The 110,697-nt window shown below is 70.2% G+C and carries 88 protein-coding genes and 1 pseudogene; 46 read left to right on the forward strand and 43 right to left on the reverse strand.

Annotated elements, in window-relative coordinates; genetic code table 11:
* The first annotated feature begins 502 nt into the window (after nt 1-502).
* The 6 genes from ltrA to VF584_22640 all read left to right on the forward strand — a co-directional run bounded on the left by ltrA (nt 503) and on the right by VF584_22640 (nt 9,670).
* Nucleotides 503-1,831: a group II intron reverse transcriptase/maturase gene (gene ltrA, locus VF584_22615; protein HEX8212986.1), complete on the forward strand. Its 1,329-nt coding sequence runs from the start codon at nt 503-505 to the stop codon at nt 1,829-1,831.
* A 159-nt stretch (nt 1,832-1,990) separates the two neighbouring features.
* On the forward strand, nt 1,991-3,238 hold the full coding sequence (locus tag VF584_22620) for a prepilin-type N-terminal cleavage/methylation domain-containing protein (protein ID HEX8212987.1): 1,248 nt from the start codon (nt 1,991-1,993) through the stop codon (nt 3,236-3,238).
* The gene (locus VF584_22625; GenBank protein ID HEX8212988.1) at nt 3,232-5,361 is read left to right on the forward strand and encodes a hypothetical protein; all 2,130 of its coding nucleotides are present in this window, start codon (nt 3,232-3,234) and stop codon (nt 5,359-5,361) included. The genes VF584_22620 and VF584_22625 overlap by 7 nt, the downstream gene beginning before the upstream one ends.
* Before the next feature lie 525 nt (nt 5,362-5,886).
* The gene (locus tag VF584_22630; protein ID HEX8212989.1) at nt 5,887-7,575 is read left to right on the forward strand and encodes an EAL domain-containing protein; all 1,689 of its coding nucleotides are present in this window, start codon (nt 5,887-5,889) and stop codon (nt 7,573-7,575) included.
* Between the two features lie 256 nt (nt 7,576-7,831).
* The gene (locus VF584_22635; GenBank protein ID HEX8212990.1) at nt 7,832-8,731 is read left to right on the forward strand and encodes a hypothetical protein; all 900 of its coding nucleotides are present in this window, start codon (nt 7,832-7,834) and stop codon (nt 8,729-8,731) included.
* A 240-nt stretch (nt 8,732-8,971) separates the two neighbouring features.
* Nucleotides 8,972-9,670: a hypothetical protein gene (locus tag VF584_22640; GenBank protein HEX8212991.1), complete on the forward strand. Its 699-nt coding sequence runs from the start codon at nt 8,972-8,974 to the stop codon at nt 9,668-9,670.
* A gap of 150 nt (nt 9,671-9,820) precedes the next feature.
* Here VF584_22640 and VF584_22645 read toward each other — a convergent pair whose 3' ends face one another.
* Nucleotides 9,821-10,570, reverse strand: a complete 750-nt coding sequence (locus VF584_22645; protein ID HEX8212992.1) for a response regulator — start codon at nt 10,568-10,570, stop codon at nt 9,821-9,823.
* A 217-nt stretch (nt 10,571-10,787) separates the two neighbouring features.
* Here VF584_22645 and VF584_22650 point away from each other — a divergent pair, with 217 nt between their 5' ends.
* The gene (locus VF584_22650; GenBank protein ID HEX8212993.1) at nt 10,788-11,144 is read left to right on the forward strand and encodes a hypothetical protein; all 357 of its coding nucleotides are present in this window, start codon (nt 10,788-10,790) and stop codon (nt 11,142-11,144) included.
* A 239-nt stretch (nt 11,145-11,383) separates the two neighbouring features.
* On the opposite strand, the gene VF584_22655 is transcribed toward VF584_22650, so the two are convergent.
* The gene (locus VF584_22655) at nt 11,384-13,504 is read right to left on the reverse strand and encodes a family 10 glycosylhydrolase (protein HEX8212994.1); all 2,121 of its coding nucleotides are present in this window, start codon (nt 13,502-13,504) and stop codon (nt 11,384-11,386) included.
* A gap of 235 nt (nt 13,505-13,739) precedes the next feature.
* Here VF584_22655 and VF584_22660 point away from each other — a divergent pair, with 235 nt between their 5' ends.
* Nucleotides 13,740-14,114 (forward strand): DoxX family protein, encoded by a 375-nt coding sequence (locus tag VF584_22660; GenBank protein HEX8212995.1) that lies wholly within the window; start codon nt 13,740-13,742, stop codon nt 14,112-14,114.
* 227 nt (nt 14,115-14,341) lie between these two features.
* On the opposite strand, the gene VF584_22665 is transcribed toward VF584_22660, so the two are convergent.
* Nucleotides 14,342-16,588, reverse strand: coding sequence for an NADP-dependent succinic semialdehyde dehydrogenase (locus tag VF584_22665; protein HEX8212996.1), 2,247 nt, complete (start codon nt 16,586-16,588; stop codon nt 14,342-14,344).
* Nucleotides 16,589-16,706: 118 nt separating this feature from the next.
* Here VF584_22665 and VF584_22670 point away from each other — a divergent pair, with 118 nt between their 5' ends.
* The 5 genes from VF584_22670 (at nt 16,707) to VF584_22690 (ending at nt 19,970) form a co-directional block, all read left to right on the forward strand.
* The gene (locus tag VF584_22670) at nt 16,707-17,504 is read left to right on the forward strand and encodes an alpha/beta hydrolase (protein HEX8212997.1); all 798 of its coding nucleotides are present in this window, start codon (nt 16,707-16,709) and stop codon (nt 17,502-17,504) included.
* 14 nt (nt 17,505-17,518) lie between these two features.
* A complete protein-coding gene (locus VF584_22675; protein HEX8212998.1) occupies nt 17,519-18,409 on the forward strand; it encodes a metallophosphoesterase in 891 nt (296 codons plus the stop codon).
* A 210-nt stretch (nt 18,410-18,619) separates the two neighbouring features.
* A complete protein-coding gene (locus VF584_22680) occupies nt 18,620-18,976 on the forward strand; it encodes a hypothetical protein (protein HEX8212999.1) in 357 nt (118 codons plus the stop codon).
* Complete coding sequence (locus VF584_22685) at nt 18,973-19,584, forward strand: class I SAM-dependent methyltransferase (protein HEX8213000.1); 612 nt, start codon at nt 18,973-18,975, stop codon at nt 19,582-19,584. Before VF584_22680 ends, VF584_22685 begins: the two co-directional genes overlap by 4 nt.
* Nucleotides 19,585-19,676: 92 nt before the next feature.
* Nucleotides 19,677-19,970 (forward strand): hypothetical protein, encoded by a 294-nt coding sequence (locus VF584_22690; protein ID HEX8213001.1) that lies wholly within the window; start codon nt 19,677-19,679, stop codon nt 19,968-19,970.
* Between the two features lie 3 nt (nt 19,971-19,973).
* Here VF584_22690 and VF584_22695 read toward each other — a convergent pair whose 3' ends face one another.
* Nucleotides 19,974-20,273 (reverse strand): hypothetical protein, encoded by a 300-nt coding sequence (locus tag VF584_22695; protein ID HEX8213002.1) that lies wholly within the window; start codon nt 20,271-20,273, stop codon nt 19,974-19,976.
* Nucleotides 20,274-20,460: 187 nt separating this feature from the next.
* Here VF584_22695 and VF584_22700 point away from each other — a divergent pair, with 187 nt between their 5' ends.
* The gene (locus VF584_22700; GenBank protein HEX8213003.1) at nt 20,461-22,254 is read left to right on the forward strand and encodes an EAL domain-containing protein; all 1,794 of its coding nucleotides are present in this window, start codon (nt 20,461-20,463) and stop codon (nt 22,252-22,254) included.
* A 205-nt stretch (nt 22,255-22,459) separates the two neighbouring features.
* Here the strand turns inward: VF584_22700 and VF584_22705 are convergent, their stop codons facing one another.
* From VF584_22705 to VF584_22715, 3 genes are all read right to left on the reverse strand, one after another.
* Nucleotides 22,460-22,921 carry a YaiI/YqxD family protein gene (locus VF584_22705; GenBank protein HEX8213004.1) on the reverse strand — a complete coding sequence of 154 codons (462 nt, stop codon included), beginning with the start codon at nt 22,919-22,921 and terminating at the stop codon, nt 22,460-22,462.
* 128 nt (nt 22,922-23,049) lie between these two features.
* Nucleotides 23,050-29,832: a HEAT repeat domain-containing protein gene (locus VF584_22710; protein HEX8213005.1), complete on the reverse strand. Its 6,783-nt coding sequence runs from the start codon at nt 29,830-29,832 to the stop codon at nt 23,050-23,052.
* 214 nt (nt 29,833-30,046) lie between these two features.
* Entirely contained in the window at nt 30,047-30,280 is a 234-nt protein-coding gene (locus VF584_22715) for a hypothetical protein (protein ID HEX8213006.1), read from the reverse strand.
* 320 nt (nt 30,281-30,600) lie between these two features.
* On the opposite strand from VF584_22715, the gene VF584_22720 reads away from it, so the two are divergent.
* Both VF584_22720 and VF584_22725 read left to right on the forward strand, forming a co-directional pair.
* The gene (locus VF584_22720) at nt 30,601-31,098 is read left to right on the forward strand and encodes a hypothetical protein (protein ID HEX8213007.1); all 498 of its coding nucleotides are present in this window, start codon (nt 30,601-30,603) and stop codon (nt 31,096-31,098) included.
* Between the two features lie 148 nt (nt 31,099-31,246).
* The gene (locus VF584_22725; GenBank protein ID HEX8213008.1) at nt 31,247-33,220 is read left to right on the forward strand and encodes a hypothetical protein; all 1,974 of its coding nucleotides are present in this window, start codon (nt 31,247-31,249) and stop codon (nt 33,218-33,220) included.
* Nucleotides 33,221-33,436: 216 nt separating this feature from the next.
* Here VF584_22725 and VF584_22730 read toward each other — a convergent pair whose 3' ends face one another.
* Nucleotides 33,437-33,970, reverse strand: coding sequence for a YbjN domain-containing protein (locus VF584_22730; GenBank protein HEX8213009.1), 534 nt, complete (start codon nt 33,968-33,970; stop codon nt 33,437-33,439).
* A gap of 2 nt (nt 33,971-33,972) precedes the next feature.
* Complete coding sequence (locus VF584_22735; GenBank protein HEX8213010.1) at nt 33,973-34,152, reverse strand: hypothetical protein; 180 nt, start codon at nt 34,150-34,152, stop codon at nt 33,973-33,975.
* A gap of 411 nt (nt 34,153-34,563) precedes the next feature.
* Here VF584_22735 and VF584_22740 point away from each other — a divergent pair, with 411 nt between their 5' ends.
* The 8 genes from VF584_22740 to VF584_22775 all read left to right on the forward strand — a co-directional run bounded on the left by VF584_22740 (nt 34,564) and on the right by VF584_22775 (nt 39,270).
* Nucleotides 34,564-34,935 carry a type II toxin-antitoxin system VapC family toxin gene (locus tag VF584_22740; protein ID HEX8213011.1) on the forward strand — a complete coding sequence of 124 codons (372 nt, stop codon included), beginning with the start codon at nt 34,564-34,566 and terminating at the stop codon, nt 34,933-34,935.
* Between the two features lie 178 nt (nt 34,936-35,113).
* Entirely contained in the window at nt 35,114-35,968 is an 855-nt protein-coding gene (locus VF584_22745) for a DNA/RNA non-specific endonuclease (GenBank protein ID HEX8213012.1), read from the forward strand.
* Nucleotides 35,965-36,360 carry a nuclease A inhibitor family protein gene (locus VF584_22750; protein ID HEX8213013.1) on the forward strand — a complete coding sequence of 132 codons (396 nt, stop codon included), beginning with the start codon at nt 35,965-35,967 and terminating at the stop codon, nt 36,358-36,360. Before VF584_22745 ends, VF584_22750 begins: the two co-directional genes overlap by 4 nt.
* Before the next feature lie 9 nt (nt 36,361-36,369).
* On the forward strand, nt 36,370-37,020 hold the full coding sequence (locus VF584_22755) for a hypothetical protein (protein ID HEX8213014.1): 651 nt from the start codon (nt 36,370-36,372) through the stop codon (nt 37,018-37,020).
* A gap of 45 nt (nt 37,021-37,065) precedes the next feature.
* Nucleotides 37,066-37,878, forward strand: coding sequence for a hypothetical protein (locus VF584_22760; GenBank protein HEX8213015.1), 813 nt, complete (start codon nt 37,066-37,068; stop codon nt 37,876-37,878).
* A gap of 207 nt (nt 37,879-38,085) precedes the next feature.
* Nucleotides 38,086-38,385 carry a hypothetical protein gene (locus tag VF584_22765; GenBank protein HEX8213016.1) on the forward strand — a complete coding sequence of 100 codons (300 nt, stop codon included), beginning with the start codon at nt 38,086-38,088 and terminating at the stop codon, nt 38,383-38,385.
* Nucleotides 38,386-38,537: 152 nt separating this feature from the next.
* The gene (locus tag VF584_22770) at nt 38,538-38,846 is read left to right on the forward strand and encodes a BrnT family toxin (GenBank protein HEX8213017.1); all 309 of its coding nucleotides are present in this window, start codon (nt 38,538-38,540) and stop codon (nt 38,844-38,846) included.
* The gene (locus VF584_22775; GenBank protein HEX8213018.1) at nt 38,839-39,270 is read left to right on the forward strand and encodes a BrnA antitoxin family protein; all 432 of its coding nucleotides are present in this window, start codon (nt 38,839-38,841) and stop codon (nt 39,268-39,270) included. Before VF584_22770 ends, VF584_22775 begins: the two co-directional genes overlap by 8 nt.
* 133 nt (nt 39,271-39,403) lie before the next feature.
* On the opposite strand, the gene VF584_22780 is transcribed toward VF584_22775, so the two are convergent.
* The 6 genes from VF584_22780 to VF584_22805 all read right to left on the reverse strand — a co-directional run bounded on the left by VF584_22780 (nt 39,404) and on the right by VF584_22805 (nt 45,974).
* Entirely contained in the window at nt 39,404-41,008 is a 1,605-nt protein-coding gene (locus VF584_22780; protein ID HEX8213019.1) for a hypothetical protein, read from the reverse strand.
* A 47-nt stretch (nt 41,009-41,055) separates the two neighbouring features.
* The gene (locus VF584_22785; GenBank protein HEX8213020.1) at nt 41,056-42,384 is read right to left on the reverse strand and encodes an MFS transporter; all 1,329 of its coding nucleotides are present in this window, start codon (nt 42,382-42,384) and stop codon (nt 41,056-41,058) included.
* A 126-nt stretch (nt 42,385-42,510) separates the two neighbouring features.
* Complete coding sequence (locus VF584_22790; GenBank protein HEX8213021.1) at nt 42,511-42,978, reverse strand: hypothetical protein; 468 nt, start codon at nt 42,976-42,978, stop codon at nt 42,511-42,513.
* Nucleotides 42,979-42,988: 10 nt separating this feature from the next.
* A complete protein-coding gene (locus VF584_22795) occupies nt 42,989-44,215 on the reverse strand; it encodes a DUF1343 domain-containing protein (GenBank protein ID HEX8213022.1) in 1,227 nt (408 codons plus the stop codon).
* A gap of 717 nt (nt 44,216-44,932) precedes the next feature.
* Nucleotides 44,933-45,607 (reverse strand): phosphatase PAP2 family protein, encoded by a 675-nt coding sequence (locus VF584_22800; GenBank protein ID HEX8213023.1) that lies wholly within the window; start codon nt 45,605-45,607, stop codon nt 44,933-44,935.
* A 55-nt stretch (nt 45,608-45,662) separates the two neighbouring features.
* Nucleotides 45,663-45,974 (reverse strand): DUF1279 domain-containing protein, encoded by a 312-nt coding sequence (locus tag VF584_22805; GenBank protein ID HEX8213024.1) that lies wholly within the window; start codon nt 45,972-45,974, stop codon nt 45,663-45,665.
* Between the two features lie 210 nt (nt 45,975-46,184).
* Between VF584_22805 and VF584_22810 the strand changes: the two genes are divergently transcribed.
* Both VF584_22810 and VF584_22815 read left to right on the forward strand, forming a co-directional pair.
* The gene (locus VF584_22810) at nt 46,185-47,894 is read left to right on the forward strand and encodes an AarF/UbiB family protein (GenBank protein HEX8213025.1); all 1,710 of its coding nucleotides are present in this window, start codon (nt 46,185-46,187) and stop codon (nt 47,892-47,894) included.
* 172 nt (nt 47,895-48,066) lie between these two features.
* Nucleotides 48,067-48,387, forward strand: a complete 321-nt coding sequence (locus VF584_22815) for a hypothetical protein (GenBank protein ID HEX8213026.1) — start codon at nt 48,067-48,069, stop codon at nt 48,385-48,387.
* A gap of 75 nt (nt 48,388-48,462) precedes the next feature.
* Here VF584_22815 and VF584_22820 read toward each other — a convergent pair whose 3' ends face one another.
* The gene (locus tag VF584_22820) at nt 48,463-49,236 is read right to left on the reverse strand and encodes a hypothetical protein (GenBank protein ID HEX8213027.1); all 774 of its coding nucleotides are present in this window, start codon (nt 49,234-49,236) and stop codon (nt 48,463-48,465) included.
* 228 nt (nt 49,237-49,464) lie between these two features.
* Between VF584_22820 and VF584_22825 the strand changes: the two genes are divergently transcribed.
* The 4 genes and pseudogenes from VF584_22825 to VF584_22840 all read left to right on the forward strand — a co-directional run bounded on the left by VF584_22825 (nt 49,465) and on the right by VF584_22840 (nt 52,162).
* A complete protein-coding gene (locus VF584_22825; protein HEX8213028.1) occupies nt 49,465-50,613 on the forward strand; it encodes a zinc-dependent alcohol dehydrogenase in 1,149 nt (382 codons plus the stop codon).
* A 16-nt stretch (nt 50,614-50,629) separates the two neighbouring features.
* Nucleotides 50,630-51,205 carry a hypothetical protein gene (locus VF584_22830; protein ID HEX8213029.1) on the forward strand — a complete coding sequence of 192 codons (576 nt, stop codon included), beginning with the start codon at nt 50,630-50,632 and terminating at the stop codon, nt 51,203-51,205.
* A 214-nt stretch (nt 51,206-51,419) separates the two neighbouring features.
* Nucleotides 51,420-51,812 (forward strand): annotated as a pseudogene (locus tag VF584_22835) (type II toxin-antitoxin system RelE/ParE family toxin).
* A gap of 20 nt (nt 51,813-51,832) precedes the next feature.
* The gene (locus VF584_22840) at nt 51,833-52,162 is read left to right on the forward strand and encodes a helix-turn-helix transcriptional regulator (GenBank protein ID HEX8213030.1); all 330 of its coding nucleotides are present in this window, start codon (nt 51,833-51,835) and stop codon (nt 52,160-52,162) included.
* 21 nt (nt 52,163-52,183) lie between these two features.
* Here VF584_22840 and VF584_22845 read toward each other — a convergent pair whose 3' ends face one another.
* Both VF584_22845 and VF584_22850 read right to left on the reverse strand, forming a co-directional pair.
* A complete protein-coding gene (locus VF584_22845; GenBank protein HEX8213031.1) occupies nt 52,184-53,854 on the reverse strand; it encodes a D-aminoacylase in 1,671 nt (556 codons plus the stop codon).
* 145 nt (nt 53,855-53,999) lie between these two features.
* Complete coding sequence (locus VF584_22850) at nt 54,000-55,622, reverse strand: peptidase dimerization domain-containing protein (GenBank protein ID HEX8213032.1); 1,623 nt, start codon at nt 55,620-55,622, stop codon at nt 54,000-54,002.
* 133 nt (nt 55,623-55,755) lie between these two features.
* Between VF584_22850 and VF584_22855 the strand changes: the two genes are divergently transcribed.
* Nucleotides 55,756-55,992: a hypothetical protein gene (locus VF584_22855; GenBank protein ID HEX8213033.1), complete on the forward strand. Its 237-nt coding sequence runs from the start codon at nt 55,756-55,758 to the stop codon at nt 55,990-55,992.
* 141 nt (nt 55,993-56,133) lie between these two features.
* Here VF584_22855 and VF584_22860 read toward each other — a convergent pair whose 3' ends face one another.
* From VF584_22860 to VF584_22890, 7 genes are all read right to left on the reverse strand, one after another.
* Nucleotides 56,134-56,718 (reverse strand): hypothetical protein, encoded by a 585-nt coding sequence (locus VF584_22860; protein ID HEX8213034.1) that lies wholly within the window; start codon nt 56,716-56,718, stop codon nt 56,134-56,136.
* A gap of 97 nt (nt 56,719-56,815) precedes the next feature.
* Nucleotides 56,816-57,214, reverse strand: coding sequence for a RidA family protein (locus VF584_22865; protein ID HEX8213035.1), 399 nt, complete (start codon nt 57,212-57,214; stop codon nt 56,816-56,818).
* Nucleotides 57,215-57,337: 123 nt separating this feature from the next.
* The gene (locus VF584_22870) at nt 57,338-58,978 is read right to left on the reverse strand and encodes a benzoate-CoA ligase family protein (GenBank protein ID HEX8213036.1); all 1,641 of its coding nucleotides are present in this window, start codon (nt 58,976-58,978) and stop codon (nt 57,338-57,340) included.
* A 68-nt stretch (nt 58,979-59,046) separates the two neighbouring features.
* The gene (locus VF584_22875) at nt 59,047-60,207 is read right to left on the reverse strand and encodes an acyl-CoA dehydrogenase family protein (protein ID HEX8213037.1); all 1,161 of its coding nucleotides are present in this window, start codon (nt 60,205-60,207) and stop codon (nt 59,047-59,049) included.
* A gap of 128 nt (nt 60,208-60,335) precedes the next feature.
* The gene (locus VF584_22880; protein HEX8213038.1) at nt 60,336-61,169 is read right to left on the reverse strand and encodes an enoyl-CoA hydratase family protein; all 834 of its coding nucleotides are present in this window, start codon (nt 61,167-61,169) and stop codon (nt 60,336-60,338) included.
* Between the two features lie 207 nt (nt 61,170-61,376).
* Entirely contained in the window at nt 61,377-62,156 is a 780-nt protein-coding gene (locus tag VF584_22885) for an SDR family NAD(P)-dependent oxidoreductase (protein ID HEX8213039.1), read from the reverse strand.
* A 19-nt stretch (nt 62,157-62,175) separates the two neighbouring features.
* A complete protein-coding gene (locus VF584_22890) occupies nt 62,176-64,494 on the reverse strand; it encodes a bifunctional salicylyl-CoA 5-hydroxylase/oxidoreductase (GenBank protein HEX8213040.1) in 2,319 nt (772 codons plus the stop codon).
* Nucleotides 64,495-64,680: 186 nt separating this feature from the next.
* On the opposite strand from VF584_22890, the gene VF584_22895 reads away from it, so the two are divergent.
* Together VF584_22895 and VF584_22900 are read left to right on the forward strand one after the other, a co-directional pair.
* Nucleotides 64,681-65,217, forward strand: coding sequence for a hypothetical protein (locus tag VF584_22895; GenBank protein ID HEX8213041.1), 537 nt, complete (start codon nt 64,681-64,683; stop codon nt 65,215-65,217).
* 211 nt (nt 65,218-65,428) lie between these two features.
* Nucleotides 65,429-66,181, forward strand: coding sequence for a DUF4440 domain-containing protein (locus VF584_22900; GenBank protein HEX8213042.1), 753 nt, complete (start codon nt 65,429-65,431; stop codon nt 66,179-66,181).
* Nucleotides 66,182-66,259: 78 nt separating this feature from the next.
* On the opposite strand, the gene VF584_22905 is transcribed toward VF584_22900, so the two are convergent.
* Genes VF584_22905 through VF584_22920 form a run of 4 tightly spaced genes read right to left on the reverse strand, consistent with a single transcriptional unit; the run spans nt 66,260 to nt 73,080 of the window.
* Entirely contained in the window at nt 66,260-68,986 is a 2,727-nt protein-coding gene (locus tag VF584_22905) for a DUF5916 domain-containing protein (protein ID HEX8213043.1), read from the reverse strand.
* Nucleotides 68,987-69,021: 35 nt separating this feature from the next.
* The gene (locus tag VF584_22910) at nt 69,022-69,780 is read right to left on the reverse strand and encodes a hypothetical protein (GenBank protein ID HEX8213044.1); all 759 of its coding nucleotides are present in this window, start codon (nt 69,778-69,780) and stop codon (nt 69,022-69,024) included.
* A 37-nt stretch (nt 69,781-69,817) separates the two neighbouring features.
* Nucleotides 69,818-72,688, reverse strand: a complete 2,871-nt coding sequence (locus VF584_22915) for a M56 family metallopeptidase (GenBank protein HEX8213045.1) — start codon at nt 72,686-72,688, stop codon at nt 69,818-69,820.
* Nucleotides 72,685-73,080 (reverse strand): BlaI/MecI/CopY family transcriptional regulator, encoded by a 396-nt coding sequence (locus tag VF584_22920; GenBank protein HEX8213046.1) that lies wholly within the window; start codon nt 73,078-73,080, stop codon nt 72,685-72,687. The genes VF584_22915 and VF584_22920 overlap by 4 nt, the downstream gene beginning before the upstream one ends.
* Before the next feature lie 412 nt (nt 73,081-73,492).
* On the opposite strand from VF584_22920, the gene VF584_22925 reads away from it, so the two are divergent.
* The 4 genes from VF584_22925 to VF584_22940 all read left to right on the forward strand — a co-directional run bounded on the left by VF584_22925 (nt 73,493) and on the right by VF584_22940 (nt 78,778).
* Nucleotides 73,493-75,430: a Xaa-Pro dipeptidyl-peptidase gene (locus tag VF584_22925; GenBank protein HEX8213047.1), complete on the forward strand. Its 1,938-nt coding sequence runs from the start codon at nt 73,493-73,495 to the stop codon at nt 75,428-75,430.
* Between the two features lie 76 nt (nt 75,431-75,506).
* Nucleotides 75,507-77,189, forward strand: a complete 1,683-nt coding sequence (gene ettA, locus VF584_22930) for an energy-dependent translational throttle protein EttA (protein HEX8213048.1) — start codon at nt 75,507-75,509, stop codon at nt 77,187-77,189.
* 371 nt (nt 77,190-77,560) lie between these two features.
* Complete coding sequence (locus VF584_22935; protein ID HEX8213049.1) at nt 77,561-77,878, forward strand: hypothetical protein; 318 nt, start codon at nt 77,561-77,563, stop codon at nt 77,876-77,878.
* A 231-nt stretch (nt 77,879-78,109) separates the two neighbouring features.
* Nucleotides 78,110-78,778 (forward strand): hypothetical protein, encoded by a 669-nt coding sequence (locus VF584_22940; protein HEX8213050.1) that lies wholly within the window; start codon nt 78,110-78,112, stop codon nt 78,776-78,778.
* 713 nt (nt 78,779-79,491) lie between these two features.
* On the opposite strand, the gene VF584_22945 is transcribed toward VF584_22940, so the two are convergent.
* From VF584_22945 to VF584_22960, 4 genes are all read right to left on the reverse strand, one after another.
* Nucleotides 79,492-80,139 carry a hypothetical protein gene (locus VF584_22945; protein ID HEX8213051.1) on the reverse strand — a complete coding sequence of 216 codons (648 nt, stop codon included), beginning with the start codon at nt 80,137-80,139 and terminating at the stop codon, nt 79,492-79,494.
* Nucleotides 80,140-80,234: 95 nt separating this feature from the next.
* Nucleotides 80,235-80,552, reverse strand: coding sequence for a hypothetical protein (locus tag VF584_22950; protein HEX8213052.1), 318 nt, complete (start codon nt 80,550-80,552; stop codon nt 80,235-80,237).
* Nucleotides 80,553-80,952: 400 nt separating this feature from the next.
* The gene (locus tag VF584_22955) at nt 80,953-83,097 is read right to left on the reverse strand and encodes a hypothetical protein (GenBank protein HEX8213053.1); all 2,145 of its coding nucleotides are present in this window, start codon (nt 83,095-83,097) and stop codon (nt 80,953-80,955) included.
* Between the two features lie 416 nt (nt 83,098-83,513).
* Nucleotides 83,514-83,720 carry a cold-shock protein gene (locus VF584_22960; GenBank protein ID HEX8213054.1) on the reverse strand — a complete coding sequence of 69 codons (207 nt, stop codon included), beginning with the start codon at nt 83,718-83,720 and terminating at the stop codon, nt 83,514-83,516.
* Nucleotides 83,721-84,118: 398 nt separating this feature from the next.
* Between VF584_22960 and VF584_22965 the strand changes: the two genes are divergently transcribed.
* On the forward strand, nt 84,119-85,447 hold the full coding sequence (locus VF584_22965; protein ID HEX8213055.1) for an amidohydrolase family protein: 1,329 nt from the start codon (nt 84,119-84,121) through the stop codon (nt 85,445-85,447).
* 104 nt (nt 85,448-85,551) lie between these two features.
* Here VF584_22965 and VF584_22970 read toward each other — a convergent pair whose 3' ends face one another.
* The 8 genes from VF584_22970 to VF584_23005 form a co-directional block, all read right to left on the reverse strand.
* Complete coding sequence (locus tag VF584_22970; protein HEX8213056.1) at nt 85,552-86,625, reverse strand: polysaccharide deacetylase family protein; 1,074 nt, start codon at nt 86,623-86,625, stop codon at nt 85,552-85,554.
* Between the two features lie 67 nt (nt 86,626-86,692).
* Nucleotides 86,693-87,343: a TetR/AcrR family transcriptional regulator gene (locus VF584_22975; GenBank protein HEX8213057.1), complete on the reverse strand. Its 651-nt coding sequence runs from the start codon at nt 87,341-87,343 to the stop codon at nt 86,693-86,695.
* A gap of 330 nt (nt 87,344-87,673) precedes the next feature.
* Nucleotides 87,674-89,308 carry a phosphoenolpyruvate carboxykinase (ATP) gene (gene pckA / locus VF584_22980; protein ID HEX8213058.1) on the reverse strand — a complete coding sequence of 545 codons (1,635 nt, stop codon included), beginning with the start codon at nt 89,306-89,308 and terminating at the stop codon, nt 87,674-87,676.
* 247 nt (nt 89,309-89,555) lie between these two features.
* A complete protein-coding gene (locus VF584_22985; protein ID HEX8213059.1) occupies nt 89,556-90,215 on the reverse strand; it encodes a hypothetical protein in 660 nt (219 codons plus the stop codon).
* A 218-nt stretch (nt 90,216-90,433) separates the two neighbouring features.
* Nucleotides 90,434-91,549, reverse strand: a complete 1,116-nt coding sequence (locus VF584_22990) for a 3-oxoacyl-[acyl-carrier-protein] synthase III C-terminal domain-containing protein (protein HEX8213060.1) — start codon at nt 91,547-91,549, stop codon at nt 90,434-90,436.
* A 329-nt stretch (nt 91,550-91,878) separates the two neighbouring features.
* On the reverse strand, nt 91,879-92,676 hold the full coding sequence (locus VF584_22995; protein ID HEX8213061.1) for a glucose 1-dehydrogenase: 798 nt from the start codon (nt 92,674-92,676) through the stop codon (nt 91,879-91,881).
* 42 nt (nt 92,677-92,718) lie between these two features.
* Nucleotides 92,719-94,350: an NAD(P)/FAD-dependent oxidoreductase gene (locus VF584_23000; protein HEX8213062.1), complete on the reverse strand. Its 1,632-nt coding sequence runs from the start codon at nt 94,348-94,350 to the stop codon at nt 92,719-92,721.
* A gap of 234 nt (nt 94,351-94,584) precedes the next feature.
* Nucleotides 94,585-94,845 carry a hypothetical protein gene (locus tag VF584_23005; protein ID HEX8213063.1) on the reverse strand — a complete coding sequence of 87 codons (261 nt, stop codon included), beginning with the start codon at nt 94,843-94,845 and terminating at the stop codon, nt 94,585-94,587.
* Nucleotides 94,846-95,114: 269 nt separating this feature from the next.
* Here VF584_23005 and VF584_23010 point away from each other — a divergent pair, with 269 nt between their 5' ends.
* Nucleotides 95,115-100,670 (forward strand): PAS domain S-box protein, encoded by a 5,556-nt coding sequence (locus VF584_23010; protein HEX8213064.1) that lies wholly within the window; start codon nt 95,115-95,117, stop codon nt 100,668-100,670.
* Nucleotides 100,667-102,322, forward strand: coding sequence for an ATP-binding protein (locus tag VF584_23015; GenBank protein HEX8213065.1), 1,656 nt, complete (start codon nt 100,667-100,669; stop codon nt 102,320-102,322). The genes VF584_23010 and VF584_23015 overlap by 4 nt, the downstream gene beginning before the upstream one ends.
* A 117-nt stretch (nt 102,323-102,439) precedes the next feature.
* Here the strand turns inward: VF584_23015 and VF584_23020 are convergent, their stop codons facing one another.
* Nucleotides 102,440-105,154 (reverse strand): DUF5916 domain-containing protein, encoded by a 2,715-nt coding sequence (locus VF584_23020; protein ID HEX8213066.1) that lies wholly within the window; start codon nt 105,152-105,154, stop codon nt 102,440-102,442.
* A 216-nt stretch (nt 105,155-105,370) separates the two neighbouring features.
* Nucleotides 105,371-105,877 (reverse strand): molybdenum cofactor biosynthesis protein B, encoded by a 507-nt coding sequence (locus tag VF584_23025; protein ID HEX8213067.1) that lies wholly within the window; start codon nt 105,875-105,877, stop codon nt 105,371-105,373.
* 131 nt (nt 105,878-106,008) lie between these two features.
* On the opposite strand from VF584_23025, the gene VF584_23030 reads away from it, so the two are divergent.
* From VF584_23030 to arsS, 6 genes are all read left to right on the forward strand, one after another.
* Nucleotides 106,009-106,776 carry a VTT domain-containing protein gene (locus VF584_23030; GenBank protein HEX8213068.1) on the forward strand — a complete coding sequence of 256 codons (768 nt, stop codon included), beginning with the start codon at nt 106,009-106,011 and terminating at the stop codon, nt 106,774-106,776.
* A 290-nt stretch (nt 106,777-107,066) separates the two neighbouring features.
* Nucleotides 107,067-107,834, forward strand: a complete 768-nt coding sequence (locus tag VF584_23035) for a DUF1499 domain-containing protein (GenBank protein ID HEX8213069.1) — start codon at nt 107,067-107,069, stop codon at nt 107,832-107,834.
* The gene (locus VF584_23040; GenBank protein HEX8213070.1) at nt 107,834-108,319 is read left to right on the forward strand and encodes a DUF2721 domain-containing protein; all 486 of its coding nucleotides are present in this window, start codon (nt 107,834-107,836) and stop codon (nt 108,317-108,319) included. The genes VF584_23035 and VF584_23040 overlap by 1 nt, the downstream gene beginning before the upstream one ends.
* A 12-nt stretch (nt 108,320-108,331) precedes the next feature.
* Nucleotides 108,332-108,808, forward strand: coding sequence for a hypothetical protein (locus VF584_23045; GenBank protein HEX8213071.1), 477 nt, complete (start codon nt 108,332-108,334; stop codon nt 108,806-108,808).
* Nucleotides 108,809-108,954: 146 nt separating this feature from the next.
* Nucleotides 108,955-109,299: an arsenosugar biosynthesis-associated peroxidase-like protein gene (locus tag VF584_23050; GenBank protein HEX8213072.1), complete on the forward strand. Its 345-nt coding sequence runs from the start codon at nt 108,955-108,957 to the stop codon at nt 109,297-109,299.
* A gap of 115 nt (nt 109,300-109,414) precedes the next feature.
* Nucleotides 109,415-110,461 (forward strand): arsenosugar biosynthesis radical SAM (seleno)protein ArsS, encoded by a 1,047-nt coding sequence (gene arsS, locus VF584_23055; protein ID HEX8213073.1) that lies wholly within the window; start codon nt 109,415-109,417, stop codon nt 110,459-110,461.
* Nucleotides 110,462-110,697: the final 236 nt, after the last annotated feature.

Consider the following 110,697-nt stretch of genomic DNA (forward strand, 5'->3'; position numbering starts at 1 on the left):
TCTCTGTGGTGCGCCGTGCAAAGGCGGCGTGTTCTTGCGGGTGAAAGTCCCGCCGGAGGAGTTGACGGTACACCTCCGTAGCTACGGGCGGGTGGCGACCGGCGACGGGAGACACCGAGCCGTCCGGACAACGGTCCTCCAAGGGAGGGCTGGCGAGCTTGTGGGCCCAACGAGAGTGAACCCTGAGCAGGCCTCGAAAAACAGACGACGCGAGTGCCGACCCTGCCACAGAGAGGGGAAGGCCGCCGCGCCCGGACCTTCAACCGTCACAGGCCGGGCGACTCGCCGGGGTAATGGGGAGGGCACGCAAGCACAGAATGCGCACGCAACACGGGAGACCCGCGCCGGAGCGGAGGTCGCTGCTCCGCAACGCTCGGGCAAGCGAGCGGCCGGTGCGGGAGTCGGAGGGGCTCATAGTACCGGGGAAGCCGGGTAATGCCGGTGGAGGGAAGGGGCCCTGCTTCTGGGACGCTTCGGAAGAAGGCGAGAAGAGGAGATTGGCGTGAGCCTGCAAACTCCGGAGAAGATTCGGACCCTTCAGAACAAGCTCTACCTCAAGGCCAAGAGGGAGCCAGCGTATCGCTTCTACCTGCTCTACGACAAGGTCTGGAGAGCGGACATCCTGCTGCACTCCTATGGGCTGTGCCGTGCGAACGGCGGGGCTGCGGGGGTGGACGGGGTGACGTTCGCCGACATTGACGAATCAGGGCTGGAGGCGTGGCTGGCCGCGCTGGCGGCAGACCTTCGAGAGGAGAAGTACAAACCCGAGGCGGTGCGTCGGGTGAGGATCCCCAAGCCAGAGGGCGGAGAAAGGCTGCTCGGAATCCCGACGGTACGGGACCGGGTGGTGCAGCAGGCCGCCAAGCTGGTTCTGGAGCCGATCTTCGAGGCGGACTTCGAGCCGAACGCCTATGGCTACCGGCCGAAGCGCGGGGCGCTGGATGCAGTGCAGGAGGTGCATCGGGCGATCCAGCACGGGGAGGTGCACGTGGTGGATGCGGATCTGTCGAAGTACTTCGACACGATCCCGCACCGCGAGCTGATGCGGTCGGTCGCACGGCGAGTCAGCGACGGCAAGATGCTGCGTCTGATCAGGATGTGGCTGAAGGCCCCGGCTGAGGAGACGGACGACCGGGGGCACACGCTCCGCACGGGAGGCGAACGCTCACGGGAGGGCACCCCGCAGGGTGGGGTGATCTCGCCGCTGCTGGCCAACGTCTACATCCATCGTCTGCTGAAGACGTGGAAGAAGTATGGCCTGGAGCGGCACCTGCGGGCGCGGATCATCAACTACGCCGACGATCTGGTCATCCTTTGCCGGGATCGCTTCGGTGCCGAAACGGCACTGAAGTCGCTGCGGTGGATCGTCGAGCGCCTGGGCCTCAGGCTCAACGAACAGAAGACACACCTCCGAAATGCCAGGGAAGAGCAGTTCGACTTCCTTGGCTACACTTTCGGGACGATGGTGTCCCGGAGGTCAGGAGTGCGGTATCTGGGCGTGATGCCCTCGAAGAAGCGGGTGAAGCGGTTCAGGCAGTCACTGAGGCTGGTGCTGCATCCGGGGAACCAGGGTCGCGCCGAAGAGGTGGTGGCGCAGGTGAACCGGCGTCTTGTGGGCTGGGCGAACTACTTCTGCGTGGGAACGCTCAGCGGGGCCTACAGGGCGGTGGACCACTACACCTGCACGCTGCTGCGAAGCTTTCTGGTGCGACGCCACAAGGTCCCCGGGCGGGGGACCCGGCGATTCTCCGATCAGTGGCTCCGGGCCGAACTGGGACTGGTGCAACTCGGCGGACGTCGGCGGGTGGCGCTCTCGCATGCCTTGAAGTGAACCCAGTCGGAGAGCCGGATGCGGGAAATCCGCACGTCCGGTTCGATGAGCGGGTCGGGGAAACCGGGCAACCATGCCACGGCGCCCCGACTCGACTCTACTCTCTGTGTGATGCGCGGTTGCCGTTCTCTTCCTTTCGCAGCAAGCAGGAGCAAGATGATGTCGCACCGAAGCGCGGGGTTCACTCTGATCGAGGTCCTGGGCGTGCTGGTCGTCACGGCCGTGATCGCCACGGGCGTGTGGTCGGTCACCGAGTCCGTCATGCGCGGGCACGTGCAGGCGATGAACGACGACGACCGCGCGAGCGCCGTGGCCTCCATCGATGGCGTGCTGCGCAACGCCCTGCGCCAGGCTACGCTGGGGACGCTCGCCGCTCCCAACGCCGGGCCGGTGCAGGTGCTGGTGGCGGGCAGCGGCGCCGCATCCAGCGACACGCTGCTGGTGCTGCGCGCGGAGTACGCGCCCATCACCAGCTCCACGCGCCCGTGCCCCGGCGGCGGCGCGTGCCTCCTGCTGATGGGCGACCACAGCAGGGTGATCGGGGAAGGCGAGGTGCTGCTGGTGAGCGCGCCGGCCATGGGTGCCCGCGTGTACCGCGTGACGGGCGAGCCCCAGGCTACCCGCGCCGCCTGCGGCGCCGACTGCGAGGAAGAGATCGTTTGCCCCACCTTCAGGGACGAGATGGCGGAACAGGTGGTGGTGGTCACCGGCGGCACCTACACCCCGGCCACGCCCCCCGCGGCTCCCACGCCCGTAACCGCCTGCAGGCAGACGTATTACGAGGACGGGGGAGTCTGCACGGAGCGCCGCCAGCGCGTGGATGCGCCGCGGCCGAAGCGGACGTGGGACTGCCGCGCGCGCGGCCGGGTAGCCGCGTACACCGAGGTGCCGGTGGCGGAGCTGACGACCGCGCTCGGGTTCCCGGACGTCGGGTCGCCCACGCAGTCGGGCGCGTCGCTCACCCCTCGCGTGCGTACGCAACGGGTGACGGCGTCGCGCTTCTTCGTGCGGCGCGACGGCACGCGCGGCGCCCCCGTGCTGGTGCGGCAGACGGGGCTGGACGGCGACGGCGCCTGGAACGCGGCGGTCCCCGTCGGCGGGCCCGTCGCCACGCTTGAGGTGGAGACGCTGCACACCGGCGAGACGGCGTGGCGGCGCGGCGTTGGGGTCGATGCCGCGGCGCTGGCGCACTCCACCGGCAACGCCAACTACGTCTATACCTCCTTCCCCACCGCCACGGCGGAGCCCGGCTTCTCCTTCCGGCGCGGCTACCACGACGTGGGCGCGATCCGCGTCCGCTTCGCCGTCCCCACCGACCAGGCGGACGGCACCATCCGCAACGTGCCGTACGTGACCCTCGTCGCCACCAACGGCGGCACGCGCCACGGAAGCGAGGGGGGATGGTGACGGGCGCGGCGTTCCGCGGAGAGCGGGGGAGCGCCCTGGTGTGGGTGCTCGGCTTCATCGTGACGCTGGGGATCGTGATCAGCGCCAGCCAGCTGCTGGCGCGCATGGCGGAGCGGCGGATGTACGAACGCAACTCCGTGTCGCGCACCGAGCTGGCGGCGGCCAGCGCCGTGGAGGTGCTCACCGACCGCGTGCGCGCCACGGCGGCGCAGCGGCTGGGGAACCTCTCCTGGCCGGACATGCTCGCCATCAACGTCAGCGCCCACAGCCTGGCGACCGACCTGGAGACCACAGGGGCCACCGTCCAGACCGACACCGCGCTGACCGGCGTGCGCATCGTGGACGTGCGCGAGTGGGAGGTCATCCCGCACGACGAGAAGATCCTGGACGCCTGGACGCACCAGCCGCGCGTCTCCTACGACGGGCTGCCGGAGGTGGGGGGGAGCGTGGCCGCGCGCACCATCGAGGTGGAGGTGTACGCCACCGCCCACAGTCCCCGCGAGGGGCGGCGGATGGTCACGCGCCGCCTGGCCGTCTCGGTGATCGCGCCGCACCAGCACGCGCTTTACGCGCAGGGCCACGCGGAGGTGACCGGCTCGGGCTCCGAGGGGCTGGTGGGCGGGCCGCTGCGCGTGGACGGAGTGGCGGAATTCGGCACGGGCACCCACCTGATGACGTACCTGGGCGGGATCGAGGCGCGCGACGGCATCACGGTGGGGCGGGCCGACCACGTGGTGTCGGGGACCAGTTACATCGGCGGCGCGCCCGCGCTCTCCAGCCTGACGCGCGCCGCGTCGGAAGCGAACCCGGTCTCCATGCTTGCGCCGTGGCAGGGGCGCGTGCGCATCCGCCCTTCGATCGGCGGCGGGCTGGGGGCGGGGCGGATGCAGAGCACCTCCGTCGCGGGGACGGGGGAGTGCCTGGACTTCGACGACGCCTGCTTCGGCCGCGCGAGCTTCCGCCCCGCCATCACCCTGCGCCGCGTGACCACCGGCATCGGCACGGAGTACTCGTACACCTGCGGCACGGCGTACTACGACGACGGAGCGTACACCTGCGGCACGGTGGCGCGCGCGCCGGCCATCCGCTACCTCCCGTGGCCATTCGACGGGCCGCAGCCGGCGGGGAAGGCGGCGCGCGATCCCGACCCGGCGAACGCCGGGCACCTGTGGCGGGGCCTCTTTCCCGACTTCCGCCGCGAGGCCGCGTGCGACGCGTCGGACATCGTGCGGCGCCCGTACGTCACCTTTCGCTGCCCCACCAACGCCTACGGCTTCCACCTGGACCTGAGCCTCCTCCCGGCCATCCAGGGAGGGATGATCGCCATCCGGCGCCAGGCGGCGGCCAGCCCCGGCGCGCAGGAGGTCGTCCTCCTTCGCAACGCCGGCACGCTGGCCGGGCCGCTGACGCTGGTCTCCGAGGTGCCGGTGGTGATCTGGGGCAGCTTCAACGTCAACGACCCCAAGCCCGCGATGATCTCCGCCCCGCGCATCACGGTGATGCCCGCGGAAACGGAGCAGCAGCTTGGGTTCGCGATGGCGTGGGACCGCGTGGAGGGCGAAGGCGAGGCCCTGCCGTACGTGATGCCGGTGCAGGCACAGAGCAACGTGACGATCTACGCCGTGCTCCGCTCCGGTTTCTGCCGCAGCATCGGGGGGGCGTACTTCGGCGGCTCGTTCGAAGGAATCCCCGCCGCGTACGGCGACTGGAGCCGCGCGGCGCTGCGGGTGAACGGTGCCGTGGAAGGCTACGACCTGACCTCCGCCGGGGCCGCCGCGTGCGGGGCGTACTGGGCGCCGCTCAACGCCGCGCAACCCGGCGACGTCCCCATGCTTCCTCCCTTCCAGCGGAGCGTCCTCTTCAACCGCCGCCTCCTGCACCCCGACGGCCAGCCGCCCGGCTCGTGGCACTTGGACAACTTCGACTCCATGAACACCGCAATCCCCGGAGCGCCGACCCGCACGCGCGGCCGCCAGATCCACGCCTTTGGCGGTACGACGGTGCTGCGCCTGATCCAGGATCTGCGCACCATCCCGCCGGCCCGCCGCGGCTCCGCGCTGCGCCCCACGGGCCGCACCACGCCCACACCGATTCCGATACCGGGGCTTCCTCCGGCGCTCTGAACGGCAGTCTCTTATTTTCCTTGCCGTTTCCTCTGTGTCTCTGTGTGAGGCGCAGTTGCTTTTCGCGCACGGAGCCAGTCCGCATGGAGGGCGCCGACCCGGAGCGAGTCGTCCGGGGGCTGGCTCCGCCGTGCCGGCTACGGTGCCGGCCTGGAAGCCCGCATGCTCGTGATGCTCGGCGAGTACAAGGGCGCCGCCCCCCGCCCCCCGCCAATCTCCCCCCCAGTCGCCCTGCCACCCGCAGACCACTGAACGGCAGCCGCCCGCCGTGATGCTCGTCACCGTGGGCCTTTGTCGTAGGGGCGCGATTCATCGCGCCCACCCTCCGCCCGTCCTCGGCCCCCGCGCAATCCGCAGAATCCGTCCTCTCCCCCGCCGCGACCCCCGCCACCCACCGCCACCTCGTAGGGGCGGCCCCACGTGGCCGCCCGTGCCCAAACCCGCACCGCCCCCCGCCACCCGGGGTATCTCGTGGGAGACGCGTGCCCTTTGCGGCGGAAGCAGCCCCCACCCACCTCCCCCCCGATGAGCGAGAGCAGCACCCGCCCACGGCAGTCCCCCGCCACGCGCCGCCCCGGGCGCAATCCGGCGCCCAGGGCGCTGGCGGACGCCCTGTTCGCGGGAGTGGAGCGCGGCGCCGAGGGCTTCTTCCTCCTCGACTTCGACGCGCAGATCCGCTTCGTCAACGCCGCGGCGGAGCGGGCGCTGGGGCGCGGCCGCGACACGCTGGTCGGCCGCTGCCTCTGGGACGAGCTCCCGGAGCTGCGCGACGCGGGGCTGGAGCCGCTCCTCCACGCCGCGCGCGCGGGCGAAGCCGCGCCAGACGCCGAGCTCCGCTTCGGGACGCCGCCGCGCTGGTACCGCGTGCGCGCCTTCGCGGACCGGGCCGGGACCGGCGTCTTCCTCCTGGACACCACCGCCGAGCACGCGCTGGGCGAGAGCGAAGCGCGCTTCCGCCGCGCCCAGCACGACCCCCTCACCGGCCTCGCCGACCGCGCGGAGTTCGTGCGCGAGGTGCGCGAGGCGGACGACGCCTTCGCGGTGGTGTGCCTGGACGTCGACCGCGTGGAGCGGGTGAGCGAGGGCGTGGGATACGCGGCCGGCGACCGCATGCTGGTGGAAGCCGCCGCGCGTCTGCGCGCGTCGCTGGGCCCCGAGCACACGCTGGGAAGGCTCGGCGGCGCCGCCTTCGCCGTCCTGCCGCGCGGCGTGCGCGACGCGATGGGTGTGCGGCGCCTCTGCGAGCGGATGCAGTCCGCGCTGGCGCAGCCGTTCGCGGTCGAGGGCCACACCGTCGTCGCCGCGGCGGCCATGGGCGTGGCGCTCGCCGCCGAGGGCGGCGACGCCGAGGCGCTGGTGCGCGGAGCGGAGGTGGCGATGCAGCGCTCGCGCACGGCTGGCGGCGCGCGGGTGCAGTGGTACGACCGCGCCATGCACGCCCAGACCCGCGCGCGCCTCCGCCTGGAGTGCGACCTCCGCAGCGCGCTGGAGCGCGACGAGCTGCACCTCCACTTCCAGACCGTCGTCGATCTCGCGACGGGAGGCGCGGTCGGCGCGGAAGCGCTCCTGCGCTGGAACCACCCGGAGCGCGGCCCCATCCCGCCCACCGAGTTCATCCCGGTGGCCGAGGAGACGGGGATGATCGATGCGCTGAGCGATTGGGTGCTCCGGGAGGCGTGCCGCGCCCTCCCCGCGCTCAAGGCTGCGGGCGGCGACGGGTTCACGCTCTCCATCAACCTTTCCGCGCACCAGTTCGCCTGGGGGAACCTCGCCGAGCGGCTGGGGCGCACCCTGCACGAGACCGGCACCGCGCCGCGCGATCTGGCGGTGGAGATCACCGAGAGCGCGCTGCTGGGACGGCTCGACGCGGCGGCGCACGTCCTTCGCGATCTGCGCGCGGCGGGAGTACGGGTGTACATCGACGACTTCGGCACCGGCTACTCCTCGCTCGCCTACCTCCACCGCCTCCCGCTGGACGCCATCAAGGTGGACAGGTCATTCGTGGAGGGGCTGCGCGACGAGCCGTGGAGCCGCCAGGTGGTGTCGTCCATCGTCACGCTGGCGGGGAGCCTGGGCGTGCGCGTGATCGCCGAGGGCGTGTCCGAGCCCGTGCAGCACGAGATCCTGCGCGAGCTGGGATGCGGCTACGCGCAGGGCTTCCTCTTCTCGCGCCCGGTCTCGGCCGACGCGCTCTGCGCCCTTCTCCGCCGGTGAGCCCCCGCCCAGTGGTGGACTTCTTCTCGAACGGGGAAGTATTCTGAAGCGGGCGCACACGGGTGAGGTCGCGGTGGGGACGGGTGGTCCGCCTCCGGAACGTCCGTCGTCCGGTGACGTCCTGCCCCTTCCGCGCCGTGGCCCGTAGCACCCGCACGTCCCGAAAAGCTGGCATTTTGTCCACTTTAGTTGCATTTTGGGGAAGCCGGATTGCGCCTGTAGCAATCCTTCCTCCGCCCCTGCCCCGGCACCTTCGATGGACGAAATCCACACCCCGCCCCTGCGCGAGATCGACCGGCAGATCCACCTCCTGCGCGAGGCGGCGCTCCGCTTCGGCAGCGAGATGAACATGCTGGAGCGGGCCACCTGCGACCACGACGGGTGCACGCGCCCGGGCTGCCCGGACGCGGCGATGGAGACGGTCACACTGGGGCGCATCCTCGGGGTCCTGGCCGAGGAGTGGGACCCGGACGACCTCCCCGAAGACCCCGGGATCGGGCCGATGGAGCTGCGGCGCATCCAGCGCTTTCGGCAGGCGCTGCTGGAGTTCGGGAGTGCGCTGGAGCTCTTCGCGTGCGACTGCAGCGAGGAGTGGTGCCCGAAGCGAACGCCGCACGTGCTCACCACGCTGGACCTGCTGGCCGTGGTGACGGGGGAGTGGCACGCGCGCGCCGGCTGCCTCTTTCGCTGCCAGCACCCCATCGGCGCGGGCCGCGTCGCGCAGACCGAGGCGACGCTGGACCGCAACCGCGCCCTGCTGGGCGGCTTCCGCGAGCGGCTGGAGGGCACCCACGCCGTTGAGCGTGAAGCAATCGCGGGGCGCTCCGCCGAGGCGGCCGGGACGCTGACGTATCGCGAGGCGCGCGCGGCCGCCACCCACGCCATCGAGGTGTGGGTGATGGAGCGCGGCTACCATGACGTGGAGGTCGACCAGATCCACCAGCTCCTGCGGGAGCTCCCCGGCGGCTGGGACGAGCCCACCGCCGACGCCTTCGTGCGCGCCGTCACCGACGCGGTGGACGCCCTGCTGGTGAAGGACGTGCTCGCGGCGGAAATGTTCGACGCGCTCTACGGCGCCGTGCAGCCTTCCATTCCGCACGTTGGCCTCCAGGCCGCCCCCACCGGCGCGGGCGCACGCTGGGCCGGGCTCAACTGAGGAGAACGAAAGAGGCCTTCGGCGCCTTTCTCCGCGTCCACACGACACACCGCAATCCCGATCCCGATCGGCTTCTGATAGAGCGATGCCGTGCCGAGTGCGCCATGATTCGAACATTACAGCCGGAAGCCGGTGCCCCGTTTGGCGTGAGATGACCGGAAATCGTTCTTTCCTGCGGGGGTAGGGGCGCGTATTTTGGTACCACGCGCTTCCGCAGCTCCCCCGCTCCCCCGATCGCCGGTGCCCAAGACGCCCACCCGCAAGAAGTCGGATCCGCCGCCCGAGGTTTCCATCGAGCACGACGCTGACTCCGGGTTCTGGACCCAGTTCAACCAGACGCCGGCGCGACCTCGCGAGCGCGTGGACCTCGCCCTCAAGATCCGGGGAAAGCCGGGGAAGTGGCTCCACGATTCCCTCCTGGCCCGCGGCATGGAGGGGATCTCGTCGTACAGCACGGTCCACCGCTACCTCACGGGCGCGGTGGACAACCCGCCGATCAGCTTCTGGGAGGAATCCGCGGCCGTGCTGGGGTTCCGCACGGGCTGGATCATCCTGGGCGAGGGCGAGCCGACGGACGAGGGGGAGCAGCGGCGGCTGCGGATGCGGAAAAAGGAGCGCGACGACGCCATCGACGACGCCATCGCCTCCGAGTTCCCTTACCTCAACGAGCTGCGCGGCTTGGGGCGCACCGCGGTCCGTGAGGCGCACGTGGAGCTGGTGCGCCGCGCCGAGCGCCACCTGCGCGCATCCGAGGCCGACTACGACTCCGCGCGGCTCCGCGTGGAGATCGGCGAGGAGCTGGGGCGCGCGCTGATCCAGCCCCTGCGCATGTCGCGCCGCATGGGCCGCCTCCGCGACCGCCTCACCGACCGGCAGATCCACGACTACACCGTGCTGCTCGTGCAGGCGATCCTGGCGGCGCTGCCGGTGGAGCAGTAGGGCCGGCATCGGCGCCGGGGCGGGCGCCGCATCGCCGGGGGATGAATCCCCCGGCTGGAATCACGGGAAGGCGGCTGAAGCCGGCTCCAGAAACGCGGTATCAGACCCCGAGTCCGCGCAGGCGGACTTTGTGTTTTTCCAGCGGCGAATTCATTCGCTCCTGGACCTGAGCCGTTCCTCGATGCGGGCGATCAGCTCCGGCCCCTCGAACGGCTTGGCGACGCAGGCATCCGCGCCGGCGGCAAGGACGCGCTGGATGGTGCCGTCGTCCACCCGGCCGGTGAGCACGAGCACGGGAAGGGTGCGCCAGCGCGGGTCGCCGCGGACGAGGCGGCACAGCTCCGCGCCGCTGGCGTGCGGCATCTCGAAATCGACGACCAGCAGGTCGGGACGCTCGCTCGCGAGCGCGTCCAGCAGGCGGCGCGGGTCGTCGAGGGTGGTGACGCGCATGCCGTGCGATTGCAGCAGGGCGCGCAGCATGGCGAGGATGATCGGGTCGTCGTCCACCGCCAGGATGTGATGTCCGCCGCGGGTGACGGGCGCGGGCGGCTCGGGCGATGGCCGAGGGGCGCCGACGGGCCGCTCCAGCTCGTGGCGCAGCGCGGCCGCCAGCTCGCCGAGGCGCTGCACCTGCGATGCGTCCAGAGGATCGCTCCCCTCCAGCATCTGCTCGGCCTCGCGGGCCAGGCGCGTCGCCTCCGCGAAGCCAAAGGTGCCCGCGGCGCCGGCCAGCTTGTGGGCTTCGCGCTCGGCGGCGCGGCGCAGCGCGTCGTCCAGAATGCCCTCGCGCAGGGCGAGCGCCGCCTCCTCCAGCACCGCCACGCGGCGAAAGGTCCCCTCCCGGAACTTCGCCCACAGAGCGGCGAGGGCGCCCGAGAGATCGCCCGAGGTTCCGCTCACCCGCATCCTCCGTCCCGCGGCCTGCACGCGGGGGCCCGCCGATGCGATGCTCTCATGCTTTCCCAGGATTTACGAAGGGCGCGCTCCATAGATGCCGAACCGCGCGCGCGCGACCGCGGACATGCATACCGCACGCCCGCCCGGCACGCCGCGTACACCGCACCATGGCGTGAACCGGGCGTGCGGACGGTGGGTATCTCCCTGGTAGGAGGAGAGAATGTCCCCCGCGCCCACGATCATGTCCCCCTTTCCCCTGCGCACGCCGATCGGCGACGGCATCACGGTCGCCGTCGACGTTCCCTACGCGACTCTGGTGCTGGCGGTCGCCTCGCCGCGCGCGGTCCTCTGCCTATCGCCGCACGAGCAGGACCGCCTCCGAATGCTGATGGAGGCCGGCCGCCGCTGCGACGAGTTTCTGGACCCGTACGAGGACGACCACAACCGCGTGCGCTGCATCCAGTCGCCCGGCGTTCTGACGCTGGTGCAGGACGGCGTGGAAGCCGTCGTTGCGCGCGGGCCCCAGGCGCACGCTGCCCTCCTCGAGATTTTACGCGCAAATACGTACGGGGTGTAGCGTGCTCCCAGCTTCTGTAGCGGGCAGCGGCGCGGGCACGGGACACGGGCAGCCACGTGGGGCGGCCCCTACGAGGTCGGTGCGCCGAGCAGAGGTCGTGGTGGGGGAGAGGGCGGGCGCGATGAATCGCGCCCCTACCGGATTTCGGCGCGGCAGACGGGTGGGCGCACTTGGCGGATGCGGCGAGGGCCCCGGCCAGTTGGCCGGGGCCCTCGCTTGTTACCGAGCGATGGGAGCGCTCAGTTCTTCCAGCTCATCGCGGGGAGCGTCGCCTTGTTCTTGAAGGGGCCGGCGGCGAGCTGTGCCCAGGCGTTGGGGATGACGTCCACCTGGCTGAAGCTGTACACCGACATCCCGGTGACGGCGCGGTCGTGGGCCAGGTCGATCTGCGTCTTCATCTCGGTCCACCCGCGGATCGCGCCGACGCCCACGTACACCTGGCGGCCGGACTGCTTCTCGATGCGCTGGATGTGGTCGTCCATCACGCACGTCCAGTCCGTGTTGGAGCAGTACGCCTTGACCGTCCACGACGCGGAGGTGGCGGTGGCCGGGTAGTTCATCGGCACCTCCACGTCCAGGTAGCCGCCCTTGACCCACGCTTCCGGGTCCTGGAAGAGGTCCGTGAAGCTCCACTGCGCGGCCCAGCCGGCGCGCGGCTTGTAGCCGGGGAAGACGGCCGCCGAGAGCACCAGCGACGGGTCCACCGCGCGCACCGCGTCGTACACTTCCTTCACGCCCTGGTTGACGAGGCCGCGCCGGAAGTCCAGCCAGGTGGTCTGGGCGTTGGACGCCGGGAAGGCGCCGGTCGCCGTCTTGAACGCGTCCTGCGTGGCCGGGTCGTACGACACCTGGTTGGACGGGAAGCGGATGCGGTCCAGGTGGATCCCCTTGAGCCCCAGCGGGCCGTAGCGCCGCGCAACGTCGGCCGCCACGTTGGCGAGCTGCGCGCGCACCTGCGGCACCCCCGGCGACACCCACATGTACTCCGAGGTCGTGGCGCAGTTGTCCACCTGGCGGGTGATGGCGCCCGTGGTGAAGTTCTTGGTGCTCACGCTCCAGTGCGGATTGGCCTTGAGCCAGTTGGCCGGGGTGCTGTTGACGAACTGGTTGCACGCCGTCGCGCTGCCGGCGATGAAGCCGGTGTACGCGTTCAGCCAGGCGTGCACCTCGATCCCGTACTTGGCGGCCTCGGCCAGCGCGACCGCGAGCGGGTCACGCGACGGGCGCGGGCCGCCCAGCGTGCCGCACATCCGCGGCGAGCAAGGCTCCAGGTCCGAGTAATACAGCGCATCGCCCGAGGTGCGCGCCTGGAAGTAGACCACGTTGAAGTTGGCCTGCGCCGCCTTCTGCATGATCGTGGCGATCTTGGTGAAATCCACCGACGACGGGCCGGTGTACTCGAAGCGCGTCACCCACAGCGCGCGCGCCTCCACCGGGTTGGTGACCGTCACCTCGGCCTCGCCCGTCTTCCCCTCCACCGTGGCCGTCAGCACCGCCGTCCCCAGGTCCTTGGCGACGAGCGTGTCCGTGTTCGCCTTGAAGCCGAAGACGGCCGGGTTCGAGGTCGTCCACGTGGCGGGCCGGTCGGCGAGCGCGTTGCCGCGGCGGTCGCGCGCGATGGCGCGGAACGTCGCCTTGCGGAACTGCGGGAGGTTGAAGGCATCCGGCACCACTTCCACCGTCGCGACCGGCTGCGGCCACACGCGCATCCCCTTCATCCCCTCCACCCCGTCCACCGTCGCCACGATCTCGACCGTGCCCACGTCCAGCGCGATCACTTCGCCGGTCTCCGAGACGCTGGCGACCGCGGGGGCCGTGGAGCTCCACTCGACCGTGCGTCCCAGCAGCGGCTCGCCCACCGAATCGAGCGCGGCGGCGGTGTAGCTGGTGGTGTCGCCCAGGGAGATCGAATCGGCGCCCGCGACCGTCACCGACTTCACCGGCACGGGGATCACGAGGATGTTGACCGTGTCCATGCCTTTCTTGTGGTCGACGTAGATGGCGACCTCGCCCGTGTCCTGCGCGGTGACGAGGCCCGTGTCGTCCACGGTTGCGATCGACGGGTCGGAGGAGGTCCACGAGACGTGCTTCTTGTGCTCCAGCTCCATCCCCTGCGGGTTGAACACCCCGGCATCCAGCTGCAGCGTGGTGCCGCCGCGCGCGCCGGGCTCGGCGCTGGGGGTACGCACCATCATCACCGCGTCGGCGTGCGACGCGCGGACGTCGGGACCTCCGCGCTTGCCCGCCGGGCCGTCCGCGGGCGAGACGGGCCCGCCCTTGCTGTCGCAGGATGCAAGCAGTGCGACCGAGGCCAGCAGGGCCGCGCCGGCACGGATGAAGGAGACGCTGGGTGAGCGCAAACGGCCTCCGAGGGGGAGCATGGAGAAGCGTCGAGCACGGCGGGGAACCGGACCCGGGGGGACCCTCAAACGTGGCGCAAGAACCGCCGCCGCGCAAGTCTAGACTGCTACCACGCTTGCGGAAAGCCCCGCGCGTGCGGCGCTCTCCTCACCGTTCGGCCCCAAAGACCGGCTTGCCCCGGCGCCGGGGCGCCGCGAGCTTCGCGGTTCCAGCCTTCCCGTTTCCGGAGCCGCCGTGACCCGCCCCCGCCCGTCGCACGTGATCCTCGCCGCGGTCTTCGTCATCGCGGGAGTGCTCCACTTCGCGATTCCGGGCACGTACGTGCGCGTCATGCCGCCCTGGCTGCCGCATCCCCGCGCGCTGGTGCTGCTGAGCGGCGCCTTCCAGATCGCGGGCGGGGTGGGGGTCCTGCTCCCGCGCACCCGCCGCCTCGCCGGGTGGGGCCTGATCCTCCTTCTCCTCGCCGTCTGGCCCGCCAACCTGCAGATGCTCCTCAACGCCCGCGCATCCGGCGCCCCCGCCGCCGCGCAGGCCCTCCTCGTCCTGCGCCTCCCCCTGCAGCTGCTGCTGATCTGGTGGGTCTGGCGAAGCTGCGTGCGCGCGCGGTGAGCGGCGTGGTTCACCAGTGGAAGTTCCACTGGTGGAACTGTCCTCGTTTCTGGAACCAAGCACTGGCGCGGCGGAAAACACGGGCAGCCACGTGGGGCTGCCCCTACGGGAACGGTGCGGGGGGACAAGGGTCGAGGCGGGGCGGACGGTGGGCGCGATGAATCGCGCCCCTACCAGATCTGTGCGACCCGGACTGCAGTCGAGTGTAACGAGCCGGGGGTGAGGGCCTACTCCGCCGCCGGATGCTCCCCCGGCCCCCCGCCGTCCTCCATCCAAACCGTCTTCACGTTGACGAACTCGCGGATGCCGAAGGCGGCCAGCTCGCGCCCGTAGCCGCTCTGCTTGACGCCGCCGAAGGGGAGGCGCGGGTCCGAGGCGACCATCGCGTTGACGTAGGTCATCCCCGCCTCGATGCCGCGGATGAAGAAGTCGGCCTCCGCCTCGTCGCGCGTCCAGACGCTGCTGCCGAGGCCGAATACGGTGTCGTTGGCCAGGCGCAATGCATCCTCCGCGTCGCGGGCGCGGTGGAGGAGGGCAACGGGGCCGAACACCTCCTCGTGGTACGCGGGCGCGTCGCGGGGGATGTCGGTGAGGATGGTCGGGGCGTAGTAGAAGCCGGGTCCATCGATGCGCTCGCCGCCGACGAGGACGCGTGCGCCCATCTCCACCGAGCGGCGCACCTGCTCGTCCACCTCGTCGCGGATGGCGGCGGTGGCGAGCGGGCCCACGTCCGTCGCGTCGTTCATCGGATCGCCGATGCGGAGGGCGCGCATGGCGGCGATGAAGCGCTGTTCGAACTCGTCCGCGACGTCCTGGTGCACGATGAAGCGCTTGGCGGCGATGCAGCTCTGGCCGTTGTTGATGACGCGCGCCTTGACCGCCGTGCGCGCCGCCGCGTCCAGGTCGGCGCTGGGCATGACGATGAAGGGGTCGCTCCCGCCCAGCTCCAGCACCGTCTTCTTGAGGTTGCGCCCGGCGCGCTCGGCCACGCTCTGCCCGGCCGGGGTGCTCCCCGTGAGCGTCGCGGCGCGGATGCGCGGGTCGTCCAGGATGCGCGCCACGGCTTCCGAGCCCACCAGGAGCGTCTGGAAGGCGCCATCGGGGAAACCTGCTTGGCGGAAGACGTCCTCGATGGCGAGCGCGCACTGCGGGACGTTGGACGCGTGCTTCAGCACCCCGACGTTCCCCGCCATCAGCGCCGGCGCGGCGAAGCGGAAGACCTGCCAGAGCGGGAAGTTCCACGGCATCACCGCCAGCACCGGCCCCAGCGGCAGGTAGCGGATGAAGGAGCGCCTCGCATCCGTCTCCACCTTCTCATCGGCCAGGAGGCGCTCGGCGTTGTCCGCGTAGTGGCGGCATGCCCACGCGCACTTCTCCACCTCCGCGACGGCGGCGGTGAGCGGCTTCCCCATCTCGGTGGTCATCAGCCGCGCGAGCGTATCCTTGCTCTCCGCCAGGATCTCGGCGGCGCGCATCATCCACGCGGCGCGCTGTGCGAACGAGGTATGGCGGTACTCCTGGAACGTCGCCTCCGCGCGCTCCAGCCGCGCGTCCACCTCGGCGCCGGTGAGCGCGTCAAAGGTGCGCAGCGTCTCGCCGGTGGCGGGATTGATGGTCTGTATCGGCATCGATCTCTTCTGTTCTTGTTGTCGACTCTGTGTCTCTGTGTGAGGCCCTACCCCACCCTCGAACTCGTGCCGCACCTCGGTCCAGCGGTCCGACTCGGGATCGATGGTGCGCTCGGCGAAGAAGACGCGGCCGTCGCGGCGAATGCGCAGGACGGTGGATGCGCGCGTGCCGTATGCAGCCGAGGAAATGAAGAGCGATGAAAGCATCCGCTCCGCATAGAGGCCGACGCCGGTGTCCGGGAGGCGCTCGTCGGGGGCCGGGTCGCGCAAGGCGAGGGTGCGAAAGAGCGATGCTTCCATCGCAGCCTCTGGCCCGGCGAGGATGCGGGCCAGATCGTCGCGGCCGCGCTCCACCTTGGGCCAGGGGGTGTCGAGGAGGGCGTTGCTGAGGCCGTGCACCCCCGGCTCCACGCGGACCGGGCCGGGCGCGCGGTTGGAGAGCCACCACGCGCCGCCCGCATCGCCCGCCAGGAGGTTGAAACCATTCCACTCGTCCGCACGTGGAGCGAGTGCGGCCAGGTACGCCTCCACCGGTCCCGCGCCGCGCAGGAAGCCGGAGACCAGCCAACCGCGCGAAGGGGCGTCGGGGCGCTGCGATACGGTGGGCTCGCGCACGTTGGTGACGGCGGCCCAGCGCCCGTCCCGCGCCACCCCCAGCCAGGTGCCGAGGCCTTCGAGATCGCGGCCCGCGAGCACGCCCGGCGCATCGCTCCACCAGGCGGCGGCCGCGGCGGGGCGGTCGTAGCGCTCGTCGCGGTTGGCGGCGAGCACCAGCGGGTATGTGGAATGCATCTCGCAGGCGAGCAGGATCAGGCACATCAGGGTGGCGCCAAGTATGGGATTCACTTAGATTTGGGGGCGCCGCGCCGCCCGCGGCCCGCCGCAATCTAACGCGGCAGAGCCCCGCCGGCAGCCGCCCTCCGCGGCCCGTTCCACAGCCCTGACACGAACCCGAGCGGCGACGATGCTTCACCACCGGACCCATCTCCTGGCACCCGAGCACGACTGGGTCGTGTTCGTGCACGGGGCCGGCGGCAGCTCGTCCATCTGGTACCGGCAGGTGCGCGAGTTCCGCAAGCACTTCAACGTGCTGCTGGTGGACCTGCGCGGCCACGGCGAGTCGCGCGAGCCGCTCCACCTGTGGGGGCAGCACGAGGACTACACATTCGAGGCCGTCTCGCGCGAGATCCTGGAGGTGATGGACCACCTGGAGATCCCCGCCGCGCACTTCGTGGGAATCTCGCTGGGGTGCATCGTCATCCGGCAGCTCGCGGAGATGGCGCCGGACCGGGTGCGCTCGATGGTGCTCGGCGGCGCCGTCACGCGCCTCGACCTGCGCTCGCGCGTGCTGGTGCACGCAGGCGACTGGGTGAAGCGCATCGTCCCTTTCATGTGGCTGTACCGCCTCTTCGCGTGGATCATCATGCCGCGGCGGCGCCACCGCGAGAGCCGCTCGCTCTTTGTGAACGAGGCCCGCAAGCTGGCGCAGAAGGAGTTTCTGCGCTGGTGGCGCCTGACGCTGGAGGTGACGCCGCTGCTGCGCCTCTTCGAGGAGCGCGAGATCCCCATCCCCACGCTCTACCTGATGGGCGACGAGGACCACATGTTCCTTCCGCCCGTGCGGCGCATCGCTTCGAAGCACCGCGCCTTCACAACGCTGACGGTGGTGGAGGACAGCGGGCACGTGGTGAACGTGGACCAGGCGAACCGCTTCAACCGCATCGCCATCGACTTCATGCGCGGCCTGCGACCGGCCGCGTGACGGGCAGCCGGCGGGTGGTCTCACGCGGAGGCGCGGACACGCGGAGTGGGCTGGTTGCCGCGCTGCTCGTCCTCGTCGCGGCCGCGTGCGGGAGCGACGAGCGTCCGATCGGGAAGCGCGAGCGGGTGTCGCTGCTGGCGGCGGGGGACGTCGCGTCGTGCTGGTGGCGCGCGGACGAGGCCACGGCGCGCATCCTCGATCGCATGGATGGCGTGGTGGCGGTGCTCGGGGATGCGGTCTACCAGTCGGGGACCGAGTCGCAGTTCGCGGACTGCTACGGCCCAACCTGGGGCCGTCACCTCGACCGCACCCGCCCCGCGCTGGGGAACCACGAGCGGCGCACGGAGAAGGGCGGGCCGTACTATCGCTACTTCGGGGCGCGCGCCGGCAAGCCGGGCGAGGGGTGGTACAGCTACGACCACGACGGGTGGCACGTGGTGGTGCTGAACAGCGAGGTGGAGATCGACGCCGGTTCGCCGCAGCTCCGCTGGCTCGCGGCGGACTTGCGGGCGCACCCCTCGCGCTGCACCATGGCGTACATGCACCGCCCGCGCTTCAGCAGCGGCAAGCATGGAGGGTCCAGACGGGTGCTCCATGCCTGGCGCGTGCTGTACGCCGCGGGGGTGGACGTGGTGCTCGCGGGGCACGACCACATCTACGAGCGCTTCGATCCCCTCAATCCGGTCGGTGATCTGGACCGCCAGCGCGGGATCGTGTCGTTCGTGGTCGGCACCGGCGGCGCGCCGCTCTACGGCCGCGGCGACAAACAGGCCCACTCGCGCGCGCTCAGCAACGACGTGCATGGCGTGCTCGCCTTCCGCTTTCGGCCGGACGGCTACAGCTGGGAGTTCGTCCCCGTCGCCGGCGACCGCTTCCACGACCGGGGCGAGGGGCGCTGCCACTGAGGCCGGTGCCGCACACCGGGGGCTGAACACCGGGGGCTGAACACCGGGGGCTGAAGCCCCCGGCTGGAACGACGGGAAGCCCACTGAAGTGGGCTCGAGAAACGCTAGATTGGACCCGGAGTCCGCGCTGGCGGACTTTGTGTGGTTCCAGCGGACTTCATTCGCTCCTGGATTGCGGAACTGCTCTGCCCCCTCTGGCCCGGATCGCACATGAGCGAGCTCGACAGAAGTATCGTCAAGATCGGAACGCTGGCGCTGATCGTGTGCGCGGTAGGGGTGGCGCGGGCGGAGAAACCGATGCGCAAGGGCGCGCCCGCTCCGCTTCACGTGGTGCTGCGCCGCCCACCTCCGTGCGTGACGGGGGACAGGATGGCGCACAAGCCGCCGGTCCCCGTCGCTTCCATGCCGGCGTACAAGGGCGGCGACGACCGCATCGTCCCCGTCCCCAACGTGTGCGGGGCGGTGCCGGGCAAGGATGATGCGGCGGCGGCCCTCCGGCGGCTCCGCGCGGACCTGGAGCGCATCCAGATGCTGAAAGAGGCCGCCGTCCGGTCGCCGCGGCGTTGAGCGAGCTGCGCTCTCGCTTCGGCGAGATCGACATCTACCTCTTCGACCAGCTCCTCAAAGGCCGCTTCGACGGCGCCCGCACCGTGCTCGATGCGGGGTGCGGCTCCGGGCGCAACCTCGTCTACTTCCTCCAGAACGGCTTCGAAGTCTTCGGCACCGACCGCGATCCCGACGCCGTCGAGCGGGTGCGGCGGCTGGCGGCGCGGCTCGCTCCGCACGCGCCTCCCGAGCGCTTTCAGCACGCCACCGTCGAGGCGATGCCCTTTGGCGATGCCTCGATGGATGCCGTGCTCAGCAGCGCCGTCCTGCACTTTGCCGATGACGAGGCGCACTTCGCGGCGATGCTCTACGAGATGTGGAGGGTGCTGCGGCCCGGCGGCCTCTTCTTCGCGCGGCTCGCGTCGAGCATCGGGATGGAGGATCGGGTGGAGCCGCTCCAGGGGCGCCGCCATGGCCTTCCCGACGGCTCGGAGCGCTTCCTGGTGGACGCACCCTTTCTCGCGCATCACGCCGGCCGGCTCGGCGCCCTCCCGCTGGACCCCCTCAAGACCACGATCGTCCAGGACCTGCGCGCCATGACCACGTGGTGTCTGCGCAAGCCGGGATAGAACAGCGGGTTCTGTGTGATGCTTTTCGCGGTTCGGCGGGGTTTGTGCAGTCCGATGCGCGGAGGCGGGTGAACGGAGCGGAGAAGAGGACGATGTCGCGAGCGTTCGTAAAGGAAGATGCGGGGGATGCGGTGCCCGGGCGCTTCATGCTGCCGCCGCGGGACGACCCGGGGTTCGACGCGGCGGCGGCGCGGGCGCTGCTGGAGGCGGCGCGCGACGCCAACACCCCCAGCGCCGAGGCGGCTACGGGGTACCGCTGGGGCGAGCCGAAGCTGCACCGCCACGTGCGCCGCCTGCTGCGCGAGGCCGAGGCGCTCCCCGAGGAGGAGCAGGACCTGCGCTACGTGCGCGTGGCGCGGCGCTTTCTGGGGCCCGCCGCGCAGTAGCGGCTAGCGTGCTTCCAGGGCGCGCAGGTGCTCGATCCCTTCGGGGAGGATGTGGACGCGCGGGCCGTGCGGAGGCTCCAGCCGGCCGCCGCCGCCGCGCTGGATCAGCCCCGCGGCACGAAGCTCGTCGATGATGGTGAGCGCCACCTCGTACGGCAGGCCCAGCTCGTCGCCGATGATCCCCACCGGCACCCAGCGGTGAGGATCCTCCTGTGAGACATCGGCGATGCGCCGCAGAAATGCGTTGCGCCGCAGCTCGGATACCGCGCTCTGCACGTCGGTCCCCTCGGCCATCTCCGACATTTTGACGCTCCCCGGTGGATGTTTGGAAACAATCCAGAGTGGGCAATCCGTGTGCCCCGGAGTGCGCCCGCGCGCAACCGGCGTGAACCGTGCGGAGAGGCGCCGTGGGGGGCCGCCCGGCAGCCCGCGAGGAATCCACCTGTAACGGAACGATGCGGCACCACGACACTCCCGGCAGCCCGTGCCGATGAAAACGCCCACCACCCCTCGCTCGCCCGAGACCGACGAGCTGCTGCGTACCCTGCAGCAGCGCGAGGAGTGGTTCCGTGCGGTCTTCGAGGGCTCCGCCATGGGGATCGCCGTGGTGGACATGAAGGGTCGCTTCATCGACGCCAACGCGGCATTCCTGCGCATGGTGGGGCGCACCGCGGAGGAGATGAATGAGCTGCCCTTCGCGTCGCTCGACCACGAGGACGACCAGGAGCGCGACAGCCGCCTCTTCCGCCGGCTGGTGGCGGGGGAGCTGGCGCACTACCAGCTCGAGAAGCGGTACGTCCGAAAGGATGGCACCGAGCTCACCGTGCGCCTGACCGCCTCGGTGGTGCGCGACGCGGAGGGGCAGCCGCGCTTCTGCGTTGCGATGGTGGACGACGTCACCCAGCGCACCCGCGCCGAGGCGGAGCGCGAGCTGCTGGAGGAGCGCCTTCGCCACCTGGCGCTGCACGATCCGCTCACCGGCCTCCCCAACCGCGTGCTCCTGGCGGAGCGCATGCACGAGGCGTCGGAGGCTCCGGAGGGGGAGCCGGGGAAGTGCGCGGTGCTCTTTCTGGACCTGGACCGCTTCAAGAACGTCAACGACTCGCTGGGCCACGGCGCCGGCGACGAGCTCCTGCGCCAGGTTTCCGCCCGCCTGGCCGCCTGCGCGCGCCCCGGCGACACGGTGGCGCGCTTCGGCGGCGACGAGTTCATCCTCTTCCTCCCGCGCGTTTCCGGGAAGGAGGAGGCGCTGACGGTGGCGGGACAGGTGCGCGACGTTCTGGCCGCGCCGCTGGAGCTGGGGAGCTACCGCACCTACACCTCGGCCAGCATCGGCGTGGCGCTGGGGGAGTGCCCGGGGGAATCGCCGGACGAGCTGCTGCGGAACGCCGACATGGCGATGTACCACGCCAAGGCGGGGACCAGCGGCACCCACCTGGCCGTCTTCGACGCGTCGATGCACCGCGCCGTCGTCGAGCGCCTGCGCCTGGAGACGGACCTGCGCGCCGCGCTGGAGCGTGGGGAGCTGCGCCTCTACTTCCAGCCCATCGTGTCGTTGGATACGGGTGCCGTGGTTGGCGCGGAGGCTCTGGCGCGCTGGGAGCATCCGGTGCACGGCCCGGTGCCGCCCGACCGCTTCATCCTGCTGGCCGAGGACACGGGGCTGATCGGGGCGCTGGGCGCGTGGGTGCTGGACGAGGCCGCGCGGCAGATCGCGTGGTGGCGCTCCGAGCTTCCGGAGGCCGCGGGGCTGGAGGTGAGCGTCAACCTCTCCGCTCGCCAGCTGCGCGAGCCGGGGCTGGTGGATGCCGTGGCCGCCACCCTGCGCGAGCACCGTCTTCCGCCGGGCGCCCTCAAGCTGGAGCTCACCGAGAGCTCGCTTGTGCAGGACCCCGCCGCCGCCGCGGTGGTGCTGCGCGCCCTCAAGAAGCGCGACGTGCAGGTGTACCTGGACGACTTCGGCACGGGCTACTCGTCGCTCAGCTCGCTCCACCGCCTGCCGCTGGACGCGCTCAAGATCGACCGCTCCTTCGTGGCGGGCCTCGACGGCGGCAGCACCGGCGCGCACAAGGGCGCGGAGATCGTGCGCACCATCGTCGCGCTCGCCCGCAGCCTTGGTGTGCGCGTCGTCGCCGAGGGCGTGGAGACCCGCGAGCAGCTCGCCGCCCTGCACGACCTGGGATGCGACTTCGCGCAGGGCTACCTGATCGGCCGCCCCGTCCCCGCCGACAAGTTCGCCCAGTCGTTCCTGCAGGGGCGGGGGGAGAGCGAGCTGGTGGGGTGACCCCCCGGCGAGTGAACTCGCTGCAACAACAGCACAAAGTCCGCCTTCGCGGACTCGGGGTCTGATCTCGCGCTTCTCGGCCGCCGGCCCAATGTTCGCCCCCCGCACCCACACCCCCCCCGAACCTGCGAAGGCAGGTTTCCCGCGGTTGTTGCAGCGGTTTCAACCGCCGGGATCCACCCGGTTCTCCACCCTCTCCAGTCCCCTACCGCACCCCCCGCATCGCCTTCGTCAACACGCGATCCAGCGCGGCGGCGAAGGCTTGTTTGTCGCGGGCGCCGTAGGGGCGGGCGCCGCCCGTCTCCACGCCGGCGCCGCGCAGGCCGTCCATGAAGTCGCGCACCGCCAGCCGCTCGCCGATGGAGTCGGCGGTGTACTCCTCGCCGCGCGGGTCGATCACGGCCACGCGCTTCTCCACCAGCGCGGAGGCCAGCGGGATGTCCGCGGTCACGGCCACGTCGCCGGGGGCGGCGTGCTCGGCGATGTGGAGGTCCGCGACGTCTGGGCCGCCCTCCACGCGGACGGCGGTGACGAACGGGTTGTCGAGGGGAACGGGGAGGCGCTGGTTGGCCACCATCACCGTTTCCAGCTTCAGGCGCAGCGCGGCGCGGAAGACGATCTCCTTGACGTCGCGCGGGGCCGCGTCGGCGTCGATCCAGAGCTTCACGGGCGGGCCGGGTGGAGGGTGGGGTGGGGGAGCGCAGGAACGGTTCCGTGCGGCGACTGGTTCTTTGTGAGCGGACGGCGCGTGGTGGGGATCGGTGCCGGCGAGCCTTTGTCTGAACGGCCGGGGGCTCAGGCGGCGAGCGGGAGCGACTCCGTGTTCTCCGTGTGGTCGATGAGCCACTCGTACACCCATGCCCGGGCGGCATGCTGCAGCGGATCGTCCGTTTCCCGCGAACGCGCCAGGTCGGCCAGGACCGCGATGCGCTCGGGCGAGCCGAGGAGTGGCGTGTCTCCCGCGCCGCTCAGGATCAGCTCCGCCTGGGAGTCGTCGGCCCCCGAAAGGCGGAGCATCGCCCTCAGTACGCCTGGAGATTGGCGTTGACGCCTGAGCAGGTGCATCGCGTTCAGGCGCACGTTGAGGTTGTCCGTGTCGAGCAGCGGCAGGAGGGCCGATACCAGGACTTCGGAGGGACCCCACTCATCTAGGAGGTCGGTGATCTGCTCCTGAAGCCACTCATCGTCCGCCCTGAGCAGTGCGGCGAGCGCGAGCACCGAGAGCTCGTCGGACTGGTTCCACTCGCGGAGGAGCCCCGCGGCGGTCGCCCGCACCCGCAGGTCGCCGCCGTCTAGAAACCCGACGAGCACCGCCGTCAGTGACTCGGAGGGCTCCAGCTGCTGCAACAGCTCATGCGCTCCGAACCGCAAGTCCATGTCCGCGACCTCGCACAACCCCATCAACGCGCCGACGACCACCTCGTCGACGTGTCTGATGCCGATCAGCAGACGGCTCGCCCCGAGACGCACGTGAGGGGCATCGCAGCGGAGCAGCGCGAGCAGGTCCGGGACCAGCCGGTCGGCCGGAGTCCCGAACTCCAGGAGCAGCCCGGCCGCGGCGAGCCTCACCTCCGGCTGCCGCGCCCCCAGCAGCTCCCTCAGCGACGCGTGCAGTGCGGGCGAGCGGGGTACCGTCGTCAGGAGCCGTGCGGCGGCATCCCGTGCGCCCGCGTCATCGGTGGCGAGGAGGAGCAGCAGTGTCCGCTCCAGCTGTTCGTCGAACCAGCCAAATTCGTGGAGCAGCCGTGCGGTCACCACGCGGGTCGGGACGGTTGCGGAACCAAGCAGCGGGGCAAGACGTGTGAAGAGGGTGCCGGATCTCGGAACCTTTCTGATCCACTCGATCGCCCTGACGCGCACGTCCGCGTCGGCGGAGGCGATCTGAGCGGCGAGCACGTCGATCGTTGCTCCCCCGGCTGCGTCCCATAAACCGGGAAAACTGTCCACCGTCCACCCCCGGGGTGCAGGCACGGACGCGGCCAGTTGCAAGATCTTGCTCACGCGCACGTCGGTCTGCGGCGTGACGCCGATCAGCTCACGGGCGCTCTCACGGATCAGATAGTCGTTCGCGCCAAGCAGCGATGCGAGCGTGCTGTCCAGGCTTTCCCCCGAACAGCCGGTGTCGCACAGGAAAGTGCATGCGAGAATCCGGACCTGGTCGTCGTCCACGTCGAGCAGCGGTTCGACGTTCGTGTAGAATTCCTCCCGTGACAGCATGGACGCCAACACCCCGCCGGCCGCGTGGCGGATCTCAGAATCATCTTCCGACATCAGGCGCACCAGGGAGGTCCTCACCGCCTCGCCCGTGTCGCCCGCCCATTTCATCAACCTGGCCGTGGTCAGCCGGACGGAGGGATCCTCATGGCTGAGCAGGGGCGACAGCAATCCCGGGATGGTGCTGGAGGGCGGTCGCGAGACCAGGAGTTTGGCGGCCTCGGAGCTCACGAGCGGATCACGCGACGGCAGAAGCGATACGAGCCCCTGTTCGAGCGCTTCGCCGGTGTGTCCGGCGCTGCACAGCAGACGGGCTACTTCAACCCGCACCCCCGGGTCGATCCGTGAGATAGCTGCCAGGAGCTCCGGCGCGGGCACGTCCGCGGGCGGGAGCTGGTTGAGGAACCGTAGGGCGGCGGACCGCACCGCGAAATCCTGGGCCTCCAGGAGATCCACGAGCGTAGCGGGTATGCTCCGGCTATCGTGCCCCATACCGCGAAGGAGAACGGCGGCCTCCAGCTTTGCGCTGCCGGAGCCATCCCGCACGGTTTCCAGCAGCACGCCGGCGATGTCCGGTCCCCGGTAGTCGAGGCTGCCGAGCAGCTTGAGGATCTCGATCCGCGCGGCGTGGTTGGGCGTTCTGATCAGCGGCAGGAGTGCGGGGAGTATCTCGCCCCGCGGCGCTTCCCTGAGAAGCCGGAGGGCGTAGGACCGGATCGCCGGGTCGGCTTCCTCCAGGAGCGGCACGAGCGATCTGGCCAACGCGGGGCTGCGGTGGTCCGCCTCGCGCAGGAGCCGCGCAGCCTCGATGCGCACGTTCGGCCGGCCTTCCTCCAGGACCTCCTCCAGGGCGTCGACCGCGGCTTGGTACGCGTCGGGTTGAGGGCGTTGGTATCTGGCCTGGAGCCGCGTGAGGACTCCCCTAATCCCCCGAACCGGCGTCGCCCCTGCGTTCCCGCGGATCTCTTTCAGCCTCGGCAGGGCATCCCTCATCAGCTTCGTCGCCGTGGCGCGAACGGTCCGGTCGGCATCGCCAACCAGGCTTCCAATCTGCCGGAAGAGCTCGACGCCCTCGAATCCTACCGATGCGAGCAGCGTAGCCGCACGGATCCGAACCTGGCTGTCCTCCGACCGAAGCAGCTCGGCACACGCATCCACGAACTCCGGGGCAGAGGGCATTCGCGCCAGTAGCGCGAGCGCCCTTCCCGCGGCGGAGGAATCCCTGTCCGCGATGCAGCCGAGCAGCGCGCGGATGAGCGAAGGTGTTGGCGGCAGATCCGCCAGCCGCTTCGATGCTTCGCGGTGGATCGCGCCACTCTCGTTCCCGAGCAGGGCTACCAGGGTGGGTACGAGCGCGTCCACATCGTAGCCGAGCTCGTGCAGCAAAAGGGCGGAACCCAGTCTTGCTTCTGCCTCGGGATCTTCGAGCAGTGGCTGCAGCGCGTCGATCAGCGGTCGCGGCGGAGATCCGAACTGATGGAGGAGCCGAGCCGCATCAACGGTCACTCCGGCATCACCCCCGGTGAGGAGCTCGGCCAGCCGAGCACCGGTCTCGCAGGTGTAATCCGTCTCCGAGATCAGCCGCGCCACATCGGCCCGCACGTCGACGTTACCAAGCGCCAGGGCACGGAGCAGCAAAGGCGCGGCCCGGGCGAAGCGTGGCATCTTCACCAGCGCGCGGGCAGCCTCCGCACGAACCTCTGGGGTCTGCGACCCGAGAAGCCGCCCGAGCGCTTCCGCGACCGGAGGCGACGGGGGGAGCCTCGCCAGGAAGCGAACGACATCGGCATCGTCGGTTCCGCCTTCCGCGAGATCGGCCAGCGCCGAATCGAGCTCGGGCCCCTCGTAGCCAATCCCACACAGGAGGCGGGTAGCGGCACGCCGCGCACCGGCGTCGCGCACGGCGAGGCTTGGCACCAGTCGGTCGATCAGCGGCTGGGATCGCGGCAGACCGGACAGGAGCTGTTGAGCCTCGTTCGGGATCATGTCGCTGGGGTGGTCCAGCAGCGGAGCCAGTGCCTCCACCAGTTCGGGCCCCGTATAACCGGCTCTTCGCAGCACGCGTGCGATCTGGATACGGGAGAGGGGCGTGGCGGACTCCAGGTGCGGGACGAGGGTTTGGCCGAGCCTCGCCGGTACCGGCAGCTTTTCCAGCAGCCGGGAAGCGTCCGTCCGCACGGTTTGATCCTCGTGCAGCAGGAGGGGAGCAAGGGCCATCGCCACCTCCTCACCTCGGTAGCTCGTCTGCCAGAGCAGCTCCGCGATCAGCAGGAGTGCGGCAGGGATCTCTGTCCCGACCTGCGCCGCGATTGCGGCGACCAGCGCGGCGGAGTGTGGGAGTTCTCTCAGAAAGCCCGCCGCCGCGGCCCGGACGCCGGGGTCATCGTTCTGGAGTAGCGGGGCCATCGCCCGGGCCAGTTCATCCGGTTCGCACTCCCAGTGCCGCAGCAGGCTTCCGATCCGGAGGCGCGCACGCGGGGATGCGATCTGCATGCGCTCCACGAGCGCGCTGACCAGCCCCTCCGCTCGAGGAAGCTGGGCGAGCAGCCCGCGCGCCTCGGTCCAGACCCCCTGCTCTGAGCTCTCCAGCAGCTGCACGAGTGCGTCTTGCAGCTCCCCGCCGGCGTACCCCAGGCGCCGCAGCAGGACCACAAGGTCAAGCCGCGCGAGCGGATCCGGCGTGGCGAGACCTGCCACGAGGCCCTTGATCGCGGCTTCGGGAAGCTCGGGCTGCTGCCTGAGCAGATCCGCGGACTCGCCGCGAATCACGGGGTCGGACGCGAATGCCAGCGGCACCACACGGCAGGTGAACGCGGTGCCGGTATAACCCGCCTCCCGCAGCAGCCTGCCGGCAAGGACGACTCGCCAAGGGTCTTCGGACTCCATGGCTCCGGCCAGCGTGCGGACGGCCTGCTCCTCAGCCGCGACCGCGCGCACCAGGGCGAGGTGATCGGCCCTGTTCCGCGCACCGAGCCCTTCAAAGAACCGCATTAGCGAGACCAGTGTTTCCTCGCCGGCGCCCACCAGGAAGTCGCGGACGGCGGACTCTACCTGCGCAAACGGATCGGCAAAGGTGCGCAGGGCAGCCCAGCTCTCCGCGGTGTGAACCCCGGCCCGCGCCAGACCCAGCGCGGCGTGGCACTGCACGTTCTTGTCGGCGTCGTATAGGAGGGCCGAGCAGAGACGGAACCCGTCGGGGTCCGTCGCGGCGGCATTGGCCAGGAGTCGCGCAGCCTCCATGCGGATTTCCCAGCTCGGATGGGTGGTGAGAGTCTCGAGCGCGGCGATGAGCGGCTTCTCGGGCCGTACGCGGGGAAGGGAGCGCACGATCTTGACGAATGCGGAGATCAGCGGGCGGTACGGGTAGGTGCGGACCGCGGCAGCCAACTGCTGAATCACGCGTTGCGCCGTCGTCCTCCGCGCTCCGACGTCGTCCGCGATGCAAGCTGCCGCTAGCAGCAGGCGAGAGTGCGTGAGCGGCTCGTGTACGGGTAGGCTGTCGTCCATCAGGGCTTCCACGATGCCGCTCGCCGTCTTGCCATCGCGCTGCACGACACCCACGTAGCCGACCGCCAAGAGCACCACCTCGCGCCAGCGGGGGTCGTCGGCGAGCGGGACCAGCCTGCGGGCGGCCTCCCCGGTGGGTGTGGCGAGCTCCACGGCGGCCAGGAACTCTTCGAAGGTGGGATGCCAAAAGGCGAAGATGTTGGTCCCGCGTTCTTCGAGAACCCCGGCGCGGTCCGCGGCGGCCCGCAGGTAGCTTTCCGCCGTCGCTTCCGCGTCCTCTTCGTCATATTCCCGCTGCTGAAGCACCTCGACGAGCCGGTTCTTCAGCTCGGTGCGGTGCATGATCCCCGTGTTGTTAGTTCGCCGCGTCCACTCAGCGATAGTTCCCCAGACCCGTACCAAGCGGTCCAGGGGCAACGTCACGCCACCGACGTCCTTCCCGGGGAGCGATCTCCACTGGTTCCAGGTATCCATAAGGGTGTTGACCGCCCGGTTGTAGAGCTGCACCCGCTCTTCCGGCAGCCGGGCCTTCTCATAGCGGATCAGCGATACGATCACCAGCATCAGGGGGTTGGCGGCCAACTCGGCGACCTTGGAATTGCGCTTGAGCTCTTCGATCAGCGACCTGGCCTCCATCTCGGCGTTCTGGAAGTTCGGAGCGCCGGGATGTTGCTTGATCTCGCCCGCGCGCTGCCACTTGAAGACGAACTCCTTGACCTGGTCTGGAGTGAAATTCGGCAGCTGGAAATGCGGGACGTCGCCACGGACCGGGATGTAGCCGAAGGGTCGTGACGTGACGATGATGCGGTTCTGGCCATGGCCCGCGATCAGGTCGTCGACGGCCTGCACGACGGCGGCGCGGGCATGGCTCTCCGGGACTTCGTCCACGCCATCGAGGATGATCAGGGCGCTTCCGTCCTCGAGTGCGCCCATGACCGCTTCCACCAGCGCCCCTCCTCCCCTCTCGCGCATGCGCTGCGCGATAAAATCGTGGAGCGCCAACCCGGGCCGGCGGCGGCGTTCCTCCGCGAAAAGCGCGAGAGGGAGCAGCACGGGTAGCGGGGACTCGTTCCACCCGAGACGTGTGTGGACGGCGTCGCCCCCCAGCGCGCAGACCCGCGCGAGGTAACGTGAGAGCGTGCTCTTGCCCACCCCCGGGCTCCCGATGACAACCGCGTGCCGCTCCGCCAGGAGCGCGGCGCCCAGCGGGCTGCCTTCGATGCCGCGCTTCTCCCCGCCCCACCTCTCGCCGGTTAGCACGGCGTACTCCTCCTCGACGCGGGCGCGCTCCTGTGGGGTGAAATCGGCCTCCCGGGTGAGCCGGCGGAGGAGCTCGCGCTCTCTTTCCCTGAGCGAGGTACGGTCACGCTCAGCCACCAGGTGCGGCATCACGTAGATCTCGTCCAGCTCGAGCGACGTTACGTGTGCGGCCCGCGTGGCGCCTTCGATCCCGCGGTGGTCCGCATACTGGAATTCCCGGGCGACGCTGCTCCGGTAGGCGACGAGCGCCGTCATCCTGGCGAAGGCGCCGAGCTGTTCCCCCTCGATGCCCATGCCCCGACTACGCAGCACCGACAGCAGCTCCGCGTGCAGGGCGAAGGTGCCGGCCGCCCAGGCGCCAAGGACGGCGATGTCTTCGTTCGTCTGCTGGCCGATCTCGAAGAGGCGCGCAATCAATGCCCGCTGCTCCTTTTCGCTGCGGTCTGCCGAAAACTGCTTCCACGCCTCGTTCGGGATCTTGGCGAGGAGGCCGACGAGGGGAAGCTCCGCGAGGCCGGCGACGACGGCGGGGAGGTAGGCGCGGAGATCCTTTGGCAGTTCATCGGGCGCGCCGGCGCGGACGATTTCCTTGGACATGAGGAGGCAGTTGATTCGCGGGGATTTACAGCGGACGCCGGGGAATATAACCGGGGGAACGGACGGCACAATTCAATTAAGGCCAACTCGCGTGGCAGGCGGACGCAACGCGCGCCAGAGCAACTTCCGGGAGGTTCAGTCGCGCCGCGAGAGCAGCGAGGGAGTAAACGGGTGGCGGAGGCGCGGAGATCGGTCCGCGCCTCCGTCCGTGCGGCTACTGGTTCTGCTGCAGCCGGCGTCCGAGGATCTGCTTTGCCTGGTCCGCGCGCCGCCCGTCCTCTTCCTTGACCATGCGGAAGAACTGCGCGAGATCCTCGTCGCCGCTCTGTTCCGCGTCGCGCACGAACTGGTCGTACGTCTCGGCGCCCTGGAGCGCGTGGAAGAGGATGCTGACCAGGTTGTAGGTGACGTCCGCCGTCCCGGTGTTCCCCTTGCTCTCTGCCGACATGCTCGCCTCGTTCTGTGCGGGTGGATGCTTGCTTGTTGCGGCGGGCGGCGGTCGCAAATCCAGGACCGCGGGGGAACTGCCGTTTCACACAGAGCCGCGAAGGGGAACGGCAAGGGCACAGAGGCTCCGTGTTCTTGCCCGTTTCCTCTGTGTCTCTGTGGTGCGCCGTGCAAGGCTCCGGTGAGCGGATTGGTGCGAGGGGGCGGGGCGGCTCCCGCAGGATGGCGGTGGGTCGCGACGTATCGGCAATGCGCCGGAGGGCGCATACTTGTGAGGGTCATCATTCCATCGCGCCAACAATTTCAACTCAAGAACGCAGAATGCTCCGCTCGCTGATCCTGGCGCTCGTCGCCTGCATGGTTCTCTGCGCCCCGGCGCGCGCCCAGACCTCCTCCGCGGCGCCCGCGGACTCGCTGCTCCAGGCGGCCCGCGCCGATGCGGACCGGGACGCGCGAGACCCGTTCGTGGGGGGGTACTTCGGCGCCAGCTTCCTGGGCGGGGCCGCCCTCGGCCTCATGGCGCCGGTCGCCGCCCTGTTTCCGAACAGGGAAACGGCTACGGCCGCGGCCGCGGGAGGCGTGCTCGTGTTCGCGACGTTCGATCAGGCGGGGCAGCCGGTGAGGACGCTCCCGGACTCCATCCAGTGGCGCGTGGCGGACGAACCGATCGAGTACCAGGAGGCGTACCGCGCGGCGTATGCGCAGCGCCTGGTGAGACGGCGCGTCAGGGCGGCGAAGACGGGGGGGATCACCGGCACGCTGGCGGGGCTTGGGTTCTTTGGCTTCCTGGCCTATTCGTTCGCGACCGCGGATTTCTAGCCGGCGCAGGGTGGCGACGCGGGCACTCGCAAGCGATATTCACGGGACAACGAATGTTCCGGATCGTCACACACGCACATCGTAGCGCGTTCTTCTTCCGCCCCGCCCCCGCTCGCGGCAGCGAATCACCCGCATCTCCCGAAAACGCATGATCCGTATCGGCTTCGCCGCGCTCGCCGTGGCGGCACTCCTGGCCGGCTGCAAAGATGGCGGCCCCGCGGGGCCCGAAGTCACCGACACCACGGCACCCGCCGTCGTGATGCCGGAGCCGGCGGTGCAGTTCGCCCCGAACTGGCGTTATCACAACACCGGCCGCGGCACGGTGGGCGGAACGCTGACCGACGACCAGCAGGTCACCCGCGCCACGGTGCAGGTGAACGGCGGGGCGGAGCAGCCGCTCAGCATACAGCCAGGCAAATCGGTGAGCTTCCTGGCGGATGTGGAGCTGCCCCTGAATGGGGACAACACGGTGGTGGTGCACGCCTACGACGCGGCCGGCAACCGCGGGAGCAGCGCGCCCCTCGTGATGACGATCGTCACCGTGGGGCCACCTCCGGCGGACGTCAGCTTTCCGGTCGATGGGGCGACGTACAGCTACACGTCCACCGTGGGGGTCAGCCTCTCTGGCACCAAGAACTCCTACGCGGTCGGCTACAGCCTCAACGGCGGGGCGTTGGTACGGCTCGGCTATGGGCCCTCCGCGTGCAACTTCGTCTGCTACACCTCGCGGCTGGCGAACCTCCTCCCGGGCGAGAACGTCCTGGAGGTGTACACGTACGACATGGCCGGCAACCGCACGGTGAGGACGATCCGCTTCAGGTGGAACGAGCTGCCCCGGGTGAACGTCACTTCGCCGGGATTCGGCACCGTGCCAATGGGCCCGGAGAGCGAGCTGCGCATCACCGGGAGCGGCGACCACGGGCAGAAGGTCGCCCGCCTCACCTGGCAGGTGAACGACGGCCCCGAGCAGGAGCTCCCGGGAGCCGGCGGACCGACGGCCACCTTCGAATTCACGGCGCCCCTTCGCCTGGGAACGAACCAGGTGAAGGTCAACGCCTACAACTCCGCGGGGTCCAGGAACTCCTACGTGGTGGATGCGCTGCGCACCCTTCCGTCCAGCACGCCGGGTGCGTGGGCGTCGCTGTCGGCGGGAAATCAGGCCGCGTGCGGCCTCACGACCGCGGGCCGGACGTACTGCTGGGGAACGTATGACGCGCGCGGCATTCGCCCGGTGCCGGAGGCGGTGGCCGGCACGCCTTCGTTCGCACGGGTTTTCTCGGGCAAGCAATTCAACTGTGGGATCGGTGGTGACGGAGCGGCGTTCTGCTGGGGGAGCCAGCCGGCGCCGGTCGCGGGCGGCCACCGCTTCGCGCGGCTCTCCCTGGGCGGCACCCCGTTCGCGTGTGGGACGACCGTGGAAGGTGACGCGTACTGCTGGGGAGAGGGTTCAGCGGGCCAGCTCGGCAACGGGACCACGGGCGCGGGGATGGGGTCAGCCGTGCCGGTAGCCGTGGCGGGAGGCCATCGCTGGAAAGACGTCTCCGCCGGGCAGGCGCACGCCTGCGGCCTCAACACGGCGGGTGCCGCCTTCTGCTGGGGGAGCAACTCCGCCTCGCAGCTGGGGAACAGCTCCTACGCCCCCAGCGCCACTCCGGTGGCGGTAGCGGGGGGGCACACCTTTGCGTCCGTCAGCGCCGGGGGCAACAGCAGCTGTGGGCTGGATGCCGGGGGCACGGCGTACTGCTGGGGAGCCCTTCGCGCGCCGGGGGGCGTCATCTCCCCGGCGCCACCCGCTCCCGTGCCCGGGGGGCTGACCTTCCGCTCGATCACGGTGGGGGACGACCACGCGTGCGGCCTCACCGCCGCGGGGCGGGCCTACTGCTGGGGATCCAATTACTGGGGCCAGGTGGGGAACGGCACCTCGGGGGCCGGTATGGTCGCGGAGCCGGCGGCGGTGGCGGGCGGCCTCACCTTCACGCAGCTCACCGCCGGCTACGGATTTACCTGCGGCGTGACGTCCAACAGCGCCGCGTTCTGCTGGGGCCACGGGATCAATGGCCAGCTTGGGAACGGCGCCACCGGTAAATCCTCCATCCCGGTGAGGATGCTCGATCCGGCCTGATACTGTTTAGAGAAAGCCGGTGTGCATTCCTGACCGGCTTGTCTCACGCAGAGGCGCAGAGACGCAGGGAGAGCACAACAGAGAAAAGCTTCACACGGAGGCTACAGAAGGAACTGAAAGCCACAGAGAAAACCGCTTGCGGTTCTCTCTGTGTCTCTGTGTGAGCCATGCAGTTGCAGTTCTCTCCTGCGTCTCTGCGCCTCTGCGTGAGGCACGTCAGCGCTCGGCCTCCGCGACGGCTTCGGCGGGGGAGGTGCCGGCGTACACCACGCGCATCACGGCGGGATAGTAGCGGTCGAAGCCGGCGACGCTGGCGCGCACCAGGTTCTGCACCATCGTCTCGCCCAGCACGCCGCCCTCCATGTCCACGCTGGCCTTGTAGCGGATCTCGCCGTCCTCCATGTCCATCTCGAAGTTGCCCACGCGCAGGCCGTAGTTGGCGCGGGTGAGCGCTTCGCACACCTGCAGGCGCTTCTCAGCCGGCACGCGGAAGCCCACGCGCGCGTAGCAGCACACGATTTCCAGCTTCTCGTCCACACGGAAGAGGAAGCTGTAGACGGTGTGCTCGCCCGCCATCTCGCACACCAGCCCGTCGCCATCCGGCTCGGTGTAGCTCCACTCCATGGCGTCCAGAGCGCCGCGCACGATGGGGAGGAGCACGGGCACCTCGACTCCGGAATGGATCTCCCGGAGGAGGCGGTCCACCTCCGTCTCGTCGGATTCGAAGCCGGAGTCGTCGCCGGGGCTCATGGTCAGTCGCTCCGCCCCGGATCCGAGTTGGTGGTGGTGCCGACGGAATCCAGCGCGGGCGTCGGCGCCATCCCGCTGTCCACCACCGCCGCATCACCCGCCGCGCCCCCCTGCCCCGCATCGCCCCCGCACGCCGCCAGCGCCGCCGCGGCCAGCACGATCCCCATCATTCGCTTGCGCATCGCAGATCCCGTTATCCAGAGTAGCTTCAGCTGACCGGGTGAGCGAGCCGCGCAAGGGGGGTGCCGCCGGTCTGGAACCTGCGAATCGCTGCAGACGACACGCGGCACACTCGCAAGTTATATTTCAGGCACCCCCCTTCCACAGAGGAGTTTTGCCATGCTTCGAACTTACAAAGCGGTACTGAGTGGGAATCAGGTCGAGTGGATCGACCCGCCCCCCCAACCCGTACGTCCAACTCCAGTCCATATCACGCTGCTCGAGGACGAAGTTGTCGACCCCGGCCGCCGCGGCCGGGAGATGGCTGCCGCACTCGAATCCATCGCGGCGGCTGGCCGACTCTCCAGCATCGATGCCATGGCTTGGGAGCGGGAGCTTCGCCAGGACCGTAGCCTCCCGGGACGCGAAGACTGATGCTGCTCGACAGCAACATCATCATCTACGCGGCGCAGCCTCAGCACGCGGCTCTACGAGTTTTCACACTGGAGCGCAGCCCCGCTGTCTCCGTCATCAGCTTGATCGAGGTGCTCGGATTCCATCGACTGCACCCGGACGACCGCGCCTTGTTTGAGAGCTTCTTTCGCGCGGCCGAAATCCTGCCGCTCACCGACTCTGTCGTTCAGGAGGCGATTCGGCTCCGCCAGCAGCGGAAGATGAGCCTCGGAGACAGCATTGTCGCCGCGACTGCGCTCCAACACCGACGTACGCTGGTGACCCGCAACACCGACGATTTCCGCTGGATCACGGACCTGTCCCTGCTCGACCCGCTCGCGCCCTCTACCTAACCTACGATCACTCCGCCGGCAGCGAACGGCGCCTGTTGTAGGTCGTCCCTCCCTCCTGCGCAGTTACACGCAGGCCAGGAAGATCGACTCGGCGTGCGCAAAAGCGGGCATCTACATTGCAGGTTCAAAAGAGTCCCGCCGGGAAGGTCAAAATCCCTCGTACAAGGATGGAACGCGCATGCCGTTTCCCCGCATCGCCGCGCGCGCACGCGTGGCACTCGGCGCCGTAGCCGCCGCGCTGCTGGCCGCCTGCTCCGCCGACGCCCCCACCGCGACCTCCCCGACCCCGCAGGAACCCCGCTTCTACACCTACCCCAGCGCCATCTACAGGAGCCACATCGAGTTCGGCGCGCCCATCGGGACGGCTTCGAGCGACGTGCGGCTCTCCAAGAACACGCATTACATCTCGTACAACTGCACGCGCGGCGGGCCCAACTGGGTGTCGTGGAACCTCAACAAGACGCACTACGGCGACGCGCCGCGCGCCACCAGCTTCTACACGGACGCGACGCTCCCCAGCGGGTGCTACCGCGTGACCACCTCGGACTACACCAACTCCGGCTACAGCCGCGGCCACATGGTGCGCAGCGAGGAGCGGACGTGGTCCAGCGAGCACAACAAGCAGACCTTTCTGATGACCAACATCCTGCCGCAGTACCAGGACCTGAACGGCGGGCCATGGTACAAGTTCGAGCAATATCTGCAGACGCAGGCGCAGACGTACGACAAGGAGATCTACGTCATGGCGGGCGGCTATTCGTACAGCGGCACGCTGCTGGGGGCGGGGAAGGTGGCCATCGCCACGCGCAACTACAAGATCGCGCTGCTGATGCCGTACGGTCAGGGACTGTCGCAGGCTACCACCACGGGGAGCATCCAGGTGATCGCCATCGACATGCCCAACACCACCGGCATCTCAACCCACTCGTGGGAGTCGTACCGCACCACGGTGGACGCCATCGAGAGCCGCACGGGCTACGACTTCCTCCCCCTGCTGGCCGACGCCGTCGAGACGTATTGGGAAGCGCGTTGACGGACTCGACCCGCGTCCGCCTGGAGCGCGCCGCGGAGGGGCTGGTCTACACCAGTGAGGGCGACGCGCCGTTCGAATGGGTGGAGCTCGGCGCCGCGCAGGCGCTGACGCCGGAGGGGTTCCGCGCCCTGGCCGGCGCCGCGCCGGGCGCGCGCGTGCAGGAGGTGCCGCTCGACCGCTTCTTCGCGGGCCACATCGAGGAGAGCGACCCCGGCGACCCCGCGGCGCAGGCCCTTCGCGAGCGGTACGAGGCACTTCGCGAGGCGCTGCGCGACTCGCTGGCCGAGGTGCGCGTGTTCCGCGTGGGCGAGGTCGAAATCCGCTGCTACGTCGTGGGCCGCACGCCCGGCGGCACCACTGTGGGGCTCGTGACCACGGCCTGGGAGACCTGATCCGCGGCCATGCCGATCGTCTGCCTGGAAGGGCCGAGCGCGGTGGGGAAGACCGCCACCGCCTCGGCCCTCGCCGCAGCCGGGGCGTGCGTCGTCCCGGAGGTGAATGAGATCTTCCCCCGACCGGCCGCCGAGGCGCCCGACTGGTACCTGGAGCGGCAGGTGGAGCGCTGGACGATGGCGGCGCGCGCCCCCGCCCTCGCCATTCTCGACGGCGATCCCTTCCAGCCCCTCTGGTACAACTGGTCGTACGGCTTCGACGGGCGGCAGTCACTGGACGAGCTCGCCGCCTTCTACCGCCCCCGCATCCTGCGCGGCGACATCGGTTTCCCTAACCTGTACGTCATCCTCGGCGCACCCGCCGACGCCCTTCGTGCGCGCAAGGAGGGGGACGCGAAGCGGCGGCGGCACGGCTTCGACGCGCACCTCCTCTTCATCCGACCGCAACGCCGCTACTTCGCGGCCATGCAGTCGTTCGCCCCCGCCCGCGTGCGCTTCGCCGGTGCGCGCGACGTGGCCGAGACGGTGCGGCTCGTATCCGCCGCGGCCCGCATGGCAGTGCGCGAGGAGCGGCCGGCGGAGCTTTTCGACCACATGGTGGAGTGGCTGCGCGGGAATGATCCCTCCGCCCTTGTGGAGCGGGGCGACGGCATCGAATAGTGCGACGGATGGCCATCCCTGTTTCCCTCTCCACTCACTCGGCACATGGAACCCGGATCCGATCGCCTGCTCAAGCGGGTGTGGCTCGTCAACGGCTTCATCCTCCTCGCCCTCGGGGTGCTCGCGCTGGGTACGCTCCTGTTCATCACGATCGGCGAGTTCCGGGGGCGCTCGGAACCCGCCGTGCGAGTAGCGGGCGCGGCGGAGGCAGGCCGGTCCGTACCGCGCGCGATCCGCTACGGAGCACCGGTGACGGTACGGGGCACGACCACCCAGCTCGTCACCGTCCATCACGGGGAGGCCGACCAGCCGGAGACGGGAGGCAGCCTGACCTCCGGCGCCACCTCCGGTAGGGCGAGACACTACGGCGCCGACGGCCCGCTGGTGAACGTCATCTTTCTCACTCCCGGCGCCCCGCGGGGACGCCTCCTGCTCGAGCGTCCCGCCATCATCCAAAATTTTCGGTATCCTCCGCCGGAACAGGTCCGTGATAACATGGTGCCGTATGCGGAACCGGATGCTCTCCAGAACTGGATCGTGTACGACATCACGGATCGGGATACGAACGGCGACGGCCGGCTCACCTCGGCGGACCGTGCGGCGCTCCATGTGAGCGCCCTCGACGGGACAGGGCTGCGCCGCGTCCTGACGGAGCCGTACGAAGTGATCTCACACGCGCCGACGCCAGACGGACGCGGGCTGCTCGTTCTCGCGCTGGAGGCGCCCAAAGGGAAGGAGGTGAAGCAGGAGGAGATGCGGCAGCGCAGCTTCATCTACGACATGGCGAGCGGGCGGCTGGCGCCGTACGCCGCGCTCGATTCCGCCGCGGACCGCGCCGCCCGCATCGTCGGCAGGTAGCAATGGGAGCGCGGTTGCCGTGCGCCCGGTACGCTCCGTGGCCCGGCCGGTGCGCCCGAGCTGACGAATCGCTCTAAATGGCGCAACTGCATGCGATTCATTGCTTCCACAGGCGGTAATTCCGCGCTCCAAAATGTGTCTTGCTGACCTTGCGAGATGCACCTATCCTCCGTGTGCGCCCCATCACACGAGAGGAGAGGAAGCTCGATGACCAACAGCAACGAGGCCGAGAAGATCGAGCTTCGCCCCCGCCCCACGCAGGTCCTGGCGCTGTCCCTTCCGCGCGACACGCTCGCGTCGCTGCGCCGTGTCGCCTGCTGGCGCGACATGCAGCCCGAGGCGCTGCTGAAGCTGTACATCGGGCAGGGATTGCGGCAGGACGTGTCGCGGTTCTCCTCGGCGCGCATCCTGGAGACCACCGCCGAGGTCCTGGCGCGCCACATCCCATCCGAGGAACAGCGCTCCGCAATCATCCGCGAGATCGAAGGCGAGGTGCAGATCCAGTGAGGCCTCGACAGCGACGCGCATTTCGTCCTACGACGCGGCTGGCCGGCAGCGGAAACTAGCTGTCAGCGTTTCTCAGCAGGCCCAGCTCAACGTCGCCATTTGTCGTTAAGGAGGACATCGACAGCCCTACCACTGTATATACGGGAGGATCAGTGGGGACACGGCCACCCGGATTCGATTGGGACGACGCGGCAAGCAAGCGTTGCGAGGATGAGTACGGGTTTTCGTTTTTCGATCTGGTGTGGGTGTTCCAGGATGAATACTACGATCACCTCGATCTTGGCGAACGCGAGCGCGAAGGTGAAATGCGCGGCGTTGCCATCGGCCGAATGCGCTGGGGCCTGATCGTTGCTGTTGTATATACAATGCGCGACGGGTTACGCAGATTGATCTGGGTGCGTCCCGCTCGACGTGGAGAACGAAAGGAATTCAACGAGCACAACGGGTTGAGCGATGAGTAGCCAGGCTTCGGATACGGCTCGCGGGCGCACGTGGACGGATGATGAGATCGATGCCATCGCGGACGCCGACGCGGAATTTCCCACGATCACGGAAGATGATCTGGCCCGTGCCGTGGCGGTATCCGCAGCCGGCAGAACCAAAGTTCCGATCTCGATCCGCATCGACGAGTTGGCCCTCGAGGCGATTAAGACCGAAGGTCCGCGTTATCAAACGCGGATCAACGACCTGATCGTCGCGTATGCGCAGGGAACGGTGTGCCCCTTGCGCGCGGACGTCGTTGAGGGGTTCCGATCGCTTGGTGGGGATTGGCTAGCCCGGATCAATGATGTGCTCGCCGAGCATCTTCGTCAGCAGCACGGCCGGAAGTTGTGTCAACAGCTAGACCCGGTCGAAGATCAACATGCCGTGGGAAGCGCGCCGTAGCCCGCGCACCCGCATCCCCGTCCCGCCGGAGCGGGCGAAAGGGCGTTAGCGGCGGCGAAGAAGTGAGAAGCGCTCCGGCTCACAATGCGAGCGGGGCGCTTCTCTCGTTTCCTGAGGCCGAAACGCCCCTCCGTTAGAAGCGCGGGCGCGGCAGCCAGGTGTCCGAGCGGGCCCACGCCTGCTGAAAGGCCGCGCGCGCCTGGTCCGCGTCCGCCGTGCGGGCCTGGGCGCGGAGGGCCTGCTCCAGGCCGACGAGGCTCCACCCGTTGTGCGGGCGGCGCTCCAGCCCCTCCCGAAAGACGCGCTCGGCGTCGGCCGGCCTGCCCTGCTCCAGGAGGAGCGTTCCCAGCCAGTCGCGCACGGCGAAGGGGAGAGGCTCGGGCTCGTCGTACACCAGGGCGTCCTCCAGGCGGGCGGCTTCCCGGAAGGCGGCGATCGCCTCGTCGCCGCGGCCATCCACGCGCAGCAGCTCGCCGCGCAGGAGGGCGCCCACCACGCCGAGGAGGCGCGCGGGCTGGTGGACGCGGAACATGCGCGCGGCCGGTGCATGGCGCTCCAGCGAGTCCACGAGCGCCAGGTAGGCGCGCGCGCTGTCCGGCCGCGAGAGACGGAGATGGGCGTGGCCGCGCGCGAAGGCCCACAGCCCCTGATGGATGGGGTGCGAGGGGGCGCGGGTCAGCTCCAGCACCTCGTCGAAGCGGCCGAAGCGCAGGAGGACGAGCGAGTGCAGCCCGGCGCCGTCCGCGGGCACCAGCTTCGTGTAGTCCCTGGCTGCCTGGATGGCGAGCGCGCCCTGGCCATCCATCGACGCGGAGAAGAGGAGCATGTGCAGGTTGTGCGAGGGGTAGATGGAGACTCCCTCGCCGACCGCCGCCCTCTGGTCCGAGTGCCACGCCTGCACGTTGACGCGCGTTGCGTCGCCCCAGCGCCCCACGCGGTTGTAGGTGTGCGACGGCATGTGCAGGATGTGGCTCGCGCCCGGGATGGAGCTCCCCAGCAGGTCCGCGCACCGCTGCGCCTCGCGGACTTTGGGCGTGGTCTCCGTCGCGTGGATGTAGAGGTGGCAGGCGCCCGGGTGGGCGACGTCGCGCGCGAGCACCTCCTCCAGCACGCCGTGGATGCGCGCGACGGAGGGCTTGGTGAGCGGCCAGACTCCGCGGCGCGGCTCCAGGAGCATCAGGGCGTCGGCGTACAGCGTCGCCACCTCGTCGTTGCGCGGCGCGCTCCGGTACACGCCGGCCATCGCGTTCACGAAGGCGGTGTCCAGGCTCTTTCGCCCCGCCAGGCCGTGCGCGGGGAGGTAGCGGGCGGACATCGCTTCCGCGAGCGCGCGCTCCACGGGCGTGGCGCGCACCCGGGCGAGGGTACGGGCGCGAGTGGCGGACGCGTGTGCGCCGGGCGCGTCGGCGTCTTCCATGGGGCCGTTCAGGTAGGGGCCCATCGACCACGCCTCGCCCCACCAGCACATCGCACACTCCGGGTCGCGGCGCCGCGCCTCCACGAACGAGCGGCGCGCCTCCTCCGGCGCGAACGAGTACATCAGCCGCACGCCCTGGTCGAAGTACGCCTGCGCCTCCGGCACCCGCGTCGACACGGGCCACGTGAAGCTGCCGAGCACGCCCGCGTAGATCGGGATCGCGCTGCTGTCGGCTGGCTGGGCATCGACGGGCTGCGCGGCGACGGCCATCCCGATCGTCAGGGCGAGGCAGAGGCGGAGGGCGACCGGATTCAGCGGCATCTTGAGGAGCTGGGTCGGAGGGAAGAAGCGTGTGGAGAGCGCCCGGGTCAAGCGGGTGCGGCGTCGTCGAGATCGCGCCCGCGCCATTCGGGGAGGAGGAGCGCGCCGACGATGGCGACGCCAAAGAACCCCGCAAACGTTCCGAACACGGCGCCCGAACCGCCCGCGGCCATCAGCGGCGGCACGGCGAGCGGGGCCAGGATCGAGGCGATGCGCCCGAAGCCGGCGGCCCAACCGGCGCCCGTCGCGCGTACGGCGGTGGGGTACACCTCGGGGGTGGCTGCGTACACCGCGCCCCACGCGCCCAGATTGAAGAAGGAGAGGAGGCACCCCGCCACCAGGATCTCCTCGCGCGAGCCCGCGCGGCCAAAGAGGAGCGCCGCCAGCGCAGAGCCGGCCAGGAAGGTGGCGAGGGTGGGGCGGCGGCCCCACTTCTCGATCAGGTACGCCGACACCGCGTAGCCGGGAAGCTGCGCCAGGGTGATGATGAGGGTGAACTGGAACGACTTCACCAGCGAGAATCCGCGCGCGGTGAGAAGCGACGGGAGCCAGATGAAGGCGCCGTAGTAGGCGAAGTTGATCCCGAACCACACCAGCCAGAGCGCCAGCGTTCGCCGCGCCAGAGCCCCGCGCCAGAGCGTCCCCAGCCCCACGCGCTCCGCCACGGGCGTCGTTACCGGAGCGGGCTCGGCGGGGGGCTCGACGCCGGCCGCGGCCTCGAAGCGGCGCACCGCGGCCTCGGCCTCGTCCACGCGCCCGCGGCTCTCCAGGAAGCGCACCGACTCCGGCAGCGCGCGGCGCACCACCCCGGAGTACAGGGCGGGGAGCGCGCCCAGGGCGAACGCCCAGCGCCACCCGGCTGGCGAGCGGGGGATGACGTAGGTGCCGATCAGCGCGGCCAGGATCCACCCGAGGGCCCAGAACGCCTCCAGCCCCACCACCACGCGCCCGCGGATGCGCGCCGGCGCGAACTCGCTGATGAGCGTAGAGGCCACCGGGAGCTCCGCCCCCAGCCCGAAGCCAATCAGGAAGCGGAACGCCAGCAGCGACGTCACCGACCACGACGCGGCCGCGGCCCCCGTCGCCAGGCCGTAGACGAGGAGCGTGCCGGCGAACACGGTGCGCCGCCCCCAGCGGTCCGCCGCGCTCCCGCCGACGGCCGCCCCCAGCGCCATCCCCACGAACCCCACGGACCCGATCCACGCCACCGTCGCGGGCGACAGGTGCCACTGCTGCGCGAGGGCGGCCATGATGAACGAGATCAGCCCCACGTCCATGGCATCCATCGCCCACCCGGCCCCCGCGACCACCAGGAGGCGGCGGTGGAGGCCGGTGAAGGGGAGGCGGTCGAGGCGGGCGGCGCGGGTCAGCGGCATTGGGAGCGGTGAACGGGGAACGGCAGCCTCACACAGAGACACAGAGGAAACTACAAGGGGAGGAGGGTATCCGCGTCTCCTCCGTGCTCTTTCCGTACCCTCTGCGGCTCTGCGTGAAACTGCTGTTCATGGTGCCCAGCGGTCGCGCGCTTCGTCAAGCGTGCGCACGATTTCCGCGGTGTCGACGCGCGGGGGCTCGGGGTCCCAGACGGGGGCCCGGGCGGCATAGCGGGATGCGAGGTCGTCGTAGAAGGAGTGGAGCCAGGCGCCAAAGGGTGCCAGGCCCGGCGACTGGGCCATGAGGCGGAGGTGGGCGCTTCCCACGTCCACCGTCATGCGCACGCCCTTGTGCCGCCGCTCGGTGGTCGCGCCGATGAAGGGGGGCGCCGTGCGCGTGTTGCCGCCCTGCCGCGCCGTGATTTCCATCGAGGTGATCTCGGTGTTCGAGGGGAGGCCACCGGCGCGCGACTCCAGCATCCACTCCCATTCCTGTTCCGTCTCGCCGGACACCGAGCCGAACCAGACGGTGTGCGGCGCCAGCTTGCGGAGCACCTGAAGGATGCGCTGCACCTGGTCCAGATCCGTAGCTTTCATCGTTCCAGGGTCAATTGTACAGGAGCGACGATGCGCGGCTCCCGCGGAAGAGCTCCGCCTGGCGATCCCAATCGGCCAGCAGCGCGGGGAGGGTGCCGCCCTCGATGGCGCTGCGCACGCGCTCCGTGCCGGCCAGCCGGTCCATCGTCCCGCTCCAGCGGAACTGCTGCGGGTGGCGGCGGCGGATCGCGTCGATCGTGATGAGCGCGGTGCGGACCGGGCGGTAGCTGGCGCGATCGGTCAGGATGAAACGCACGCCGGGGACGGTCTGGCCGGGGAATTTCGCCACGGTGCTCTGAATCGGATAGCGCACCGCCTGGAAGCGCACGCCCGGGAGCCGCATCCGGTTCAGCTCCGCGGCGACGGCGGGAGCGTCGAGCCAGGGGGCGCCGGCCTGCTCGAAGGGGAGGTCGGTGCCGCGGCCCTCGGAGAGGTTGGTCCCCTCGAAGAGGACGGTGCCGGGGTAGTGGATCGCCGCCTCCAGCCGCCGGATGTTGGGCGACGGGTTCAGCCAGGGGAGCCCCGTCGCGTCGAACCAGGTGGAGCGGCGCCACCCCTCCACCGGCACCACCGTCAGGTCGGCGCCGATGTGGAACTCGCTGTTGAAGAGCCGCGCCAGCTCGCCCGCCGTCATCCCGTGGCGAAGGGCGATCGGGTACATCCCCACGAAGGTGGCGTGCTTCGGCTCCAGCAGTCCGCCCTCCACCACTTCGCCGCCGATGGGGTTGGGGCGGTCTAGAACGATGAAGGGGATGCCTTTCTTCTTCGCCGCCTGCATCGCCAGCGCCATGGTGGAGACGTAGGTGTACGTCCGCGCGCCCACGTCCTGGATGTCGAAGACGAGCACGTCCACGTCGCGCAGCATCTCCTCGGTCGGCTCGCGCGTGTCGCCGTAGAGGGAGTGCACGGGGAGTCCCGTCTTCTCGTCGCGCCCGGAGGGCACGGCGTCGCCGTCGGCGAGCACGCCGCGGATGCCGTGCTCGGGCCCGAAGAGCGACACCAGCCTGAAGTGCGGCGAGGCGGCCAGCAGGTCGGCCGAGCTGCGCCCCTGGCTGTCGACGCCGGTGTGGTTCGTGATCAGCCCCACGCGCTTGCCGACGGCGGCGGCGGGGGGGCGCTCCAGGAACACTTCCACGCCCGGGCGGATCGTCGTCGTTTGCGCGGGCTCGGGTGCCCCCGGCTCGGCGGGAGCACACGCCAGCACCAGGAGCGCGGGGAGGGCGATGAGTCGTTTCATGCGGGCATCATAGGGCTGGATGCGCGACGCTGCAATGCAATGCACGCGTATGCCGGTCGCGACGCACCGGTCGCGACGCACCGGGGTGCGCCGGGGGCCGGAGCACCGGGGCGGCACCGGGGGCCGGAGCACCGGGGGATAAATCCCCCGGCTGGAACGACGGGAAGACCGCTGAAGCGGTCTCGTGAGCCACGGGTGTGGTGGCACGCGCCCGCGCCACGCGAATCGGGCCCCTACGGGATCCGAGGCGGTCCATAAGGCAGGCGAGTGTAACGAGCCGGGGGTGAGGGCGTTGTGACGCGCCGAGTGTCCGGCTTTGGGACGCCAGAATCCCGATGGTGAGCCGGGCGGGCGCGGGGTCATTTCGTTAACCGTTTGCGCGCAATGACTTACGATGCGGGCCAAAAGGGTCCGGTCCTCGCCTTATAGATGGCCGAACCCGATGGACCCTACTCCTTATCACACACGAGGCCCGCCATGCTGCAGATCATCATCAACCTCCCGCTCGTCAACGCCTTCGTCGCTCCCCGTGGTGTCGTCCCCGGCCTTTCCGGCTGGCGCCGTGGCGGCTTCAACGGGTATCCGCGTGCGGTCTGAAAACGGCCGGGCTCACGCGGAGCCGCGGAGACGCAGAGAGATGGACATCTCCGCGCCGCTGCGCCTTTGCGTGAGCCAGGCTGTCGTTGTTCCTCCACGTCTGCGCGTGAGACCGAAGTTCTACGCGCCGCGCGCGGCTTCGTAGCCCGCCAGGCACCCCGCCGACAGCGCGATCGCGCCCAGGTACCCGCCGGCGACGTCGGACGCCCAGTGCTTCTCCTCCAGCACGCGCGCGCCGGACATCACGAGCGGTACCGTGAGGGCGAGCGGAAAGGTGATGGCGGCAGGGGCCAACCCCTCGCGCGCCAGCACGTACGCGGTCGCCAGGGATACGGCGCCAGGGCCGAAGGCATGGCCGCTCGGGAAGACGGGGCGGTCGGGTGGATGGCCCGGGGGCGGAGGCGGCTGGGGAAGCCAGCGGTCGAAGGCGGGGTTGAGCCCCCGCGCCGCCGCGGCCGCCAGGAGCATCGCGCCCACGCCCGCGCCGCGCGAACGGAGCGCCCCCGGCTCACGGGCACCCGGCGAGGCCAGCACGACGACCGAGGCGCACAGGGCCGCGGGCAGGTAGTTCCGCTTCTTCCCCGCGGGCGCGATGGCGGCCGCGGCCTCCCGCACCGGGTGGTCCTCGGGGACGGCGGTGGCCTCGTGCAGCGCCTCGTCGGCCTTCGCGGTGTCGCGCCGCGCCACGGCCGCGGCGAGGCGCCCGAATCCCGCCCCGGCGACCAGCGCGACCACCGCCAGGGTGAGCGCGCGCCTGTGGCCGGACGTTCCATGGTTAGAATCGCGTCTGTTCATGCGGACGCGCAAAGCCAAATCCGTACCGCCGGCCCCGCGGCCCGGGTACAGCGCGTCAGGCCGTGTCTTCGGGAACCGCTCCGCCGCCTGCGTCCAGCCGACGGCCGCGTCCGCGCGTGATCCGCTCGTGCACCTTTGCCACCAGGGGCGTGAGCACCAGGGTGGCGGCGATGCGGAGCGGCTGCGTGAGCTTGGTGGCGAGGTACGCCGCGGCCAGCGTCCCCGCGTTCCCCGCCGCCCCCGCCGGCCGCCATCCCATTCGGATCGCCATCCAGCTTGCCAGCAGTGTGGCCGCGAAGATGACGAGGTACACCACAATCGCCACGCGGCCGTACTCGGCTAGCAGTTCCTTGAAGTTGATTTTCATCCCTCCATCCTAACCGGCCACCGCTCCCGCCGTCCAGTCACACCCCCTCCCTTCCTTTCCCCGTGTCTCTGCGTCTCTGTGTGAGCCATGCGGTTGCGGTTCCCCACCTTCCACTGCCGCTCCCTAACCGAGCATGCTTTCTGCACTTGCGCGCGTACACCCTTTCCGCGGGCGCGCCTGCGCTCCGGCCACTCCAGGTGACGCAGAGGCATGGGGATCTCGCTCAATCCGAAGCACCTGAAGCTCTACGCCGAGCTGGCGAAGCTGTTCATCAAGTACGGCCGCAGCGACATCGTGAACACGGCCGGGCTAGACGCCGTGGTGGAAGAGCCCACCGCCGCCGAGACCGCCGCCGCGGCGCCGGAAGCGGAGGCTCTCGCGGGCGACCTGGAGCGGCTGGGACCCACCTTCGTCAAGCTGGGCCAGCTCCTCTCCACGCGTCCGGACCTGGTGCCCGAGGCGTACATCGACGCGCTCTCCCGCCTGCAGGACAGGCTGGAGGCGTTTCCGTACGAGGAGGTGGAGCGCATCGTCCAGGAAGAGTTGGGGCAGACGATCGGCGAGGCGTACGCGGAGTTCAACCCGAAGGCGATGGCGGCGGCGTCGCTGGGCCAGGTGCACCAGGCGACGCTGCACGACGGGCGGCGGGTGGTGGTCAAGGTGCAGCGCCCCGGCGTGCGCGAGCGCATCACCGACGACCTGGACGCGCTGGAGGAGGTCGCCGCGATGGCGGAGCGGCGCACCGAGGTGGGCCAGCGCTACGGCGTGCTGGGGCTGATCCAGGAGTTCAGGCGCAACATCCTGGACGAGCTGAACTACAAGAGCGAAGCGGCCAACCTCGCCACGCTGGGCCGCAACCTGGCGCAGTTCGACCGGATCGCGATCCCTTCGGCCATCGACGAGCTGACCCGCACGCGCGTGCTCACCATGGAGTACGTGCGCGGGCGCAAAATCACGGAGCTGAGCCCGCTCCGGCATATGGAGATCGACGGCGTCGCCCTGGCCGAGGAGCTCTTCCAGGCGTATCTCAAGCAGATCCTGGTGGACGGCTTCTTCCACGCGGACCCGCATCCCGGCAACGTCTTCGTGACGACGGACGGGCGCGTCGCGCTGCTGGACCTGGGGATGGTGGGGCGCATTCCGCCCTCCCTGCAGGACCACCTGCTGCGCCTGATGCTGGCCGTGGCGGACGGCAACGGCGAGGAGGCGGCGCGCATCTCCATCGCCATGGGGACGCCGCTGGAGGGGCTGTGGGAGGAGGAGAAGTTCGTGCGCGAGGTAACCGAGCTGGTGAGCCGCTTCTACGGCGCCACCGCGCGGGACATCGAGCTGGGGCGCGTCGTGATCGAGCTGACCAAGATCGCCGCCACCTCCGGCATCATCCTTCCCAGCCAGATCAGCACACTGGGGCGGGCATTCCTGGCGCTGGACCAGGCGGGGCGCACGCTGGACCCGGAGTTCGACCCGAACGCGGCCATCCGGCGCCACTCGTCGGAGGTGATGCAGCAACGGATGCTTCGCAACGCATCGCCCGCCGCGATGTTCGCCAACCTGCTGGAGCTGAACGAGTTCGTCCAGCGCCTCCCCGGCCGGCTGAACCGCGTGCTGGACTCGGTGGCGGAGAACGAGCTGGAGGTGGGGATCAGGGTCAAGGAAGAGGTGTGGATGATGGAGGGGCTCCAGAAGATCTCCAACCGCATCACGGTCGGCCTGGTGCTCGCGGCGCTGATCATCGGCGCGGCGATGATGATGCGCGTGGACACGCCGTTCCGCATCATGGGCTACCCGGGCCTCGCGATCCTGCTCTTCCTGGCCGCGGCGGTGATGGGGCTGTTCCTGGTCGTCACCATCCTGATGACGGACGTGCGCGGGGAGTCGGGGAGGAGGCGGGGGAAGGGGAAGGGGAAGACGGGGGGGTGAGGGAGGGGGTGATGCCCCGGGGCTGGTCGCCGGGGATGAAACGAATCCCCCCGCTGGAACCACGGGAAGACCGCTGAAGCGGTCTCGGGAAACGCAGCCAGTCCGCGCGGGCGGGGTTTGTGCGGTTGTTGTCGGGAGATCATTCGGCACCCCCCCACCCCCGGAGGCGCACATGGAAGCAGAGATCCTCGTTCGTGAGTTCACGAGCCGCGCCGTCCCACACCACGGCGGCCACCTGCTGCTCACGGCAACGGACGCGATCCTGTTGATCAACAGGGCCGCCGAGGCTGGCGTTCCCGTCGTGCGCGTCGATGGGCTGCGGCCGGGCGCCGAAGGGACCGCGCCGGCGCCTGACGAGACGGCGGACTTCTCGGTGGCCGCAAGTGAGGGGCACGGGTGCTGGACCGAGGCGGAGGATTTCGTGCGCGCCCGCATGGAGCCAGGGCTCGCGTTCGAGCTGAGCCTCGGGACCGATCCCCTCAACGCCGCCTGAAATCGGGGGCGGGGATGAAGAAACGGGGGAGCGGCCTGGCTGGCCGCTCCCCCGTTTCGTACACCGCGTCCGGATTTAAGGACCGGTGTTCCCGGAGGCGCCCGAGCCGTCGCTGGTGTCGATGCTCCCCGAGGCGTGGAAGCCCCCGGTGGCGCCGCCCGTGCTCCCCGACGCTCCGCCGGTGCCCCCCGAGGCATTCATCCCGCCCGTGCCGCCGGATGCGCCGCCCGAGGACGAGCCGCCCGAAGAATGCCCGGAGTAGCCGAACTCCACGTAGCCGCGCACGTCCGGCCACGAGCCGTGCTGCTGCGACTGCTCGGTGCCCCAGTGGCTCTGCAGCTCGCCCTCGACCTCGTGGAAGGCGCGGCCCTGGTAGTCCGGGTTCTGCCCCGCCATGTGGCCGAACTGGTAGAGCGGGCGCACCTCCTCGTAGCTGCGCGCGCGCCCCTGCGTGCTCCCCTGCGCGCTGATCCCGCCCGAGTGGCCGCCGCCGGCGGTGCTCCCCGACGCGTGCATCGACCCCGACGCGCCGCCGCCGGACATGCTCCCCGTCGCGCCGCCCACGCCGCCACCGGTGCTCGCCTGCCCGCCGCCCTGCGCGCTCCCCTGCGCCTCGAAGTGGCTGCGGCAGCGGTTGTCCGCCTCGGTGTTGAAGGAGGCGTGCACCGATCCGCCGCCCTGCTGCTGCGCGTTCCCCGCCTGGGCCCACCACCCGCCCATGTTGTTGAGTATGGGACCGAACATCGACATGGCGTTGTCGGCCATCTGGCCCAGCATGCCGCCCAGCCCTTCGCCGATCTTCTGCATGTTGCCCTGGTTCCCGGCACCTCCGCTTCCGCTCTGCTGCATCGGGCCCCTCCTCGTCATCATAAGTCGTTTGGATCGTGCGACTTCCACCCACCCAGAGCGCCGGGGAGGGGCAAGAAGCAGGCCGCATGCAATAACTTATTACAAAGATTATGCAATGCGGAACTGGTGCGCTCCGCCCCTGGAAACCGTCCGGCACGCCTGATGCGAACGGCTCCGCCCCCGTCACCCGCGCGGGTGGCCCGCGACCTCACACAAAGGAGCTCACGCATGCGCGCGATGGTTTACCGTGGCCCGTACCGGATCCGGGTGGAGGAGAAGGACATCCCGCCCATCGAGCACCCCAACGACGCCATCGTGCGCGTCACCATGGGGGCGATCTGCGGATCGGACCTTCACCTGTACCACGGCCTGGTGCCCGACACCCGCGTGGGGACGACGTTCGGGCACGAGTTCATCGGCGTGGTGGAGCAGGTGGGCTCGTCGGTGCAGAACCTTAAGCCGGGCGACCGGGTGATGGTGCCCTTCAACATCTTCTGCGGCTCCTGCTTCTTCTGCGCGCGCGGGCTGCAGGGCAACTGCCACAACGCCAACGCCAACGCCACCGCGGCGGGCGCCATCTACGGCTACTCGCACACCACCGGCGGCTACGACGGCGGCCAGGCGGAGTTCGTGCGCGTCCCCTTCGCCGACGTGGGGCCCAGCCTGATCCCCGAGTGGATGAGCGACGAGGACGCCGTCATGCTCACCGACGCCTGCCCCACGGGGTACTTCGGCGCGCAGCTCGGCGAGATCAGGGAGGGCGACGTGGTGGCCGTCTTCGGCGCGGGGCCGGTGGGGCTCTACGCGGCCAAGAGCGCGTGGCTGATGGGCGCGGGGCGCGTCATCGTGATCGACCACATCGAGTACCGTCTGGAGAAGGCGCGCAGCTTCGCCCACGCGGAGACGATCAACTTCACCGAGCACGACGACCTGATCGTGTACATGAAGAAGATCACCGACGGCCTGGGCGCCGACGTGTGCATCGACGCGGTGGGCGCCGAGGCGGACGGCGCCGTCTTCCAGCACGTGAGCGCCACCAAGTTCAAGCTGCAGGGCGGCTCGCCGGTTGCGCTCAACTGGGCGATCGACTCGGTGCGCAAGGGTGGCACCATCTCCATCGTGGGCGTGTACGGCCCGCTCTTCAGCGCCATCAAGTTCGGCGACGCCTTCAACAAGGGGCTCACGCTGCGCATGAACCAGTGCCCGGTGAAGCGCCAGTGGCCGCGGCTCTTCGAGCACGTGAAGAACGGCTACCTGAAGCCCAGCGAGCTGGTGACGCACCGCATCCCGCTGGAGCACATCGCGGAGGGGTACCACATCTTCTCCTCGAAGCTGGACGAATGCATCAAGCCCGTCGTCATCCCCAACGCGCACTGATGAGGGAGAGCGAACCATGCCTTACACCCACGAAAAGCCCCCCCTCGCCATCCCGGTGGAGGAGCTGCGCCAGCGGATCCCCGGCTGGGGCGTGGACCTGGACCCGGCGGACCGCCCCTCGCACCCGCAGGAGCGCTTCGACCCCACGCTGAACGGGGCGCACTGGCACTTCCCGGAGCGGCAGGTGGAGAAATGGCCGCGCGAGAGGTCGATCGAGCACAAGTTCCTGACCCCGGTCTTCGGCACCTCGTGCCCGCCCAAGGGCCTTTCCGGGGTGATGCGGAAGTGGGCGTACGCGTCGTACAGCGAGGCCACGGCCGCGCACTGGCTCATCCTGATGGCCGCCGACCGGGTGGACGCGCTGGAGAGCAACCTGGGCTCGCTCCTCACCGGCCATCCGGACAACCCGATCACCGAGTCGGGCGTGCTGGGCGAGCTCAAGGCCCACCCCATCCGCTCCCGCATCGGCCAGGGCCGCGCCGACCTGAAGCACACGTGGATGGACCCCATCATCGTGGCCGCCCCCTGGCTGATCGCCGGCGGCCTCGCCTACGCCGGCGTCCGCGCCCTCACCGGCAGCCGCGACCGCTGACCTCTGCGCCTGATGAGACGAAGGCCCTGCACCTATAGTTAGGTGCGGGGCCTTCGCTTTTCACAGCCGCCTTGAGAGCGTTTTGTGTCCCGCGCCAAACAGGTCGGTAGCACGCGTGGCCGCTTTCACCTGCAAAATCCAGAGGCGAGCGTAGGGACGTTATCTTCTGAAAACGCGTGAGGTTAGCCAACAAAAGCGCTGCTACTTGTGGCAAATGCCAGTACGTATATATTCCCCGGCGAAGCGGCCGCCGAAGCCGATCCGCTGGGTGGGGTCATCGCTGGGGGATCTGAGTGCCCTGCCGACGCTTGTGAAGCGCGCAATTGGATTCGCGCTCCGCATGGCACAGGACGGCGGGAAGCACCCGGACGCGAAACCGCTCCATGGCTTTCACGCAGCAGGCGTGCTGGAGGTGGTGGAGGACCATGCGGGCGACACCTAGCGGGCCGTCTACACGGTGAGGTTGGGGAGCGCAGTGTACGTCCTGCACGTGTTCCAGAAGAAGAGCAAGCATGGCATCGGCACCCCGAAGCACGAGATGGATCTGGTCCGTGCCCGGCTTGAGGCCGCCCGGCGGATGCACGAGGCAGGTAGGCGCAGAACCTGAATCGCAGGCGCGAGGGAATGATGAACGACGACATCCGCATCACCGAGGGCAGCGCGAACGTCTTCGCGGATCTAGGGCTGGCTGACGCCGACGAACTGCTGGCGAAGGCTGACCTGGCGATTGCGATCATCCATCGTGTCGAGGAGCGCGGACTGACGCAAGCGGAAGCCGCACGTCTGCTCCGCACCACTCAGCCGCGCATCTCGGACCTGCGCCGCGGCAGGCTGGACCGTTTCTCCATCGACACCCTCCTCCGCCTCCTGACGCGCCTGGATTTGGACGTCGAGCTACGCTTCACTCCCAAGCAGGACGAGACGGCGCGCGTTCGGGTGGTGGACCCCGCCGCGTGAGACTCGCCGTTGCCGTAGCGATCAGCGCCGGACCGGGCGAGCGCTGCGGCCGGGCCGGGCGCCGGTGTGCTCGCCGTGGCGGATGACGGGGGCGCCGTTCACCCACACGTGCGGGATGCCGACCGGGTACTGGTGCGGGCGCTCGAATGTGGCGCGGTCGGCGACGGTGTCCGGGTCGAAGGCGACCAGGTCCGCGCGCATGCCCGGGGCGACGGTGCCGCGGTCGTGCAGCCCCACGCGCCGCGCCGGAAGCACCGTCATGCGGTGGATGGCGGCCTCCAGCGGGAGCACCTTTCGCTCGCGCACGTAGCGGCCGAGCACGCGCGGAAAGGTGCCGTAGGTGCGCGGGTGAGGCACGCCGGTGGAGAGCGGCCCGTACGGCGCCCACGCCCCGCCATCCGAGCACACCGCCGCAAGCGGGTGCGCGAGGATGCGCTCCACGTCCTCCTCACGCATTCCAAAGCCCACCATCCCTGCACGGTTGCGGTCCTCCGTCACGAGCTGCAGCAGGAGCGCGAACGGCTCGATGCGCCGCTCGGCGGCCAGCTCGCCCAGCTTGCGCCCGCGCGCCCAGGCGAGCGCATCGGAGCCGGTGGAGGTCACCTGCACCGCATCCCAGCTCCCGAGCTGTTCGATCTTGGCGCGCACCGCCACCTCCAGCGGCGCGCGCTGCACCGGATCGCGGAGGCGGGCCAGGAACGCGTCCGTCCCGCCGTTGCGCGCGGACACGGGGAAGAGGTTCGCCAGCCCCGTGCTGTAGGCGACGTACGGGTACACGTTGAAGGCCACGTCCACCCCCGCCGCGCGCGCCTGCTCGATCGCCTGCAGGACGGCCGCCGCCTTCCACCCGTTGCGCTTCCCCTGCGCCTTGAGGTGCGAGATCTCCACCGGCACGCCGGCGAGCCGCCCCACCTGGATCGCCTCCTCGACGGCGGCGAAGAGCCGGTCGTCCTCGTTGCGCATGTGCGATGCGTACGGCAGGCCGGTGCCCACCACCGCGGTGGAGAGCTCGGCCAGCTCCGCGGTGCTCCCGAAAGCGCCGGGCGTGTACTCCAGCCCGCTGGAGAACCCGCACGCGCCGGCCGCCACGGCGCTCCGCACCTCCTCCTTCATCCGCTGCAGCTCGGCGTCGGTGGCGGGGCGATCCTGCTGGCCCACGACGCGGGCGCGGATCGTCCCGTGGCCGATCATGCTCGCCACGTGCACCGCCGCGCCCTCGGTGTCCATCCAGCGAAAGAAGCCGGCGATGTCGCGGAAAGGGAGATCGATGCTAAGGCGCTCCCTGTAATCCGCGCGCATCTCCTGGTACTCGGCGTCGCTCCAGGGGCCGATGGAGCCGCCGTCCTGGCCCGTCACCTCGGTGGTCACGCCCTGCCGCACCTTGCTCTCGGCGCGCGGGTTGACCAGCAGGTTGAGGTCGGTGTGCGAGTGGATGTCCACGAACCCCGGCGCCAGCGCCAGCCCGCGCAGATCCGTTTCGGGCACGCGCCCCACCTGCAGCCGCGCCCCCACGCCGATGATGCGGTCGCCCGCGAGCGCCACGTCCGCCTCCCGCGGCGCCGCGCCCGTTCCGTCATACAGCACGGCGCCCCGCAGCACGCGCGTGGCCTGGAACCGGGGCGCCGCCCACACGCCCCCGTCGCGGAAGACCAGCAGGGACGCGCTCGTCTGGAGGAAAGTGCGGCGCTTCATCAGTCCTTTGGAACGATCCACGTCATCGACGTAGGGGCAGCCCCACGTGGCTGCCCGTGCCATCCGCAGGGACGAACCACGGGGAGCGCGCAGGACTTCGTCGCGGGGCAGGGCACGGGCATCCACACGGGGGTGCCCCTACCGTTCAGGGCTTCGGCGCTTCGGGGGCGCGGACGGTCGGGTACTTGATGCCGAGCTGCTCCAGGTAGGTGCGGTAGCGCGTGGGATCGTAGTAGAAGCGCCGCATCTCGGGCCGGTAGCGCTGCATCACCTGGGCATTCATGTACACGGGCGGCTGGTCGCCCGGGCGGATCAGCGGCTCGTACTTCACATCCTTGGTCTGCACGTTACGGAAGTAGCTCCACGCGCTGTCCACCAGCGCCGGCCTGGTCACCAGGTCCAGCAGCGTCATCGCCGTGGCCTTGGCGCCGGCGGTGGCGCCCTTGTGCGCGATGGGCGTGGCCATGGCGATCGCGCTCGACCAGTTGTGCCCCGGCAGGTTGGGAATGTTGCTCGGGTAGCGAAGCGTGATGGTCGGCACCACCCACGAGATGTCGCCGATGTCGTCCGACCCGCCGCCGCGGTTCTGCTCGGGCGGCACGCCGCTGTCGATCTTGGCGAGCGCGGTGTCGAGGCCGGGCGTCCGCTCGTTGCCCAGCTCCTTCTGGACGGCGCGGGCGAGCGTCTGGTCGGCCTCGTCCCAGCGCGGAAGGCCCACGCGGCGGATGTTGTCGTACATCGCCATCGCCACGGGACGGTTGAAGTGGCGCGGCCAGGCGGCGCCCAGCACCTGCATCGTGTCGAGCGTGGTGCCCGTCATCATCGTGGCGCCCCGCGCGATCTGGTTGCCGATCTCCCACAGCTCCTTGATGCGCGGGTGCTCCACCTCGCGGAAGTAGTACCACACGGCGGCCGTGCGCGGCACCACGTTGGGCTGGTCGCCGCCCTCGGTGATCACGTAATGCGAGCGGTGCGGCAGGCGAAGGTGCTCGCGCCGGTAGTTCCACCCCGCGTTCATCAGCTCCACCGCGTCCAGCGCGCTGCGCCCCCGCCACGGCGCCCCCGCGGAGTGCGCCGTCTCGCCCTGGAAGCGGTACAGCACGCTCACCAACCCCGTGCCGTCCGACGGGCCGTACGAGACGTTGAGGTTGCTCCCCACGTGGGTGAAGATGGTGACGTCCACGTCACGAAAGAAGCCGGCGCGTACGAACCACGCCTTGGCCGCCACCAGCTCCTCCGCCACCCCCGGCCAGATGCGGATGGTGCCGCCGATCCCCTCGCGCTGCATCACCTTCTTGGTGGCGATGGCGGCGGTGATGACCACGGGGAGCCCGGAGTTGTGCCCCTCACCGTGGCCGGGCGCGCCCTCCACCAGCGGGTCGCGATAGGCCACGCCCGGCTTCTGCGACGCCTGCGGGATGCCGTCCAGGTCCGAGCCGAGCGCGATGACGGGCTTCTCCGATCCCCACGTGGCCATCCACGCGGTGGGGATCCCCGCGATCCCCTCCTGCACCGTGAAGCCGTTGCGCCGCAGGATGCCCACCAGATAGCGCGAGCTCTCGCTCTCCTGGAAGCCAAGCTCCCCGTACGAGAAGACCTGGTCGACCATCTGCTGCGTAAAGGTGTGCATCCCGTCGATCTCGCGCGCGATCTCGTCCTTGAGCGCGGAGATGCGCGCGGAGTCCAGCGGCGCGCGCTGCGCCGAGGCGATCGAGGACGTGAGCGCGAGGGCCAGCAGGGCGGAGCCGATCAGGCGATGGAGGCGCATGGAGATCTCAGCTGTGGGGATGTCGCGGCGCGTTGTGTGGCATGGCTGCTACGCTATCGGCGGCGTGCGCCCGCTGTCAACCTGATCCCCCGGAGCTTGCGCGGGTGTCCACGAACCTTTACAAGGTAAAAGGATGAAGAGCCTCCTTCTCAGGATCTCGCTCGCTGTCGCGATGGGGCTCGCCGCCCCGGAGGTGGAGGTAGCGCTGAAGTGCCGCACGCCCCCCGCCGAGGGGCGTGCGGCATCGGAGGCGTGCGTGTGGGCGCGGTCGTACCTCCCCCTCACGCGCCCCGTCTACTTCGTGCTCTTCGGCCTGCTCACCTTCGGCGCCCTCACCCTCTACACCCGCCTCGCCCGCCACGACCCGTAGGGGCGCGATTCATCGCGCCCGTGCCCTCCGCCGCTCCGCCGCCCGCGTCGCTTCGTGTAACCCTCGACCTCGCCACCCGCATAACGCGTTCACCGACGGGAACCATCCCCGAACATCTCCCGATCGGTCGCGCTGATCTCCTCAGGGCCGCTGGTACGCCGCAGCGCGTTGACGGACCTGCGCGGGCGTTGTCTGGGCAGCCGTGATCTTACAGACCGGATTGCTTCTCCCGTCGTGGCAAACGACACCGCGGATCGTCATGGAGTCGGCACTGACCCACTCGGCGAAGATGTCGAGCGGCCTCGGTGCGCGTCCGCTATGCACCCGCTGGGGCTCGCCGAAATGTGCGTACCGCCGGCGGAGCGTCTCGAAATCTTCATGGCGCGTCCACGACATCGCACGCAAGGTATCGTTCTGAAACACGAGGCCGTACGCCCTTTCGCTGTCCACCGACAATCGCAGCTGGCTGCAGTACTTGTAGTCAGGGTAGGACTTGCACGAGATCCACTCCTCGCGAGGCACCCGCTCCTTCGCGATGCGCCTGGCCTCCGCAAGGCGCATCCCAATCCTGAACCGGCCGAGCTCCCCCATCGCGGCCGTGTCCGTGAGCGCGGGACGCCCGTCGCAGCCCAGCAGGAGCAGCCCGGCAACCGCGATGCAGAGTGGACGCATGTGATCCCCGTCTGACAAGTCGATGGTGATGGCGAGCGCGAAAGTCAGGCTCACGCCATTAAACCGTCGCTACGCATCAAATCCCGCATCACGCCATAAACATCTGATCAGTGTACGACGCCCTCCGGGTCCTCCGGTGCCGGGTGGATGCCTACTCCGGCACCACGGCGGTCGCCTCGATCTCGACCAGCGCACGCGCCTCCAGCAGGGCCGCGACGACGACGACCGCCATCGCCGGGTAGTGGCGGCCGAACACCTCGCGGTACGCATCGCCCAGCGCGCGGCCGGCGGAGAGGTAAGCGTCGCGGTCGGTGACGTACCAGGTGAGGCGCGTGACGTGCTCCGGCCGCGCCCCCGCCTCGGCGAGCACGGCGGCGACGTTGCGCAGCGCCTGCCCCACCTGCGCGGCGAAGTCGTCCGTTTCGAACTCGAAGGTGCGGGGATTCCACCCGATCTGTCCCGCCGTAAACACGACGCGCCCCGATGCAGCGGTGCCGTTCGCGTAGCCGCGTGGCTTCGCCCACCCGTCAGGCTGGAGGATGTCGATCAATTTCGGTTCGCGGTCAAGAAGGGAAACTGCGGCCTCACACAGAGACACAGAGGGGGTGAGGAAAGAACTGCCGCAGGGGTTCTCCGCGGCTTTCAGTTCCCCTCCGTGTCCTCTGTGTGACGCCTACGGCGCCGGATTGCGCAGGCGGAAACGCTGGAGCTTGCCTGTGGCGGTGCGTGGGAGCGAGTCGACGAACTCCACGCGGCGCGGATACTTGTAGGGCGCGATCTGCTGCTTGACGAACTCCTGGAGGGCCTTTGCCGTCTCGTCGCCCGGCGCGCAGCCGTCGCGGAGGACGACGAAGGCTTTCACCACGTGCCCTCGCTCCTCGTCCGGCGCGGCGACGCAGGCGCACTCCAGCACGGAGGGGTGCTCCAGGAGCGCGTTCTCCACCTCTGGACCGGCGATGTTGTAGCCGGAGGAGATGATCATGTCGTCGTTGCGCGCCTGGAACCAGAAGTAGCCGTCCTCGTCCATCTTGTACGCGTCGCCGGTGATGTTCCAGCCGTTCTCCACGTACTTCGCCTGCCGCTCGTCGTCATCCAGGTAGCGGCACCCGGTTGGCCCGCGCACCGCCAGCCGCCCCAGCTCGCCCGGCGCGACGGGCTGGCCATCATCGCCCAGCAGCGTGGCGCTGTAGCCCGGCACCGGCCGACCCGTCGAGCCCGGCCGGATGTCGTCGTCCGCCGCGCTGATGAAGATGTGCAGCATCTCGGTGGAGCCGATGCCGTCGATGATGCGCAGCCCCGTCGCCTCGCGCCACGCCTCGAACGTCGCCAGAGGGAGCGTCTCGCCCGCCGAGACGCACTTCTTCAGCGAGGAGATGTCGAAGTCCCTGACCAGCCCAGACATCGCGCGGTACGCCGTGGGCGCGGTGAAGACGATGGTGGCGCGATGGTCCTGGATCCCCTGCAGAAGCTGCGGCGGCGCGGCCTGCTCCAGCAGCAGCGTCGCCGCGCCCGCGCGCATGGGGAAAAGGAGGTAGCCGCCCAGCCCAAAGGTGAACGCCAGCGGCGGCGACCCGCAGAAGAGGTCGTCCGGCCCAGGACGGAGCACGTGCGCGGAAAAGGTGTCCGCCGAGGCCAGGAGGTCGCGGTGGAAGTGCATCGCCCCCTTGGGCTGCCCCGTCGTCCCCGAGGTGAAGGCGAGGAGCGCCACGTCCTCCGCCGACGTCTCCACGTTCGCGAACGTCGCCGGCTGCCGCGCCATCCGCGCCTCCAGCGAGTCATCCCCCTCCGCGCCGAACACGACCGTGCGCTCCAGCGGCGGCGCGTGCGCCGGCATCTCATCCATCAAGCGCGCATCGCAGAAGGCGAAGCGGATGCGGGCGCGGTCCAGCAGCATCGTGATCTCGCGGGAGCGCAGCAGGGGCATGGTGGCGACGACGATGCCGCCCGCCTTGAGCACGCCGAACCACGCGGCGGCCGTCATCGGCGAGTTGAAGCCGCGCAGCAGCACGCGGTTGCCGGGCACCAGACCCAGCTCGTCGCGCAGCACCCCGGCGATGCGATTCGCCTTCTCCATCAGCTCCGCGTACGTCCAGCGCCCGCCGGCAAAGACGAGCGCCGTCCGGTCGCCATCACCCGCGGCGACGCGCGCATCCACCAGCTCCGCGGCGGCGTTGATCCGCGCCCGCCCCGCCAGCGCGGGCACGCCGGAGAGGTCGATCTCCGGCCACAGCTCACGCGGCGGAAGATGGTCGCGCGCAAAGGTGTCCGCGTGCGCCGTGGGGGCGGGTTCGGGATGCACGATGGCCTGGAGCATGGGCAGCCCTCGGGTGGCAGTTGGTAGGGGCGCGATCCATCGCGCCCCTACGACGGACCCGTGTAGTCTCAGCCGGCGAGGAGCTGGCCGGCGATGACGAGCTTCTGGATCTCGGACGTGCCCTCGTAGATGCGGAGGGCGCGCACCTCGCGATACAGCATTTCCACCACGCTCCCCGCCACGACGCCGCGCGCGCCGAGCAGCTGGACGGCGCGGTCGATCACCTGCTGGGCGGATTCGGTGGCGTGCAGCTTCGCCATGGCGGCCTCGCGGGTGACGCGCGGGGCGCCGCCGTCGCGCGTCCATGCCGCACGGTACACGAGCAGCGCGCTGGTGTCCACGGCGACGGCCATCTCGGCGAGCGCCGCGCGCGTCAGCTGGTGCTCGCTGAGCACGCTGCCGAACGCCTGCCGCTTCGTGGTGAACGCCACCGCCTCGTCCAGCGCCCGCCGCGCGAAGCCCAGCGCCGCGGCCCCCACCGTCGATCGAAAGATGTCCAGCGTGCCCAGCGCCACCTTCATCCCGCCCCCCGCCTCGCCGAGCAGCGCGTCGGCGCCCACCCGGCACCCGTCGAAGTCCACGGTGCCGAGCGGGTGCGGCGCGGTGACGTCGATGCGCTCGGACACGCGCAGGCCTGGGTTGTCCGCATCCACCACGAACGCGGCGAATCCGCGCTCGCCAGCCTCGGGAAAGCGCGTGAAGACGGTGTAGCGGTCCGCGATGCCGGCGTTTGAGATCCACGTCTTGCGCCCGTCGATCACGTAACCGCCGTCCGCCCGCCGCGCCGCCGTCGTCATCGCGCCGACGTCGGAGCCCGCATCCGGCTCCGAGAGCGCGAACGCCATCACCGCCTCCCCCGCCGCGACGGCCGGAAGCCAGCGCGCACGCTGCTCATCGCTGCCAAAGAGCGAGATGGGCCCCGCGCCGAGCCCCTGCATGGCGAACGCAAAGTCGGCCAACCCGGACGCGTGCGCCAGGAGCTCGCGGATCACGCAGAGGGAGCGCACCTCCAGCCGCGCGTGCGCACCGCCCTGCGCAGCCGGAATCGCGTAGCGCAGCCACCCGCCCGCCGCCAGCCGCCGCACCAGCTCGCGGCACGTCGCATCCACGTCCGCGTGCGCATCCGCCAGCGGCGCGATCTCACCCGGGATCCACGCATCCAGTTCCGCCGCGAGCCGCCGGTGGCCGTCGTCGAAAAACGGCCACGACAGAAAGGTGCGGTCAGGCATCGGCGCCGTGATGCACGCGCCGAAAAGACAATCTCACACAGAGACACAGAGACACGGAGGAAGAAATAGAAGTGCTCTCTCCGTGTCTCTGTGTCTCTGCGTGAGCCATGCAGTTGCGGTTCCGCACGTCAGTTGCCCTGGAACACGGGCCGCTCCTTGGCCGCGAAGGCGTGGTAGGCGCGCGCGAAGTCCTCCGTCTGCATGCAGATGGCCTGCGCCTGGGCCTCGGCCTCGATCGCCTCGTCCACGCCCATCGCCCATTCCTGGTGGAGGCACTTCTTGGTCATGAAGTGCGCAAACGTCGGCCCGGCGGCGAGGTCGGACGCCAGCTTGCGCGCCTCTTCCTGCAAGGCATCCGGCTCCACCAGGCGGTTGTAGAAGCCCCAGCGCTCGGCCTCCTCGCCGCCCATCGTGCGCCCCGTGAAGAGAAGCTCGGACGCGCGCCCCTGGCCGATGATGCGCGGGAGCATCGCGCACGCGCCCATGTCCGCGCCGGAAAGGCCCACCTTCGTGAAGAGGAACGCCACCTTGCTGCGCGCCGTGCCCAGCCGCAGGTCGCTGGACATCGCCAGGATGGCCCCCGCCCCCACGCACGCCCCGTCGATGGCAGCGATCACGGGCTGCGGGCAGCCGCGGATGGACTTCACCAGGTCGCCGGTCATGCGGGTGAAGGCGAGCAGCTCGTCCATCTCCTTCCGCTCGCGCATCCCCACCAGCGGCCCGATGATCTCGTGCACGTCGCCGCCCGAGCAGAAGTTGCCCCCGTCGCCCGTGAGCACCACCACCTTCACGTCCGTGGCGAACTGGAGCTGCCGAAAGGTGTCGCGCAGCTCGGCGTAGCTCTCAAAGGTGAGCGGGTTCTTTCGCTCCGGCCGCGAGAGCGTCACCGTTGCGACCGGCCCCTCCACCTCCCAGCGGAACGAGGTCGGCTTGAGGTCAGCCGCGAGAATCTTGGTGTTCATCGGTCTGGTGCCGGTTGCGGTGATGGTCGGTGGGTAATGGACTGCTGGGGCCGCTGGGCTAGCTGGGGCGAGTAAACTCGCGGCAACAACCGCACAAAGTCCGCCTGCGCGGACTCGGGGTCCGATATCGCGTTGCTCGAGCCGGCTTCAGCCGCCTTCCCGTAGTTCCAGCCGGGGGCTTCAGCCCCCGGTGCTCAGCCGGCGCCCCTACACCTCCCCCCCCGCCACCGCCAGCGCCTGCCCCGTAACCCCCGACGCCGCGGGGGAGCAGAGCCATCCGACCGCGGCGGCGACCTCGGCGGGGTCGATCAGGCGGCCCATCGGGTTGACGCGGGTGATCATCTTCCGCGCCTCCTCCTCCGTCTTGCCCAGCTCGCGCACCAGGTTGCCGACGGCGGCGGCGGCCATGTCCGTGTCGGTGTAGCCGGGGCAGACGGCGTTGACGGTGATCCCCAGCTTCGCCGTCTCCAGCGCGAGGGCGCGCGTGAGGCCCACGACCCCGTGCTTTGCCGCGGTGTACGCCGCCGTCTTGGGGTAGCCGCGCAGCCCCGCCGTCGACGCCACGTTCACCACCCGCCCCCAGCGCGCCGCCGTCATCGCCGGGATCACCTCGCGGGTGCAGAGAAAGGTGCCCGTCAGGTTCACCGCCAGCATCCGGTCCCACACCTCGCGCGGCGTTTCGGCGAACGGGCTGGCGGCGGACTGGCCCGCGTTGTTGACCAGGATCGCCGCATCTCCCAGCTCGCCGCGCGCGCGGGCGAAAGCGTCGCGCACCGAATCCTCCTCCGCCACGTCGCATGCGAGCGACTGCACGCGCACTCCGTGGCGGTCGCGCAGGATGGCCGCGTGCGCCTCCACGCGCGCCAGGTCGCGGCTCATCAGCGTGAGATCGGCGCCGCGCCGCGCCAGCTCCTCCGCGATCGCCGCGCCGATGCCGCGCCCGCCGCCGGTGACGATGGCGTGCTTGCCCGCGAGGTAGGCGGTCATCGGCGGCCGCCGGCGCCCATCAGATCCCGCCCCCCGCCAGCTCCGCCTTGCGCTGCACCTGCCGCTCCAGCTGCTGGCGCCCGCTGCCGTACTGCACGGGCCACCACTGGTCCGCATAGCCCAGCTCGGCGGCGGCGTGGATCGTCCAGTGCGGGTCGGTCAGGTGCGGCCGGGCGAGGGCGCACAGGTCCGCGCGGCCGGCGGCGATGATCCCGTTCACCTGGTCCGCCTCGGTGATGTTGCCCACCGCGATCGTCGGCACGCGCGCCTCGTTGCGGATGCGGTCGCTGAACGGCGTCTGGAACATGCGCCCGTACACCGGCCTGGCGCCCGGCGAGGTCTGGCCGGCGGAGACGTGGATCACGTCCGCGCCGGCCGCGTGGAAGGCGCGCGCCACCTCCACCGAGTCGCCGCACCCCATCCCCTCCTCCACCCAGTCGCTCGCGGAGATGCGCACCGACATCGGGCGCTCCTGGGGCCACGCGGCGCGCATGGCGGCGAAGACCTCCAGCGGATAGCGCAGGCGGTTCTCCAGCGAGCCGCCGTACTCGTCCGTGCGCATGTTGCTGAGGGGGGTGATGAAGGAGGAGAGGAGGTAGCCGTGCGCGCAGTGCAGCTCCACCATGTCGAACCCCGCCGCCGCCGCCATCTCGGTGGCGCGCACGAACTCGTCGCGCACGCGGTCCATCTCGGCGCGCGTCATCGGGCGGGGGACGGGGTTGCCGGGGGCCCACGGCTCCGGGGAGGGGCCGAGGACCTCCCATCCGCCCTCCTCCAGCGGCTGGTCCATCCCCTCCCACATCAGCCGCGTGGAGCCCTTGCGCCCTGAATGGCCGAGCTGCAGGCAGATCTTGGCGGGCGTCCGCTCGTGCACGAAGCGCACGATGCGCGTCCACGCGGCGAGGTGCTCGTCCGCGTACATCCCCGTGCAGCCGAGGGTGATGCGCGCCTCGGGGGAGACGCACGCCATCTCGGTGAAGACCAGCGCGGCGCCGCCCAGCGCGCGGGCGCCCAGGTGCACCAGGTGGAAGTCGTTGGGCGTGCCCTCCTCCGCCGAGTACATGTCCATCGGCGCGACGACGACGCGGTTGTGCAGCATCATCCCGCGCAGCCGGAAGGGCGTGAACATCGGGGGGATGGGCGCCGGCGGCTCGCGCTCCTCGGCGCGCGAGGCGAACCATCGCTCCACCCCCTCCAGGTACGCACGGTCGCGCAGGCGCAGGCTCTCGTGGCCCACCCGCTGGCTGCGCGTGAGGAGCGAGTACGCGAACTGCGGCGGATCGAGGTGCACGTAGCGGCGCACGTTCTCGAACCACTCCATGGAGTTGCGCGCGGCGTTCTGCAGCCGGACGGCGTCGGTGCGCCGCTCCTCCTGGTAGCTCGCCAGCGCCGTCGCCAGGTCGGGCTCCGCGTCCAGGATGCGGGCGAGCGCGATGGCGTCCTCCATCGCCAGCTTCGTCCCCGAGCCGATGGAGAAGTGAGCCGTGTGCGCCGCATCGCCGATCAGCGCCACGGGGGCGGAAGCGCCCTCCATCGTGAACCAGCGCTCGTTGCTGACGCGCGTGAACGAGATCCAGGGCGAGCGCAGGTGCGGCGCGTTGCTGCGGAGAGCATGCCCGTCCAGCCACGGCGCGAACATCCTCTCGCACGCCGCCACCGTCGCTCCCTCGTCCATCCCGTCGAAGCCCGCATTGCGCCACGACTGCTCGTCGCACTCCACGATGAAGGCGGAGTTGCGGTCGTCGTAGCGGTAGGCGTGCACCTGGAAGACGCCGTGCTCGTTCTCGGCGAAGATGAAGGTGAAGGCGTCGAACAGCTTCGTCGTCCCCAGCCACACGAAGCGGGCCGAGCGCACGTCCAGGTCGGGGCGGAAGTCGTCCGCGTACCTGGCGCGCAGCCGGCTGTTCACCCCGTCCGCGGCGACCACCAGGTCCACGCCTTCCAGCCCAGCGTCGTCGGAGACGTCCTGTTCGAAGCGGAGCTCGGCGCCGAGTGCGGCGGCGCGGTCGCGAAGGATCTGGAGGAGCTTGACGCGGGCGATGCCGGAGAAGCCGTGCCCGCCCGAGGTGATGGTGGTGCCGCGGAAGTGGATGTCGATGTCGTCCCAGTGCGCGAAGTGGTCGGCGATCTCGCGGTACGACTCGGGATCGGCCTCGCGCAGGTTGCCGAGCGTCTGGTCGGAGAAGACGACGCCCCACCCGAAGGTGTCGTCGGCGCGGTTGCGCTCGAAGACGGTGACGCGGCGCGCGGGATCGGCCTTGCGCAGCAGGAGCGCCAGGTAGAGCCCCGCCGGCCCCCCTCCGACGATGGCCACGCTCAGGGGCTTGCGAGGGTCCACGCTCACGTCTCCACGGGTTGCTTGGAACGCTCGAATCCAGCGGTTAGTGTATCCGCTCGCACGGCGGTGGGAAAGGGTTCGGGGGGCATGGCCCTGACGGTGGAACTTTCGGATCGCGGCACCTGTAGGATGGCTCGCCGCAGGACCCCGCCACGACCCACCTTTCCCCGTGCAGAGGAGACCCCGATGAAACGAGCCGTTCTTGCAGCCTCCGTTCTCCTGGGCGCCTGCGCCAGCTCCAGCAGCTCCGTGGTCACCGCGGGCACGCCCTCCACGCTCCGCATCGATTCGCAGGGCGGCACCAAGGAAGTGCACGTCGGCATGGCCGCGCCCGTTGCGCTCGCCGACAACCTCCTCGTTTCGCCGGAGGTAGCGTGGGCCCGCCTTCCGCAGGCGTTCGCCGCGGTGGGGCTGGAGGGAGCGGTGCCGCTGGACGCGGAGCGGACCCTGGTCGCGGGACCCAAGCGGGTCAGCCGCCGGCTGGGGGGGGAGCGGCTGTCGCGGCTGCTGAACTGCGGCGAGGGTCTGGCGGCCCCCAATGCGGACACGCACTCGGTGATGCTCACCGTCTCGTCGCAGGTCGTGCCCGCCGGCACCGCCACCCGCCTGGAGACCCGTGTGCAGGCCACCGCGACGCCGCAGGTCTCTGGCGGCGCCATGGTAGCGTGCAACACCACCGGCGTCCTCGAAAACCGCATCGCCGCCGAAATGCGCAAGCCGTAGCCCCCGCCCCCACGCCCCGATTCCGAACGGGCCGACCTTCGTGTCTGCCCGCACTCCCCCCCGCGCCGCCGCCTCGTAGGGGCCGCCCCGCGGGGCTGCCCGTGCCTGCCTCCTCCGCCGCCACCTGCCTTTCGGGTCCGTGACGATGGCGCGCGGAATGCGGGACCTCGCCACACCCACTGGCCCGCCCTTCCCGCCACCGCCCTACACCATGCTCGCACTCCCCCGCACGATCACGCTGCTGCTGTCGCTGTGCATCGCCGCATGCGCGACCGCCGGTTCAACGCCGCGCGACAGCGCACCCTCCGGCCTCTCCGGCGTCCTGGAAACGCAGCGCGGCTGGTGGCGTGCCCTGGCCACCGGCGACACGGCGTTCCTCCATGCGCATTCGGCGCACCCGCTCTCGCTCACGCTCAGCAGCGGGCGCACGTTCGACCGGGCAGCGACGATCGCGCAGGCGGCGGCCTTTGCGGCGAGCACCCCACCCACCTTCGGCTGGAGCGACGAGACGGTCCGGCTGGTCGCTCCCGGCGTAGCGCTCGCGACGACGCGCGCCACCGAGAGCGCCGGGCTGGTCTCGATCGCGTACCGCTTCGTCACGGTGCTGGAGCGCGATGGCGCGGCGTGGCGCGTGACCTTTGCGCAGAGCACGCGCGACGCGGAGTTCACCCCGCGCCTCACGGCGGCCGCGGCGGGCTCCATGGCGGACTACGTCGGCGACTACCGTGGGCCGCGCGGCGGTACGGTCCGCGTCGTCGCGCGCGACTCGGTGCTGGCGCTGATCGAGCCGTCCGGCCGCGAGCTGCGCATGGAGCCGATCGGCCCGTCGCTCTTCGAATTCGACTACCTGTCGCCGGCCGGCGTCATCATCCGCATCGCCTTCGCGCGCGACGCGAACGGGCGAGTGACGTCGGCGAACCGGCTGATCCCCGGCGCCGTCAACACCTTTGTGCGCGTGCCGTAACAACGGAAGCCTCATCCCGTCTCGACACAATTTATGTGCATCTCACACGATCCAAATGTCACCTTCGCGTGAGACCCCTCAGCTCCCGATCCAGTACGTCGCCTTTACCAGGAAAATGTTGCGGGCGGGGTCGCGCAGGAGGGAGCCGTCGTTGCGCGCGTCCATGAAGTCGCCCGTGAAGTCCAGCCCGCTGCGGTCCTGCTGCCATACGAAAAAGAGCACCGAGCCCGGACGGTACTCCCAGCGCAGCACCGCGTTGCCCCGCAGGCTGCGCAGCGAGAAGTCGCGCTCGCCGAAGCCGCGCGCCACGCGGAACGGGGCGGAGGGGCCCGCGCCGTCCGCGTCCAGGGTGAGGACGCCGGTGGTGTCGTCGCGCACCGCCGTCCCCCCATCGCGACCGTAGACGCGGAAGCGGTACTCGCCCGGCGTCTCGAACTCCTTGTAGCCGCGGAAGTCGCCGCGCACGAAGAAGGGCTGCGCGAACAGCTCCAGGCTCAGCCGCGGGGTAAAGGTCCAGTCCACGCGCGTCCCCACCGCCACCGTGGTCTGCTCCAGGTCCGCGAAGACGTAGCGGCGGCCAAAGGTGGCGCGCGCCAGCGAGTCGGGCACGGATCGGATGAACTGGTCCGTATCCTTTTCGTTGATCCACTGCGGCTCCAGCCGCACGCGCACCGCCGAGCTGGGCCGCGCGTCCAGCGTCACCCCCACCACGCGGTCGAACTCGCCCGAGGTGTCGGTGCGGTAGCTCAGGTTGAGCCCGCCGATCACCCGCTTGCGGCTGTCCGAGCGCACGTTCAGCCCCGTGCTCCACTGCGCGGGCACGCTGGCCAGCGGACCGCCGCGCGTCAGCCGGTCGTTGTAGTACTCCGGGTTCGCGCCCACCCGCCCGCCCAGCGACCAGAAGTTGGCGAGCTGCACGTTGCCGCCCACGTTGTACGATGCGAAGATCTCGTCGCCGCCGAAGTTGGCGGCGTGGTTGCTGTACGCGAACGCGTTGTAGTTGCGGAAGCGGCGCCCCGCACGCGTCTCGCGGTACATCAGGAAAGTGGACAGCGCGCGATAGTCGGCGCGGGTCTGGAAGCCGGCATCGTTGACCTCGAAGCCGGGGCTCACCGTCTGGAAGGTGAGCGAGCCCAGCCAGTGCTTGCCGCTCGTTTTGGCGAGCGCCAGCGCGCCGGCGTACCCATCGAGCCGCGTTGCGGTGCTGTCCAGCCGCAGGTGGGCTGCATCGGGACGGTTGAAGTAGCGGGTCGATGCGTTCTGCGCGGCCGCGATCACCCCGCGCTCCCCCGCGACCGTGCTCCCCGAGACGAAGCCGTTCAGGTCCCAGGTGCGCTTCCCCCAGGAGTGATCGAAGTCCACGCCGCCCATGTACGCCGACGAGCGGAGCATGCCGCCCAGCGCCGCGTCGCCCAGGTCGCGGTGGGTGGAGGTGAACATGGCGCCCGCCACGCTCTGCCCGCCGCGCAGGTCGCGGCGCACGCGCCCCGCGAAGTAGTTGGAGAGCGGCTCCACGGGCGCCGAGCGCTCGCCCAGCACCGTGTCGCCATCCACCACGCGCCGGCCCAGGAAGGTGGCGCTCTCGCCGGTGGTGACCGCGTCCAGAATGCCGATCGACCATCCGCCCCGCGTGCGCCCGCTCAGCTTGGCCGCCGCGGCGATCGTCGTCTGCTCCGGCGCGTCGGCGAAGAGCACCTCGTCCTCTCCGATCCGCCCTCCCAGCGAACGCTGCGGCCGCCGTCCGATGCGGCGCGAGTAGAAGGGCTGCGTGAACCCGTAGTTGTTGAACGAGCTGGTGGGATGCCCGAACCGGAAGATGTCCGTGCCCTCGGTGAAGAAGGGGCGGCGCTCCGGGAACTGCACCTCGAACGCGCTCAGGTTCACCACCGCCGGGTCCACCTCCACCTGGCCGAAGTCGGGATTGACCGTCGCGGTGAGGGTGAGGCCGGAAGGGAGCCCGTACTTGACGTCGACGCCCGCGGACGCGGTCATGTCGTTGGCGCGATAGAACGGATTCGCGGCGTCCCCCTGGGGCGAGCGGTCCATGCGGGCGCTGGTGTACGGCTGGATCTCCAGGCGGCGCGGGGTGCGCAGTCCCTCCAGCCCCGCCAGGTCGCCGAAGCGCGACACGAAGCCGCCGTCGCTCTGCGTCCACGGCGACCAGGAGGTGCGCTCCTCGCGCCGGGCGACGTCGCGCTGCACCTGCACGCCCCACACGCGCCCGCTGGCCGGCTCGCGCGCGCCGTAGCGAAGCTGCGACAGCGGGATGCGGTACTCCGCCGCCCACCCGGCCGAGTCCACCTGCGTCGCCACCTCCCACACGGCGTCCCAGCTCAGGTCCTCGTTGGTGTCGTCGAAGTGGAAGACGTCCTTTTGCACCCCACGCGGGTTAACGGAGAAGCGGAAGCCGGTGCGGCGGTCGTGATAGGTATCGAGGATCACGTGCACCCAGTCCGAGTAGATTCCGCTGGCGTCGCGCCGCGCGAGCTGCGCCGCGATGGAGTCCGGCCGCGTGTCGTGCATCCGCACCCCCACGTACACCGCCGCGTCGTCGAACAGGATGCGGACTTCGGTACGCTCGCGGGCCGGAGCTCGTGGTGTGGGATAGCTCTCGGTGAACGCGTCCGCGACGCCGGCCGCGGCCCACGCGGGCTCGTCCAGCTTGCCGTCGATGCGCACCGTCCCGCTCACCCGCGCGGCACTGACGGCGCGCGTGGCGGCGCGGGTGGAGTCGGCGGGCACCTGCGCCCCGGCGGCCGGCGCGCAGGCGAGGAGCAGGAGGAGCGTGAGGGGGATGCGGCGCATGGCGGCCTCGGTGGGTCGGTGAAGGTGGGCGGCGCTCATCGCGCGCGGGCCAGGATCGATTCGAAGAGGTCCAGCGCCCGCGGAGTGCCGTCCTTGCCCAGCAGCTGGAGCGCGGCGCGGCGGCGTGCCGGGTCCGCGTCGCGCGTGGCGATGGTGAGCCACTCCGCCTCGCCGCCGTTCTTCCTGGAGAGCTCCGTGTCCGCCCGGTGTCCCCGGTCGCCGCCCGCGATGGTGGCCGCCGCGCGCCGCCCGAGCTCCTTCGCCGCCATGCTCCGCGCCTCCTGCGCGCGCGCCGACCGCGCCACACGCAGCAGCCCGCGCCACACCCCGTCGCCATCCATCAGGAAGACGGGCACCAGCGCTCCCCGCGCGATCTGGCCGTCGCTGCGCATCGCCACGTCCAGCAGGAAGGCACTCGCGTCGGCGGGAGCGACCCAGACGGCGGGCGTTTGCGGCGCGGGGCCGGCCGTGGCGCGCACCGATGCCACCCGCCCGCCGGCCATCCCCAGCGCCACGCGCACCGGCCCGGGCCTGCACGCCGCCTCCGCATTCGCGGGGAGATGCGTCAGGTTGGGGACGAAGAGCGCCACGCCGCCGCCCGCCAGCCGCCGCCCGATCACCGCGCGCCCGTCGCCGCACGCACCCGGCGCCGCGGCGAAGTGGATCTGCACGGTGCCGTCACGGACCGAAGCCACGTGCTGGGCGATGCTCTGTGCTTCCAACGTGGTCGCGATGACGGTCGCCAGTCCTGAAAGGAGCGCGGTGACCGCGCTCGGGTGCGAATTTTTTAGCATGATGGCGCGCTTCGGGGCGGAAGTGTGGCGCGCGGGGCTACCCGCGCGCGCGTGAGCTTCGAAGGTGGGCGATGGCGGGTTCCGCGGCGCCGCGTACGGCCATGTGCGGATCGCGCAGCAGCGGCTCCAGCATCGCGATGGCGCGCGCATCGCCGATGGCGGCCAGCGCCTCGACCGCGCCGGCGCGCACCTGCCAGGCCGAGTCGCCCAGCGCGGAGCCGAGCGCCGTCACCGCGCGCGCGTCCGGCACCTGCGCCAGCGACGACGCGGCGTTGGCGCGCACCCGCCAGTGCGGGTCGCGCAGCGCGCCGGCGAGCGCATCCACCGCCCTGCGCTCCCCCGCGACGCCGAGCGCCCAGGCGGCGTAGGCGCGCACCCGCCAGTCCGCGTTGCCAAGCGCGCTCACGAGCGGGCGGATGAGCTCGCCCCCGCGCACCTGCGTGAGCGCCCAGGTGGCGCGGTCCTGCACCAGGTCGACCGGGCTCGTGGGGGCGCGGTCGAGCGCCGGACGCAGGCGGCGGATGGCCGCCGCGTCCGCACCCGACGCGTTCCCCGCGTTGCGCAGGGCCAGCTCGCGTGCGCCGGGCGCCAGCGGAACCCGCTCCCCCGTTGCGGGCGCGGCCTGCGACATCTCGCGCGGCGCATCGCCCGTCTCGGTGCGCGCACGGGCGCGCACGCTGGCGACCGGGTGCGCGCGCGCGATCTCGCGCAGGGCGGCACGGACCACTCCGCGCGCCGTGCTGGAGACGTCGTCGCGCCCCAGGATGCCGGCCAGCGACTCCACCGCCTCGCCCTGCACGGAGTGATCGCGGTCGTACGCCACCATCCGGCGCAGGGCGGCGATGGCCTCGTCGCAGGCCAGCAGCCCCAGCCCTTCCGCGGCCTCGCGGCGCGCCTCCTCGCCGGGATGCGCGCGGGCGATCTTGAGCAGCCCCTGCAAGCCGGCCTCGTTCGGCAACCCGGCGAGCGACTCGGCGGCCTCGCGCTGCACCTCCGGGTCGGTCTCCTGGAAGGCGAGCCGCTCCAGCGCCACGGCCGCGGCCGCCGGGGGCGCGTTGCGGGCGAGCGCCTCCACCGAGGCGCGCCGCTCCTCGCCGGTGCCCGTGAGATACGCGAACCCATTCTCGCCGGTGCGGGCGCGCGCCGGCTTCTTCCACTCCTTGATGAGCGTGCAGGTCCCGCCGGTGCAGTCCAGCTCCATCTCCGTCTCCGGATCGGGGATCACGCGGATTCGCTGCCCGCCCGGCGTTGGAGCCTCATCGGAATCGGCGCCGCCCGACCCGGTGTGCCCGCGCACCACGGCCGCGCCGTCGCTCAGCACGTTGAGCCCGCCCGTCACGCGTTCCAGCATCGCGCCCGCGCCGTTGGTGCGGATCTCCCCGTCCAGGCGCGAATGGGCCACCATCACGCCGCCCCCCTCGCTGGCGAAGTCCACCGTCCCGCGAAGCTGGTCCAGGTGCAGCCCATCGCCGCCCGACGTCCCGGTGAAGCGGCCCTCCAGCTTGCGGATGGAAAGGCCGCCGCCGCGGGAGCGCACCGCCACGTCGAAGCGCCGCGGCACCCAGATCCGCAGCTTGTCGTGGCGGCCGGCCCCGCCGGGACGCCGCTCGGTCACGCGCACCCCGCCGCCGGCCGCGACCGCATCCACCCGCCCCTCACGAGCGCGCGGGCCGGTGAACTCGGCGTGCACGAAGACGACGTCGCGCTCCCACCCGACCACCTCCACCCCGGCCTCGTTCTCCATCACCAGCTCAAGCCGCCCGCCCGGCCGCGCGGCGACGGTGTGCTCCACCACGTGCTCCTGATCCTGCTGATGCACCCCGGGCGACATCTGGGGCAGCACCTTGGCGACCGCCGGATGCACCGCCGCCATGAGTCCGGAGACGACCAGCGCGACCCCGGCCGCCACGGCGCTCGCCCGCCGCGACGGCGTACGGCGGCTGCGCACGGCGTCGAGAACCGCCAGCATGCGCCCTTCCAGCTGCGACGGGCGCGCCATGCTCACCGCCACCGGCGACGCTCCCCCGGCCGGCCGGAAGGCGCGCGCCACCTCCAGCAGGTGCGCGGCGTAGCTGCGCGCGCGGGTGCCGGCCGCAAGCACGCGGTCGTCGCACGCCAGCTCGCGCTCGGCGCGCATGCGGCGCGCGGCGTACCACACGCCCGGGTGCACCCAGTAGAAGGCGCACGCCAGCGCCGCCAGCGTCTGCAGCAGGCAGTCGCGCCGCGCCACGTGGGCGAGCTCGTGCAGCAGCACCACGCGCCGCCGCTCCGCCGACCATCCGTCCGCCGCCGCGGGAAGGAGCACGACGGGGTGCCGCGTCCCCCACGTCATCGGCATGGTGGCGAGGTCGCTCCGCAGCAGACGCACGGGGCGCTCGACCTCCGCCACCCACATCAGGTCGCGCAGCATCTCGCGCCACTCCGGCGAGTCGAGCGGAGTCGCGCTCCTCGCCAGGCGCGCCACGCTCCACCGCCCCACCGCCACCCGCGCCAGCAGCCCCAGCGCGACCAGCGCGTAGAGCCCGGCCAGCAGCCACTCCACCGGCATGGGCTCGGCGGGCACCTCCGCCGGCACCGCGGCAGCGGCATCCTCCGGCACCACGTCCGCCACCACCGGCCCCGCCGACAGCGGATCGGCGGGGGCGGAGAACGATGCGGGAATCGGCTCCGTCTCGGTCACCACGGCCACCCGCCACCCGGGCAGGAGCACCGAAAGCACCGGCAGCGCCAGCACCGCGCCGATGGCGAGCGCCCACACCATGTGGCGCGTGGCGGCCGATGCGCCGCGGTGCACCAGGCACGCGGCCGCCAGCCCGGCGACGGCCACCACGAGCGTGGCCTTGGCCAGCAGGCCGAGCACGGCGAGCACGGCGAGCGCTTCGGCGGCGGAAATGGGGGGCGGGGTCATTCGTCCTCTCCGGGGTCGCGGGCTTCGTCCAGCAGGCGGGAGAGCCGGTGGTACTCGTCCTCGGATAGCGGCTGGTCGGGCAGCTCCAGCAGCGCCGCCACCGCCGACTCGCGCGAATTGCCGAAGAAGGTTTGCAGGAGGTGCTGGAGGGCGGTCTGGCTCACCTCCCCCGGCGCGGCGGTGGGGAGGTAGACGTAGCGGGGCCCGTCCTGCTCGTGCCGCAGGTACCCCTTCTCCTCCAGCAGGCGCAGCATCCCGCGCACCGCCGAGTAGCTGGGCGCATCGGGGAGCGCCCCGTGCACCTCCGCCCCCGTCGCCCTGCCCAGCCTGAACACCACATCCATGATCTGGCGCTCGCGGCGCCCAAGGTTGAACTGCGAGGGAGCGGACATGCACACCTTCTATGCTAGTGTATTGACACCCTGTCAGTACACTAGCACCCCCTGTGTACGCGGTCAAGGGTCTTGTTGGAGGATGCCCCCTCCCCCGCCTGCGGGGGCGCAGGGAGGGCGGGCGCGCTTCGCGGACGCCCCGTTCCCCGGGCCAATCCCGTAGGGGCGCGGTTCATCGCGCCCACCCTCTGCCCCAACTTGACCATCGCCCATCACACCAATCCCGTAGGGGCCGCCCCACGTGGCCCCGCCTGCTGCCCGTGCCCTGCGCGTCTCCACCGCAAGCTCTCCCGGCCCGCGGCCCCGCGTCGCCGTTCCCCGCGATCCCTCCCGCCTCCCGCCCCGCCCTCCGCCACGCTATCTTGTTCCCCGCCGCCGCCGGACGCAGGTGAACTCAGGGAGAAACCCGCACATGATCGAACCACGCTCGCGCGCCTCCATCGCTATCGCGCTCACGCTGGCCTGCACCGCATCGCTCGGCGCGCAGGTGACGAGCACCCCGCAGACGGCGACGAACGGTGTCGGGCCGGTCTTCGTGAACGGCATGGCACAGGTGGTCCCTGCCTTCGCCGATTCCTCGCAGTGGATCCGGCAGAACCTCTGGGTCGAGACGGACTTCGACTCCGACCGCGACGGACGCAACGATCGCCTGCACGTGGACGTGACGCGGCCGCGCCAGACGGAGACCGGGGGCCTCAAGGTGCCGGTCGTGTACGGGTCGAGCCCCTACTACGCCGGCGTCGCGCGCACATTCGCGTTCTGGAACGTGCGCCAGGAGCTCGGCCAGCCCTCCCCCGCGCGCGGCGCGATGTCCGGTCCCCCGCACGACCCCACGCGCACGCGCATCTCCAACGACCTGGTGCGCACGTGGGTGCCGCGCGGCTTCGCCGTGGTGCATTCGGATGCGCCGGGCACCGGCCGCTCCGGCGGATGCGTGACCATCGGCGACACGCCGGAGCGGACGGCGATGAAGTTCGTCGTCGACTGGCTGAATGGGCGCGCGAGGGGCTACACGACCCCGAGCGGGACGCAGCAGGTGACGGCGACGTCATGGTCCACCGGCAAGGTGGGGATGATCGGCACGTCGTACGAAGGCACGCTGCCGCTGGCCGCGGCTACGACGGGAGTCGCGGGGCTCGAGGTCGTCGTCCCGGTCTCCGCGAACACGTCCTACTACCACTACTACCGCTCGAACGGGCTGGTGCGGTCGCCGGGCGGGTACCTCGGCGAAGACGTGGACGTGCTCTACGACTTCGTCGCCAGCGGCCCTACCGCCACCCGCGCGACGTGCGACCGCATCGTAAAGGGCGGCCTCTTTGCCGCGGGGCAGGACCGCGCGACCGGCGACTACAACGAGTTCTGGGCCTCGCGCGAGCTGCTGCCGCACATCAAGAACATCCGGGCCGCGGTGCTGCTGGCGCACGGGCTCAACGACTTCAACGTGATGCCGTCGCACACCGTGCGGGTGTACGAGGCGATGAAGACGCACGGATTGCCCGTCTCGATGTACCTCCATCAGGGCGGCCACGGGGGCGATCCGCCCTTTGAGATGGTGAACCGGTGGTTCACGCACTACCTGTACGGCGTGGACAACGGCGTCCGGCGCGATCCGCCCGTGTGGATCGTGTCGAGCACCGCGGCCGCCGCGAAGGCGCGCATGTCGCGCGGGCGTGACGCGATGCCGGCGCCGGTCCCCTTTGCGTCGTTCCCGGCGCCGGGCTCGGCGCCCGTCGTGCTCCATCCCACGGACGGCGGCAACGGCATCGCCGCCCTGGCCCTGCGGCCGGCGCGGGGACTCGACTCCATCGTCGACGACGCGTCCGTGAGCGGCAGCGCCAGTGCGCGCGCGCCACGCTCGGCCCATCGCCTTCTCTTCGCCACGGCGCCGCTCGCGGATTCGCTGCGCATCTCCGGAACGCCGCGCGTGACCGTGCGCGTCGCGGTAGACCGGCCCGCGGCGAATCTCAGCGTATGGATAGTGACGCTGCCGTACGATTCCGCGGAGATCGGCGCCGCCGGCCGCGCGGGCGTGGTGACGCGCGGGTGGGCCGACATCCAGAACCATGCGTCGCTCACGCGCCGCGGCATCTACGCATCCACGCGCCGCGGCGAGCCGCTCGTCCCGGGGCGGTACTACGACCTGACCTTCGATTTGGAGCCGGACGATCAGGTCATCCCGGCGGGGCGGCAGCTTGGGATCATGATCATGTCGACCGACCCGGAGTTCACGCTCTCGCCGAGGGCGGGCACGCGGCTGACGGTGGATCTCGCGGGAACGTCGTTCACGCTGCCGGTGGTGGGCGGCGGCACGGCGTTCACGCGTGCGGGCGGCGTGCGGCGCGACCCCTGATTAAGGCCGGCGTGCCGCGCGGCACTAGATGCGGCACCAGTACCATCAGGACTTACCTCAACCTGTTTTCGGGACAATGAGTCTGGATACGAGCAAGTTCATCTACGTCATGAAGGACCTCCGCAAGGTGGTCCCGCCCAGCCGCGAGATCCTCAAGGGGATCTGGCTCTCCTTCTATCCGGGCGCCAAGATCGGCGTCGTGGGCTCCAACGGCAGCGGCAAGAGCACGCTGCTGCGCATCATGGCCGGCGTCGACAAGGACTTCATCGGCGAGGCGTGGGCCGCCGGCGGCACGCGCATCGGCTACCTGGCGCAGGAGCCGCAGCTGGATGCGTCGCTCGACGTGCGCGGCAACGTGGAAGAGGCCGTCCGCCACCAGCGCGACGTGCTGCGCCGCTACGAGGAAGTCAACAACTCCTTCGGCGACGAGAACGCCGACATGGACGCGCTGATCGAGGAGCAGGCGCGCCTGCAGGACCAGATCGACGCCGGCAACCTGTGGGAGCTCGACCGCAAGATCGAGATCGCCATGGACGCCCTCCGCCTCCCCCCGGGCGAAGCGGAAGTCACCAACCTCTCCGGCGGCGAGCGGCGCCGCGTGGCGCTCTGCAAGGTGCTCCTCGAAGAGCCGGACATGCTCCTGCTGGACGAGCCCACCAACCACCTGGACGCCGAGTCGGTGGCGTGGCTGGAGCACCACCTCTCCGAGTTCAAGGGGACGATCGTGGCCATCACCCATGATCGCTACTTCCTGGACAACGTGGCCGAGTGGATCCTGGAGCTGGACCGCGGAGAGGGGATCCCGTGGAAGGGCAACTACACGTCGTGGCTGGAGCAGAAGCAGGAGCGGCTCGCCAAGGAGGAGAAGCACGCCTCCGCCCGCCAGCGCACCCTTCAGCACGAGCTGGAGTGGGTGCGGATGGCGCCGCGCGCGCGCCAGGCCAAGAGCAAGGCCCGCATCACCGCCTACGAGGAGCTGCTGAACGCCGACCAGCGCGAGCGCACCTCCACCGCCGAGATCATCATCCCCGCCGGCCCTCGCCTCGGTGAAGAGGTCGTCGTAGCCGATCACCTCACCAAGGCGTTCGGCGACAAGCTGCTGATCGACAACCTGGAGTTCCGCCTGCCGCGCGGCGGCATCGTGGGCGTCATCGGCCCCAACGGCGCCGGCAAGACGACGCTCTTCCGCATGATCACCGGCGGCGAGCAGCCAGACGCCGGCGCGCTCAAGGTGGGCTCAACCGTGCAGCTCGCCTACGTGGACCAGAGCCGCGACACGCTCAACGCGGACAAGTCCGTCTACGACGAGATCTCAGGCGGCCAGGAGACGCTGGAGCTGGGGAAGCTGAAGGTGAACGCGCGCGCCTACTGCTCGTGGTTCAACTTCAAGGGATCGGACCAGCAGAAGAAGGTGGGCACCCTTTCCGGCGGCGAGCGCAACCGGGTGCACCTGGCCAAGGTGCTCAAGGAAGGCGGCAACCTGATCCTCCTGGACGAGCCCACCAACGACCTGGACGTCGACACCCTGCGCGCGCTGGAAGAGGCGCTGCTGGACTTCGCCGGCTGCGCCGTCGTGATCTCCCACGACCGGTGGTTCCTGGACCGCATCGCCACGCACATCCTCGCCTTCGAGGGCGAGAGCAACGTCGTCTGGTTCGAGGGCAACTACCGCGAGTACGAGCTAGACAAGAAGCGCCGCCTCGGCGCCGACGCCGACATCCCGCACCGCATCCGCTACCGCAAGCTGGTGAGGGCCTGACTGACCCAACCGCTTCAAACAGCAGTCTCACACAGAGGCACGGAGGCACAGAGAGATGTTCTTCTCTGTGCCTCTGCGCTTTGGGGGGCGGAGCAGCATTTCACGCGTTATGTAAAACACATAATGCGATTTGCATAACGGCAAGCGCCGCCCAGGAAAGCTTTGCGCCGATGCTGGCCCCGCACGCCTATCAGGCCAGGGACGTACTGTCCCGTATCCAATGTTGGCAGTGTTTTACCGGATGGGAAGGAGCGGCTTGTGCGTCCGATTGGTTGTGATTAACCTCGCACTCCAAGCAGGTTTCGAATCCGATACATCGCGCCTCGAGCTGCAGGTCTTCATCCACAACCGAATCTCAGGAGATGATCCCGATGGCACTTTCGGATCAACTACGCAAGATCGCGGCGGAGCAGGCGAGCGCCATCCCAGGGGAACCGGGATACCGTGACATTGAAGAGTTCTATAACGAGATGGTTCGGCTCGGTATCGCGAAGCAGAACGTATACGAATTCCCGCGTCTCGACACCATCGGCAGGAATTTACATCAGAAACGCGTTGCGCAATTAAGCGCAGGTCAGTTAGCCCCTACCATAGTTGCCCTCACTTTCGGCGCCGAGAGGATTCTTCAAGCTCGTCCGCGTATGGTCGAGGGAAGCCCCACTACACCGTTATGGAAACAGGGGGGCTAAGCTCGACCATAGTACGCGCGTAGGAGCGATGCCCTTGTAGAACCTGCACCGAAACAACAAACTGGTACCTACGCCTAAACTGAGTTCATCCGGACGTCCAATCCTTGTCACCCGAGCGGCATGCCTCAGGACCAACAGAACCAACTCCCGATTAGCGCCGACGCGATAGCGGGAACTTTAGCACACATCGCTGCCGCAGAGGGAGATACAGCTGTGGTCGCGGTACTAGCAGTGGCTGAACCGGAATTGATCGTCACGGGATACGATAATTACGACGGCGGTGTGGAGATTCTAACGCTGTACCTGAAGCTTCCCACCGAAATCTACGCGCGGCTATTCCGACGTCGTGAGGAGATTGAAAAGAGCATACTTCCCATGCTCCATCCCCTCATCAACTCTTATCCAGGTTACTGGGCTGCGGGGGCCTCGATCTGCGCCGCGCAAACTCCGCCTGCGAACTGGCGCGAGTTAGCCAAGGCCTGGTTGGCCGGAGAGGGGACAAACAACCAAGGTCGCGTCAGATCAGACAATATCGCCTCACGGACCTGTGATGGCCTGCTCTTTCGATCGCAACCTGAAATTCACCTGTACCGAGCATTGAAGTCGGCCGGCGTTTCTTTCGCACCCCTTCCTGTTTTCGTTCGTGGTGGTCAGGAATATCGGCGCATTGAGCCTGACTTTGTGATAGTGCAAAACGGCCTCATCGCCGTTGTAGAGGTGGATGGGGACACTGTTCATCAAGAGACTCCCGTGGAGGCGCATACGCGGACGACGATGTTGGTCCATGAGGGGGCTCACGTCGAACGAGTGCGTGCATCCGATTGTGATACGGCTCAGAAGGCGGAGAGATGCGCCGCAACGATACTTGCGACTCTAGCTCGGATTCGCGCCGCACGCTGAAAGGACCCGTTGGCGCAGGTGGGTTCACGCTCCAGGCCTAGCGTCACTTACTTGTACCTCACTTCGCCCAAGCCACGTTTGTAGCGGCGCGCCGTTCCAGGTTGCCGCCAGCGAGTAGGCGCCGCCCTGACCGTCACGTAGTTGGGCTGCAGGAGACGGGGCGACGGAGGTGGCCTGTGCCAACTGTGCAGTTGCACTTCCGATTACTACCGACCCGGCGCCCGCCCGCGCTGCGGAGGTAGCCATATCTCCAATGCCGGAACCGTCCCGACGCCAGAAACGGGCTTGAGCGGAGCGGTCCGGAGATCGTTGAGCACACGCGCTGTCCACGGGTACCGCTGCGGCTGCGCTTGGGGACCGCCCCGCGGACGTCGGACGCGCATCGCGCCAGTCGCGCTGGCGGTGTCCCCGTGCAGTCGCCGAAGCAAGAGCAACTCATGCACCGCACGCGAAAGGTCGTCCGCGTTCCCCGTAGCCGACAGGAGGATCACGTCACCCGGCTTGGCCGCGGCGCGCCGGAGGATCTGGAACGGAGCACCCGTGGGTAGCGCGTCGACCAGAGCCACCGTCACCGGGATCCGGGTGGGGCGCCCGGCGGCGTGCGTCTGCTGCGCCACAGCTTGGGGGACGGCGCCCATGCCCACAACGAGGAGTACCGCTGCGAACCGACGCCCGAGCTTAGTCAATCTTTTACTCACGCTGAGAGTTCGAACTTAGTCGCAAACCGTGGCGTAGCCTTCCCAATACACCTCCCAAGTAACGCCATTGTCATAGGAGATCTCAATCAACACGTACTCGGTCCGGCACGCGGGTTTGTCACCTTCGCCTCCACCGCCCCCATCCGTGCTTCCTCCAGAATCCGGTCCCGGGCAACCCGGATCGTCGGTCGGCGAATAGGGATCGTAAGGGTCATCCTCGAGCTGGTGGCACATTCCTCCATTCTCGTCGCCGTTGCTGTCGTGAGGCACAATACGGCCAATCCTATCAACGATCCGTTCCTTAAGTACATACGACGTGATCCCGCTCGGGCGCCTGATCGGCTTCCTCCAGCAGGCGACCACGATACCCGCTGCGAGCCATTCCACACGTTGGAGGATTGCTTCCACCGGGACCACGCCACCCTGCGGCCGGTAAAACCCCTGCCCGGTAAAGCCTTCGCTAGACCGCTGCCAGAAGACGTTGAAATAATAGCCTTTGAACTGCGTGAGTGATCCGATGAGCAGTACCCCGCGGTAAGGCCCTGGCCGCCACGTTTCGGGGCAGCGGGTCGGCTCCCAACCTTCGCCGGGTTGCGCGGTTGCATGCACCGCTGAGAGGAAGAACGCCAGCAGGAAGTAGGCAGAGCCAAGCGCGACGAGCATTCATGTGGGCACCATAGATGAAGCGGGCAGTCGGAATGGCACGTATGGCTGCTGAACGAGACCCCGCTCTTCGAAGCAGGGTCTCGTCGCTGTCGCTACCGGCCGGCTTGCATCCGCGCTAGCGCGAGCTGCCTGCCGGGAATTTCAGAATCTCTGTAAAGGGCCTCTGTGGGCATGGTATACCAGTACGGCACCCACACCTCCTCCAGCACCGCCTGGAGGTCCGGATCATCGAAGTGCACGAGCTTGGGGGGTCCGTCTTCGCTAGCCGGATCCCCGTATTGAAAATAGGACAGCATCTCCGCGCGGTCTTCGGGCGGCAGCATGGAGATAAGCCGCTCCAGCGCCACTACATCGAAGATGTACATGACGTTAGCCTTATCAGAAGCAGGCATCTGGTACGATGCGTCCACGACGTACGTCCTCCGACTTGGACCGCTCGGTACGCTCATGAGCGAGCCTCCGCTTCCGTGTTCGCACGCCCCAGTCGCAAGCAGAATCGCAAACGTGAGGCACAGCACCGGTCGTCGCATACGCACCTCGTGCTCGAGTGCTTGTTACGTTCCCTAGGCTTGAATCACTCTCCCCAGCCGTTCAGCGAGTCGCAGAGTGGCCGAGTGCCACCCGGCCACCACGGTGCGACGGGGCGTCGCCTCTACTCCCGCTTTACGGCGCCAAACAGAAATGTAATCGCATATTAGAAATTCGTCTGGAACTAGTCAACTGTTCAGCGCGTGGTAGTACTGCGCCCCACCCGGTCCCGTTATCCCTCCATCGTGCTTGATGCCTCGCTGAACCCGCACCAGCCACACCCTACTTATACCGCACCAGCGCCCACGCCACGCTCGGCAGCGGTGCGCCGTTCCACGCGGCGGCCAGCGAGTAGGCGCCGCCCTGGCCGTCGTCGTCGATGAGGAGGTAGTTGGGGCTGCTGGAGACTGGGGAGACGGAGGCGGCGTTGCCCCAGACTTCGGCGACGGCGCCGTAGTTGACGCGGGTGGCGGTGCCGCCGGTGCGGAGGACGGCGGGGGCTCCCCACCCCTGCGTCGGGTTGGGCCCGGAGGAGGCGCTCAGGAAGGCGCGGTTCTGGAAAACGTCGCTCGCGCTGGCGTCGTCCACGGCCTGGCTGAGGGTCCAGGTGAGGAGGGCGCTCCCCGGCTCCCAGCCGGCGCCCAGCAGCGGGCGGACGCGCGCGGCCAGCCCCTCGCGCCGCGCACCCGACGCCGAGTAGCCGTACCAGCCGTCCAGCGAGCCGCGCACCACCGCGGCGAGCGCGGCCTCCCACGTTGCGCCCTCGCGCACCATGCGAGTGGCCAGATCCAGGCAGAAGCTCGCGGCGCTGGCGTAGCCCTGCGAAAAGTTGTCGCGCGTGCTGGCGGCCAGGAGCGCGTACGGCGCGGACGCGGGCTGCTCCACCGCGCGCGCCCAGTCCCAGTTGGAATTGGGCTCGATGCGCAGGTAGCGCCCCACGAGCCACCACCCCAGCAGGTCGGCGGTGCCCTCAATGGACCAGGTGGCGCCGGTCTGCCACTCGTGCGCACCGGCGGGGCGCGTGTCGGCGGCGTACTGCGCCTGCCAGGCGTGCGCGATCTCGTGCGAGATCAGGCGGAGCGCGCTGGCAGAGCTCGGCAGAGGTGTGGCGAGGTTGAGATGGGTGACGGAGTGGACGCGCCCGTTGACTTCGGCGGACTCGCTGAAGCCCAGGTAGGCGGAGTTGTCGCGGGCCGCCAGCACCAGGAGCTGGCCGGACCCGGCACTGGTGGTGGGCGCGTTGGAGGTGATGACGCGGCGGTACATGCCCGCGCCCTCGGCGGCGAAGAAGCGGAGGGCGCTGTCCGCGCGCGCGAGCCATGAATCCGCGCCGCCATCGGCCGCCTGGCCCTCGGCGGCGGCGAGCACCAGGCCGCCGTCGTACACGGCGACGACCCTGGCGGTGAGGAGCGTGTCGACCGACGGGTCCATGGCCCGGAAGCGGTCGCCGACGCGCCAGAGGGTGGAGCGGGCGAAGACCCGGGCGTCGCGGTCGGTGGCCTCCGCGCCGGCGCCGGAGAGGCTCGACCGCATCCGCTCCGGCGCGGGGGCGTGCGAGTAGCTCGGCGCGAGCGATGATGCGCGGGCCGCGGTGCCGTCGCCGCGGACGGTGACGGTGTAGCGCGCGGGGCCGTTGAGGTAGCCCTCGTACCCGCTCTGCGCGCGCGCCGCCTGGCGCGTGTCGACGAAGGCGAGGGCGTAGCGCGCACCCGGCTCCGGTGCCAGGAGGAGGCAGTGCGCGGCGCGCGGGGTGAGCTGGAGCGCCTGCCCCACCGCCAGCTTCACCTCGCCGCGGCGGCGGCGGAGCACTTCGATGCCGGCGGCCACGTCGGCGCCCTGCACCCGGAGCGGCTGGCGCGTGGCCCCGGCCGAGCAGTCCGGCGCGTCCATTGAGGGGAGGGTGACCAGGAGGGTCGAGCTGTCGCCGCCCACGAGTTGCGCCGGGGTGCCGCCCACCATCACCGAGCCGGCGGCCAGGGCGTCCATGCGGTAGCCGCGCAGCCGCAGCGTGTCGCCGTCGCCCACCGCGCCCGTGCTGACCGCGACGATGGCGGGACGGCGCGGGCGCACCTGCACCGTCACCACGGCCGGCGCCGATCCGAACGCCGTTACCTGCAGCGTCGCCGATCCCGGCGCCGAGGCCAGGATGATGCCGCGGGCGAGCGCCGCCGCGTCCAGCACGGCCGCTTCCGTCAGGTGCCGTGCCTCCGCGCGCAGCGAGAGCGCGGGGGTGCGGGTGCTCTGCCCGTCCAGGGTGGCCGTGAGCGCCGCGCTGTCGCCCAGCGCCTCCAGCACCACGCTCGTCTGGTCCAGCCGCAGCGACGGAGCCGAGCCGGCGCCGGCGCTGGAGGGACCCGTGGGGTTCCCGCACCCGGCGAGGAGCGAGGCGGCGATTCCGAAACGGAGTGTGGCGAGTGAGCGGCGCATGATCGTGGCGGCACGGTGTGGCCGAACAGGGAAGGCGGGAATCCCGCACCCCCTCCGTCAGGCAACCCGCGAACCGTTCCGCCACAAATCGTAACCTGTTGTCGCTCAACCACATAACGACCGGAGCACGCGTGGCGAAACTGTACGCCGATCAGACGGCGCCGCCACCTATCGAGACCAAACTCATTACAACACATCCACTTACATGATATGGTCAGTAATTGGACGGACGCATGGGTGAACAGCCCAACGTGAACACCCGAAAACGAGCGTGTGTCTCTGCGGCCTTTCCTGGTTGTCTCTGTGTCTCCGTGTGAGCCCCGCTGTTGCCGGTGCCTGAAGACGCAAAAAGGGCCGCCCCTCTCGGAGCGGCCCTTCTCGTTGCGCTGCCTTCGTCCGAAGACGATGGAAGTGCTTCAGACCGGGGTGACGTTCTCAGCCGCGGGGCCCTTCTGGCCCTGAACGACGTCGAACTCGACCTTCTGCCCCTCGGCGAGGGTCCGGAAACCCTGGGCCTGGATGGCGGAGTGGTGCACGAAGCAGTCCTTGTCGCCGTTGTCCGGCGTGATGAAGCCAAAGCCCTTGCTGTCGTTGAACCACTTCACGGTTCCGCTGGTACGCATTCTCCGAACTCCAGTTGTTTGTTACCGACTGCCGAGGTGCGGATTGTCCGTACCAACCGACCGCCTGTGTTCTGCGGGTCTTACGCCCCCCGCTTCGGGCGCTCGCGACAGATATGAAAACGGGAACCGGACTGTTGCGTCCAGGTTCCCATCTAACACTGGAATCAGCGTCGATTGGTATCGACGTCTATCGCGCTCAACAATATCGCGCGAAAGTTCCGCCCTGTCAAGAATTTTGTTGTCGCGCGCCGCACGAGGCGCTCGAACGGCATCTCTGTATCCGCGCATCCCGTTGCGATGAATGCCGTTCCGGGGCGTGATCCTTTCGGCGGCGGACGGACGTTCGTACCTTGCGCGCATCCGCAGCAGGCCAGAACGCCCATCGATTCGGAGGGATCGTGACCCGCGCAACGCTCGCCCTGTCGCTCGCCGCGGCCATCGCCGCACCCCTCGCCGCGCAGCAGCCGCGGGCCACCAACTACCCCGTGCGCGGCACCGGCACCGTGGTGCTGCACGCCGCGCGGCTGATCGACGGCACCGGCGCCGCGCCCATATCGAACGCGGTGGTGGTGGTGACGAACGACCGCATCGTGGCCGCCGGGCGGCGCGGGAGCGTGGCCGAGCCCGCGGGCGCGCGCGTGGTGGAGCTGGGCGACGCCACCCTCCTTCCCGGCTTCATCGACGCGCACGTCCACATCATGGGCCGCACGCTGGGCGACCCCGCGGGCGACGACGCGGCGGTGCGCGACTTCCCCGCCACCGCGGCGATCCTGGGGGTGGAGAACGCGCGGCGGACGCTGATGGCCGGCTTCACCACCGTGCGCAACGCCGGATCGGAGGACTTCTCGGACGTGGCGCTGCGCAACGCCATCAACCAGGGGATCGTGGTGGGGCCGCGCATCCTGGCCAGCGGCCACGCGGTGGGGATCACGGGCGGCCACTGCGACGAGAACGGCTTCCGGCCGGGGCTGCTGGAGGGCGACTACCGCCGCGGCATCGCCAACTCGCCGCACGAGGTGGCCGCGGCCGAACGCTACCTGGCCAAGTACGGCGCCGACGTCATCAAGATCTGCGCGACGGGCGGCGTCCTTTCCGAGGGCGACGCGGTGGGCGTGCAGCAGCTCTCCGACGAGGAGCTGCGCGCGGCGGTGGAGGAGGCGCGCCTGCTGGAGCGCAAGGTGATGGCGCACGCCCACGGCGCGGAGGGCATCCGGGCCGCCGTGCGCGCGGGGGTCGCCTCCATCGAGCACGGCTCCTTTCTGGACCAGGAGGGAGCGCGGCTGATGAGGCAGCGCGGCACCTACCTGGTCCCCACCCTCAGCGCGGGCGAGACGGTGCTGCGCGCGGCCGACTCCGGCGTCCTCACGGGCCAGCGGGCGGAGAAGGCGCGCGCCGCCGGCAACGCCATGCGCAACACCAGCCGCATGGCGGCGCGCCTGGGTGTGCCGATCGCCCTCGGCACGGACGCGGGCGTGGGCGCGCACGGCGCCAACGGCCACGAGTTCACGCTGCTGGTGGAGTGGAGCGGCCTCACGCCGATGCAGTCGATCCAGGCCGGCACCGTGAACGCGGCGCGCCTCCTGGGTGTCGACCGTGAGGTGGGGACGCTCGCCGCGGGGAAGATGGCCGACATCGTCGCCGTCCCCGGCGATCCCATCCGCGACATCCGCGTGATGGAGCGACCGGTGTTCGTGATGCGCAGCGGCGTGGTGCACAAGCAGCCGTAGCATCCCAAAAGCCTCACACAGAGAACACAGAAGGAACAGAAAGCCACAGAGAAACCCTTTTGCGGTTCTCTCTGTGGCTCTGTGTCTCTGTGTGAGCCCCGTTGTTAGCGAGGCGCGCCGGGGTCGCGGATCCAGTTGAGGACGCCGGGGCTCAGGTACCGCAGACGTCCATCGCGTCGGGTGACCAGGGCGTAGCTGATGACTTCGCGGCCGGGGCCGTGGTAGCGCCGCATGTGCGCGCCCAGGGCCACCGTCACCGTGTCGCCGTTGATGCGCAGGTTCTCGCCGAGGGGGCGGATGGTGTAGCTGCGGCCCTCCGCATCGGCGGAGATGGCGAAGATCTGGATGCTGTCGGGGACCGGGGCGCCGCGCGCGGTGAAGGAGACGGTCTCCGCGACGGCGCCGTCGGCGAAGAGCGGCTCCAGGATCGGGCGGTAGTCCGCGCCGCCGAGCACGTAGTCGCGAAAGAGCGCGGGGTCCACGGCGGGCATGATCAGCATGCGCGGAAGGAGCGCCGAACGGCCGTCCCAGTAGCCGGGGTTGACCGTGTGCAGGTAGCGGAAGCGCTGCCCGACCGCTTCGGCCACTTCGGGGAGGTAGTGGCCGAAGGGGAAGGCGAAGTCCAGCACGGAGGGCGCCGTGCGCGCGCTCTCCCCCGTCATGCCTGCTGAGCGGGCGAGGGTCGCGGCGACCTCGGTGACCGACGTGGCCATGCTGCGGTGGTCGTAGCCGTGCGGCGCGATGCGGTGGCCGGCGCGCGATAGGCGCACGAGATCGTCGGGCGAGAGGAAGTTGCCTGGCTCGGCGCGGGTGCGGTTCGGGATGACGAAGAAGATGCCGCGGAAGCCGTAGCGCTCCAGCAGGGCGGCGGCTCCCAGCGCGGATTCGCGGTGGCCGTCGTCGAAGGTCAGGATCACCGGGCGCCCTCCGGGCGTGCCCGCCGCTTCCGGGAAGACGGAGCGGAAGCCGTTCTCCCTGAGGAAGCGGAGCATCGCCTCGAAGCTCGCGTACGACTCGGTCATGGAGCCGTCGCCCTCGGTGAGATGGTCCTTGAGGTTGTGCCAGGTGAGCACCGGGATCCCGGTGCTCGGCCGCGGGGCGGAGGGCGCCGGGGCCGTCGCGCACCCGGTGGCGAGGAGGACGGCGAGCAGCAGGGTGCGGGCGGAGCGTAGCAGCATGCGCCGGATGGAGCGGGTGACCGTAAAAGGAAGCGGGCCGGGAATCTCTCCGGGCCCGCTTCTTCGGTCAATGCGCGGCGGCCAGCTCCGGCGGCACCGCGTCGCCCGCGCCGGGGACGCCGGTCAGGTAGTCGACCAGGGCCCGGCGCAGGCAATCGACGAGCTGCGGGATGGGGACGGGGACCCCCAGCTTCACGGACTGAAAGAGCATCCCGTCGCGCGCCGCCAGGATCAGCCCGGCGGCGTGCTCGGGGGGGATGTCCAGGCGAAAGACGCCCTCATCCTGCCCCCGCTGCACCAGCGCGGCGAGTGCCGACAGGTACGCCTCGTGGCGCCCCTGGATGTTGGCGCGCACCGCAGGGATCTCTCCGGCGGAGAGCCACAGGTCGACGACGGCGCGGCGCGCGGCGTTGTCGTGCGGGTCCTGCGACGACTGCTTGTAGCTCTCCAGGAATTCGATCAGCTGCTGCTGCGCGCTCACCCCCTCGCGCGGGGCGAGGATGGAGATCTGCGTCTCCAGGTAGCGGTCCGCGATGGCGAGGAGGATCGCTTCCTTGCTGTCGAAATACGGGTACAGCCCGCCCTTGGTGAGCCCCACCGCCTCGGCGATGGTCCGCATGTTGGTGCCCGCGCAGCCATGCTCGGCCAGGCACTCCACGGCGGCCTGGAAGATGGCCTCCCGGCGGTCTTCGCGGCGCTCCTCGGTGATTCTCGGCATGCGGACGTTGCGCTTGCGGCGGGTGAGCGGGTGAATACGGCGGTTTCCACCCACTCCATTGGTACGCTGCCTCCCGCCATAAAGCAAGAGGAGCAGCAGTGAGGGGGAGAACTCCGTGGGTAGCGCGCAGATCCGGTAGGGGCGCGATTCATCGCGCCCGCCGTCGCCCCCACATCGACCCCCGCCCCGCACACCCGAAGTGGTAGGGGCCGCCCCGCGTGCTTGCCCGTGCCTTCTACCGTGCCACTCCGCCCCCATGCACGCCAAACGCCCCTCCCCCAGCAGTTTGGGGAAGGGGCAGCGAGGAACGAGCGGGGAGAGGGGCCCGCGTTACGCCGGCTTGGGCCCCGCCGTGCGCACCGCCTCGGGAACTCGGTCGGCGAACTGCTCGAAGTTGGCGATGAACTTGTCCGCCAGCTCGCGCGCCTGCTTGTCGAAGGCGTCCTTGTCCGCCCAGGTGTCGCGCGGGATCAGGACGTCGGAGGGGACGCCCGGGATCTCGGTGGGGATCTGCAGGCGGAAGAAGGGCGACTCGGTGGTCTCCACGTCGTCCAGCTCGCCGGCGAGGGCGGCGCGCACCATGGCGCGGGTGTAGGAGAGCTTCATCCGCGAGCCCACGCCGTACGGGCCGCCCGTCCACCCGGTGTTCACCAGCCACACGCGCGAGCCGTGCTCCTCGATGCGCTGGCCCAGAAGGTCCGCGTACACGCCGGGGTGCAGCGGCAGGAAGACCTGGCCGAAGCACGCCGAAAAGGTGGGCTGCGGCTCCTTCACCCCGCGCTCCGTACCGGCCACCTTGGCCGTATAGCCGGAGAGGAAGTAGAACATCGCCTGCTCCGCCGAGAGCCGTGAGATCGGGGGGAGCACGCCGTACGCATCGGCCGTCAGGAAGACGATGTTGCGCGGGTGCCCGCCCTGCGCCTCCGGGACGAAGTTGGCGATGTAGTGCAGCGGGTACGAGATGCGCGTGTTCTCGGTGATCGAGATGTCGTCGAAGTCCACGCGGCGCTTCTCGTCCACGATGCAGTTCTCCAGCACCGTGCCGAACATGCGCGTGGTGGCGTAGATCTCCGGCTCACCCTCGGGCGAGAGCTTCACGGCCTTGGCGTAGCAGCCGCCCTCGAAGTTGAAGATCCCCCGGTCCGTCCACCCGTGCTCGTCGTCGCCGATCAGCCCGCGCTCCGGATCGGCCGAGAGCGTGGTCTTGCCGGTGCCGCTGAGGCCGAAGAAGAGCGCCGTGTCGCCGTCCGGCCCCACGTTGGCCGAGCAGTGCATCGCCAGCACGCCCTGCTTGGGGAGCAGGTAGTTGAGGATGCTGAAGATGGACTTCTTGAGCTCGCCCGCGTAGCGCGTCCCCCCGATCATCACCTCTTTCGCGGTGAAGTTGACCAGGATGAAGGTGCTGCTGCGGGTGCCATGCTTGGCCGGATCGGCCTCGTACTCGGGGGCGTGCAGGATGGTGAAGCCGGGGACCATCGCGTCCAGCTCCGCGTCGTCCGGACGGCGGAACATGTTGTTGGCGAAGAGGTTGTGCCACGCGTTGGGGGTGATCACCCGCACGGCGAGGCGGTACTCGGGGTCGGCGCCGGCCCACATGTCGCGCACGAAGAGGTCCTGCCCTTCCAGGTGGCCGAGCACTTCCTCGCGCAGCGCCGCGTAGTGCTCGGGGGAGATGGGCTGGTTCACCTTCCCCCACCACACGTCCGCCTCGGTGTTCTCATCGCGCACCACGAACTTGTCGTTGGGCGAGCGGCCGGTGTGCGGCTTGGTGACGGCGTTGAAGGGGCCGCCTTCCACCAGGATCCCCTCCTGACGGCGGATGGCGTGCTCCACGAGCTCGGTGGGGGTCAGGTTCCAGAACACGGTTCCGGGGTTGCGGATCCCGTGGTTGTCCAGCCCATGCCGGCTTTCGCGCCCGAACGCGGGTGCGTCCGAGGAAGGGTTCAGCGTCGTGGCCATCGGCATCCATCTCGTGTCGTGAGTGCAGCACGCCCCCAGCCCAATGGTCGGCCGGAGGCGGTGGAGAGGGGACACTGTAGCATTCTGCGCCGGAACAGGCAAGGTGAGCGCGATTCACCACATAGGATGCGCGGCGGCGTGAGAAAAGCCTCACACAGAGAACACGGAGGAAACTGCAAGGCGCAGAGACGAACCGCTCTGGCCGTCCTTGCTGTACCCCCCCGTGTTTCTGTGTGAGGCTGCTGTTGCGGGATCAGTCGCCGTGCGGAGAGCCGATCTGGCGCGGACCCTCGTAGAGCTGGAGCGTGTAGTCCGACCCGGTGAGGTAGCCCGGGATCTTGCGCGGGTTGAACACCGAGAGCGAGGCGATGGCGCCGCCCGTGTACCACGACGGCGCCTCGGTCACGCGCAGGTGGCAGCCGGCGAGCACCAGCCCGGCGGTGGGGACGTCGTTGCTGACCAGGGTGCACCCGCCGCGCGCGGTGACCGGCCCCTCGGGGAGGTCGAAACGCACGTAGAACTCCTGCCGCAGGTCGGGCGGAAAGCGCGGGTCGGTGATGCGCGCGCACGCCGTGGCCGTGCCGATGCGGCGGGCGCTGCGGTTGACGATGCGCCCTTCCGCGCCGTTGGATGCCTCGGAGTAGAGCACCGCCCCGAAGCGCACGTTGGAGGTGAAGCCCGCCGCCGCACACACCGCCGGGTCCGGCGTCACCGAAGGGTCCTCTTCGGAGCGGAAGCGCAGCACCTGCACGCCGTCGCGATTCGGGCCGCCACCCTCGTCCGCGTTGGCCGCCGCGCTCAACACGGGCCCGGCCGGCAAGTCCTGCTGCACCGGCGAAGTGCGTCCATCGTCACATGCCGCAAGGGCAAGCACCAGCGCCGCGGCGCCGAGGGAGCGAGAGATGGGATTCATTTTTTGGGGCAATCTCCTTACTGCAGGGAATGGAGGTGATCTAGCCGGAGTGGGCCGGGAACGGCACGTCACGCCCGGCCCCTCGCAACGCGCAGTAGATCCTTCGCTCCGCGCCAAAGGCTGGCGCGGAAGAAAGGGCGGTGAAGCGCGTCGCTCAGGATGACAGAACGGGGGGAGGGATGCCCGCCGATCGATACACACGCACTAACGCGCTTCTTTTACAGCCGTACCAGCTGCGCGCCGTAGTGCACGTTCGCGCCGACGGCGGCGATCATCACCAGGTCGCCGCTGCCGAGACTGACCACGCCGGCTTCGAGGTCCTCGGCCAGCAGGACGAGCATGCCGGCGGCGGAGGTGTTGCCGTAGCGGTCGACGTTGCAGGCCACCCGGTCGGCGGGGAGGCCCATGTCGGCGACGAAGTGGTCGAGGAGGCGCTTGTTGGGCTGGTGGAAGTAGTAGCGCTTGACCTCGTCCGTCAGCTCGGGGTGGGTGGCGAGGACGTCGTTGATGCACCGCTTCATGAAGACGCGGTACGAGCGGGCCACGAGCTGGCCGTCGATCACGAAGGCGTCCTCGGCGGGCGTGCTCTTTCCGTACAGCCGCTCGTGCACGCCGCCCGCGCGCCGCACCACCAGCTCCTGGTAGTCGTTCCCCGAGATGGAGGACATGATCCCCAGCCTGGGGTCCGGGTCCGCGCGCAGGATCACCGCGCCCGCCGCGTCGCCGAAGACGTACATCCCGAAGGCGGCGTTCAGCGGCTTGCGGCCGGGGGTGTGGTTCACCTCGCCGCTCCACACGTTGCGGTCGATCAGCGCCGAAGTGCACGCCGAGCCGATCACCGCCACCGTGCTCACGGCACCGCTGCGGATCATGCGGTACGCCATGTCCATGATGTACGGCGTACCGCCGCACCCGTCGTCCACCGTCAGCGCGTAGGTGTCCACCCGGCAGCCGAGGCGCCGGTGCAGCTCCATGGCGTCGTAGCTGAAGTTGAGGCGGTCCGGCGTGCAGGTCACCAGGAGCACGGCGTCCAGCTCCTTCGCGTCGATCTCGGCCATGTCCAGGGCGCGGCGCACCGCCACCTCGCACATGTCGGTGTTGGTGCGGCACTCGCCCTCCACCTGCGGCGGCGCTACGGCCACGCCGGACTCCACGTCCACGTCCCACAGGAAGCGCCGCTCGCGCATTCCGGTTTTTTCCTCGATCCACTCGGACGACCAGCCGGGGATCGCCTCGACCATGCGCGCGGTCTCCACCACGCGCGAGGGGACGTACGCGCCGGCGCCGGCAATGCGGACACTGCGGGGGATGAATGGGATGGCGGGCTGGATCATCTTAGTTACCGATTTGTGCGCAAGAGGATCGTTAGCAGCGACCGGGATTGGCCATCGCTGCTCGGTGGGTTGCCGCGAACGGTGTGCACGCCCGGTCACGGTGCAGTTATTTAACGACACGGATTGTGCGAGTCAACCCCTCTGTGAAACTTTGGTGCACTTCTCCAAACTTGATTTCCCCAGGATGTCTCTTGGGTTCTTCGATTGCCCATCCACATGGAAGAAGCCGCGAAGCCCATTTGGCGACTTCACGGCTCGGTTCTGTTTCGATCATGGCCGCCATTGAACCCGTGGAAATACAAACAGGCGGTTAAGGTTATCCTGCGCAGTCAGCGCTCCGGGCGTGCGGAGGAGCCGGCGAGCAGTCCGCCGTCCAGCACCAGCTCGGCTCCCGTGGTGTAGGCCGACTCGTCGGAGGCCAGGTAGACGGCGGCGTGCGCGACCTCTTCCGGCGTTCCGAAGCGGCGGAGCGGGGTGTCGCGCACCAGGGCGGCCATGCGATCGGCGCGGTCGGGGCCGTTGCCCAGCATCGGTTCCCACATCGCGGTGAGGATGGCGGCGGGGAAGATGGCGTTGCAGCGGATGCCGAGCCCCTGCTCCGCGCAGTACAGCGCGACGGTGCGGGTGTGGTTGCGCACCGCCGCCTTGCTGCTGGCGTACGCCGCCGCCGCGGGGATCCCCACCAGCCCCGACCGCGACGCCACGTTGACGATGGAGCCGCCGCCCTCCCTCATCTGCCGGATGGCGGCGCGGCATCCCAGGAAGACGCCGTCCAGGTTGGTGGCGTGAACCGCGCGCCAGCCTTCCAGCGTGGCGTTCTCCGGGTCGTGCGCGACGAATCCTTCTTCGAAGCCGGTGATGCCGGCGTTGTTCACCAGCACGTTCAGCCGGCCGAAGCTCTCCGCGGTCCAGGCCATCGCGGCTTCCCAATCCTCCTCGCGGCGCACGTCCAGGCGGAGGTACGCGGCCTCGCCGCCGATGCGCGCCGCCGTCGCCGCGCCCTCTTCGTCGCGGATGTCGGTGAGGACGACGCGTGCGCCCTCCGCCGCGAATCGCTCCGCCACCGCCGCGCCGATACCCCGCGCCGCGCCCGTCACCAGCGCCACTTTTCCGCCGAGTCGTTGCATGGTTGTCCTGTGGAATGAAGGCCCGGGCGCCGTGTGTTGCGGCTACTTCAGCGCCTTCGCCAGGATGCGGGCGGCGGTGCGGCCGGATGCGCCGAAGACGCCGCCGCCGGGGTGCGTGCTGGCGCCGGTGAGGTAGAGACCCGGGATAGAGGTGCCGTAGCCGGAGAGCCCCGCCGCGGGGCGGAACATGAACATCTGGTCGAGCGACATCTCCAGGTGCATCACGTTGCCGTTGTACAGGCCGAGCTCGCGCTCCAGGTCCACCGGCGTCTGGATGTGCACCTGCTCCACGCAGTCGGGGACGTTGGGGGCGAAGCGGCCCACGGCGCGCAGGATGTCGTCCGCGGCGCGCCCACGCTCCTCGCCCCAACCGCGGCCGCCGGCCAGGGCGTACGGATGCCACTGCGCCCAGGCGAAGAGGAGATGCTTCCCCGGCGGCGCGAGCGACGGATCGACCGCCGTCCAGGTCATGGCGACGACGGCGGGGTCGCGGGCGGGCTCGCCGCGCAGGTAGTCGGCGTAGGCGGCGTCGAGATAGGGGGCAGGAGGGCAGAGGAGCTGGAGGCCCTGGTGCATGGGGCCGGGGGCGCCATCGCCGCCGCGCGCGGGGTCGCCTTCCCAGCCGGCGTAGGCGGGAAGCTGGCTGGTGACGCAGCGCAGGATCATCCCGAAGCCGTTGCCGATGCGCGCGTTCGCCACTTGCTCGCGCATGGCCGCGGCTTCGGGCGCGTCCGCCAGGAGCCTGAGGAACGTCGTTGCGGCGTGGCAGCCGGCGAGCACCGTCCGCGCCCGCACCACCCGCGTCCGGCCGCCGGTGATGGCGGGAGCGTCCAGCGGCAGGCCGGGCTCGGCCCCGTCGGCGACCTCCACGCCCACGGCGCGCCCGCCCTCCACCACGATGCGGCGCACCGGCGTCGAGGTATGCACGCGTCCGCCGTGGTCTTCGATCAGCGCAACGAGCGCGGTGGTGAGCGCGCCCGAGCCGCCGACAGCGCGCTTTACTCCGCTCTCGTGGTAGAGCGGCTGCCACCCGGCCAGCGGTGCGGTGCCCAGCTCCATTGGCGGCGGCCCGCTCTGCGCGGCGATCCATTCGATGGCGGCGCGCACGGCGGGATGGCGAAAGGTGCGGTCGATGAGCTGCCGGTACGATCCCAGGATCGTCTGGAGCATCGCGGCGCTGTCGGCCCCCTTCTTCTTTGCGAACCCGCCGCCGGTCGCCATCGTCCAACCCAGCTTCAGCGGCGTGGGCACGTCCTGGAACGCTCGCAGCACGGCGAGGCTGATGGGCCGCCACTCGTCCAGGAAGCGCGGGTACGCCTCCGCATCCTGGGGCGAAATGGCGGCAATCGACTCGCAGGTACGCGCGACGTCGCGGTGGAAGTAGATCGCGCGGCCATCCTCCAGCGGGTAGAAGGCCCACGGATCGCAGTCCACGTAGCGCAGGCCGCGGCGCTCCAGCTCCAGCTCGGCCAGGATGGGGGTGAGGTGGATCAGGATGTGGGCGGACGATCCCACGTCGATGCGGCAGCCCGGGAAGATGTCGTCGCGCGTCTGCACGCCGCCGCCGGGGCGCGCGGCGCGCTCGAACACCTCCACGCTGTGCCCCGCGCGCGCCAGGTACGCCGCCGCGATCAGCGCGTTGTGCCCCGCGCCCACGACGGCAACGTCAAGCATCGGAGATCTCACCGTCTCCGTAACAGCGGGCCTCACGCGGAGACGCGGAGACGCGAAGGAAATAGCAACTACATGGCTCACACAGAGACACAGAGGCACGGAGGAAGAACTGCAAAGAGGTTCTCTCTGGCTTACGGTTCCCTCTGTGCCCTCTGCGTGATGCTTTTAACCGTTGTTCTCGGCGCCTCCGCGTCTCCGCGTGAGCCCTGCAGTTCGCCAGACTCGGCATCCGGACTAAACTCCGCCGCGCCGGATCATGCGCACTGGTGGCCGCCCATCAGCAGGGCCAGCACGTCGTGCTCGCGCATCGTGGAAAGGACTTTGGGTATCGGGCTCGGGCTCAAACCGGCCTCCCAGCAGGCGGAAGGTGCTCCACAGCCGCATGCTCTCCTCCCAGCGCTCCAGCGGAGTCATGCGGTACCACTCCAGCACTTCCTCGTCCACGCACTTCTCGATGGCGGGGGAGCGCGACGGCTCGTCCTTTCTGTTGTCCATTCGACGCTCCCGGGCGCATGGTGTCTCCGCTTGTTGCGAGCCCTTGCAGGTTTCCAGCCGAATGTGGGGGAGGAGGGGGGCGTCGGCAATGCGGCGCGGCGGCGGGATGGATGCCGGCCGTGGGGAGATTGACCCATGGCTCAGCTGGGAGGCGGCGCGTACATTCGTAGCCTTGCTCGCGCGTGTTCCGCGCGCGTGGCCCGCCCGTTATAACCATCTCGCTGCAAACCCGCGCCCGCCCCCTCCGCGCCATGCGTCACATGGAAGCCGTGAGCCCATCCAGAGAGTCCGAGCGCCTCGCGGCGCTGCACGGATACGGGATCCTCGACACGCCCCCCGAACCCGAGTTCGACGCGCTCACGCGCCTGGCCGCGCAGATCTGCGGCACCCCCATCGCGCTGCTGACGCTGGTGGACGGGGAGCGGCAGTGGTTCAAGAGCCGCCTGGGGATCGATGCCACCGAGATGCCGCGCGAGGTGTCGTTCTGCGCGCAGGCCATCGAGCAGCCGGGGCTCTTCGTGGTGGCGGACGCGCTGGCGGACCCGCGCTTCGCCGCCAGCCCCATGGTCGTGTCGCTGCCCCACATCCGCTTCTACGCGGGGGCGCCGCTGGTGACGCCGGAGGGGCACGCCCTGGGGACGCTGTGCGTGGTGGACCGCGTGCCGCGCCAGCTCAGCGGCGAGCAGATGGAGGCGCTGCGCTCCCTGGCCGGGCAGGCGATGGGCCAGCTCGAGCTGCGGCGCCAGTTGCGGCTGCTGCAGGAGGCGGCGGTGCTGCACGAGCAGGCGGATGCGGAGCGGACCGCGCGCGCGGAGCGGATCCAGCGCCACAACGCCGCCCTGGTGGAGCTGTCGCGGCTGGACAAGAGCGACCTGGAGGCGGAGCTGCACGCCGCCACCCGCGCCGCCGCCCGTACGCTGGGGGTGGAGCGGGCCAGCGTGTGGCTCGCCCCCTCCGGCGGGACGACGGAGCTGGAGTGCGCCGCGCTCTTCCGCGCCTCCACGGGCGAGTGGGAGCGCGGGATGCTGCTGCGCGCCGAGCAGTACCCGGCCTACTTCGCCGCGCTGGCCGAGAGCCGCGCCCTGGCCGCCGGCGACGCGATGGAGGACCCGCGCACCCGCGAGCTCGCCCCCTACCTGCTGCGCGAGGGGATCGGGGCGATGCTGGACGTGCCGCTCTGGAGGAAGGGGGTGGTGGCGGGCGTCCTCTGCTGCGAGCACGTGGGGCCGCCGCGCGAGTGGGCGCCGGACGAGGAGGAGTTCGTGGCCAACGTGGCGGACATCGTTGCGCTGGCGCTGGAGGCGGCCGACCGGCGGCGCGCGGAGGAGACCGCCCGCCATGCGCAGGGACGCGGCGCGGCGGTGGTGCGCGCGGCGCTTGACTGCGTGGTGGTGATGGACGGCGAGGGGCGGGTGCTGGACTTCAACCCCGCCGCCGAGCGCACCTTTGGCTTCGCCGCCGGCGAGGCGATGGGGAGGCCGCTGGCCGAGCTGATCGTCCCCGACCGCTTCCGCGACGGGCATCCGCTGGCGGTGGAGCGGCACCTGGAGGGCCCCGCGCGCGTGCTGGGCGAGCGCGTGGAGACGTACGCCATGCGCGCGGACGGCGCCGAGTTCCCCGTGGAGCTCACCGTGACGCGCGTTCCGCTGGACGGGCCCCCCGTCTTCACCGCCCACCTGCGCGACATCACGGAGCGGGTGGAGGCCGCGGCGGCGCTGGAACACTCGCTGTCGCTGCTGCGCGCCACGCTGGAGTCGGCGGCGGACGGGCTGCTGGTGGTGGACCGCGACGGCAAGGTGGTGACCGCCAACGGCAAGTTCTCCGCGATCTGGGGGACCGACCCCGACGAGGTGGCGCCGGGCAACGACGCGCCGCTGGAGCACGCGGCGTCGTGCGTGGAGGACTCGGACGCCTTCCGCGCGCACGTGCTGGAGATCCGCAGCAGCATGGTGGGGGTGTCGCTGGACGAGGTGCGGCTGCGCGACGGGCGCATCCTGGAGCTGTACTCGCAGCCGCAGCTCGTGGGCGAGGAGGCGGTGGGGCGGGTGTGGAGCTACCGCGACGTCACCGAGCGCCGCCGCGCGGAAGAGGAGGCGCGCCGCACCGCCGAGCGGATGCGCGCCGTGGCATCGGCGGCGGCGGCGGTGGTGGGGGCGGAGACGCCGTCGGAGCTGCGCACCGTGCTGGAGGAGGCGTGCCGCACCGTGCTGCCGCTGGACGCCTTCTTCATCTTCGCCTACGACCCGCGCGGGCACGCCTTCCACGGCTTCGGCGGCAACGACGCGGGGGAGTACACGCCGCCCGACATCACCTCCGCCGAGGGGACGCCCGGCGAGCGGGTGGTGAGCGAGCGCCGCTCCCTTCTCACCCTGCGCTCCGACGATCCCGCCGGGCAGGGGGCCACGGCCACCGGGACCAGGCGCCGCTCGGAGTCGGTGATCCGCACCCCCATCCTGGTGGGCGGCGAGGTGCGCGGCATCATCTCCGTGCAGAGCTACACGGCGGACATCTACACCCCCGCGGACGTGGAGGTGGTGGAGGCGCTCGCCTCGCTGGCCGCGTCCGCGCTGGAGAACCTGCGCCTGACCGCCGAGCGCCGCGACGCCGAGGCCGCGCTGCGCCGGTCTGAGACGCGCTTCCGCGCCCTCTTCGAGCAGTTCCCCTTCAGCATCCAGATCTTCTCGCCAGAGGGGGAGACGCTGCAGGTGAACCGCGCCTGGGAGCGCCTCTTTCGCTCGCATCCCACGGAGCGGCGGCGCTTCAACCCGCTCACCGATCCGCAGCTCGCCGAGATCCATCCGCTGATCCGCCAGGGATTCGCGGGGGAGGAGGTGGAGCTGCCTCCCACCCTGTTCGACCCCTCGCGCGTGGGCCAGGGCCCCGGCCGGGCGGAGCTGCCGGTGAACGAGGGCGGAGGGCCGCGCTGGCTCCACGCCTCCATCTGCACCGTCAAGGACGAGGACGGGGCCATCCGCGAGGTGATCCTGGTGCACCAGGACGTCACCGACGAGCGGCGCGCGCTGGACGAGCTGCGCGAGAGCGAGGAGCGCTCCCGCACCCTCATCCAGACCGCCGCGGACGCCATCGTCACGATGGACGAGGAGAGCACCATCCTCTCCGCCAACCCGGCCACGGAGCGCACCTTTGGCTACACGGCCGAGGAGCTGGTGGGGCGGAACATCTCCATCCTCCAGCCCCCGGCTCTCCACGACACGGGAATCGCGCGCTACCTGGAGGCCGGAAAGCGCGCCAGCGAGTGGGCGATGGCCGAGGTGACCGCCGTGCGCAAGGACGGCACGGAGATCCCGGTCGAGATCTCCATCGGCGAGTACCCCAGCGGCGGGCGGCGCATCTTCGCCGGCTTCCTGCGCGACATCACCGAGCGCAAGGCGGCCGAGCGGGAGCTGCGCGAGGCGCGCGACCAGCTGGAGGTGCGCGTGCAGGAGCGCACCGCCGAGCTGGCCGAGGCCAACCTGGCGCTGGAGGAGGAGATCGCGGAGCGCGCCCGCGCCGAGGAGGTGGTGGTGCAGAAGAGCGCCGAGCTGCAGGCGGTCTTCCACGCCCTCCCCGACCTGTACTTCCGCATGGAGGCGGACGGGACGATCCTGGACTTCCAGGCCGGGAGCGGGATGGGGCTGTACGCCGCCGCCGACGTCTTCCTGGGCCAGCGCGTGCAGGAGATCCTCCCCGCGCGGGCGGGCGAGCGCATCGCCGAGGCGCTGGCGCGGGTGGCGGCGGACGGGAAGCTCACGGCGGTGGAGTACACGCTGGAGGTAGAGGGGAAGCCGCAGGAGTTCGAGGCGCGCCTGATTCCGCTGGACGGCCACGGGCAGGTGGTGGGCGTCGTCCGCGACATCACCGAGCGAAAGGGGTGGGAGCGCGAGCTGCGGCACCGCGAGGAGCACTTCCGCGCGCTGATCGAGAACGGGTCGGACCTGATCGCCATCATCGACGCGGAGGGGATCACGCGCTACGTGAGCCCCTCGGCCGAGCGGCTGCTGGGGTGGAAGCCGGAGGAGCGGGTGGGGCACAGCACCATCGAGACGATCCACCCCGACGACTGGCCGGAGGTGGCGCGGCTGCGCGACTTCGCCATTCACAACCCCGGCGCCACCATCCAGGTGGAGTTCCGCTACCGCCACGGCGACGGGTCGTGGCGGGTGTTCGAGGCGGCCGCGCGCACCCTGCGGCCGGACTCGGCGGCGGAGGGGCTGGTGGTGAACGCCCGTGACGTCACCGAGCGCAAGCGCGCCGAGGAGGCGCTGCGGCGCAGCGAGGAGCACTTCCGCGCCGTCATCGAGAACGCCTCAGACCTGGTGACGATCCTGGACACCGACGGGGTGATGAAGTACCAGAGCCCGGCGGTGGAGCGGCTCTTCGGCTTCCTTCCCGCCGAGCTGGAGGGGCGCAACGCCTTCGAGCTGATCCATCCCGACGATGCGGCCGGGGTGGTGGAGAAGCTCGCCGAGGTCGCCATGAACCCGGGCGAGACGCGCTCGGCCGCCTTCCGCTTCCTCCACAAGGACGGCAGCTGGCGGCACGTGGAGTCGGTGGGCACCACGCTCCTGCGCACGGGCGCGGAAGAAGGGGTGATCGTCAACTCGCGCGACGTCACCGAGCGCAAGCGGGCGGAGGAGGCGCTGGAGCAGGCGCGCGCCGAGGCCGAGCGGGCGCGCGAGGCGGCCGAGACGGCCAACCAGGCCAAGAGCGAGTTCCTGAGCCGCATGAGCCACGAGCTGCGCACGCCCATGAACTCCATCCTGGGCTTCGCGCAGCTGCTGGAGCGCCGCAGCCCCACGCCCGACCAGCGGAAGTCCGTGGACCAGATCCTGCGGGCCGGACGCCATCTCCTGAACCTGATCAACGAGGTGCTCGACATCGCGCGCATCGAGAGCGACCGCCAGCCGCTCTCGCTGGAGCCGGTGCGGCTGGACGCGGCGCTCGGCGAGGCCGTCAACCTGATCCGCCCCCTCGCCGCGCAGACCGGGTGCAGGGTCTCCGATCCGCCGGAGGCGCCCGGGCGCTGGGTGCGCGCGGACCGGCAGCGGCTGGCGCAGGTGCTCCTCAACCTCCTCTCCAACGGCGTCAAGTACAACCATCCCGGCGGCTCCGTGCGCCTGACCTGGGAAGAGGCGGACGGGCGGTTGCGCGTGGGGGTGCACGACACCGGGCGCGGCATCGACCCGGAGCGGATGGAAGAGCTCTTCGTCCCATTCGCGCGGCTGGGCGCGGAGGAGACGGGGGTGGAGGGGACGGGTCTGGGCCTCGCCCTGTCGCACCGGCTGGCAGAGGCGATGGGCGGCTCGCTGACGGCGGAGAGCCAGCTGGGGCGCGGCAGCACCTTCTGGCTGGAGCTGCCGGTGGCGGACGACCCCAGCAGCCGCCTTCCGCAGCCCGCGCCCGCCCCGCGCGAGCCGCGCACCGAGGAGCACGAGGGTCCGCCGGCCACCCTTCTCTACGTGGAAGACAACCTGGCGAACCTGACGCTGGTGGAGTCGCTCCTCTCGTCACGCCCGGAGATCACCCTCCTCTCCGCCATGCAGGGGCGGATGGGGCTGGACCTGGCGTGGGAGCACGCGCCCGACCTGATCCTGCTGGACCTCCACCTGCCCGACATGAGCGGCGGCGAGGTGCTGCGCCGCCTGCGCGCGGACCCCCGCACCCGCGACACGCCCGTGGTGGTGATCAGCGCCGACGCCACGCCGGGGCAGGTGGAGCGCCTGCGCGCCGCCGGCGCGCACGAGTACATGACCAAGCCCCTGGACCTGGACCGCTTCATGGAGACCGTCGACCGCGCCCTCGCCGAGCGGGGAGCCCAGCCGTGACCCCACGCACCGTGGAGGACGCCGCCATCCTGGTGGTGGACGACGAGCGGGCGAACCTGGAGCTCCTGGAGGAGTTCCTCCGCTTCGACGGGTTCGAGAACGTCACCCTGACCACCGATCCGCGCCAGGTGCCGGAGCTGTTCGAGGCGAAGTGCCCGGACATCCTCCTGCTGGACCTGCACATGCCGTACGTGGACGGATTCGCGGTGATGCGGCAGCTGCGCGCCACCATCCCCACGAGCGACTACTTCCCCATCCTGGTCCTTACCGCGGACGTCACCTCCGAGACGAAGCTGCGCGCCCTATCCGAGGGGGCGAGCGACTTCCTCACCAAGCCGCTGGACGCGGTGGAGGTGGTGCTGCGCATCCGCAACCTGCTGGCGACGCGCTTCCTGCACCTGGGGGAGCGCGCCGCCCGCGCGCGCGCCGAAGCCGCGGAGGCGCGCGCCGCCTTCCTGGCCGAGGCGAGCCGGGTGCTGAGCTCGTCGTTCGAGTACCGCGCCATGCTCTCCACCGTGGCGCGGCTGGCCGTACCGCGCCTGGCCGACTACGTGGTGGTGGAGATGATGGACGGCGACGGCCGGAGCGAGCGCATCGCCTACGCGCACGCGGACGCGGAGCAGGAGCAGCTGCTGGCCGGCGGCGACGGGCTGTGGGGTGGCACCGTCCCTCGCAGCCACCCCCTGGTGAAGGGATGCACCAGCGGCCAGTTCCTCCTGGTGGCCGACGTCGCGGCCGAGCTGGGCCCCGACGCCGGCGACGACGATGCCCAGCGCGAGATCCTTCGGCGCCTGGCCCCGCGCTCGGTGGCGAGCGTGCCGATGGTCGCGGCGGGCGAGGTGATGGGCGGCGTGACGCTGGTGACCGCCGGCTCCGGCCGCACGCTGGACGCCGACGACCTGGGACTGGCCGAGGAGCTGGCGCGGCGCATCATGGTGGCGGTGGAGCACGCGCAGCTCTACCACGACGCCCTCCAGGCGACGCGCGCTCGCGACGAGATCCTGGGCGTGGTGGCGCACGACCTCCGCAATCCGCTGAGCACCATCCGCATGGCCGCGCAGCTCATGGCCGACGACGTGGCGCCCGCCCATCGCAAGCCGATGGACATGATGCTGCGCACCACGGACCGGATGAACCAGCTCATCCAGGACCTGCTGGAAGTGACCCGCATGGAGAGCGGGAAGCTGGCGCTCGATCTCAGCACCGAGAGCCCGGGCGCCGTGCTGCGCGAGGCCTCGGCCATGATGGCGCCGCTCGCCGCGGCGCGCTCCATCACCTTCGAGGCGCAGATCGCCGACGAGCTCCCGCGCATCCCGCTGGATTCGTCGCGCGTGCTGCAGGTGATCTCGAACCTGGTGGGGAACGCGGTCAAGTTCACCCCGGCGGGCGGGCGCATCACGCTGGGTGCCCAGCTCCTGGCGGACGAGCTGCGCATCTCCGTGGCAGACACCGGCCCCGGCATTCCGGCGGACCAGATCCCCCGCGTCTTCGGGCGCTTCTGGCAGGCGGGCAAGACGGACCGCCGCGGCATCGGCCTGGGCCTCTCCATCGCCCGCGGCATCGTGGAAGCGCACGGCGGCCGCATCTGGGTGGAGAGCGTCGAGGGCGAGGGCGCCACCTTTCTCTTCACCCTCCCCGTCCGCGGCGCGTAAAGAACAACAGAGAGAAGCATCACACAGAGGACACAGAGGGAACTGAAAAGCCACGGAGAAAACCTTTTGCGGTTCTCTCTGTGGCTCTTTGTCTCTGTCTGAGCCATGCGGTTGCCGTTACAGGCCGAACCAGTAGCTGGCCTTCAGCTGCAGCACGTTGACGGGACGGTCGCGGAACAACGCGGAGCGGTCGCGCTGGAAGTCGAAGTCTCCAAAGGCGCCGGAGCCGGACCGCTGCTGGGTCCACACCACGAAGAGCGTCGACCCCGGGCGGTACTCCCAGCGAAGCACCCCGGTACCGCGCAGCGACCGGAAGTTGAAATCGGGGTTGGCGACCTCGAATCCCGCCGCGGGACCGTTGCCGTCGGGATCAACGCGGTACCGGCTGACCCGGCCCGTGGAGTCGCGGAGCTCGCTCATGGTTCCCACGTCCCTGCCGTAGACCAGCGCGTCCGTGGTGCGCGGTGCCCGGTACTCGTTCAGGTCGCTGTAGCGGCCGCTCGCCAGGAGCGGCTGGGCGAACAGCTCGAGCGTAAGGGTGGGGGTGAAGGTCGCGTTGACGCGCGCGCTCATGGAGAGGTTTTGCTGTTCCAGCCGCGCGAACACGCTCCGGACGCCCCCGAACCGCGTGGCCGTGGAATCGGCGATGTTGCTGACGAACGCCCGCGGGTCGACGTCGTACAGATACGACGGCCCCAGACTGATGCGCACGTTCTCGGCCGGCTTCACCACCAGGCTGACGCCCCCCGTGACGAACCCGCCGTCGTCGGCGATGTTGGGTCCACCCTGCGCGTTCGCCGCCCACGTCACGCGCTTGCGGGTGTCGCCGCTCACCGACGACGAGACGAGGTGGTACCCGGCGCTGCGGACGAGCACCCCGCCGCGGGTGCGGTAGGGGTCGTACGTCGGCAGGTGAGTGATCACCAGGCCGCGCGCCTGAACGTAGTTGCGAAAGGTGATTTCCCCCGAGATCCCGCCCTGCAGGTCGGTGCGGTCACCGTCGAAGTTGAGCTGCTGCTGCGCGGAGACGGTCGCCGCCGCGCCGCGGTACCACCGGGTGGGCTTCGTCCAGCTCCGGAGCACGCTGGCCTGCATCCACCTGTAGTCGGTGCGGCTGAGCGCCGCGAGGTCGTTCACCTCGAAGCCCGGGCTCCGCCAGTTCTGCGCGGTCTCCCAGCGCCAGTTCCCGCTCTCCCTGGCGACCCTGGCGTACAACCCGTAGCCCCGCAGTGAGGTGCGGGAGGGGTCGTAGCTGATGTCGAAGATCCCGTCGCTGGTGGCCTTCCGGTCCGGACGCTGGAAGTAGTGGGCGCTCGTGCGCTGGGTGCGGCGGAGCGCGCCGCTGTCGCCGGCCACGTTGGAGAAGGCCACCTGCCCCACGACCGAGTAGCCGCGCCTTCCCCAGTAGTGCTGGATGTCGGCGCCCGCGGCCTGGGCCCGGCCGTGGAGCCTGCTCGTCAGCTCCGGATCGGTCATGAACCGGTGGGTCAGCGTGGTGATGAAGCCGATCCGCGTATCGCCCTTGCGCAGATCCTGCCGCACCCGGCCCACCAGGTAGCCGGTCATCGGCTCGATCTCGCGGCTCGCCGGTTCGTCGTCCGGCGTCGCCCGGGGGACGTAGCGCGCGGTGACCTCGTTGGTGAGCGCCTGGAGCACGGCCACCGAAAGTCCGCCCCTGGTGCGGCCCGTGATCTTTGCGGCCCCCAGGATCGTCGCCGCGTCCGGGAAGTCGGCGTAGTTCCCCGGCTGCACGAGACCGGCGAGCTGCGGCGCCCGTCCGATCCGGCGCGAGTAGAACAGGTTGAGGCTCGACACGTTGCTGCATAAGTAGCAGCTCACCCCTCCGAACGAGAAGCTGGCGGCGTTGGCCACGAAAAAGGGCCGCTTCTCCTGGAAGGTCGTCTCGAAGGCCGAGAGGTTCACCACCGCCGGATCCACCTCTACCTGCCCGAAATCGGGATTCACCGTCGCGTCCAGCGTGAAGCTGGAGCTCAGGGTGTACCTGAGGTCGCCGCCAGCGCGCGTGACCAGCTCCCGGCTGCTGCGGAACGGATTGCCGGCGGGCGGCTCCGCGAAGGTGCCCTTCTGCACCAGGTACGGCAGCAGCTCCAGGCGCCGCGGCTGCGCCGCCAGAGCGAGCCCGGTTACCGTGCCAAAGTATCCCGGCCCGCCCGGCTCGTTCCTCCGCCAGAAGGCCCACATGCTGGACTCGTTGCGGCGTGCCAGCGTCCGCCACAGCTGCAATCCCCAGTTCTGCACCGAATCCCGCGGGAAGCGGAGCTGGGAGAGCGGAATCTTGAACTCGGCGGTCCAGCCGAGGGAATCGACGCGCGACGCACCCTCCCATACGGGATCGAAGGAGGCATCTCCGTTCAGCTGGTCGCCCTTCACGCCCAGCGGATTCAGCTCGAACCAGACGCTCGTCTGGCGATCGCGGTGGGGATCGAGCACCACCGCGATCTTGTCCGAGGCGTTGTCATTGAGCAGCTGGTCGCGCCGCACCAGCAGCTTGCGCACACCCGCGGGTCCCGCGGAGTCGAACATCCGCGCGCCGATGTACACCGCGCTCGCGTCGTACAGCACGCGGACCTCCGTGCGCTCGGTCGGCGCGGCGCCTTCTTCCGGTTGCTGCTGGCGGAAGTCGCCAGCCACCTCCGCCGCGGACCAGGCCGCATCGTCGAGCCGCCCGTCGATCACGACCGCCGAGCTCCGGGCGACGGCCCGGACGGCGGGCCGGGGGTCGTTCTGCGACCCTGGCACCGGGCTTTGGCCCACCAGGCTCAGCGGCGCGCAGACGAGGAGCGCGACGGTCGCGAGGGTTCCAGTTTGCATGGGAGCGAGGGGTCGGGGACGCTCGGGCGAGCAGAGGGAGGGCCGGGCGATAGTATGGGTCTGGACTCCAGGATGCCGCAACTAATCCGGCTGTACGCCAGGCATCGCAAACCGCACCTCACACAGAGCCACAGAGGGAACAGCAAGAACAGCAGAAAGAGTTCTCTGCGGCTTGTAGTCGTCTCTGTGCTCTCTGCGTGAGGCTTTTTCTATACTTCACCCCTCCACCAGCCAGGCGACGTGGCGGAGCTCGGGGGCGATGAGGCGCTCCCAGGCCAGGCGGACGGCGGCGTGGGAGCCGGGGAGGGAGAAGACCACGCGGCCGCCGACGACGCCGGCGGTCGCGCGCGAGAGCATGGCGGCGGCGCCCACCTGCTCCCAGCTCAGCATGCGGAAAAGCTCGCCAAAGCCGGGGATGGGGCGCTCGATGCGGCGGCTCAGGACGTCGAAGGTGGTGTCGCGCGGGGCGATGCCGGTGCCACCGTTGAAGATCACCACCCGCGCCCGCGACTCGTCCAGCGCGCGCTCCACTTCGGTGGGCTCGTCGCGGATCAGGAGGTAGCCGGCGGGGGTGTGGCCGGCCGCCTCGATCTGCTCGCGGAGCCAGATGCCGTTGGTGTCGGTCTCCGGGGTGCGCGAGTCGCTGACGGTGACCACGGCCACCGGGATGGGGCCGTGGCGGTCGGACAGGCGGTGGTGCTGGTCGCTGCTGGGTGTGGACATGGGCGTGCGCGGGGGATGGAGGATGCCGGGCGGGCGGACAGCCGCGAGGGGCGTGCCGCCGGGTCCGTTGCGGCGCGGGGCGGGGCCGCTACATTCATCGGCGCCCCCCCCATGCCACGGAGCCGACCTGCATGCGACCCTCCCGCCCCACCGCAGCCGCCCTCCCCAGCCCGCCGCGCGCGGAGCGGGGGCCGCGCCGCAGGCCGTGGAAGAAATGGGCGCTGGCGGCGGTCCTCCTGGGCGGGCTGGGGGCGTTCTTTGCGCTGGGCGGGCCGCGCTACCTCAGCTTCGAGACGCTCAAGGAGCACCGCGACGACCTGCTCGCCTTCAAGGCGCGGCACTTCGCGGCGATGCTGGTGGCGACGGTGGTGGTGTACGCGGTGGCGACCGCCCTCTCCTTTCCGGGCGGGGTGCTGATGTCGCTGGCGGTCGGCTTTCTGTTCGGGCGGTGGGTGGGGGCGGCGGTCGTGATCGTCGCGGCGACGACGGGGGCGACGTGCGCCTTTCTATCGGCCCGCTACCTGTTCGCGGACGCGGCGCGGCGGCGGATGGGGCCGCGGCTCCAGCGGCTGTCGCGGGGATTCGAGGCGGACGCCTTCAACTACCTCCTCTTCGTGCGCCTGGTGCCCATCTTTCCGTTCTGGCTGATGAACCTGGTGCCGGCGTTCACCCCCGTCAGCACGCGCACCTTTGTCGTGGCCACGGCCATCGGCATCCTCCCGGGTTCGTTCGTCTTCGTGAACCTGGGCGAGTCGCTGCTGCGCATCCACTCCGCGCGCGACCTGCTTTCGACGACGGTGCTCCTGTCGTTCACGCTGCTGGGGGTGTTGTCGTTGATGCCGGTGGTGGTGAAGAAGGTGCGGCATCGGAGGAGGAACAGAAGTGCGTTAGTGCGTTAGTGCGTTGGGGGTGCGGCGCATTGGCGCGAAGGCACTTGAAGCTATTCCAACGTTTTTCCGTCATCCTGAGCGAGGCGCTGCTCAGGCGGTTGACCCTGGTTCTGTAGTGTGGCGCCGAGCGAAGGATCTACTGCGCGTTCCGAGGGGATTGCGTGACACGCGAGCCCCGGCCCGGCTCCGGCTAGATCCTTTGGTCGCCGCAGGAGTGCAGTGCGTCACCCTGGCCTCTGCGGGGCGGCTCTCTCAGGATGACAGAAATACGCACTCACGCACCTTTTTCCCCGAGTTCCATGCGAGACGCAGACCTCATCAACGACCGTCCCCCGCTGCGCGGCAACCCGATGGCGGGGGTCGCGCTGGGCACCGCGATTCTGGCGGGGCTGCTGGTGCTCCTGGCCGGGCCCGGCACACGGCTGGGGTTCTGGCACTTCAGCACCGGGTTCCAACTGATGCGGTGGGGCGCGTACCTGGCGGTGCCGGCGGCGCTCTTTTCGATCGTAGCGCTGGTGCTGGTGCGGGGGAGGAGGCGCGGCGTGCTCCCCTCGATCCTGGCGCTGGGGATCGCGGCGGGGGCGTTCCTGGTGCCGTACAGCTTCCTGGTGAAGGCGCGTTCCCTGCCGCCCATCCACGACATCAGCACCGACACGCGCAACCCGCCGCCGCTCATCGCCACTCTCCCGCTGCGCGAGCAGACGGGCGCCACCAACCCATCGGCGTACGAGGGCGACTCCATCGCGCGGCTCCAGAGAGAGGCGTACCAGGACGTGCAGCCCGTGATGCTCGCCATGACGCCCGATTCCGCGTACGGGCAGGCGCTGCGGGCCGCGCGGGAAATGGGGTGGGAGATCGTGGCCGCCGAGCGCGACGAGGGCCGCATCGAGGCGACGGCGATCACGGGATGGTGGGGGTTCAGGGACGACGTGGTGATCCGCGTGATGCCCGCATCGGGGATCGCGCGGGTGGACGTGCGCTCCGTGTCGCGCGTGGGGAGGAGCGACGTGGGCGCCAACGCGGCCCGCATCCGCGCCTACGTGCGGCGGCTCAAGGAAAACGCGTAGTGCAGGCGATCCCCAACCCCTTTGCCGCGCTGACGCTGATCGTGGCGCCTGCGGTGCTCACCAACGCGTGCTCCGTGCTCATCATGAGCACCAGCAACCGCCTGGCGCGCGCCGTGGACCGCGCGCGCATCATGACCGCGGAATTGGAGAAGGCCACCGAGACCGGCTCCACTCCGCACCCCGGCGAGGTGCGAGAGCTGGCGGCGACGGAGCGGCGCGCATTGATGCTGCTCCACGCGCTGCGCTCCTTCTACGTGGCGCTGGGCGGTTTCGCGGCGGCGGCCTTCCTGTCGCTGATGGGCGCCGTGCTGACGCCGCTCTTCCCCGCCTCCATTGCCCTGCCGCTGGAGGTGGTGGCGCTGGTCGTGGGGCTGGTGGGGGTGGGTGGGCTGGTGAAGGGGACGCTGGTGCTCGTGCGTGAGACGAAAATTGCGGTGGACGTGCTCCAGGAGCGCGCCTCCGAGGCCCGCGCGCACCTCCGCTAGCGGATGGTTCCGGTGACTCGCCGCTGCTGGACGCTCGTCGCGCTCCTGCTGATCGCCCTGGTCGCTCCGTCGCGATCATCCGCGCAGACGGTGGCGGACACCACGATGCTGGTTCGTGCCATCGCGGACCGGATCGGCGAGGGAATCCGTTCGCGGAACCCGGCCGCGCTCCGGCACTTCTATGTGGGCGAGCCCACGACCGACTTCGACCGGTGGGTCACGCTGCGCCTCCAGGAGGAGCACGGCCTGCGCCTGCTGGAGGCGCAGGCAGACACCGCCGACTGGGTCGTCACACGTGGTGCCGAGTTTCGCGGCGACACGGCCGCGGTGATCTTTGAGTTCGGGGATCGCCGGCTGCCCGCGGACAGAGGAGGCATCCACACCGGCATCGAGAGCTGGCGGATCTTCTTCATCCGATCGGCAGCGGGGTGGGAGTTCGTGCGCCAGGTGCACATCCGGACGGCGGACATAGGCGAAGTCCGCGGCTGAGACGCTGGCCGGAGGCATCGGCAGAGATCCACCCACGCGCCTCGTGGCGTACAATCGGCAGGACCACGGTCCCCTCCTCCACGCGCCCGGTGGGGGAGGGGACCTGCCCTGCGCCCCATTCGCAACTCAACCAGGCGATCCCGACGATGCACACGCACGCTCCCGGCTACTACGACGCGCAGGACCTGGCCCGCTTTCCGGAGATCGGCAAGGACGCGCCCGAGCTGGCGGAGAAGTTCTTCGCCTGGTACAACGCCGTCTTCGCCGAGGGTGCGCTGACGCAGCGTGAGAAGTCGCTGATCGCCCTGGCCGTGGCGCACGCGGTCCAGTGCCCCTACTGCATCGACGCCTACACCGGCGACTGCCTGCAAAAGGGCGCCGACACCGAGCAGATGACCGAAGCCGTCCACGTCGCCGCCGCCATCCGCGGCGGCGCATCGCTGGTGCACGGCTTACAGATGCGGAACCACGCGGACCGGCTTGGGATGTAAGGAAAGTGCTAAGTCCTAAGTGCTAAGTCCTGAGTGCCGGGCTTTAGTTCAGCACTTAGCACCTGGCACTTAGCACTTCTTCACCGCCCTTTAACCGTTCACCGAACCCCGGCCCATGTCCCGCGTACTCCCGACCCTCCAGAAGCGCCAGGCCGAGCTGGCCTCCACCCGCCGCCAGAAACAGGTGCTGGCGGGGGTGCCGGTCGCGCGGGCGTTCGAGGATGCGCTTGGCGAGGCCGGGTTGTTTCCGCTCCGCGCGACCGGGATCGACGTCTTTCAGATCAACGTGGGGCGCAAGTGCAACCAGACCTGCCGCCACTGCCACGTGGACGCCGGCCCGGACCGCACCGAGATGATGAGCGACGCCGTGGTCGACCGCTGCCTGGAGGTGATCGAGGGGAGCGCCATCCCCACGCTGGACATCACCGGCGGCGCCCCGGAGCTGCACAAGCGCTGGCGCGAGATCGTGCGGCGCGCATCCGCGGCGGGGAAGCACGTGATGGACCGCTGCAACCTCACCATCACCCAGCTCCCCAACTACCGCTACCTCCCCGAGTTCTTTGCCGAGCACCGCGTGCACGTCGTCGCCTCCCTCCCGCACTACCGGCAGAAGGGGACGGACACGCAGCGCGGCGACGGCGTCTTTGAGCAGTCGATCGCGGCGCTCCAGCAGCTCAACGCGCTCGGCTACGGCAAGCCGGGAACGGGGCTCCTGCTGGACCTGGTGACCAACCCGGTCGGCACCTTTCTCCCCGGCAGCCAGGGGATGCTGGAGGCGGAGTGGAAGCGGCAGATGGCGCGACTGTACGACGTCGAGTTCAGCTCACTCTACACGATCACCAACATGCCCGTCTCGCGCTTCCTGGAGTTCCTGGAGGAGGGCGGCGCGCTGGACGCCTACATGGAGCGGCTGGTGACCGCGTTCAACCCCGCCGCGGCCACGGGCGTGATGTGCCGCAACACGCTCTCCGTCGGCTACGACGGCACGCTGTACGACTGCGACTTCAACCAGATGCTCGACCTGCCGGTGCACCCCGCCGCCCCGCGCACCATCTTCGACTTCGACCTGGCCGCGCTCGCCAACCGCGAGATCGTGCTGGGGCCGCACTGCTTCGGCTGCACCGCGGGCGCGGGCTCCAGCTGCGGCGGCGCGACGGTGTGAGGGGCCCTCACCCCCGCTCGTCACCTCGCTGCGGCGGGCGTCGAGGCATGCGGGCTCCCCCTCTCCCCCGCAAGCGGGGGAAAGGGTGCACTCCGCCCCTCCACGGCATCCGTGGTAGGGGCGCGATTTATCGGGCCCGTGTCCGGCGCTGCACCACCGACTGCCGATGCCGCCGAACTCTCCCCCCTCTCTCGATAACAGAGGCGCCAGCCTCTCCTGTTATCGGGAGAGGGGGG

The organism is Longimicrobium sp. (assembly GCA_036389135.1).
In the GTDB taxonomy this organism is placed as follows: Bacteria; Gemmatimonadota; Gemmatimonadetes; order Longimicrobiales; family Longimicrobiaceae; genus Longimicrobium.

Coding starts and splice junctions, on each gene's coding strand:
- VF584_22620 (HEX8212987.1), top strand. CDS start 1,991: ATGTCGCACCGAAGCGCGGGGTTCACTCTGATCGAGGTCCTGGGCGTG.
- VF584_22625 (HEX8212988.1), top strand. CDS start 3,232: ATGGTGACGGGCGCGGCGTTCCGCGGAGAGCGGGGGAGCGCCCTGGTG.
- VF584_22630 (HEX8212989.1), top strand. CDS start 5,887: ATGAGCGAGAGCAGCACCCGCCCACGGCAGTCCCCCGCCACGCGCCGC.
- VF584_22635 (HEX8212990.1), top strand. CDS start 7,832: ATGGACGAAATCCACACCCCGCCCCTGCGCGAGATCGACCGGCAGATC.
- VF584_22650 (HEX8212993.1), top strand. CDS start 10,788: ATGTCCCCCGCGCCCACGATCATGTCCCCCTTTCCCCTGCGCACGCCG.
- VF584_22670 (HEX8212997.1), top strand. CDS start 16,707: ATGCTTCACCACCGGACCCATCTCCTGGCACCCGAGCACGACTGGGTC.
- VF584_22680 (HEX8212999.1), top strand. CDS start 18,620: ATGAGCGAGCTCGACAGAAGTATCGTCAAGATCGGAACGCTGGCGCTG.
- VF584_22690 (HEX8213001.1), top strand. CDS start 19,677: ATGTCGCGAGCGTTCGTAAAGGAAGATGCGGGGGATGCGGTGCCCGGG.
- VF584_22695 (HEX8213002.1), bottom strand. CDS start 20,273: ATGTCGGAGATGGCCGAGGGGACCGACGTGCAGAGCGCGGTATCCGAG.
- VF584_22700 (HEX8213003.1), top strand. CDS start 20,461: ATGAAAACGCCCACCACCCCTCGCTCGCCCGAGACCGACGAGCTGCTG.
- VF584_22710 (HEX8213005.1), bottom strand. CDS start 29,832: ATGTCCAAGGAAATCGTCCGCGCCGGCGCGCCCGATGAACTGCCAAAG.
- VF584_22715 (HEX8213006.1), bottom strand. CDS start 30,280: ATGTCGGCAGAGAGCAAGGGGAACACCGGGACGGCGGACGTCACCTAC.
- VF584_22720 (HEX8213007.1), top strand. CDS start 30,601: ATGCTCCGCTCGCTGATCCTGGCGCTCGTCGCCTGCATGGTTCTCTGC.
- VF584_22725 (HEX8213008.1), top strand. CDS start 31,247: ATGATCCGTATCGGCTTCGCCGCGCTCGCCGTGGCGGCACTCCTGGCC.
- VF584_22730 (HEX8213009.1), bottom strand. CDS start 33,970: ATGAGCCCCGGCGACGACTCCGGCTTCGAATCCGACGAGACGGAGGTG.
- VF584_22735 (HEX8213010.1), bottom strand. CDS start 34,152: ATGCGCAAGCGAATGATGGGGATCGTGCTGGCCGCGGCGGCGCTGGCG.
- VF584_22740 (HEX8213011.1), top strand. CDS start 34,564: ATGCTGCTCGACAGCAACATCATCATCTACGCGGCGCAGCCTCAGCAC.
- VF584_22745 (HEX8213012.1), top strand. CDS start 35,114: ATGCCGTTTCCCCGCATCGCCGCGCGCGCACGCGTGGCACTCGGCGCC.
- VF584_22755 (HEX8213014.1), top strand. CDS start 36,370: ATGCCGATCGTCTGCCTGGAAGGGCCGAGCGCGGTGGGGAAGACCGCC.
- VF584_22760 (HEX8213015.1), top strand. CDS start 37,066: ATGGAACCCGGATCCGATCGCCTGCTCAAGCGGGTGTGGCTCGTCAAC.
- VF584_22765 (HEX8213016.1), top strand. CDS start 38,086: ATGACCAACAGCAACGAGGCCGAGAAGATCGAGCTTCGCCCCCGCCCC.
- VF584_22775 (HEX8213018.1), top strand. CDS start 38,839: ATGAGTAGCCAGGCTTCGGATACGGCTCGCGGGCGCACGTGGACGGAT.
- VF584_22780 (HEX8213019.1), bottom strand. CDS start 41,008: ATGCCGCTGAATCCGGTCGCCCTCCGCCTCTGCCTCGCCCTGACGATC.
- VF584_22785 (HEX8213020.1), bottom strand. CDS start 42,384: ATGCCGCTGACCCGCGCCGCCCGCCTCGACCGCCTCCCCTTCACCGGC.
- VF584_22790 (HEX8213021.1), bottom strand. CDS start 42,978: ATGAAAGCTACGGATCTGGACCAGGTGCAGCGCATCCTTCAGGTGCTC.
- VF584_22795 (HEX8213022.1), bottom strand. CDS start 44,215: ATGAAACGACTCATCGCCCTCCCCGCGCTCCTGGTGCTGGCGTGTGCT.
- VF584_22800 (HEX8213023.1), bottom strand. CDS start 45,607: ATGAACAGACGCGATTCTAACCATGGAACGTCCGGCCACAGGCGCGCG.
- VF584_22805 (HEX8213024.1), bottom strand. CDS start 45,974: ATGAAAATCAACTTCAAGGAACTGCTAGCCGAGTACGGCCGCGTGGCG.
- VF584_22810 (HEX8213025.1), top strand. CDS start 46,185: ATGGGGATCTCGCTCAATCCGAAGCACCTGAAGCTCTACGCCGAGCTG.
- VF584_22815 (HEX8213026.1), top strand. CDS start 48,067: ATGGAAGCAGAGATCCTCGTTCGTGAGTTCACGAGCCGCGCCGTCCCA.
- VF584_22820 (HEX8213027.1), bottom strand. CDS start 49,236: ATGCAGCAGAGCGGAAGCGGAGGTGCCGGGAACCAGGGCAACATGCAG.
- VF584_22825 (HEX8213028.1), top strand. CDS start 49,465: ATGCGCGCGATGGTTTACCGTGGCCCGTACCGGATCCGGGTGGAGGAG.
- VF584_22830 (HEX8213029.1), top strand. CDS start 50,630: ATGCCTTACACCCACGAAAAGCCCCCCCTCGCCATCCCGGTGGAGGAG.
- VF584_22840 (HEX8213030.1), top strand. CDS start 51,833: ATGAACGACGACATCCGCATCACCGAGGGCAGCGCGAACGTCTTCGCG.
- VF584_22845 (HEX8213031.1), bottom strand. CDS start 53,854: ATGAAGCGCCGCACTTTCCTCCAGACGAGCGCGTCCCTGCTGGTCTTC.
- VF584_22850 (HEX8213032.1), bottom strand. CDS start 55,622: ATGCGCCTCCATCGCCTGATCGGCTCCGCCCTGCTGGCCCTCGCGCTC.
- VF584_22855 (HEX8213033.1), top strand. CDS start 55,756: ATGAAGAGCCTCCTTCTCAGGATCTCGCTCGCTGTCGCGATGGGGCTC.
- VF584_22870 (HEX8213036.1), bottom strand. CDS start 58,978: ATGCTCCAGGCCATCGTGCATCCCGAACCCGCCCCCACGGCGCACGCG.
- VF584_22875 (HEX8213037.1), bottom strand. CDS start 60,207: ATGCCTGACCGCACCTTTCTGTCGTGGCCGTTTTTCGACGACGGCCAC.
- VF584_22880 (HEX8213038.1), bottom strand. CDS start 61,169: ATGAACACCAAGATTCTCGCGGCTGACCTCAAGCCGACCTCGTTCCGC.
- VF584_22885 (HEX8213039.1), bottom strand. CDS start 62,156: ATGACCGCCTACCTCGCGGGCAAGCACGCCATCGTCACCGGCGGCGGG.
- VF584_22895 (HEX8213041.1), top strand. CDS start 64,681: ATGAAACGAGCCGTTCTTGCAGCCTCCGTTCTCCTGGGCGCCTGCGCC.
- VF584_22900 (HEX8213042.1), top strand. CDS start 65,429: ATGCTCGCACTCCCCCGCACGATCACGCTGCTGCTGTCGCTGTGCATC.
- VF584_22905 (HEX8213043.1), bottom strand. CDS start 68,986: ATGCGCCGCATCCCCCTCACGCTCCTCCTGCTCCTCGCCTGCGCGCCG.
- VF584_22910 (HEX8213044.1), bottom strand. CDS start 69,780: ATGCTAAAAAATTCGCACCCGAGCGCGGTCACCGCGCTCCTTTCAGGA.
- VF584_22915 (HEX8213045.1), bottom strand. CDS start 72,688: ATGACCCCGCCCCCCATTTCCGCCGCCGAAGCGCTCGCCGTGCTCGCC.
- VF584_22920 (HEX8213046.1), bottom strand. CDS start 73,080: ATGTCCGCTCCCTCGCAGTTCAACCTTGGGCGCCGCGAGCGCCAGATC.
- VF584_22925 (HEX8213047.1), top strand. CDS start 73,493: ATGATCGAACCACGCTCGCGCGCCTCCATCGCTATCGCGCTCACGCTG.
- ettA (HEX8213048.1), top strand. CDS start 75,507: ATGAGTCTGGATACGAGCAAGTTCATCTACGTCATGAAGGACCTCCGC.
- VF584_22935 (HEX8213049.1), top strand. CDS start 77,561: ATGGCACTTTCGGATCAACTACGCAAGATCGCGGCGGAGCAGGCGAGC.
- VF584_22945 (HEX8213051.1), bottom strand. CDS start 80,139: ATGCTCGTCGCGCTTGGCTCTGCCTACTTCCTGCTGGCGTTCTTCCTC.
- VF584_22955 (HEX8213053.1), bottom strand. CDS start 83,097: ATGCGCCGCTCACTCGCCACACTCCGTTTCGGAATCGCCGCCTCGCTC.
- VF584_22960 (HEX8213054.1), bottom strand. CDS start 83,720: ATGCGTACCAGCGGAACCGTGAAGTGGTTCAACGACAGCAAGGGCTTT.
- VF584_22970 (HEX8213056.1), bottom strand. CDS start 86,625: ATGCTGCTACGCTCCGCCCGCACCCTGCTGCTCGCCGTCCTCCTCGCC.
- VF584_22975 (HEX8213057.1), bottom strand. CDS start 87,343: ATGCCGAGAATCACCGAGGAGCGCCGCGAAGACCGCCGGGAGGCCATC.
- pckA (HEX8213058.1), bottom strand. CDS start 89,308: ATGCCGATGGCCACGACGCTGAACCCTTCCTCGGACGCACCCGCGTTC.
- VF584_22985 (HEX8213059.1), bottom strand. CDS start 90,215: ATGAATCCCATCTCTCGCTCCCTCGGCGCCGCGGCGCTGGTGCTTGCC.
- VF584_22990 (HEX8213060.1), bottom strand. CDS start 91,549: ATGATCCAGCCCGCCATCCCATTCATCCCCCGCAGTGTCCGCATTGCC.
- VF584_22995 (HEX8213061.1), bottom strand. CDS start 92,676: ATGCAACGACTCGGCGGAAAAGTGGCGCTGGTGACGGGCGCGGCGCGG.
- VF584_23000 (HEX8213062.1), bottom strand. CDS start 94,350: ATGCTTGACGTTGCCGTCGTGGGCGCGGGGCACAACGCGCTGATCGCG.
- VF584_23005 (HEX8213063.1), bottom strand. CDS start 94,845: ATGGACAACAGAAAGGACGAGCCGTCGCGCTCCCCCGCCATCGAGAAG.
- VF584_23020 (HEX8213066.1), bottom strand. CDS start 105,154: ATGCAAACTGGAACCCTCGCGACCGTCGCGCTCCTCGTCTGCGCGCCG.
- VF584_23025 (HEX8213067.1), bottom strand. CDS start 105,877: ATGTCCACACCCAGCAGCGACCAGCACCACCGCCTGTCCGACCGCCAC.
- VF584_23030 (HEX8213068.1), top strand. CDS start 106,009: ATGCGACCCTCCCGCCCCACCGCAGCCGCCCTCCCCAGCCCGCCGCGC.
- VF584_23035 (HEX8213069.1), top strand. CDS start 107,067: ATGCGAGACGCAGACCTCATCAACGACCGTCCCCCGCTGCGCGGCAAC.
- VF584_23050 (HEX8213072.1), top strand. CDS start 108,955: ATGCACACGCACGCTCCCGGCTACTACGACGCGCAGGACCTGGCCCGC.
- arsS (HEX8213073.1), top strand. CDS start 109,415: ATGTCCCGCGTACTCCCGACCCTCCAGAAGCGCCAGGCCGAGCTGGCC.